The sequence below is a fragment of the Kitasatospora sp. NPDC058046 genome (assembly GCF_042885595.1).
Classification (GTDB): Bacteria; Actinomycetota; Actinomycetes; order Streptomycetales; family Streptomycetaceae; genus Kitasatospora.
Window position 1 is genome coordinate 1 of sequence record NZ_JBHVRS010000017.1, and the last position, 114,315, is coordinate 114,315.

At 72.8% G+C, this 114,315-nt stretch carries 95 protein-coding genes, 1 tRNA gene and 2 pseudogenes; 44 read left to right on the forward strand and 54 right to left on the reverse strand.

Features of this window, described 5'->3' with window-relative positions; genetic code table 11:
• From ACFVU7_RS29230 to ACFVU7_RS29245, 4 genes are all read left to right on the forward strand, one after another.
• A partial coding sequence (locus ACFVU7_RS29230) for an ALF repeat-containing protein (protein WP_388047993.1) occupies positions 1–2,183 on the forward strand: 2,183 nt, incomplete at its 5' end.
• 202 nt (positions 2,184–2,385) lie between these two features.
• Positions 2,386–2,685 (forward strand): hypothetical protein, encoded by a 300-nt coding sequence (locus ACFVU7_RS29235; protein WP_143204551.1) that lies wholly within the window; start codon positions 2,386–2,388, stop codon positions 2,683–2,685.
• 268 nt (positions 2,686–2,953) lie between these two features.
• The gene (locus ACFVU7_RS29240; RefSeq protein ID WP_053112263.1) at positions 2,954–3,496 is read left to right on the forward strand and encodes a hypothetical protein; all 543 of its coding nucleotides are present in this window, start codon (positions 2,954–2,956) and stop codon (positions 3,494–3,496) included.
• Positions 3,497–4,105: 609 nt separating this feature from the next.
• The gene (locus ACFVU7_RS29245) at positions 4,106–5,920 is read left to right on the forward strand and encodes a trypsin-like serine protease (protein WP_388047994.1); all 1,815 of its coding nucleotides are present in this window, start codon (positions 4,106–4,108) and stop codon (positions 5,918–5,920) included.
• 159 nt (positions 5,921–6,079) lie between these two features.
• Here ACFVU7_RS29245 and ACFVU7_RS29250 read toward each other — a convergent pair whose 3' ends face one another.
• The 5 genes from ACFVU7_RS29250 to ACFVU7_RS29270 form a co-directional block, all read right to left on the reverse strand.
• A complete protein-coding gene (locus tag ACFVU7_RS29250; protein ID WP_388047996.1) occupies positions 6,080–7,279 on the reverse strand; it encodes a cytochrome P450 in 1,200 nt (399 codons plus the stop codon).
• Complete coding sequence (locus ACFVU7_RS29255) at positions 7,276–8,031, reverse strand: tRNA-dependent cyclodipeptide synthase (protein ID WP_388047998.1); 756 nt, start codon at positions 8,029–8,031, stop codon at positions 7,276–7,278. The genes ACFVU7_RS29250 and ACFVU7_RS29255 overlap by 4 nt, the downstream gene beginning before the upstream one ends.
• Positions 8,028–8,783: a TylF/MycF family methyltransferase gene (locus ACFVU7_RS29260; protein WP_234348545.1), complete on the reverse strand. Its 756-nt coding sequence runs from the start codon at positions 8,781–8,783 to the stop codon at positions 8,028–8,030. The genes ACFVU7_RS29255 and ACFVU7_RS29260 overlap by 4 nt, the downstream gene beginning before the upstream one ends.
• Positions 8,784–8,867: 84 nt before the next feature.
• Positions 8,868–10,112, reverse strand: a complete 1,245-nt coding sequence (locus ACFVU7_RS29265; protein WP_388048000.1) for a hypothetical protein — start codon at positions 10,110–10,112, stop codon at positions 8,868–8,870.
• Positions 10,109–11,311 carry a nucleotide disphospho-sugar-binding domain-containing protein gene (locus ACFVU7_RS29270; protein WP_380775606.1) on the reverse strand — a complete coding sequence of 401 codons (1,203 nt, stop codon included), beginning with the start codon at positions 11,309–11,311 and terminating at the stop codon, positions 10,109–10,111. The genes ACFVU7_RS29265 and ACFVU7_RS29270 overlap by 4 nt, the downstream gene beginning before the upstream one ends.
• A 239-nt stretch (positions 11,312–11,550) precedes the next feature.
• On the opposite strand from ACFVU7_RS29270, the gene ACFVU7_RS29275 reads away from it, so the two are divergent.
• A complete protein-coding gene (locus tag ACFVU7_RS29275; RefSeq protein ID WP_388048002.1) occupies positions 11,551–12,708 on the forward strand; it encodes a hypothetical protein in 1,158 nt (385 codons plus the stop codon).
• 208 nt (positions 12,709–12,916) lie between these two features.
• On the opposite strand, the gene ACFVU7_RS29280 is transcribed toward ACFVU7_RS29275, so the two are convergent.
• From ACFVU7_RS29280 to ACFVU7_RS29290, 3 genes and pseudogenes are all read right to left on the reverse strand, one after another.
• Positions 12,917–13,963, reverse strand: coding sequence for a PIG-L deacetylase family protein (locus tag ACFVU7_RS29280; RefSeq protein WP_388048003.1), 1,047 nt, complete (start codon positions 13,961–13,963; stop codon positions 12,917–12,919).
• Positions 13,964–14,513: 550 nt separating this feature from the next.
• Positions 14,514–14,954, reverse strand: a pseudogene (locus ACFVU7_RS29285) (flavodoxin family protein); the annotation flags it as partial.
• Between the two features lie 243 nt (positions 14,955–15,197).
• Positions 15,198–15,809: a hypothetical protein gene (locus tag ACFVU7_RS29290; RefSeq protein WP_074002879.1), complete on the reverse strand. Its 612-nt coding sequence runs from the start codon at positions 15,807–15,809 to the stop codon at positions 15,198–15,200.
• On the opposite strand from ACFVU7_RS29290, the gene ACFVU7_RS29295 reads away from it, so the two are divergent.
• The 3 genes and pseudogenes from ACFVU7_RS29295 to ACFVU7_RS29305 form a co-directional block, all read left to right on the forward strand.
• Positions 15,792–19,031: a hypothetical protein gene (locus tag ACFVU7_RS29295; RefSeq protein ID WP_241852912.1), complete on the forward strand. Its 3,240-nt coding sequence runs from the start codon at positions 15,792–15,794 to the stop codon at positions 19,029–19,031. The genes ACFVU7_RS29290 and ACFVU7_RS29295 overlap by 18 nt on opposite strands.
• 419 nt (positions 19,032–19,450) lie before the next feature.
• On the forward strand, positions 19,451–22,567 hold the full coding sequence (locus ACFVU7_RS29300; protein WP_388048005.1) for an RNA 2'-phosphotransferase: 3,117 nt from the start codon (positions 19,451–19,453) through the stop codon (positions 22,565–22,567).
• A gap of 33 nt (positions 22,568–22,600) precedes the next feature.
• A pseudogene (locus ACFVU7_RS29305) lies at positions 22,601–22,882 on the forward strand (transposase); the annotation flags it as partial.
• A gap of 781 nt (positions 22,883–23,663) precedes the next feature.
• Here the strand turns inward: ACFVU7_RS29305 and ACFVU7_RS29310 are convergent.
• Positions 23,664–24,380 (reverse strand): flavodoxin family protein, encoded by a 717-nt coding sequence (locus ACFVU7_RS29310; protein ID WP_079272196.1) that lies wholly within the window; start codon positions 24,378–24,380, stop codon positions 23,664–23,666.
• Positions 24,381–24,650: 270 nt separating this feature from the next.
• On the opposite strand from ACFVU7_RS29310, the gene ACFVU7_RS29315 reads away from it, so the two are divergent.
• Positions 24,651–25,676, forward strand: a complete 1,026-nt coding sequence (locus ACFVU7_RS29315; RefSeq protein ID WP_387970317.1) for a DUF5937 family protein — start codon at positions 24,651–24,653, stop codon at positions 25,674–25,676.
• A gap of 23 nt (positions 25,677–25,699) precedes the next feature.
• Here ACFVU7_RS29315 and ACFVU7_RS29320 read toward each other — a convergent pair whose 3' ends face one another.
• Together ACFVU7_RS29320 and ACFVU7_RS29325 are read right to left on the reverse strand one after the other, a co-directional pair.
• Positions 25,700–26,215: a hypothetical protein gene (locus ACFVU7_RS29320; RefSeq protein ID WP_388048007.1), complete on the reverse strand. Its 516-nt coding sequence runs from the start codon at positions 26,213–26,215 to the stop codon at positions 25,700–25,702.
• A gap of 106 nt (positions 26,216–26,321) precedes the next feature.
• A complete protein-coding gene (locus tag ACFVU7_RS29325) occupies positions 26,322–27,107 on the reverse strand; it encodes a class I SAM-dependent methyltransferase (protein WP_375872929.1) in 786 nt (261 codons plus the stop codon).
• 198 nt (positions 27,108–27,305) lie between these two features.
• Between ACFVU7_RS29325 and ACFVU7_RS29330 the strand changes: the two genes are divergently transcribed.
• The 3 genes from ACFVU7_RS29330 (at position 27,306) to ACFVU7_RS29340 (ending at position 33,102) form a co-directional block, all read left to right on the forward strand.
• Positions 27,306–29,102 carry an RNA ligase family protein gene (locus ACFVU7_RS29330; RefSeq protein WP_388048009.1) on the forward strand — a complete coding sequence of 599 codons (1,797 nt, stop codon included), beginning with the start codon at positions 27,306–27,308 and terminating at the stop codon, positions 29,100–29,102.
• Positions 29,102–32,020: a poly(A) polymerase gene (locus tag ACFVU7_RS29335; RefSeq protein WP_388048010.1), complete on the forward strand. Its 2,919-nt coding sequence runs from the start codon at positions 29,102–29,104 to the stop codon at positions 32,018–32,020. Before ACFVU7_RS29330 ends, ACFVU7_RS29335 begins: the two co-directional genes overlap by 1 nt.
• Positions 32,021–32,211: 191 nt before the next feature.
• Positions 32,212–33,102, forward strand: a complete 891-nt coding sequence (locus ACFVU7_RS29340) for a transglutaminase-like domain-containing protein (RefSeq protein ID WP_388048012.1) — start codon at positions 32,212–32,214, stop codon at positions 33,100–33,102.
• A gap of 43 nt (positions 33,103–33,145) precedes the next feature.
• Here the strand turns inward: ACFVU7_RS29340 and ACFVU7_RS29345 are convergent, their stop codons facing one another.
• The gene (locus ACFVU7_RS29345; RefSeq protein ID WP_049652949.1) at positions 33,146–33,652 is read right to left on the reverse strand and encodes a winged helix-turn-helix domain-containing protein; all 507 of its coding nucleotides are present in this window, start codon (positions 33,650–33,652) and stop codon (positions 33,146–33,148) included.
• 58 nt (positions 33,653–33,710) lie between these two features.
• On the opposite strand from ACFVU7_RS29345, the gene ACFVU7_RS29350 reads away from it, so the two are divergent.
• Positions 33,711–34,622, forward strand: coding sequence for a S41 family peptidase (locus ACFVU7_RS29350; RefSeq protein WP_388048013.1), 912 nt, complete (start codon positions 33,711–33,713; stop codon positions 34,620–34,622).
• Between the two features lie 90 nt (positions 34,623–34,712).
• Here the strand turns inward: ACFVU7_RS29350 and ACFVU7_RS29355 are convergent, their stop codons facing one another.
• On the reverse strand, positions 34,713–34,856 hold the full coding sequence (locus ACFVU7_RS29355; protein WP_159028481.1) for a hypothetical protein: 144 nt from the start codon (positions 34,854–34,856) through the stop codon (positions 34,713–34,715).
• 10 nt (positions 34,857–34,866) lie between these two features.
• Here ACFVU7_RS29355 and ACFVU7_RS29360 point away from each other — a divergent pair, with 10 nt between their 5' ends.
• A complete protein-coding gene (locus ACFVU7_RS29360; protein WP_388048015.1) occupies positions 34,867–35,538 on the forward strand; it encodes a hypothetical protein in 672 nt (223 codons plus the stop codon).
• Positions 35,539–35,709: 171 nt separating this feature from the next.
• Here ACFVU7_RS29360 and ACFVU7_RS29365 read toward each other — a convergent pair whose 3' ends face one another.
• The 3 genes from ACFVU7_RS29365 to ACFVU7_RS29375 all read right to left on the reverse strand — a co-directional run bounded on the left by ACFVU7_RS29365 (position 35,710) and on the right by ACFVU7_RS29375 (position 39,455).
• The gene (locus ACFVU7_RS29365) at positions 35,710–36,909 is read right to left on the reverse strand and encodes a cytochrome P450 (RefSeq protein WP_388048017.1); all 1,200 of its coding nucleotides are present in this window, start codon (positions 36,907–36,909) and stop codon (positions 35,710–35,712) included.
• Positions 36,910–36,982: 73 nt separating this feature from the next.
• Entirely contained in the window at positions 36,983–37,960 is a 978-nt protein-coding gene (locus ACFVU7_RS29370; protein WP_388048019.1) for a pentalenene synthase, read from the reverse strand.
• A 136-nt stretch (positions 37,961–38,096) separates the two neighbouring features.
• A complete protein-coding gene (locus ACFVU7_RS29375) occupies positions 38,097–39,455 on the reverse strand; it encodes a cytochrome P450 (RefSeq protein ID WP_388048021.1) in 1,359 nt (452 codons plus the stop codon).
• A 434-nt stretch (positions 39,456–39,889) separates the two neighbouring features.
• Between ACFVU7_RS29375 and ACFVU7_RS29380 the strand changes: the two genes are divergently transcribed.
• Complete coding sequence (locus tag ACFVU7_RS29380; RefSeq protein ID WP_388048023.1) at positions 39,890–41,278, forward strand: pyridoxal phosphate-dependent decarboxylase family protein; 1,389 nt, start codon at positions 39,890–39,892, stop codon at positions 41,276–41,278.
• A 69-nt stretch (positions 41,279–41,347) separates the two neighbouring features.
• Here ACFVU7_RS29380 and ACFVU7_RS29385 read toward each other — a convergent pair whose 3' ends face one another.
• Positions 41,348–41,851: a DinB family protein gene (locus tag ACFVU7_RS29385; protein WP_380741200.1), complete on the reverse strand. Its 504-nt coding sequence runs from the start codon at positions 41,849–41,851 to the stop codon at positions 41,348–41,350.
• 83 nt (positions 41,852–41,934) lie between these two features.
• Positions 41,935–42,381: a hypothetical protein gene (locus ACFVU7_RS29390; RefSeq protein ID WP_049652968.1), complete on the reverse strand. Its 447-nt coding sequence runs from the start codon at positions 42,379–42,381 to the stop codon at positions 41,935–41,937.
• Positions 42,382–42,595: 214 nt separating this feature from the next.
• Here ACFVU7_RS29390 and ACFVU7_RS29395 point away from each other — a divergent pair, with 214 nt between their 5' ends.
• Positions 42,596–43,024, forward strand: coding sequence for a PPOX class F420-dependent oxidoreductase (locus ACFVU7_RS29395; RefSeq protein ID WP_388048025.1), 429 nt, complete (start codon positions 42,596–42,598; stop codon positions 43,022–43,024).
• Positions 43,025–43,151: 127 nt separating this feature from the next.
• On the opposite strand, the gene ACFVU7_RS29400 is transcribed toward ACFVU7_RS29395, so the two are convergent.
• Positions 43,152–43,943: a putative protein N(5)-glutamine methyltransferase gene (locus ACFVU7_RS29400; protein WP_388048027.1), complete on the reverse strand. Its 792-nt coding sequence runs from the start codon at positions 43,941–43,943 to the stop codon at positions 43,152–43,154.
• 357 nt (positions 43,944–44,300) lie between these two features.
• Between ACFVU7_RS29400 and ACFVU7_RS29405 the strand changes: the two genes are divergently transcribed.
• Positions 44,301–47,660, forward strand: coding sequence for a hypothetical protein (locus ACFVU7_RS29405; RefSeq protein ID WP_388048029.1), 3,360 nt, complete (start codon positions 44,301–44,303; stop codon positions 47,658–47,660).
• 120 nt (positions 47,661–47,780) lie between these two features.
• On the opposite strand, the gene ACFVU7_RS29410 is transcribed toward ACFVU7_RS29405, so the two are convergent.
• From ACFVU7_RS29410 to ACFVU7_RS29420, 3 genes are all read right to left on the reverse strand, one after another.
• Positions 47,781–48,500: a ScbR family autoregulator-binding transcription factor gene (locus ACFVU7_RS29410; protein ID WP_117486142.1), complete on the reverse strand. Its 720-nt coding sequence runs from the start codon at positions 48,498–48,500 to the stop codon at positions 47,781–47,783.
• A 155-nt stretch (positions 48,501–48,655) separates the two neighbouring features.
• Positions 48,656–49,555, reverse strand: coding sequence for a BTAD domain-containing putative transcriptional regulator (locus tag ACFVU7_RS29415; protein WP_380782533.1), 900 nt, complete (start codon positions 49,553–49,555; stop codon positions 48,656–48,658).
• Positions 49,556–49,869: 314 nt separating this feature from the next.
• The gene (locus ACFVU7_RS29420; protein WP_388048030.1) at positions 49,870–50,625 is read right to left on the reverse strand and encodes a ScbR family autoregulator-binding transcription factor; all 756 of its coding nucleotides are present in this window, start codon (positions 50,623–50,625) and stop codon (positions 49,870–49,872) included.
• 340 nt (positions 50,626–50,965) lie between these two features.
• Between ACFVU7_RS29420 and ACFVU7_RS29425 the strand changes: the two genes are divergently transcribed.
• The 3 genes from ACFVU7_RS29425 to ACFVU7_RS29435 all read left to right on the forward strand — a co-directional run bounded on the left by ACFVU7_RS29425 (position 50,966) and on the right by ACFVU7_RS29435 (position 52,520).
• On the forward strand, positions 50,966–51,838 hold the full coding sequence (locus ACFVU7_RS29425) for a glycosyltransferase family 2 protein (RefSeq protein WP_388048031.1): 873 nt from the start codon (positions 50,966–50,968) through the stop codon (positions 51,836–51,838).
• Positions 51,839–51,909: 71 nt separating this feature from the next.
• Positions 51,910–52,152, forward strand: coding sequence for a plasmid mobilization protein (locus ACFVU7_RS29430; RefSeq protein ID WP_143204553.1), 243 nt, complete (start codon positions 51,910–51,912; stop codon positions 52,150–52,152).
• A complete protein-coding gene (locus tag ACFVU7_RS29435) occupies positions 52,149–52,520 on the forward strand; it encodes a fic family toxin-antitoxin system, toxin component (protein ID WP_074002898.1) in 372 nt (123 codons plus the stop codon). Before ACFVU7_RS29430 ends, ACFVU7_RS29435 begins: the two co-directional genes overlap by 4 nt.
• Before the next feature lie 82 nt (positions 52,521–52,602).
• Here ACFVU7_RS29435 and ACFVU7_RS29440 read toward each other — a convergent pair whose 3' ends face one another.
• Positions 52,603–56,424, reverse strand: coding sequence for a DEAD/DEAH box helicase (locus ACFVU7_RS29440; protein ID WP_388048032.1), 3,822 nt, complete (start codon positions 56,422–56,424; stop codon positions 52,603–52,605).
• A 362-nt stretch (positions 56,425–56,786) separates the two neighbouring features.
• Here ACFVU7_RS29440 and ACFVU7_RS29445 point away from each other — a divergent pair, with 362 nt between their 5' ends.
• Positions 56,787–57,638, forward strand: a complete 852-nt coding sequence (locus ACFVU7_RS29445) for an alpha/beta fold hydrolase (RefSeq protein ID WP_388048034.1) — start codon at positions 56,787–56,789, stop codon at positions 57,636–57,638.
• 163 nt (positions 57,639–57,801) lie between these two features.
• On the opposite strand, the gene ACFVU7_RS29450 is transcribed toward ACFVU7_RS29445, so the two are convergent.
• Positions 57,802–59,166 carry a M14 family metallopeptidase gene (locus ACFVU7_RS29450; RefSeq protein WP_388048036.1) on the reverse strand — a complete coding sequence of 455 codons (1,365 nt, stop codon included), beginning with the start codon at positions 59,164–59,166 and terminating at the stop codon, positions 57,802–57,804.
• 415 nt (positions 59,167–59,581) lie between these two features.
• Here ACFVU7_RS29450 and ACFVU7_RS29455 point away from each other — a divergent pair, with 415 nt between their 5' ends.
• The 3 genes from ACFVU7_RS29455 (at position 59,582) to ACFVU7_RS29465 (ending at position 61,945) form a co-directional block, all read left to right on the forward strand.
• Positions 59,582–60,160, forward strand: coding sequence for a hypothetical protein (locus ACFVU7_RS29455; protein ID WP_388048038.1), 579 nt, complete (start codon positions 59,582–59,584; stop codon positions 60,158–60,160).
• Between the two features lie 148 nt (positions 60,161–60,308).
• A complete protein-coding gene (locus ACFVU7_RS29460; RefSeq protein ID WP_388048039.1) occupies positions 60,309–61,157 on the forward strand; it encodes a DUF4389 domain-containing protein in 849 nt (282 codons plus the stop codon).
• 155 nt (positions 61,158–61,312) lie between these two features.
• The gene (locus ACFVU7_RS29465) at positions 61,313–61,945 is read left to right on the forward strand and encodes a peptidase inhibitor family I36 protein (RefSeq protein ID WP_375876800.1); all 633 of its coding nucleotides are present in this window, start codon (positions 61,313–61,315) and stop codon (positions 61,943–61,945) included.
• 33 nt (positions 61,946–61,978) lie between these two features.
• Here the strand turns inward: ACFVU7_RS29465 and ACFVU7_RS29470 are convergent, their stop codons facing one another.
• Positions 61,979–62,170 carry a hypothetical protein gene (locus ACFVU7_RS29470; RefSeq protein WP_049652898.1) on the reverse strand — a complete coding sequence of 64 codons (192 nt, stop codon included), beginning with the start codon at positions 62,168–62,170 and terminating at the stop codon, positions 61,979–61,981.
• A 152-nt stretch (positions 62,171–62,322) separates the two neighbouring features.
• Between ACFVU7_RS29470 and ACFVU7_RS29475 the strand changes: the two genes are divergently transcribed.
• Together ACFVU7_RS29475 and ACFVU7_RS29480 are read left to right on the forward strand one after the other, a co-directional pair.
• A complete protein-coding gene (locus tag ACFVU7_RS29475; RefSeq protein ID WP_388048041.1) occupies positions 62,323–63,681 on the forward strand; it encodes a hypothetical protein in 1,359 nt (452 codons plus the stop codon).
• 66 nt (positions 63,682–63,747) lie between these two features.
• Positions 63,748–65,043 (forward strand): hypothetical protein, encoded by a 1,296-nt coding sequence (locus ACFVU7_RS29480; RefSeq protein WP_388048043.1) that lies wholly within the window; start codon positions 63,748–63,750, stop codon positions 65,041–65,043.
• A gap of 106 nt (positions 65,044–65,149) precedes the next feature.
• Here ACFVU7_RS29480 and ACFVU7_RS29485 read toward each other — a convergent pair whose 3' ends face one another.
• The 3 genes from ACFVU7_RS29485 to ACFVU7_RS29495 all read right to left on the reverse strand — a co-directional run bounded on the left by ACFVU7_RS29485 (position 65,150) and on the right by ACFVU7_RS29495 (position 67,729).
• Positions 65,150–66,448, reverse strand: a complete 1,299-nt coding sequence (locus tag ACFVU7_RS29485) for a nucleotidyl transferase AbiEii/AbiGii toxin family protein (RefSeq protein WP_388048045.1) — start codon at positions 66,446–66,448, stop codon at positions 65,150–65,152.
• Entirely contained in the window at positions 66,445–67,176 is a 732-nt protein-coding gene (locus tag ACFVU7_RS29490) for a hypothetical protein (RefSeq protein WP_388048046.1), read from the reverse strand. Before ACFVU7_RS29490 ends, ACFVU7_RS29485 begins: the two co-directional genes overlap by 4 nt.
• 145 nt (positions 67,177–67,321) lie before the next feature.
• Positions 67,322–67,729: a RidA family protein gene (locus ACFVU7_RS29495; RefSeq protein ID WP_049652920.1), complete on the reverse strand. Its 408-nt coding sequence runs from the start codon at positions 67,727–67,729 to the stop codon at positions 67,322–67,324.
• Positions 67,730–67,957: 228 nt separating this feature from the next.
• Here ACFVU7_RS29495 and ACFVU7_RS29500 point away from each other — a divergent pair, with 228 nt between their 5' ends.
• Positions 67,958–68,584 carry a C40 family peptidase gene (locus ACFVU7_RS29500; protein WP_388048048.1) on the forward strand — a complete coding sequence of 209 codons (627 nt, stop codon included), beginning with the start codon at positions 67,958–67,960 and terminating at the stop codon, positions 68,582–68,584.
• A 22-nt stretch (positions 68,585–68,606) separates the two neighbouring features.
• Here the strand turns inward: ACFVU7_RS29500 and ACFVU7_RS29505 are convergent, their stop codons facing one another.
• Positions 68,607–69,104: a MarR family winged helix-turn-helix transcriptional regulator gene (locus ACFVU7_RS29505; RefSeq protein ID WP_388048049.1), complete on the reverse strand. Its 498-nt coding sequence runs from the start codon at positions 69,102–69,104 to the stop codon at positions 68,607–68,609.
• A gap of 81 nt (positions 69,105–69,185) precedes the next feature.
• Here ACFVU7_RS29505 and ACFVU7_RS29510 point away from each other — a divergent pair, with 81 nt between their 5' ends.
• Positions 69,186–69,614 carry a VOC family protein gene (locus tag ACFVU7_RS29510; protein WP_388048051.1) on the forward strand — a complete coding sequence of 143 codons (429 nt, stop codon included), beginning with the start codon at positions 69,186–69,188 and terminating at the stop codon, positions 69,612–69,614.
• A 69-nt stretch (positions 69,615–69,683) separates the two neighbouring features.
• Here the strand turns inward: ACFVU7_RS29510 and ACFVU7_RS29515 are convergent, their stop codons facing one another.
• The 6 genes from ACFVU7_RS29515 to ACFVU7_RS29540 all read right to left on the reverse strand — a co-directional run bounded on the left by ACFVU7_RS29515 (position 69,684) and on the right by ACFVU7_RS29540 (position 74,686).
• Complete coding sequence (locus ACFVU7_RS29515) at positions 69,684–69,968, reverse strand: hypothetical protein (RefSeq protein ID WP_388048053.1); 285 nt, start codon at positions 69,966–69,968, stop codon at positions 69,684–69,686.
• A gap of 208 nt (positions 69,969–70,176) precedes the next feature.
• Positions 70,177–71,478 (reverse strand): threonine--tRNA ligase, encoded by a 1,302-nt coding sequence (gene thrS / locus ACFVU7_RS29520; protein ID WP_388048054.1) that lies wholly within the window; start codon positions 71,476–71,478, stop codon positions 70,177–70,179.
• A gap of 224 nt (positions 71,479–71,702) precedes the next feature.
• Positions 71,703–72,425: a leucine-rich repeat domain-containing protein gene (locus ACFVU7_RS29525; protein ID WP_388048056.1), complete on the reverse strand. Its 723-nt coding sequence runs from the start codon at positions 72,423–72,425 to the stop codon at positions 71,703–71,705.
• 23 nt (positions 72,426–72,448) lie between these two features.
• Positions 72,449–73,000 carry a GNAT family N-acetyltransferase gene (locus tag ACFVU7_RS29530; RefSeq protein ID WP_049650601.1) on the reverse strand — a complete coding sequence of 184 codons (552 nt, stop codon included), beginning with the start codon at positions 72,998–73,000 and terminating at the stop codon, positions 72,449–72,451.
• Between the two features lie 238 nt (positions 73,001–73,238).
• Complete coding sequence (locus tag ACFVU7_RS29535) at positions 73,239–74,381, reverse strand: serine hydrolase domain-containing protein (protein ID WP_388048058.1); 1,143 nt, start codon at positions 74,379–74,381, stop codon at positions 73,239–73,241.
• A gap of 116 nt (positions 74,382–74,497) precedes the next feature.
• Complete coding sequence (locus tag ACFVU7_RS29540) at positions 74,498–74,686, reverse strand: hypothetical protein (RefSeq protein ID WP_074002916.1); 189 nt, start codon at positions 74,684–74,686, stop codon at positions 74,498–74,500.
• A gap of 340 nt (positions 74,687–75,026) precedes the next feature.
• On the opposite strand from ACFVU7_RS29540, the gene ACFVU7_RS29545 reads away from it, so the two are divergent.
• Positions 75,027–75,911 carry a helix-turn-helix domain-containing protein gene (locus ACFVU7_RS29545; protein ID WP_380740856.1) on the forward strand — a complete coding sequence of 295 codons (885 nt, stop codon included), beginning with the start codon at positions 75,027–75,029 and terminating at the stop codon, positions 75,909–75,911.
• Positions 75,912–76,132: 221 nt separating this feature from the next.
• Here ACFVU7_RS29545 and ACFVU7_RS29550 read toward each other — a convergent pair whose 3' ends face one another.
• Positions 76,133–77,383 (reverse strand): serine hydrolase domain-containing protein, encoded by a 1,251-nt coding sequence (locus ACFVU7_RS29550; RefSeq protein ID WP_380740857.1) that lies wholly within the window; start codon positions 77,381–77,383, stop codon positions 76,133–76,135.
• Positions 77,384–77,552: 169 nt separating this feature from the next.
• Complete coding sequence (locus ACFVU7_RS29555; RefSeq protein WP_074002918.1) at positions 77,553–78,041, reverse strand: carboxymuconolactone decarboxylase family protein; 489 nt, start codon at positions 78,039–78,041, stop codon at positions 77,553–77,555.
• A 93-nt stretch (positions 78,042–78,134) separates the two neighbouring features.
• Here ACFVU7_RS29555 and ACFVU7_RS29560 point away from each other — a divergent pair, with 93 nt between their 5' ends.
• A complete protein-coding gene (locus ACFVU7_RS29560) occupies positions 78,135–79,088 on the forward strand; it encodes a pirin family protein (protein ID WP_380740858.1) in 954 nt (317 codons plus the stop codon).
• 74 nt (positions 79,089–79,162) lie between these two features.
• Here ACFVU7_RS29560 and ACFVU7_RS29565 read toward each other — a convergent pair whose 3' ends face one another.
• Positions 79,163–79,312, reverse strand: coding sequence for a hypothetical protein (locus ACFVU7_RS29565; protein WP_380740859.1), 150 nt, complete (start codon positions 79,310–79,312; stop codon positions 79,163–79,165).
• Positions 79,313–79,743: 431 nt separating this feature from the next.
• Here ACFVU7_RS29565 and ACFVU7_RS29570 point away from each other — a divergent pair, with 431 nt between their 5' ends.
• Entirely contained in the window at positions 79,744–81,042 is a 1,299-nt protein-coding gene (locus tag ACFVU7_RS29570) for a glycosyltransferase 87 family protein (RefSeq protein WP_388048060.1), read from the forward strand.
• 75 nt (positions 81,043–81,117) lie between these two features.
• Complete coding sequence (locus ACFVU7_RS29575; protein ID WP_388048198.1) at positions 81,118–81,390, forward strand: glycosyltransferase; 273 nt, start codon at positions 81,118–81,120, stop codon at positions 81,388–81,390.
• Here ACFVU7_RS29575 and ACFVU7_RS29580 read toward each other — a convergent pair.
• The 9 genes from ACFVU7_RS29580 to ACFVU7_RS29620 all read right to left on the reverse strand — a co-directional run bounded on the left by ACFVU7_RS29580 (position 81,374) and on the right by ACFVU7_RS29620 (position 93,749).
• Positions 81,374–82,441, reverse strand: a complete 1,068-nt coding sequence (locus ACFVU7_RS29580; RefSeq protein WP_388048061.1) for an acyl-CoA dehydrogenase family protein — start codon at positions 82,439–82,441, stop codon at positions 81,374–81,376. The genes ACFVU7_RS29575 and ACFVU7_RS29580 overlap by 17 nt on opposite strands.
• Positions 82,441–83,586 carry an acyl-CoA dehydrogenase family protein gene (locus tag ACFVU7_RS29585; RefSeq protein WP_388048063.1) on the reverse strand — a complete coding sequence of 382 codons (1,146 nt, stop codon included), beginning with the start codon at positions 83,584–83,586 and terminating at the stop codon, positions 82,441–82,443. Before ACFVU7_RS29585 ends, ACFVU7_RS29580 begins: the two co-directional genes overlap by 1 nt.
• Before the next feature lie 85 nt (positions 83,587–83,671).
• Positions 83,672–84,865 carry a CaiB/BaiF CoA transferase family protein gene (locus ACFVU7_RS29590; protein ID WP_388048064.1) on the reverse strand — a complete coding sequence of 398 codons (1,194 nt, stop codon included), beginning with the start codon at positions 84,863–84,865 and terminating at the stop codon, positions 83,672–83,674.
• Positions 84,866–85,027: 162 nt separating this feature from the next.
• Positions 85,028–86,473: a CoA transferase gene (locus ACFVU7_RS29595; protein ID WP_388048066.1), complete on the reverse strand. Its 1,446-nt coding sequence runs from the start codon at positions 86,471–86,473 to the stop codon at positions 85,028–85,030.
• A 69-nt stretch (positions 86,474–86,542) separates the two neighbouring features.
• Positions 86,543–87,280, reverse strand: a complete 738-nt coding sequence (locus ACFVU7_RS29600; protein ID WP_053112011.1) for a helix-turn-helix domain-containing protein — start codon at positions 87,278–87,280, stop codon at positions 86,543–86,545.
• Between the two features lie 200 nt (positions 87,281–87,480).
• Positions 87,481–88,200: a DUF4232 domain-containing protein gene (locus tag ACFVU7_RS29605; protein WP_388048068.1), complete on the reverse strand. Its 720-nt coding sequence runs from the start codon at positions 88,198–88,200 to the stop codon at positions 87,481–87,483.
• 127 nt (positions 88,201–88,327) lie between these two features.
• Positions 88,328–91,048 carry a BTAD domain-containing putative transcriptional regulator gene (locus ACFVU7_RS29610; protein WP_388048070.1) on the reverse strand — a complete coding sequence of 907 codons (2,721 nt, stop codon included), beginning with the start codon at positions 91,046–91,048 and terminating at the stop codon, positions 88,328–88,330.
• Between the two features lie 478 nt (positions 91,049–91,526).
• Entirely contained in the window at positions 91,527–92,801 is a 1,275-nt protein-coding gene (locus tag ACFVU7_RS29615) for a hypothetical protein (RefSeq protein ID WP_388048072.1), read from the reverse strand.
• Between the two features lie 318 nt (positions 92,802–93,119).
• A complete protein-coding gene (locus ACFVU7_RS29620; RefSeq protein WP_143204554.1) occupies positions 93,120–93,749 on the reverse strand; it encodes a hypothetical protein in 630 nt (209 codons plus the stop codon).
• Positions 93,750–94,541: 792 nt separating this feature from the next.
• Here ACFVU7_RS29620 and ACFVU7_RS29625 point away from each other — a divergent pair.
• Positions 94,542–94,979: a hypothetical protein gene (locus tag ACFVU7_RS29625; RefSeq protein WP_388048074.1), complete on the forward strand. Its 438-nt coding sequence runs from the start codon at positions 94,542–94,544 to the stop codon at positions 94,977–94,979.
• Positions 94,980–95,566: 587 nt separating this feature from the next.
• Here ACFVU7_RS29625 and ACFVU7_RS29630 read toward each other — a convergent pair.
• The 3 genes from ACFVU7_RS29630 to ACFVU7_RS29640 form a co-directional block, all read right to left on the reverse strand.
• Positions 95,567–95,643, reverse strand: a tRNA-Met gene (locus ACFVU7_RS29630).
• 33 nt (positions 95,644–95,676) lie between these two features.
• A complete protein-coding gene (locus ACFVU7_RS29635; protein ID WP_074002931.1) occupies positions 95,677–95,940 on the reverse strand; it encodes a hypothetical protein in 264 nt (87 codons plus the stop codon).
• 171 nt (positions 95,941–96,111) lie between these two features.
• Positions 96,112–98,178: an FG-GAP-like repeat-containing protein gene (locus ACFVU7_RS29640; protein WP_388048076.1), complete on the reverse strand. Its 2,067-nt coding sequence runs from the start codon at positions 98,176–98,178 to the stop codon at positions 96,112–96,114.
• 433 nt (positions 98,179–98,611) lie between these two features.
• On the opposite strand from ACFVU7_RS29640, the gene ACFVU7_RS29645 reads away from it, so the two are divergent.
• The 4 genes from ACFVU7_RS29645 (at position 98,612) to ACFVU7_RS29660 (ending at position 102,721) form a co-directional block, all read left to right on the forward strand.
• Positions 98,612–100,564: a PIG-L family deacetylase gene (locus tag ACFVU7_RS29645; protein ID WP_388048078.1), complete on the forward strand. Its 1,953-nt coding sequence runs from the start codon at positions 98,612–98,614 to the stop codon at positions 100,562–100,564.
• A gap of 169 nt (positions 100,565–100,733) precedes the next feature.
• On the forward strand, positions 100,734–101,783 hold the full coding sequence (locus ACFVU7_RS29650) for a LacI family DNA-binding transcriptional regulator (protein WP_388048080.1): 1,050 nt from the start codon (positions 100,734–100,736) through the stop codon (positions 101,781–101,783).
• A 164-nt stretch (positions 101,784–101,947) separates the two neighbouring features.
• Positions 101,948–102,388, forward strand: coding sequence for a helix-turn-helix domain-containing protein (locus ACFVU7_RS29655; RefSeq protein WP_388048082.1), 441 nt, complete (start codon positions 101,948–101,950; stop codon positions 102,386–102,388).
• 177 nt (positions 102,389–102,565) lie between these two features.
• On the forward strand, positions 102,566–102,721 hold the full coding sequence (locus ACFVU7_RS29660) for a hypothetical protein (RefSeq protein ID WP_380781248.1): 156 nt from the start codon (positions 102,566–102,568) through the stop codon (positions 102,719–102,721).
• Here ACFVU7_RS29660 and ACFVU7_RS29665 read toward each other — a convergent pair whose 3' ends face one another.
• Both ACFVU7_RS29665 and ACFVU7_RS29670 read right to left on the reverse strand, forming a co-directional pair.
• Positions 102,722–103,120 carry a hypothetical protein gene (locus ACFVU7_RS29665; RefSeq protein WP_388048084.1) on the reverse strand — a complete coding sequence of 133 codons (399 nt, stop codon included), beginning with the start codon at positions 103,118–103,120 and terminating at the stop codon, positions 102,722–102,724.
• Between the two features lie 10 nt (positions 103,121–103,130).
• Positions 103,131–104,081, reverse strand: coding sequence for an NmrA family NAD(P)-binding protein (locus ACFVU7_RS29670; protein ID WP_388048086.1), 951 nt, complete (start codon positions 104,079–104,081; stop codon positions 103,131–103,133).
• A 104-nt stretch (positions 104,082–104,185) separates the two neighbouring features.
• Here ACFVU7_RS29670 and ACFVU7_RS29675 point away from each other — a divergent pair, with 104 nt between their 5' ends.
• From ACFVU7_RS29675 to ACFVU7_RS29695, 5 genes are all read left to right on the forward strand, one after another.
• Complete coding sequence (locus ACFVU7_RS29675; RefSeq protein ID WP_380743108.1) at positions 104,186–104,746, forward strand: TetR/AcrR family transcriptional regulator; 561 nt, start codon at positions 104,186–104,188, stop codon at positions 104,744–104,746.
• A 395-nt stretch (positions 104,747–105,141) separates the two neighbouring features.
• Complete coding sequence (locus ACFVU7_RS29680) at positions 105,142–105,732, forward strand: toll/interleukin-1 receptor domain-containing protein (protein ID WP_388048088.1); 591 nt, start codon at positions 105,142–105,144, stop codon at positions 105,730–105,732.
• Positions 105,729–107,162, forward strand: coding sequence for a TIR domain-containing protein (locus ACFVU7_RS29685; RefSeq protein WP_388048090.1), 1,434 nt, complete (start codon positions 105,729–105,731; stop codon positions 107,160–107,162). The genes ACFVU7_RS29680 and ACFVU7_RS29685 overlap by 4 nt, the downstream gene beginning before the upstream one ends.
• A gap of 4 nt (positions 107,163–107,166) precedes the next feature.
• Positions 107,167–109,209, forward strand: a complete 2,043-nt coding sequence (locus ACFVU7_RS29690; protein ID WP_388048091.1) for a hypothetical protein — start codon at positions 107,167–107,169, stop codon at positions 109,207–109,209.
• A 106-nt stretch (positions 109,210–109,315) separates the two neighbouring features.
• On the forward strand, positions 109,316–109,576 hold the full coding sequence (locus ACFVU7_RS29695; RefSeq protein WP_143204718.1) for a hypothetical protein: 261 nt from the start codon (positions 109,316–109,318) through the stop codon (positions 109,574–109,576).
• Between the two features lie 30 nt (positions 109,577–109,606).
• On the opposite strand, the gene ACFVU7_RS29700 is transcribed toward ACFVU7_RS29695, so the two are convergent.
• Both ACFVU7_RS29700 and ACFVU7_RS29705 read right to left on the reverse strand, forming a co-directional pair.
• A complete protein-coding gene (locus ACFVU7_RS29700) occupies positions 109,607–110,062 on the reverse strand; it encodes a hypothetical protein (RefSeq protein ID WP_074005887.1) in 456 nt (151 codons plus the stop codon).
• 547 nt (positions 110,063–110,609) lie between these two features.
• The gene (locus tag ACFVU7_RS29705; RefSeq protein WP_388048092.1) at positions 110,610–111,617 is read right to left on the reverse strand and encodes a glycosyltransferase family 8 protein; all 1,008 of its coding nucleotides are present in this window, start codon (positions 111,615–111,617) and stop codon (positions 110,610–110,612) included.
• A gap of 90 nt (positions 111,618–111,707) precedes the next feature.
• Between ACFVU7_RS29705 and ACFVU7_RS29710 the strand changes: the two genes are divergently transcribed.
• A complete protein-coding gene (locus ACFVU7_RS29710) occupies positions 111,708–112,457 on the forward strand; it encodes a Stf0 family sulfotransferase (protein ID WP_388048093.1) in 750 nt (249 codons plus the stop codon).
• Between the two features lie 292 nt (positions 112,458–112,749).
• On the forward strand, positions 112,750–114,264 hold the full coding sequence (locus ACFVU7_RS29715; protein ID WP_388048095.1) for a hypothetical protein: 1,515 nt from the start codon (positions 112,750–112,752) through the stop codon (positions 114,262–114,264).
• Positions 114,265–114,315: the final 51 nt, after the last annotated feature.

The window sequence follows — 114,315 nt, forward strand, 5'->3', positions numbered from 1 at the left end:
GGGCGGGCCAGGCCGGCTCCGCCGCGGCCCGCGCCGCCAACAACGCCGCCGCTGCCGCCGAGGCCAGCGCCCAGGCGGCCGGTTCCGCCGGCCAGGCCACCGAGCAGGCGGCCCGCGCCCGCAACGCGGCCACCACCGCCCGCAACGCGGCCAACGCGGCCAGCACGGCCGCGACCCGTGCCCAGAACCTCGCCACCGCGGCCGCCGCCGCGGCGGGCGAGGCCAAGGATCTGGCCAACCGGACCGCCGACCACGCGGAGAAGGCCGCTGCGGCAGCCGACGCCGCGGCAGCCGCCGCGGGCCAGGCCCAGGACTGGGCGAAGATCGCCGGGCAGCACGCGGACGCCGCCGCTGTCGCCGCCGAGACCGCGGCCTCGGCGGTGGCGAAGGCCCAGACGCTCGAGAAGCTGGCCCGTGACGCCGAGGCCGTGCAGCTGGAGTCGGACAAGCAGCTCGGTGTCACCCAGGCCGACCTGCTGCTGAAGGACGATCAGGCCACCCAGGCGGACTTCAACCAGCAGCAGACCGAGGCCGCCTCGCAGGACGCCGCGACGAAGGACCTGGTCAAGCAGGCCGCGGCGACCGGAACCGCCACGGCGACGGCCGCCCAGGCCGGCCGCAAGGCCGCGGTCAACCTGCTGAAGTCCACCGGCTCCTGGACCCGGGCGTCGGCGCAGGCCGCGCTCTCCGGCACCGACGAGGCCGTGGTCTCCTGGGCCAAGTCGGACTACCAGCGCAGCCTGCAGCTCGACGACCGGGAGAAGATCCTGGCCGTCACGAGCATCGCCAACGCCAAGCTGGCGACCGAGGCGCAGAAGACGCTGGCGAGCACTGACCCGACCGCGGTCGAGAAGTTCCTCAGCGGCGGGGCGCTCCAGGCCCAGGCCGAGGACCTGCGGGTGCGGACCGTCTCCCTGATCTCGGACGGCGGCAAGGCCGTCCAGCGGGACGGCGGCGCGGCACTGGCCGACGGCCGGGTGTCGGTCCTGGCCGCCTTCCTGTCCAACGGCTACGCCAAGGCCCTGGCCGAGGACGACCGGGTGGCCGTGGTGGTCGCCACGGACGGCGGCGGGCCCAACGTGAAGGCCGCGGGCGCGGTCGCCCTGGCCGGACCGGCCTGGATGCAGCACGAGTTCGTCCGCAAGACCCAGTTCACGGCGGCGCAGAAGGACGCGGACACCGACGCGCACGTGTCGTCCGTGCTGAGCATGATCGCCAACGCCGCGAAGGACGCGGCCACCGCGAGCGAGAGCGCCCAGCGGGCGTACCAGATCGCCGCGGACGCGCGCCACGCGTCGGATGAGGCCGCGCACTGGGCGAGCCTGGCAGGGCAGTCGGCCCAGCAGGCGAAGGGGTACGCGGACGACGCCAAGGCCAAGTCCGCCGCCGCCGACGCCTCCGCGGCAGCCGCCGCCGCTTCGGCGCAGAAGGCCAAGAGTGCGGCGGCGACCGCGCAGACGGCCAACCGGCAGGCCAACTACTCGGCCACCCAGGCGACCACCTCCGCGAACCAGGCCGTGAACTCGGCGGCGAGCGCGAGGGCCTCGGCGGCGCAGGCCGCGGCCAGCGCGAGCGCGGCGGGCAAGGACGCCGCCACGGCGTCGCAGGCCGCGAGCGACGCCCACGCCATCGCCGCGCAGAAGCGGGCGCAGGAGCAGGCCGCCGCTGCCGCCGCCGCGGCGGCCCAGGCGAAGGCCAACGAGGCCAACCACGTCGACCCGGTGAACACGCCGGCCAACGACAAGGTGACCACTCCGGCTCCGGCTCCCGAGAAGCCCGCTCCGGGCTCTCCGCCGAAGGACGACAAGCAGCTGTTCAAGGACTACGGAGACTTCCTGGGCAGTGTCAGCACCTGGAGCGGGTTCGTCGCGGCCGGCCTGATGCTCATTCCGGGTGGCCAGCCCTTCGCGGCCGCCGTCGGCACGTTCTCGCTGGTGACGGGTGTGGCTTCGGCCCTCTACACCGGGATCGGCTACGGCTTCAGCAGCGACAAGTTCATCGGCTCGGTGGCAAGCGTCGGCCTCTCCCTGATCGGTGGCCGAGTGGTCGGCGCGATCGAGAAGGGCGCGGCGGAAGCGGCCAAGTTCGGCGTGAAGGTGACCGAGAAGGTCGGCGAGAGGCTGGTGAAGGCCGGACACAGTGCCGTCTCGTCCGTCGTCAGCTGGTTCTCGAGCGACGACTGATCAGGTGATCGCTAGGCAGTGAGTGATCGGCCGTGTTCGAATGGCCGTGACAGAACAGTGGCTGTGGAGCCCGCGTCCGACGCGGGCTCCACAGCCGGAACGAGGGGGGTGTGCGGTGTATCCGTTGGGCCTTGGTGCCGTGTCGTGGTGGTGGCTCGCGATTCTGGCGACCGCGGTGTTCTGGGCGGTGCTGGTGCCGGGAATGCCCACGCGCACGCACCGGATCAGCATGGCGCTGGCGCCGGCCGCGATGGTGGTCTTCGGCCTCGGCAGCTACTACGCGAAGCACATGGACGCGGCCGCGGTGCTCGCCATGTACTCGTTCGCGGTGGTGGCCTTCCCGGTGGGAATGGTCGGCCACCGCAGGAAGTTCGCGCAGCGCCTGATGGAGGCGAAGGAGAGGGGCGAGTCGGAGGACAACACGTGGCCTCCCGCCATGATGGCGCAGGTCTTCGTGTCCCTTGTCGTCTTCGGGACCGCGGCGATCTGGACCACCCGGTAGCGGCTCGGTCCACGGCTCACCCGCCCGCGACAACCTTTTCCCCGGGCATATAGGCCGTATACGAACATGGCGGAATTCCAGATGCTTCCGAAGCGGGAAACGATCTTCCGGAAGTCGACCCGCTCGTGATAGCAATGGTGCCGGTCGGGGCCGGGGGTGGCCGGGGGTGGCCGGAAACGCCATTCGACCAGGTCGCCGGTACGTGCACCGACTCGGCAGGTCCGCTGCGAACCAGCAGCAATTGACGGCTAATCAGGGGGTTTTATTCATGCGTTCCATCACCAAGATGGTCATCGTCGGCGCGGTCGCCGGCACGGTCGCGGTGTCCGGCGTCGTGGGCGCCGTCGCGGCTGACCGCAGCGCCGCCGCGCCCGGCGGCACCGCCGCCGCTCCGAAGGCGCTGACCGCCGACGACACTCCGCCGCCGGCCGTGGAGGACTTCGCCTACCCCGGCGCGGACCAGATCTTCGCGGACCGTGGCATCCGGCTGAAGAGCGGTGACGGCCACATCGTCCTCGTGCCCTGCGCCCCGGGTCTGCTGGAGGTCGACGCCCGGAACATGGCGGAGACCGACAAGGTCGGCGGCGGCCGCTTCTGCTTCACCACCACCGGCACGTCCGGTCGGCTCAGCCTGGAGCTGCCGTCGACCTACGCCGTCTCCACCTCCGACTACTCCGTCCACGTGGTCATGGTGAACGGCACCGAGACCAAGATCCACGACCTGAAGCCGAACACCTGGAACAAGGTCGGCGAGCTCACCGACCCGCAGCAGCGCCCGTTCACCCTGCTGGAGCTCACCACCTCCAAGTGAGGTTCCGATCAGGCGGTTTGACGCACGCCTGATCCCCCGGCCCCGGCCCCGCCGCGCGAGTGGCGGGACCGGGACCAGCGGGACCCGCACCATCCGAGCGGCCCGCATCGCCGCGGCCCGCGAGCGGTGCGCACGCCCTCCGCGTCCACCCCGCAGACGGCGGCCGACGCCACGAAGTCCACTGGGGCCGCACCGCGGGACTCCGAGCGCCAGGATGCCGAACGGCCGGGCCTGCGCTGCGAGTTCCTCGGCAGTCGGCTGCCGTCGCTCGGCGGTGGACCACCGGCCGCACAGACCGGTGAGCCGGCTGCAGGCCTGCCGCTCGTACCGCTCCAGGCCGCTGAGCGGGTGCAGGGCGACGGCCTGGCGGCCCGTCAGAGGCCGCGCGATCGCGGACTCCGTCGGACGCGGGCGGCTCACTCGTCCCCGGCCTCGGCGACCACGGGCCCGAACTGCCGGGCCAGCCTCACCGCTGACCTGCCCCGCAGGCCCTGCGCGCTCCAGGACAGCGCTTCGCGATCGTCGGCGAGGACGCCGGCGGGAAACCCGCCGGACCACGTCGGACCGATCGCTACCCGAATTCACCTCTTATCGTTGGGAACCCTGTTCATGCCTCGCAACTCCTCGCTCCGCTCCCGACGAGCGGGCGTGCTGGTAGCGGCCGCGGCCGCGGCCGCCGGCACGATGACCTCCTTCACCCCGGCCGGCGCGGTGACCGGCGACGCCGCCGCCGACGGCTCGTACGCCTACACCGCCCGGATCGTCGTCGGCGACGCCCTGCGCGGCTGCACCGGCACGCTGGTGGACCACTACTGGGTGCTGACCGCCGCGTCCTGCTTCTCCGACGACCCCGCTCAGCCGCAGGCGCTGGCGGCCGGCGCGCCGAAGTGGAAGACGACCGTCACGGTGGGCGCCAAGTCCGCCGACGTGGCCGAGCTGGTGCCGCGGCAGGAGCGCGACCTGGTGATGGCCCGCCTGGCCACCGCCGTGGACGGCATCACCCCGCCGGCGTTCGCCACGACCGCCCCCACCTCGGGAGAGAACCTGCGGGTGGCCGGGTACGGCCGCACCAAGGACGAGTGGGCCCCGCTGAAGCCCCACACCGGCTCCTTCACCCTCGGCACCGTGAGCGCGACCGGCATCAGCGTCACCGGCACCGGCGGCGCGGCGGTCTGCAAGGGCGACACCGGCGCCCCCACGATCCGCGAGACGGGCGGCAAGTCCGAACTCGTCGCCGTCGCCTCCCGCTCCTGGCAGGGCGGCTGCCTCGACACCCCGGCCACCGAGACCCGCACCGGCGCGACCGCCACCCGCGTCGACGACCTCGGCGGATGGGTCTCCTCGACCGTGGCCGCCGGCGGCGTGTCGGTCAAGTCGGACACCAAGCTGACCTCCGGGCAGTCGATCGTCGGCGCGGACCTGAAGCTGACCATGCGTCCGGACGGCGACCTGGTCGTCACCCACAAGCAGGTCGACAACGGGATCCTGTGGTCGAGCGGGACTTCGGGCAACAACGGCGCCTGGGCGTACATCCAGCCGGACGGCAACCTCGTCGTCTACAAGAGCGACGGCAACCCGGCCGCCGGCACCGGCGCCCTGTGGGCCTCCGGCACCTGGGGCCAGAACGGCGCGTTCCTCAAGCTCCGGAACGACGGCAACGTGGCCATGGTCAAGGCCGACGGCAGCTCCGTCCTGTGGTCCGCCGGCACCATCCGCCTGGACCAGAAGCTGAACAGCGACACCAAGATCAAGCCCGGTCAGTGGTTCCAGTCGCAGACCGCCGTGGTCGAGATGCAGGCGGACGGCAACCTGGTCCGCTACCGCCGCGCCGACGCCGAGCCCACCTGGAACACCAACACCTCCGGGAACAAGGGGGCGTGGGCGTACGTGCAGACGGACGGCAACTTCGTCCTCTACAAGAGCGACGGCAACCCGGCCGCCGGCACCGGCGCCCTGTGGGGCTCCAACACCTGGGGCCAGAGCGGCGCGTTCCTCAAGCTCCAGGACGACGGCACCTTCGCGCTCTACAAGAAGAACGCCGCCGAGACGGTCGCCAACACCGTCTGGAGCGCCACCACCTTCCGCTCCGGCACCCAGCTCGTGGCCGGCCAGCAGGTGTACGCGAAGACCACCCGCCTGGCCATGCAGTGGGACGGTGACCTCGTCCTCTACCGCCTGAGCGACAACGCGGTCCTGTGGCACAGCAACACCGCCGGCAACGGCAACGCCTTCCTCCGGATCCAGCCCGACGGCAACGCCGTCGTCTACTCCGCGGACGGCAGCCGCAGTCTCTGGGCCTCCGGCACCTTCTGGTCGGCGGGCGCCTTCCTGAAGCTCCAGGACGACGGCAACCTCGTCGTCTACAAGGCCGACGGCGGCGAAGGCATCGGCAACGCCATCTGGTCCACCAACACCTTCGCCTGATCCCGGGCCCCGGACGCCGGGCTGTGGTGCGGCGTCGGTGCTACGCCCTCTCCCGCCCAGGGCCTTCGAGCGGACCCCGACCGAGCCGGTCGCGGTCCGCTCGAACCCGCACGACGCACTGGTCGTCCGCCGACCCCGGCCCGTGCGCTGTCGCCCCCCTCACCAGGCGACCGGCAGGACGAGCGGGCGGGTGAACAGGTTGTCCTCGTCCCAGGGGAGTTCGTCCGCGTCGATCGCGAGGATGAGCCTCGGGAACCGGGTGAAGAGTGCTTCGAAAGCGATCCGCAGGTGCGCTCGGGCCAGTGAGGCGCCCAGGCAGAAGTGCGGGCCGGCGCCGAAGGTCCTCGATCCGTCCGTACGGCGGTGGATGTTGAACCGGTGGGGGTGCTTGTAGTGATCCGGGTCCCAGGTCGCCGCGATCATCGGCGTGACGACCGACTCCCCCGCGCGGATCGGCACGCCGCGGATCTCGGTGTCCTCCAACGCGACTCGCGGGTTGGACAGGTAGCCGTTGTGGTGGAACCGCAGGACCTCCTCCACGACGGCGGGCCACAGCCGCGGGTCTTCGAGGACGCTCTGCAGCTCCTCGGGGTGCCTGAGCAGGGTGACGATGCCCGTGGACGCCGAGGAGACGAGCGGTTCGATCCCGGTGACGAGCAGGTAGCTGACGGTGCCGTGCAGCTCGTCGGAGGTGATCTCCTCGGCCTGGCGGGCCGCGATCAGGGCGCCGATCGGTTCGGTCGGGTCGGGGGCGGACCACTTGTCCGCGACGATCTCGGCGGCCAGCGCGCCGATCTGCTCGGTGGCGGCCGAGACGTCCGTCCGGTCCGCGTTCTGGCTGGTCTGCTCACGGAAGCAGCCGTGCAGCGCCTGGCGCCGGTCCGCCGGGATGCGGAGCAGCCCGCAGCTGACCCGCAGGGCGAGGGGCGCCGTGTAGGCGCTGACCAGATCCGCGGGGTTGCTTCCCCCGGCCATCGCCGTCAGCAGGTCCTCGGCGTGCGCCGCGATGGCGGTGGAGTACCGTTCGGCGGCTCGCCGGTTGAACAGCGGGTTGAGGATCTGCCGCACCCGGGTGTGCCGGGGCGGGTCCAGGTTGAAGATGCCCCCGGGCACGGAGTTGAAGTCCTCGCCGATCAGTCGCGGCGCGCCCGGGTAGACCAGGTCCCTGGAGAAGCGCGGGTCGGTCAGGACTCCGGTGATGTCGTCGTGGCGGGTCAGCAGCCAGGTGGTCTGCCCACTGGGCATGCGCAGCGGGCAGACCGGGCGCTCCCGCCGCAGCGTGGCGTACAGCGGCGGCGGGGTCCCGTGCTCCCCCGCGGGCAGCGGCCACTGGAGGATGTCGGTGTCCGACAGGGTCACGACTGGGCTCCTCTGGTACCGGCGTTCGGCGGCGCGGCCTGCTCGACGGCCGGTGCCATGGCCGGCTCGACGGCCAGTGCGATGGTGGCGAAGCCGTGGCCCGGCGCCGGCGCCAGGGCCGGGACCTCGCCGTTCCACAGGGCGAGCTGCAAGGGCCAGGGACGGTTGTAGAGGAGGAGGGCGGTCCGGGTCCCCGTGATGCCGGGCAGGTCCAGGACGAGCGGGAGTTCGGCGAGGACGTAGCCGAGGTTGAGTTCGATCTGCGCCGGGGTCGGCTCGCCGCCGAGGACCGTCATGAGGTAGCCGCGGGACGCTTCCCGGCACAGTTCCCGTAACCGGCCGTCCGAGCGGAAGGCGTCTTCGACCTGCGCGCGCAGCTCGCGGTAGCGCTTCCGGTTGATGAGCCGGGTCCAGCTGTTGACCCGGTCGTGCGGGTTCGGGCCGGAGGCGTGGAGGGCGCGCCGTGCCGCCGCGCGCATCCTGCGCACGGCCCGGGTCGCGCTCTGTGCGGCCTCCCGGGGTGCCCGCCCGCAGGCGATGAGGCCGAAGGCCGTCTCGTAGCCGGGCAGGACGGCTTCGACGTGCCGAAACCTTCCGGCAGCCCAGGCCAGCAGGGTCTCGACGGTCGCGGGCCGGTAGAACCCGTTGAACGGGCTCAGTCCGAACACCGCGGCCTCACCGGTGTCGAGGATCTCCCGCGACTGCTCGTTGAGCGGGTGGACCGTGACGGCTTCCGCCGGGACCGCGATCACAGGCTCCGCCGCCAGTACGCGCCGCAGACGTCGATCCGTCGGATCGGGTCGTCGATCCGCTGCTCCTCACGGAAGTCGTGCACAGCGGCCCGGCACGCCGGGATGACGTAGTCGTCGATGATCACGAACCCTCCGGTGGACAGCCTGGGGTACAGGTGGGTCAGGGCGTCCCAGGTGGATTCGTAGAGGTCGCCGTCGAGCCGGAGCAGTGCCAGCTTCTCGACCGGCGCCTGGGGCAGGCTGTCCCGGAACCGGCCCGGGAGGAAGGCGACGTGGTCGTCCAGCAGCCCGTAGCGGCGGAAGTTCTCCGCCACCTCCTCCTGGGGCACGCCGAGGACCCCGTTGGCCTCGTGCAGGGCCAGTTCGCGGTCCAGGGGGTGCCCGTCCGCGCCCACCTCGGGGATGCCGGTGAAGGAGTCGGCCACCCACACGCGGCGGTCGGTGATGCCGTGCGCCTTCAGGAAGGCACGCATGAAGATGCAGGCCCCGCCGCGCCAGACGCCGGTCTCGATGAGATCGCCGTCGACGCCGTCCGCGACGACCCGCTCCAGACAGTCGTGCAGGTTGTCCAGCCGCTCCCTTCCGATCATCGTGTGCGCGGCAGCGGGCCAGTCCAACCCTCCGTGCCGCTCCTCGGCCTGGTAGCCGGTCGGTCCGTCCGGAGTGAGCCCACCGTCCTGGTAGATGACATTGGTCAGGACCTTCTTCATGAGGTCCAGGTAGAGGTGCCCGTCACTGTCGCAGTCATCCACTGGCTGTCTCCCTGGCAGGTCGGTTCTGGTCCGGATCGGTCTGGATCGGATCGGTCTGGACCGGTCCGGAGGGCTTGGCGGACGTCACGCTGGTGGTGCGGACCACCCGCGGTCGATGAAGTCGGGAGCGCCCTCCTCGGAGTTGACGCCCTTCTCGACGAAGGCGAGGTTGTGGTAGATCGTCAGAGCCACGGCATGCCGGTCGGCGTAGGACGGTCCGGGCGCTGCCGCCGGTGGCACCCACTCCCGGTGGTGCAGGCCGTCGACGAGCTGCTTGAGCAGGCCGACCGAGGTTCCGGGCCCGGCGACGGGGCCGGCGGTGCCGCCGTAACCGGGCCAGTAGGCGGTCTGGAGATCCTCGACGACGTACAGCCCGCCTGGCCGCACGTGCGGGAACAGGGCGGTGAAGGAGGCTCGCACATGGGCATTGAGGTGACTGCCGTCGTCGATGACGATGTCGAACGGCCCGAACCGACGGCCGAGGTCGTCCAGGAGTCCGGGGTCGCCCTGGTCCCCGACGGCGGTGGCGATGCGGGGGCCCCGAACACCGGGTTTGGGGACGATGTCGAGCCCGAGGACCAGTCCCGCCGGGAAGTAGCGCTGCCACATGCGCAGTGACGCGCCGCCCTGGTCGGGTGCGTCGTAGCCGCCGATCCCGATCTCCAGCACTCGGACCGGCGCGTTCCGGAAGCGGGCGAAGTGCCGCTCGTAGTGCTGGGTGTACCAGTGGAGGTCGGCCCACTTGTCCGAGCCGAACCGGGTCGAGAGCCCGCCGAGGTCGACCGGGTGCCGTTGGCAGGCGGCCACGACCGCCTGGACCGCGACCGCCAGCCGCTGGCGTTCGCGGACGATCGCGGTGAGCCCACCGGGGGCCGGGTTTGGAGCATTCAGCTCGGCGCAGGTGGTGACCCGCCGACTGGTCCGGCGATCGGTGCCGGGGCCGTAGAGGCCGCGCAGGAGGTCGACGGCGTCATGGGTGATCCGCACCGGCGCCGCCTGCCAGCCGTCCCGCTTCGAGGTCAGCCCGTCGCGGTCGACGGTGAGGAGGCGACAGGCCCGTTCACCGCCCGACGTGAGCTCGAAGGCGAGGTGCGCGGCGCCGTCCACCCGCACCGGATCGCACCGCACGGCCAGTTCCTCGACGACGACCTCCGCGACCCGGTCGAGCCCGAGGTCGGCGACGGCCCGCGCCAGCCGGTGCTCGTCGGCCGCCGCACGCAGCAGCGGTTCGATCGCGGGCCAGCCGGGGCCGGCCGCCGCGCCCACGGGGGCGTCTCCGGCCGGTGCCACGGTCGGGGCGCCGACCGGTCCAGGGCCGGTGCGGGTCATGACGCGGCCTCGACCAGCTGCCGGACGACCCGCTCGGGGCCGGGCATGGCCTTGATCTCCTCCCGGACCTGCCGGCAGGCCTCTCGGATCCGCCGGTCGGTCAGTGCGCGGCGGATGCCGTCGGCGAGTGCCGCGGGGTCGATGTCCCGGTCGGGGAACGCCACCCCCACCCCCCGCTCCACCACCGCTTGTGCGTTCACCGGCTGATCCGCCACCTGGGGCAGGACCAGCTGTGGCACCCCGTTGGCGAGTGCGGTGAAGGTGGTGCCCGACCCGCCGTGATGGACGACGGCGGCGCAGCTCGGCAGCAGAGCGCTGAGCGGCGCCCAGTCGACGGCACGGAGGTTCGGCGGGAGCGGCCCCAGGCCGGACAGATCCGCCCCGCCCGTGGTGAGGACGACCTCGGCGTCCTCGGCGGCCAGCGCGTCGACCACGTCCCGCAGGACCGGGGTTCCACCGACCGCGGGAAGCACCGATCCCCAGGTGACGCAGATGCGTGGGCGCCGCGGCGCAGTGCTCACCCAGTCGGGCAGCACGGCACCGCCGTTGTACGGCACGTACCGCATCGGCCATCCGGCCTTGGCGTCCGGAGGGCGCAGGCTCTCCGGGCACAGGTCGACCGTCGCCACCGGACCGGTGAGCGCACCGGTGATCCCGTGGCGTGCCCGCACGTCCTCCAGTGCGCTCAGCACCGCGGCGAAGGACGGATAGGGCAGCCCGATCCCGTGCATCACGCAGGGGATTCCGGTGGCCTCGGCGGCGAGCTGACCGCCGGCCAGGAAGGTCGTGAAGACCAGGAGGTCCGCGCGCCACCGGCGGATCAGGTCCACGGTGCCGTCCACCATCCGGCCTCCCACCCCGAGGACCAGGGCGGCGACGTCCTCGCGCGCGGGGTCCGGCCGATCGGCGGCCGTCGGGCCCGGCCGGTCCGCCGCACCGGTGAACCGGCGCCAGGCGTCGGACAGGTCGTACCGGTCCGGCCGGTTCTTCGTGACCCGGACACCGAGCCGGTGGTAGGCGTCGGCGGCGTCGCCGTCGGATACGTCCACGGCGGCCAGGCCCGAACGCGCGGCCATGTCCAGGCTCGGTCCGGTCGCGGCCACGAGTACCTCGTGGCCGGCCGACTGCGCCGCCCACATGGTGGGCACCGCGGGCATGAGGTGGCCGACCCCGGGTGCCACCACGAACAAGATGCGCACGAAGTGCTCCTAACCGGCTGGAGGCATCGAGGACCGCCGAATTCGGCGTGATTCGTTGGGATTGTCCAGCTCGGCCGCACCGTATTCAAGTACGCCGGGCCGGGACCGTCACCCCGAGACCGATCGCACCGGATTTCCTGGCACGCGCATTCCGGGGGAGCTTGACCGGAAGCACCGGACACGAGAACGTGTCACGCGACGGTCATTCCAACAGAGTTCGGACAAAGGGATTTCATGTGATGAGCACATTCTCGGATCCCATGGCGGACAGGAAAGTCGATTCGGCCACACCCATCGAATGTCTCAGGCTGGCCGCAGACGACACCCGCTCCCTGCACTCCGTCGTCCACTCCTTCGAACTGGCCGACCTCACGGCCGTGTTGGTCGACGAGATCCTGTTCCGCTGCGATCCACCTGGCAACGCCGATCCGGTCACCGTCGTCCTGGACGTCACGCGCGGCGAGGAGCGGGTCAGCACCTCCTTTCTCGTCCAAGCCGGTCGACCGGTCGGCCTGCACGGTGCGGACGGCCCGGCCGCACTCTTCCGCATCGAATACGACGTGCTCGACCTGGTACGGGAGTTGTTCGGGCCGTCCGCGCCCGGCGGGCCGGCGAACCGACGGACCGAGCTGCGGTTCGTCCCGGAGTCCATGACAGTGGAGGGTGTTCGCCCGCTCGGCTCGATCATGGCTGCGGCCAGCACCATCCTCACCGGCTGCTCCTCCGACCACCCCGGACTCGCCCGGCTGGCCCTGCGCCACGACTCGGACAAGTGGGGCGGCCTGCACTGGTTCGCCGCGCTGTACGAACGCCACCTGCGTCAGCTGCGCGACCAACCCGTCCGAGTGCTCGAAATCGGAATCGGCGGATACGACCACCCCACCCTGGGCGGCGGGTCATTGAAGATGTGGAAACACTACTTCCCGCGCGGTCTGGTATTCGGCGTCGACCTGTACGACAAGAGCGGCCTCAATCAACAACGCCTGCACACACTGAAGGCGGACCAGAACGACCCCGCCCAGATGATCGAAATCGCCGAACGGCACGGTCCGTTCGATATCGTCATCGACGACGGAAGTCATATCAACGAACACGTCAGGACAACATTCCGGGCGCTGTTCCCCCACGTCCGCACCGGAGGCCTCTACGTCATCGAGGACCTGTGGACCTCCTACGCCCCGGGCTTCGGCGGAAACGAGGACCCGGAGGCGTGCGACAGCACCACGCTCGGCCTCGTCAAACGGCTCGTCGACGACCTGCACTACGAGGAGCAGCCGTTGAAGACCACCGGCGGAGTCGGTCCGTCCCTGGCCGGGATGCACCTCTACCGCAACATCGCGTTCCTGGAGAAAGGCCGCAACGCCGAAGGGGGGATCCCGGGCTGGATCCGCCACTGAGTCTGCAACACCGCTCGTTCCACAGGTAGAGCCCGGCGAAGAGCCAGGCGAACCCCAGCACGGCGCGGGCCTCGTCGAGGGTGCGACAGTGCGTCCGACCGGGGTCGGCGATCATCACCTCGCAGTCCCGACCGGCGGTCAGGAAACGAACCGCCCGGGGCGGTCGGCGACCGACCGTCCCGGGCGCCGGACCGCGCCCGGCGGCCCGTCAGGACCACCCCCACTGCGGCTTGCCGTTGTCCTTGCGGCCGATGTCCCCGTACTGGTACTTGTCGTTGGGGAGAGCGAAGACGTACTCGCGCGGGTCGGCCGCTGCGCCCTCCAGCTTGTCCGGGGCGCTGTGGTAGCCGAGCGCGTAGAGCTTCTTGGACGGATCCCAGCTGTTGTAGCAGGCGATGGCCTTGAGCTTGGTCTTCATGTGGGCGTCGGGGATGTTCAACACGTAGGCGGCGCCCCTGCTGCGGTCGGGGAGCTCGTGGTCGTAGGCGTAGACGAAGTTGAAGCGCACATCGGTGAGCTTGCCCTCCCTCGCCAGCTGCACGGCCGCGTCGGTGATCGCCTTGTGGGTCGCGCTGACCTCCAGCCAGCCCGCGGTGAACTTGTGCGAGGCGCCCGGGTACTGATCCGCGATGGACGCGATCTTCGACTTGACCGTGCTGGTGAACTTCTTGAAGGCGTCGTCCCCGCCCCACGCGGAGTCGGGGAGCTTGAGGTTGATCACCTTGTCGACGCCGAGGCGGGCCGCCGAGGCCATGAACTCGGCGGTCCGGGCGGGCACGATCACGCTGTCACTGGCGCTCGCAGGTATGGTCGGCCAGTTCAGCCCGTGGTGGCCGCGGGCCACGCACGGATGCCGGCGGTCCTCTGTGGTCATCGGACAGGGATCGGTGTTCATCCGCCTCGCCAGCCCGTCGTTCTCACCCCGTGTCACCAGCACCAGGTACACGGGCCGTCCGGCCGCCTTGTGCTCCAGGATCGACCCGGCCAGACCCAGCGCCTCGTCGTCCTGGTGCGGCGAGTAGAAGATCGCCGGAGCTGACGCGGCCGACGCCCTGGCCCCCGACAGGCCGGTGCCCAGGAGCGTCGCACCGGCCAGCGCCCCCGCCGTCAGCACCCGCCGCCGGGACAGACCCGCCCCTCCGTTGTCCACCATTGCCGCCTCCTGCCGGCCCCACCGGGCCGGCCCGTACCCCGGCCCGCCGTCGCCGGTGGCAGCGGAGGAGTCGAAGCGGTGGAGGAAGTGACGATCGGCCATGGGCAGGCTCCTTGGACAGCGGCCCCACGGGGGCGGCACGGGAAACGGGAGTCAACGGTGACGGCGGACGAACCACCAGGTCACGCCCCCGACGCTACAGAGCGCCCCCGTCACCCGGCGTCACCCACCGGAACGGGGACCGCACTCCCGCTCCCACCCTGGCCCGGCACCGTACTCCCGGGTCCCACCCCGCCCATCGGCGGGGGTGGCGGCGCACCTTTCCGGCTCCACGTCCGGCGGATCCGCTCCGCCGGCCGCCTCGCCCTGCCTTGCCCGTTCGTGCGGGGGCACGGGACGTCGGACCAGTCGACTTCCCGTGCTCCCGGTGCGGCAGGGAGCCCGCTACCTCGCGCCGGCGCACAGCGCGGGGCTCGTCCTCACGGGGTCGTTGCCGGCCGGAGCACGAAGCCGCAGTTCAAACCATGCGAGGACCAGGCCCGGGTGCGGTTGCATCGGCTGTGCTGAGGACGCTTTCACGACGGCGAGGGGTCTTCACCCCACGAGGGCCTACCCCGCACGCGTTCCGCGCGGCCGGGCCATGGACGGCCGCTCAGCGGTGCTCGGGGTTCTCGAAGTCGAAGCGGCAGCCGGCGTCCCATTCGGAGCGCTGGTTGCCGTGGGCCGGGATGCCGCCGGCGTCCTTGAGCATGCGGGCCAGGTGGAGCTGGTTCCAGGTCATGAAGGTGGTGTTGCGGTTGGTGAAGTCGTTCTCCGGGCCGCCCGAACCGGGGTCCAGGTAGGACGGTCCGGGGCCCGCCTCCCCCACCCAGCCGGCGTCGGCCTGGGGCGGGATCGTGTAGCCGAGGTGCTGGAGGCTGTAGAGGACGTTCATCGCGCAGTGCTTGGCACCGTCCTCGTTGCCGGTGATCAGGCAGCCGCCGACCCGGCCGTAGTAGGCGTACTGGCCCTCGGAGTTGAGGATCGAGGAGCAGGCGTAGAGCCGCTCGATGACCTTCTTCATGACGGAGGAGTTGTCGCCGAGCCAGATCGGCGGAACACTCTGGCACCCTATTTGACCAGCCACTATGTCGGACAGGTCCAACGCCCTTCCCTGTCCGGGCGTTCGGACGCTCGTGACTGCGTCCCAATTGCCGCAGGCAACAGGACGCAACCAATGAGCCTCCGCCAACCGTGTCCGCCTGACATGACCCCAACGCCGTCCGTCCGGGATGGAGACCCGTCTCTACGGCTCAGGCCGACGGACCTCCGTCTCCTGGAGATGGCGCTGGAGGAGTTACTCGACCTCGTCGGGCGCGCACTGCATCCGAGCCTGCCGCTCTGCCAAGGCCCGATGCACATCTATCTCCGGCGGGTCGCCCAGGAGCAACCACGGCAACCCCGGGCCGTCCACCGACATCAGGGCGAGGAAGGCCAGGATCCCACTCCAGGACGAGCCCTTCGCCTGCTGCCAGCTCCGAACCTCGGTGGCCAGCCGTGCCTGGCCGGCAGGCTGGCGGGCGAGCTCCTCGAAAGCCGTGAGCACGCTCTGCCGTACGGCCGGGTCAGCGGTTCTTTGGGCCACCCGCCGCAACCGGACCACCGCCATCTTCGCGACGGCGGAGCTCGCCTCGGGGTCGGCCAGGACGAGGCGGCAGGTGGACACCACGACGGGCGCACTGCTGCTCGTATCGACCCACTGGTAGAGCGTGGCCCAGACGAGGCGTCCGACATGCTCGTCGGATACCACCGCCCTGAGGACTGCGCCCAGCAGGTCCGGCGCGGTCAGCTCGGTCAGCTTGTTGACGTGGTCCCTGGTGCCGTGCCTGGCGCAACCAGCTTGCGACAATTGGACACCGGTGATGGATAGCGCCTGGGAGTCGAGGTTGATATGAAGGAAGCTGAACATGCAACCGACGCGGTCGTGGACCAGTGGAGTCGGATCTCCGCTGACCCCAACCTCCGGATGCCGCCGGCCCCCGGGACTCCAGGCAACGTGCCACCAGGGGAGGACCTCAGCCTGAGAATCGGGTGGGACCGCTTCGAGAAACTCTTGTTGGCGGTTGTGCAGGGTGCCCGCGGTCTGCGTGAAACCAGGTTCCGCCGTTACGGGGTGCAGGGGCAGGCGCAGCACGGCATCGATCTCGCAGGGCGTGAACCCGACGGAAGTTACACCGTAGTCCAGTGCAAGGACTACCAACGGTTCACAGCGACCGACCTGCGTGCAGCAGTCAAGCTGTTTGCCAGTGGTGTGCGGCCGTTCGGTGCCGACCGCCTCATCGTTGCGACCTCCGCCCCGACCCTGGCCACACAGGTCGCGGAGGAACTTGCGACCCTGCGGACGGAGCATCCGGATCTCGATCTGGATCTCTGGGGGGCCGAACAGATCAACGAGTACCTACGCTACCAGGGTGATGTCGTCGCCCGGTTCTGGACTCGTGAGACGGCAGCGGTGTTCTCCACAGCGGCGCCTCTACCCGGCGTTCCGGCGCCTCCTCCTGATCGGCAGGCGCAGGCCGACCGCATCCTTCTCGGCCCGCTGAACACGGAGGATGTGAAACCGCTTCTCCGGGAAGCTGAGACAAAGCAGACAGCTGAGCCAGCCGAAGCCGCCCGACTATACGGACTCTTGGCCTCTCGCTTCACCGAGGCCGGTTTCCGGGGGCACGCGATGGCGCTGACCGGTCGACAGCTCGACGCGCTCAGAACGGCGGGACAGCTGGAAGAGGCGGCTGGGCTTGCTGCTAAGCTGGCCGCGGTCGCACTTCACCACGCGGACTGGTACGAGGCGAGGCGGCTTCTCCACGTGCTGCAGGAGTTGTCCCGAACGGCGACCGAGATGGACCTGGTACAGGCCCCCTTGGTACAGCGCGACATCTGGTTGGTCAACGCCGCGATCCAGCACGACGGGCATCCGTTCGGAGAGTCCTCGCATCTGCGTGCTGTTCTCAACGACGAGCATCCGAAGGAGGACGGGTACCGGCCGTTCCTGGTCCTGAACCTCGCCGAGGCCACGCTGGCCACCGAACCCGATCAGGTCGAGAGTCTGGATCCGCTCCTCCGTCGTGCTGTGAGCCAGATCCAGGAAGGGGCTGGCCTGGGGGCCGGCGCGGAGGAGATTTCGCTCCGCCTTCGGCTCGTGCGGGCTGAGTACAACACCGACGAGCGGCTTGCGCTTCTGCGATCAGCCCGGCTCCGTAAGGTTGGAGGCCGTCACCGGGCGTTGATCTATGCGCGTGAAGCTCGGCGTCTGGCGCTAGGTGCACGAGCCGAGGAGGCTTTGGAGTACTGGCGCGAGGCCGTCTCCGACGCCATTCTGGCCGGACTTTCCGAAGAAGCTGCAGACTGGCTTTACGCCATTCGTGCACTCAACGTCCAGTACGGCCCTTTGACCACGGAGATCGACGAGGAGCACCGCCTCGCGCAGGCTCTCCGGGGAACCGCGACAGCTCGTCTGCTCGACCACGTGCGCGATCCTCGGGAACGGGCGATGTCCGCTCTGGTGGCCGAAAGACCCGTCGAGGCCGTGCACGCGGGTCGGAGGTGGCTCACTGAGAGCGTGGTGACCGGAAGCTGGTCGGACGAGTTCTCGGCCCTCTCGTTCCTCGGCGACCGCTATGCAGAGAGCTCCGAACCGGCTCTCGCCGCGACGTACTACCAGCGAGCGGGCGACACCGCGAAGGTGAAGGAATTGGCCGCTGCGGCCGGGGACCGGCTTCTCGCGGTGCAGACCCTCAGCCAAGGGCCCTGGTGGGAGCTGCGTGCCCGTGCCGTCCTCGTCTCAGCCCAAGTGGACCTGGTCGACGACGATTCGGCCCCGGTGCTACTGGAGGAACTCACCGAGCTCGCCTCCCGCGGCCGACGCGGTGAGCTCACGGATTCCCCGATCCTCGCCCTCACCACGCAGGCTGCGAAGACTGCCTGCGCCCTTGCCGGACGCGGCACACCGGAACAGGCTCGCACCCTACTCGAGCTGCTCTCTCCTGACGTACCTCGCGAGCCGAACCATTTTCAGGTGACGGATGACGAACACGCCGCCGCTTGCCTTGAGATCGCCTTGGCCCACCCAAACGTGGCGATGGAAGCACTCTCCCGCCTTCTCGACCTTGCCGATCTCGGCGTGGAGAAAGCTGTCGCAATCACGCTAGACGATCGTGTCCTGAGCTCGTTGGGAGTGGAGCGAATGGACAGCTCTGCCCATCGGCTAGGGGACGAAAGCATCTCACTGACTGACGACCAGCGAACCGCGCTCCACGTCCGTGCACTCGGACTGGACGCACGCGGCCACTATCTCGCAGGCGTCATCCGCCACGAGCTCAATCCGGAGCATCTGTCGGCGCACCAGCAGGCAGAGCAGGCACGTGATCGAATTCTGGATCGACCCGAGCCTGATCCCTGCCGCACCGAATTCGGTACCGCGATCGTCACTGACTCTTATCTGGTCTGCAGCCTTGGCGTTGAGGACCAGAAGGCCTGCCTCGCCAAGCTGCAGACGATCGCCGAGGACAACCGGGAGACAGCTTCGACGAGGCAGGATGCTCTGACGGCACTTCGTAATCTCGTGACGCAGCAGAGCAAGCCGGTGAAGCGCGATGTATTCCTGGCCAGCAGGAGCTTCGTCGTCGGTGATCGCAACGGAAGCGCTCAGGACAAATTCACCGGCAAAGCGCACCGTCTCAGCTCCTTCAAGATCAGCCTAGGGTCGGCCTCACTGAAGGGGCACGGACTTCAACTCGCTGGGGCGGCCGCAACAACCGATGAAGAGCATGCCTGGGTTGCGAAGCGAGCGGTGGGTCTGCTCCGCAGCGATGACCCGGCCGAGGTTCGTGCGGCAGCTTCGGTGTTCGCGCGACTTCCGGAGGAGACCACCGAGCATGTAGATGTCGACTTGCTGTCCACGCATGGCGACTCCGCCGTGCGCGAGGCCAGCGCGATTCTGTGCATGCTCAGACCAGGACTCCACCGGAGTACGGTTCTACGTCTTGCTCACGACGACGACTTCCGGGTACGCCGCACCCTGGCAGCGGCAGCGATGCGCGCGTCCGCATGCTCGCCGGACGATGTGCGGACTGTGTTGGAACTACTGGCCGCCGATCCACGTCACAGCGTGCGGCAAGCCACTCGCCGATGACCCCTCCGGCCCGGGCTGGCAACGAGCGCCCTCGCCCACGGCGAAACAGCTCCGCTGTACGGTCACCGTGGTTCTGGCGGGCCCGGCAACGACCGTACGGCCTGTAGCTGATGCACAGTGTCACCTGCAGCGCCGCGGGCTCCGCCTCGCGCCCGGCGAACACGCTCTCATGTGAACACCACAGGGTCCTGCCCGAAGCAGCCCGACGCCCAGAGCTCGCGCGTACGAGGTCGGGCACAAGCTAACGCGCATACCAGGACGCCCCTTCTACCGGAACCGACGGATTCCTCAAGCTTCACCGACCGGCCCAAGCCGTCAACATGCTTCCTGATCGGCGGTGTTGACCGCCAGCGCGCTCACTGGCCGAGGACCTGCAGCCCATCCGACGATCTGTCAGGAGAACCGATTAGACTCCCCGGGTGAACGTGGATAAAAGAGTCACGCCGCTGGACCTTGCACGCCGGACGCCGCCTCCGGTGTCTGGCCTCTCCGAGGCGGAGATCCGCCTCGCGCTGGAGAAGCACTGTCCCGAGCTCGTCACCCTTCTGCACTGGCTCGGGTGCTCGCTCGACGAAACGCTCTCCGAGTGGATCCAATTCCGCGGAGCACCGTGGGTGTCGACCATCGTGAACCTGCAGACGCCGGCCCGCCGGATCTTCGAACTCTGGCAGGAGTTCCTCGGCGATGACAGCCGTCCGCTACTCGAGCTGCTGGTGTTCGAGCACGGCTTCTGTCGGCCGGCCGCGACGTCGCAGGGGCTTCCACCCGGAATGCACTTCGCGAAGACGCTCCACGTGGTCCGGCAGCGGATCGGCACCAAGCTGCACCAGCACGCGCTTGACGTGACCTGGCAGCGGCCCACGGTGTTCTCACGCGCGCTGCGTCTGGCCGAGGTGTACCTGGACGCCGTGGTGAGCGACAGCGAGTTGACCAGCGCGAACGCCCGCCACCAGTTCAGCGGACGACTCGGCCAGGGCGCGGTGCTGCTCAGCAGGTTCGAACCAGTCGGCACGGCCGAGCTGTCGCGGTCCGTCGGGCTGATCCGACGCTCGATCGAGGAGGGCAACAAGGTCACCGACGCCGTGCCGTACCTGCTGGAAGGCTTCCTCCGCCTGCACGACAGTACTGGCGACCGCAGGTACCTGGGCCAGATCATCGAGGCGCACCGGGAGTTCACCGACGCCGAGAAGAGCGCTGCCTGGCGGCTGCACGTCGCCGAGGCGTGGCTGCGGCTGGCCGACGGGCGCCCAATGGACGAACGGACCGCTCACTACCTTGATCAGGCTGTCGCCACCCTAGACGTCATCCGAAACTTCGTCAGTGGGGAGGCCATACGCCAGACACTCCTGCTGACCATCGTCGCCCAGGCACGCGCGGTACCCGAATCGGCGACCGTCCAGCTCGCGCTGCGGGGCCTGCCGAGCCAGTTCGGGTTCGAACAGCAGGTACAGCGGTTCGTCGCTGCTGGGGCCCCGGCATCGTCGTTCCCGGTGCTGGTCCTCGGAGCCCTGACAGAGCGGTTCAACAGCTCAGGAGAGCCGCTGATCAGGCGTCTTCTCGCCGACTGGCACCGAGCGTGCGCACAGTTCGTCGAGCACCCGACCCCGACCCGGCTCGAACTGCGCCGTACGGTCCTCGACCTCCTGGAGGGCCGCACGGCTGGTACCGCCCTGACGGACACCCCGAGCCGGATGCGGTACGCCGACGATCTGCTCCATGTGGCGGCGCTGAACGCCTCGCCCCAGTACTGGACCGAGGGGGTGGTACGGCTCGTGCGGGAGGCTGCCGACGACCCGTCGACATGTGTGCCCCTGGTCGTCCTGGGCCGGGAGGCCGAACTCCGGCGGAGTGTCAGTCCCGCCGACCGTGCCACGCTGGAAGCCCGTCTGACTGGCCTCGTCTCGGATCCCGCCTCCTGGGTCCATGCACTCGCCCACGGTGACTCGGGTTTCTACTACACTCGGGCGGCCACCCGCGCAATGACCAGCCCAGACGTGACCCGGCGCAACCTCGGCGGCCGCAGCAATGTAGTCACCGTCGAGGACCACCTGGGTTTCGCCTCGTCGACCCTGGTCTTCAAGCCCACGCACACGGACAACGTCGAACGCGACACCCGTACAGCGCAGGCCGTACAGACCACGCTCGACCGCGTGGGCGCCAGCACCCGCTTCCGCACCAGTGACCTGATCACCACCCTGGACGCGGACAAGCTGAGCAGCCGTTCCGGCCTCGCATCCAGCGTGAACGTGATCACCGTCCGAAGGTTCGAGCACGGAAAGGTACTCGCCGAGCTGCTCTCCCCCGAGACTGAAGACGCATCCGCGGACCTGCTCAAGCAGGCGGCCTCCTTCCTCGCCTACATCCACGCCGCTCCCCGGCCAGGCGATGCCAAGCCCACCAAGGTGCGTGCCAAGGTGCGCGGTCGGGTGCGGATGTGGCTCCGCGACGTCTTCCCCAAAGGCGCGGACAAACTTGTCGACCAGGCCTTCGACAGCTGGTGGGCGCTGCTGGCCGACGCACCCACACTTCCCCGTCGGGACGCACACGCATTCAACTGGCTCGTCACCGACAACGGAAAGATCGTCGCCATCGACCTGGAGGCAACAGGCCACGAACCGGTCGGGTGTGAACTGGCCCAGCTGACGGACGACGTGCCAGCCCTGTCACCCGGGTCCTGGGACCTTCGCCGTGAAGTGTTCGAAAGCTACGTCGAAGCGCTGCGCGAGTGCACGGGTGAGCCGTACGATGATGCGGAGGTCAAACGGATCTGGGCCGTCTATCGCGCCTCCCTTGTCGTCAGGGCGGTGCGCTGTCTGACGGATCGAACGGGCGACCCCGCGCTCCGTCGGCACGGCGAGGCCTTGCTGGACGAGATCAGCGCCCACCCGGAGTGGGGATCCGTCCACGAGGTGGCCGTCTCCCTGCGCGACGCCTGGGCTGAACGGCGCGGCGCCCCAGGGGGCGCGCCACTGCGGGAGCTCAACCTCGGACGCAAACGGCGAATCAGCAAGGCTCTTGCCTACCAACTGCGTCACAACCCGCACCTGCCGACGAACCCTCAGGGCTGGGCTCGACTCGACGACCTCCTGTCCGCCCTCTCGGAGACCGGGCAACCCGCGTCGTCCGCAGAGGTACTGGCCGTCGCCCAGGCCTTGGACGAGCCGCGCTTCGAAGTCTGGGACGACCTGATCCGCGCTCGCTACGGCCACACCACGACCGCACCCGACGACCACGCAGTCGGGACACCGGACGGCGTCCTGTACCACGCCACAGCATCGGTGAACCTGCGCGACATCTTCCAACTCCGCCAGGGCCTTCGGCCGATGGCACGCAAGGCCGTCCACCTCACTACCCATCCTCGAACGGCGCTTCTCGCCGGACGGCGACACGGTCCCGCCGTACTACTGTCGGTCCACGACCCGGCCGCCCACGGCCTCGAATGCCGCTACGCCGGGGGCACCACCTGGCTGATCGACGCGGTGCCGACCGGGGCGTTGGCAGTGGTGCCACTCCACCAGCTCTTCTCTGCGCACTAACTGATCGTTTCAGAATCACTTCGGCTCAAGGTTTTGAGCTCGGGCGGTCTTGGTCGGCAGGGCAGCCAGGTGCGTGCTGATCTTGTTCCGGACGATCTGTGGGAGGGTGTGGCTCCGCTGCTGCCACCCCCTCCCGAGCGGCGCCGGCGCCATCCCCGGCAACTGCGCGTTCCGGACCGGACAGCACTCGCGGGTGTGATGTACCTACTGCGAACCGGTGTCGTCTGACACGACGTTCCCGCGGACGCCGTGGGCTGCTCAGGGGTGACTGCCTGGCGCCAGCTTCGGGACTGGACCAAGGCCGGCGTCTGGCCACACTCGAACTCGCCGCCCGCATCATCTGCCTCCGACGACTCCAAAGATCCTTCTGAAACGATCGATAAGCCCAGAGCGGTCCTGCTCGTCCTTTGGATCCGACAGGACCGCTCTGCACGGCACTGGCTACCATCAACCCAGCTATACCACCGGCGCCCTGGAAGTCAGCCCTATACCCCCGCCTCAACAGCGCGAACACGATGATCGAGGAAGCCTGGGGCCGGCCCGTCGACGAGCTGGAGAAGGCTTCGGTCCGTCTCCCGGTCGAGAACCCACTGCCCTTCGCATAGCGAATCACAGGCTGCGGGCCCACCTCGTCGTGGTGTCCAACTCAACTGCCGTACACCAGGACCGTCTGCATGTAGTCGCCCGGCCCGGCCCGGCCACGTCCCGGCCTGCGACGACCTCGACCGGATCACCCGAACCGCGAGCGCGCTCCAGACCGCCTACGCCGAGAACCCCACCGCGTTCCAGGCCATCCGTGCCACGTCGCCGCCGCTCGCGAGTACACATTCGCGAGCGCCCCGACCGTCGAGCATGTCCAGGCCACCACCGCGCGTTCCGCGCGGGCCCCTCGTCATCCGAACCTGCCAGCCGATCAGCCCTCGACTCCACCTGAGGTCGGCCGGTCCGGAACGCTGCCGAACCGGCTGCAGCCAACGATCAGGCGTCGGATCGACGGTGGGCTCCCGAGTCCACGGCACCGACGAACCTAGCACTCGTGTCACTGCACACCGACCATCGGAGAACACGACGATGTCGCCCTTCCCGGACAGGCGGCTCAGCGGTGCTCGGGGTTCTCGAAGTCGAAGCGGCAGCCGGCGTCCCATTCGGAGCGCTGGTTGCCGTGGGCCGGGATGCCGCCGGCGTCCTTGAGCATGCGGGCCAGGTGGAGCTGGTTCCAGGTCATGAAGGTGGTGTTGCGGTTGGTGAAGTCGTTCTCGGGGCCGCCGGAGCCGGGGTCCAGGTAGGACGGTCCGGGGCCGGCCTCGCCGACCCAGCCGGCGTCGGCCTGGGGCGGGATGGTGTAGCCGAGGTGCTGGAGGCTGTAGAGGACGTTCATCGCGCAGTGCTTGGCGCCGTCCTCGTTGCCGGTGATCAGGCAGCCGCCGACCCGGCCGTAGTAGGCGTACTGGCCCTCGGAGTTGAGAATCGAGGAGCAGGCGTAGAGCCGCTCGATGACCTTCTTCATCACGGAGGAGTTGTCGCCGAGCCAGACCGGCCCCGCCAGGGTGAGGATGTCGGCGGCCATCACCTGGGAGTAGATGACGGGCCACTCGTCGGTCTCCCAGCCGTGTTCCGTCATGTCCGGCCAGACGCCCGTCGCGATGTCGATGTCCACCGCCCGCAGGACGTCGACCGCGACGCCCTGGCGTTCCAGGATGCCGGTGCTGACGTCGATCAAGCCCTGGGTGTGGCTGCGCTCCGGGGAGCGCTTCAGGGTGCAGTTGATCACCAGGGCGCGCAGGTCGGCGTAGGACGTCGTCGGGTCCGGCACGGATTCCTCCTCCAGGGGCGGCGGGAGGCCGGTCGGGCCGCGGACTCCCGGTACAGCTCACCAGTCCGGTCTCCTGGGCGCTCGCGGAACTGGGCCGGTCGCCTGACCGCACACCACCTGATCGACCGTTCGGGGCCGGCGGCCCGGTCCCGATTCCGGCCCGTCCCCCTACTGGCCCGCGTGCCCGCCCTCGACGAGGATGGCCGTCGAGCGCAGGAGGACGGCAGCACCGGCGGAGGCGCCGGTCGGGCTTGGGGAGAGGGCGACGACGTGCCGCTACGCATCCACTTCACCATGGAGGACCTCGCGCGGACCCGCGTCGCCGACGGACCGGCGCCCTGCATCGAGCTGAGCACCGCGGCACGGCAGCTGCAGGAGCGCACCCAGCCGGTGCGGCTCGGGGCCTGGCGCCACCGCACCCTGTCCGCCCTGCAGCCCGCCTCGCGCATGGTCCTCGCCCTCATGCCCTCGCGCGGGCGGATCACCGACTTCCTGAGCGGCGCGAACGCCGCGACGCCCGCCGAACTGATCGAACAGGTCCGTGCCACGCCCCGCAGCCGCGTACGGGCCAGCCTGGAGAACACGGCCAGGCACCAGCCCCTGCCCTCGTGGGCCCGCCGGCTGCCCGACGACCCGCTGCTGCTGCGGCAGTTGTGCGACAGCCTGGAGCACGTGGCCGGCCACGCCCTCGTCCCGCACTGGCGGGAGGTCGAGGCCCTGACGGCGGCCGACGCGGCGGTGCGGTCCCGCCAGCTGCTCGGCGGCGGCGTCGAGGCGCTGCTCGCGCGCGTCAACCCGCGGCGGGTCCGCTGGCGGGCGCCCGTGCTGGAGATCGCGACGGTCTCCGGTCTGGACGCCGACGTGCACCTGGCCGGGCAGGGGATGCTGCTCCAGCCGTCGGTGTTCGCCGTCGAGGCCCCGATCGTCAACCTCGACGCGGTGCCGCAGCCGGTCCTCACCTATCCGGTGGCCCGGCTCCAGGAGGGTGCGGCCATGCCGCTGTTCCCGGCCCTCCCGTCCGGCGGCCGTCGGGAGTCGCCGCCGGCGGTCGGCGCCGTCGGATCCCTGCTGGGCCACACCCGGGCGGCGGTGCTCGGCGCCATCGCCGGTCACCCGGGCTGCTCGACCCGGCAGCTCGCCGCGCTCGTCGGCATCTCCATGGCCAGCGCCAGCGAGCACGCCACGACGCTGCGCAACGCGGGCCTGATCGCCACCCACCGGGACCGCCAGACAGCCGCCCACGTCGCCACCCCGACGGGCATCGCGGTGCTCGACGCGCCCTCCGGACGGCCCTGAGCGGCCCACCACCACCCCACCGATCAGCCGGCGCCGGACCGGCGCACGGCGTCCTCCCAGAGGTCCAGCCCGGCTCGCAGGAGTCCACATACGGCCGCGGTCTCCTCGTCCGTCAGGGCTTCCTCGTCGGCGGCCGGTTCGAGGGTGTCGCCGCCGAAGACCTTCTCGTAGGCGCTGTCGTGGACCGGCCCCTGGGAGGGAAGGGGCGGGCCGGCCGTCACGCTGTGGGCGAGGTCTTCGAAGAAGTTCCACGCCTCCAGCAGCAGTCCCGCCGGCACCGGGCCGGGGTCGGAGCCGGGCTCGGGGTGCTCGACCCACCGCCGTACGGCGGCCAGGTCGAGCGTGCCCTCGCCCTCCCAGACGAGCTCCCGGCCGTTGCGGTCACAGTGGTCCCGCAGCGTTTCGATGTCCCGGAAGACGAGGAGTCCTCCGAGGTCGTCGACGAGGAGCTCATCGGGTGCGTCGCCCTCGCCGGGCCGCCAGATCACCGTCAGGTCCCCGCTCCTGGTCGCGATGCGGTACGGATAGTGGTCGGCCATGCGGGTCTCCCGTGGTGTCGCGGCGGCACCCGCCGCGCGGGTCGTTCTGCCCGCTGTGATCGTCACACACGAGGGCTGCCGGGAGGGGGCAGAGGGAGGGGGCGACTCAGGCCCGGTCGGCCCGACGGATGACGAGCATGTCCTGGGTGTGGCCGATGCCGTAGCCGCCGCCGGGGAGGGCGAAGTGCTCCTGGACGTAGGCGGCCAGGGCCGCGCGGGAGGGGCGGGGGTCGAGGGTGGCCAGGTCGGCGACGTTGACCATGAACTCGGCGACGTCCACCGCCTCGGCGAGGTCGGGCGCGCGGTAGTGGAGGTCGAGGGTTTCGAGGGCGTAGTCGTGCTCCGGGTGCCGCTCGTGCAGGCGGTCGGCGAGCGGGGCGAGGTCGTAGCGGACGCCGGTGAAGTGCGCGGCCATCCGCATGCACGGACTCTCCGGGTTCTGGAGCACGACCAGGAGGGTGCCGCCGGGGGCCGTCCAGTCCAGGGCGCGGCTGACGGTGCCGAACCAGTCCGCCTCGGGCACGTAGTAGAGCACGTGGGAGAGGTGGACGAGGTCGGCCTGCTCGGGCGGGTGGACCCGGTCGAGCGGTTCCGGGAGGACGAGGGCGTCGGGGCAGGCCACGCCCAGCTTCTCGCGCATCGCGGCGCTGGGTTCCACCGCGATCGTGCGGTCGAAGGAGCGGCTCAAGTGGGCGGTGGTGCGGCCGTCGCCCGCGCCGAGGTCGAGCAGGACCCGGCGGTGCGGCAGGGTGGCCACGATCTCGCTCAGCCGGGCGTGGGTGATCGGCTTCTCGTCCGTCCCGGCCAGGAACAGTTCGAACGCCCGGCGGTAGTCGGCACTCGTCACGTCCAGGACCCGGACCGGGTCCGCGTCCCTCGTCGTCGTCTCCACCTGTCGGCCTCCCCTGTTGACGGTGTGCCAGGTGGCGCCCATTGCACCCCGGGGCGGCGGCGCGGGGGTGCAGGGACGTTCCTGCCCGCGTGTCGTCCACGCCGCTCCGCGACCGCCAGGCCCCGTTTAATCGGTGGCCCGGCGTCCGTGGCGGCTCCTACAGTGTCCGCCTGATCAAGAACGCCCAGGGAGCCGGACATGCGTGTGCACTACCCCCGGACGCCGCATCTGCCCTGGTCACCGGGCGCCGCGGCGGACGACGTACGGGCCGGGGACCTGTCCGCGCTGGCCGGCGCCGAGGTCGTCGTCACCGAGAAGCTCGACGGCGAGAACACCACGCTCTACCGCGACGGCCTGCACGCCCGCTCGCTGGACTCCGCCCACCACCCCTCCCGCGCCTGGGTGAAGGGACTCCAGAGCCGGATCGCCCCGCGCGTCCCGGACGGCTGGCGGATCTGCGGCGAGAACCTGTTCGCCCGGCACTCGATCCCGTACACCGACCTGGAGAGCTGGTTCTACGGCTTCTCGGTCTGGACGGGCGGCAGCGACGGCGGGGACCTCGACGGCGACCACTGCCTGGACTGGGACGACACCGTCCGCTTCCTGCGCCGCCTCGGCGTGCCCGTCCCCCGGGTGCTGTGGCGCGGCCGCTACGACGAACGGGCCCTGCGCGCCCTGCGGTTGGACCTCGACCGGCAAGAGGGGTACGTGGTGCGGACGGTCCGGGGCTTCTCCCGGGCCGAGTTCGGCGAGCGGGTCGCCAAGTGGGTCCGTCCGCGGCACGTGCGTACCGACACCCACTGGATGCACGCCGCGGTGGTGGAGAACGGGCTCGCCCCGGGCTCCGCGCTCTGGGCCGTACGCTCCGGTGCGCTGCCCGAGCCCGCCGCCCTCGCGGCGGCCTTGGGCATACCCGAACTCTCCTGCTCCCCCGATGAGTTGGCCGAAGTGTCGGCCCGGCTGGACGAGCTGGGCCGGGGCGGGGACGCCCGGCTGGCCGGCGTGCTCGCCACCGCGCTGCGCACCGCCCGCCGCCAGTCGCTGGCACCGCTGCTGGCCGGGCCGCTCGGGCTGCCGCTGGCCCGGCGGGTCGCCGACCTGGTCGGGCTGCACCCCGCCCTCCAGCACCCGTACCCGGACGAGGAGCGCCGCGCCGGGCTGGTCCGGCTCTCGGCGGCCGCCGACCTCGGAGTGCTGCACGCCGTCGCGGCGACCGCCGCCCCCGGACGGGCGGAGCGCGAGCAGGTCGCCTGGTCGGCGCTGTACGCCGAGGACGCCGGGCTGCTCGCCGAGGCGCCGCTCGCCCGGCTGCGGGCCGAGCTGCGGACGGCGCTGGCCGGTCTGGACCACGACGCCGCCGACCGCTGCTGGGCCCAGGCCCGCGAGGCGTACGCCCTCGGCCGGATCGCCACCGCCGAGGAGGCCGTCGCGGCCACCTGGCGCTGGCGCGACGGCCGGTTCCCCCGGCTGGTCCACCTGTGCGGCCCCTCCGGCAGCGGCAAGAGCAGCTTCGCCGCCGGGCTCACCGGCGTGACCGCCCGGATCAGCCTGGACGACCTGCGCGCCGCCCGGGGCTCGCGCGCCGACCAGCGCGACAACGCCGATGTGCTGCGCGAGGGCCTGGCCCGACTGGACACCGCCCTGGCCGCCGCACCGGCCCCCGGCCCTGGAGAATCCACCGGTGACCCTGCGGGATCCACCGGCGCCACCGCCGTCTGGGACGCCACCTCGCTCAACCGCCAGCAGCGCTCCCACGTCCACGCCGTCGCCCAGCGCCGCGACGCCCTGGTCACCCAGGTGGTGCTGGTGGTCGGCGAGGAGGAGCTGCTGCGCCGCAACGCCGTCCGCCCGCACCCCGTGCCCGACCAGGTGCTCACCGCGCAGCTGCACCGCTTCGGCCCGCCCTACCCCGGCCAGGCGCACCGCACCTGGTACGTCGGCCCCGGTGGCACCGTGGAGGACACCGCGGGCACGCTCGACGAGCAGGAGGACTGATGCGCCCCATCGAACAGATCTGCCAGCGCATCCGCTGGGACGCCCGCTTCGACCCGGCCCGGTTCTCCCTGGGCGTGCGCCACCGCGACGACCGCACCGAGCGCGTCCCGCTGGAGGCCTTCACCGCCTCCGGCGAGATCCCCTGGCACCGGGTGCACTGGGTCGAGGCGGACGGCGTACGGGTCTGGGACCGCGCCTCGGGCGTGGACCTGCTCGACCGCACCGAGGCCGGGCGCCGCACCGACCCGCCGCTCCTGCCCGCGCCCTTCTTCACCGCGACCACCCCGTACGCCTGGCACCCGGACGGCGGCTGGCGGCCGGCCCGGACCGGCGAGACCACCAGGACCGCCGGGACCGCCGGGTCCGCCGCCACGGCCACCGGCCTGCGCGTGGTCACCTGGAACACCCTGTGGGACCGCTACGACGCCGACCGGATCGCCACCGCCCGGCGCCGCCCGCTGCTGCTCGCCGCGCTGGCGGCCGCCGACGCCGACGTCATCGCCCTCCAGGAGGTCGAGCCGGAGCTGATCGCCCTGCTGCTGACGGCGCCCTGGGTCCGCGCCGGGTACTCCCTCGGCGCCGACCCGCTCGGGCCGGAGGTCGACGACCACGGCCTGCTGCTGCTCAGCCGGCTGCCGGTGCTGGCGGCCGGGCGGCACGCGCTGGGCCCGCACAAGGCCGTCACCGCCCTCTCGGTACGGGCCTCCGGCGCACCGCTGACCGTCGCCGCCGTCCACCTCAGCAGCGACCACTCACCGGACGGCGCCGACCGCCGCCGCTCCGAACTCGCCCGGGTCGCCGAGGGATTGGCGGGCGTGGAGGGAGAGCTGCTGCTGCTCGGGGACTTCAACGACGGCCGCTCCGGCCCGGCCGGCCCGGCCGCCGCGCTCGGCCTGCGGGACGCCTGGGCCGAGGTCCACGGGCCGGGCGACGACACCCCCACCTTCGACCCGACGGCCAACCCGCTCGCCGCGGTCTCCTCGCTGACCGGCCGCCCGGGCCGGCTGGACCGCGTCCTGCACCGCGCCGACGACACCCGCGCCACCGCGGCCGTCCTGCTCGGCGACCGCCCGGACGAGGACGGGCTCCTGCCCTCCGACCACTACGGCGTGGCCGTCGACCTCCTCCTCGAAAGCGGCGACGGCGACGGAGCCGCGGCCCTCGACGCCGCGCCCACCGCCCGCACCGCCGTCGCCTGGCTGCCGCCCGAGGAGCTGTGGCCGCCGATCCAGCGCCTGCGCGAGGCGTACGACCCGCAGGTGCGCCGCTGGCCCCCGCACGTCAACCTGCTGTTCGGCTTCGTCCCGGAGGCCGAGTTCGACCGCGCCCTGCCGCTGCTGGGCGCGGCCGCCGCCGAGGTGGCGCCGTTCACCGCCCGGCTGGAGGGCGTGCACACCTTCGGGCACCGCGAGGACGCCACCGTCTGGCTGGACCCGGCCGCCGCCTCCGCCACGCCCTGGTCGGCGCTGCGGCACGCGCTGGAACGGCGCTTCCCGCGCTGCCGCGGCCGGGCGGAGGGCTTCACCCCGCACCTGAGCCTCGGGCGCAGCGCCGACCCGCAGCGGGTGGCCGCCGACTGCGCGGCCCGGCTGACCGGGGCCTCGGCCCGGGTCGGCGAGCTGGTGGTGCTCTCCCGCCGGGGCGCCGAGCCGATGCGGCCGCGCGCCGTGGTCTCGCTGGGGACCGGCGAGGTGCGGCCGGTGCCCGAGCAGCCGCTCGCCTCACCGGCCCCGGAGCCGCCCGAACACGCCCTGGCAGCAATGGAGTTGGCCAGCCGGATCGCGGCGGCCCTGCCCGAGGGCGTGGTGCACACCGTCGGCTCCCGACGGCTCGGCTGCCAGTTGGACGGAGGCGACCTGGACCTGGTGGTGGCGCTGCCCGGCGCCGCCGATCTGCCCGCCGTCCGCGCCCGGGTGGCGGCCGCGCTGCCGGAGGCCCGGCGGCTGCGCGAGGTCCGCGGCGCCCGGGTGCCGGGGCTCCGGCTGACCGCCGACGGCCTGTCCGTCGACCTCGTGGTGGTCTTCACCGGCGCCCTCGATCCGGCCCAAGCCGTAGACCACCGTGCGGAGTTGGGCGAGGCGGAGGCCGTCGCGCTGAGCGCCGTCACGGACGCCGAGGCGGTCCTGGCGGCGCTCGGCGACCGCCACGCCCGCTTCGTCCGGCTGGCCCGCCAGGTCAAGGCCTGGGCGCGGGCGCGCGGCCTGGACTCGGCACCCTTCGGCCAACTGCCCTCGCTCGCCTGGTCGGTGCTGGCCGCCCGGACGGTCCTGGAGGCGCCCGACGGCCCCGAGGACGACCTCTTCCAGCGCTTCACCGAGACCTGGGCGGGCTGGGACTGGCGCCGGCCCGTCGCCCTCACGGGTGGTCCGACGCCGCCCGCCTCCGGCCCGCTCACCGTCCTCACCCCCTCCGCCCCGGTCCGCAGCTGCACCACCCAGGTCAGCGCCGACACCCGCGACCTGCTCACCGAGGAGCTCTACCGCGCCTGGGAACTCACCACCGAGGCCGCCGAAGCCACCGAGGCCGCCGACTCCTCCAAGGCTCCCAATGCGCCCGAGGCACCCGAGAGGCCCGGTGCCGCCGAACCCCCGTGGCCCGCCCTGCTCGCCGCTCCCCCGCTGCACCGCCGGCACGCCGCCTGGGCCGTGGTCAGCGCCGACGAGGAGTCGCTCGGCCTCGCCCGGGGCCGCGTCCGCGCCCTGCTGGCCGCCCTGGAGGAGGCCGGAGTCACCCGGCTGCACGCCTGGCCCCACCCGTACCGGACCGCCGACGGCCGCTTCCACCTCCCGATCGGCCTCGGCCCCGCCCCGCTCTCCGCCGCCCGGCTCGCCCCGCTCGCCAAGGCCTGGTCCCGGGCCCTGCCCGGCGTCCGGGTCGAGCACGTCGACGGCGGCGGCGCCCCCACCCCGACCCGCTGAACCACCCCTCCCGCCTGGACCATCCCTCCTGCCTGGACCACCCCCACCTGCTGGACCGACCCGACCACCCCGATGGGCCGAACCACCCCTGCCCATCGGTCTCTTCTGGACAATCGCCCCCGAAATTTGCCACGGTGAGGACCAGCGGCCCAGTCATCGATCATGCGGCCGAAGCCCCATGGGAGTTCCCCGTGCCCTCCGCCGACTTCCCCGCCTTCTACCTCGGGCAGAGCACCTTCTCCGACCCCGGCGCCCACCTCCCCCGCTACGCCGACCTCCCCAAGGATCCGCGCCGCCTCGCCCGGATCGCCCGCGACCTGATCATCCACCGCCTCGAAGGCTGGCTGTTCCACCACCCCATTCCGGCGAACCGGCTCCACCACGACGCCGAGACCCGCTACCTCGACGACATCCTGCACCTGATCACCGACCGCGACCCGGCCCCGCTCAGCCACCCGCGCGCACCCGCCGACCGCTTCGTCGGCGTCTGCCGGGACCTGGCGCTGCTGCTCTGCTCCTTCCTCCGCCACGTCGGCGTGCCGGCCCGGTTGCGCTGCGGCTTCGCCGGCTACCTCGGCCCGGACGGCTTCCACTGCGACCACGTGGCCACCGAGTACTGGGACGACCGGCGCGGCTGGCTGCTCGCCGACCCGCAGCTGGCCGACCCGAAGGTCGCCGCCGCCTGGCGGGTGGACTTCGACCCGATGGACGTCCCGCGCGACCGCTTCCTGGTCGCCGGCCGGGCCTGGCGCACGATCCGCGCCGACCGTTCCACCGCCGGCTCCTTCGGCGTCCACCCGCCCGAGGAGGGCCCGCTCAACGGCGAGTGGTTCGTCGCCCACTCCACCCGGCTCGACCTCGCGGCCCTGAACAAGGTCGAGACCCTCCTCTGGGACACCTGGGGCACCGGCTCCACCAACACCCCCCACGCCCCGTACGACGAGGTCGCCCACCTGACCGTCGGCCCGGTCGACCTCCCCGCCGTCCGCCGGCTCTTCTCCGAGCACGACGCGCTGCGCACCCCGAAGACCGTCCTGTCCCTGGCCCCCTTCAACGGCCCCCGCGAGGTCACCCTGCGCTGACGGCCCCTGGCCCCTCGCCCCCTCCTGCCGGAGCAGCCCGCCCCTACGCCCCGGCCTGCTGGTAGAGCGTCACCAGGAGGCCGTACACCGGCTCGCCCTCCGCGTCCTCCTCCGTCTCGTCGACCAGTCCGGCCAGCGCCTCGACGAGCCGCGCCGCCTTGGCCGGGCTGAGTCGGAGGTGGCGCAGCGCCAGGAGGTGGTCGACGGGCGAGCGGTCCAACTCCTGGGCGACGGCGCCGAACAGCGCGGCCGTCCCCTCGACCTGCGGTTCGGCGACGAAGAAGCGATCGGCGGTCCGCCGGTAGTACTTCTCGGTGCCGCCGCGCACCCGTCGCGTTCCCGCGTCCTGGACCAGCCCCGCCTCGCCCAGCACCCTGAGATGGTGCGAGACGCTGCCCTTGTTCGCCCCGAGCTGCGCGGCGAGCCGGCTGATCGTCGACGGACGGCTGCTCAGGGCGAAGAGCAGGCGTTGGCGCAGGGGGTGGGCGAGCGCGGCGTGCTGCAGCGGCGCGCTGATCTGCTGGACGGTCTCGTCCGGTCGGTGACTCATCTGATCAAGCGTTAAGTACGGTTGACGCTTTGGCAAGTCGCTGGTCTACTGCCTCTCCATGACCTCCACCACAACGCCGTCCGCCCTGGACACCGTCACCCTCGTCGAGTCGATAGCCGACCTGGTCCGTGAGAACTACGTCTTCCCCGATGTCGCCGGGCAGCTGGCGGACCTGCTGAGGCGCCGGAGCGCCGAGGGCGCCTACCGGACCGAATCCGCCGAGGAGTTGTCCGAAGCGGTCACCGCGGACCTGCGGTCCGTCAACGGCGACCTGCACCTGGGCCTCAAGTACCACGCCGTGCCGGTGCCGCCGGAGCCGGGTGCGGCGGTACTCGCCATGGTGCGCAGGGAGTTCGACACCTTCCTGAACGGCGTTCCCCGCGTGGAACTCCTCGACCACGGCGTCGCGGTCCTGGAGATCGGCCCCAAGCTGTTCCCGCTGGACTGGGCAGCACCGCCGCTGACCGCGGCGCTCTCCCTGGTGGCCCCCGCCCGCGCCCTCATCCTGGACCTGCGCCGCAACACGGGTGGCGACCCGAACACGGTCGCCTTCGTCTGCGCCTACCTGCTCGACGGCCGCACCCACCTGAACACCATGTTCTCGCGGAAGGACGAGGTGGGCGCGCAGTCCTGGACGCCCCCGTTCGTCCCCGGCGCCCGCTTCGGCGGCACCAAGCCGATCTACGTGCTGACGAGCGCCGACACCTTCTCCGGGGGCGAGGAACTCGCCTACGACCTGCAGCAGCTCGGCCGCGCCGAGGTCGTCGGGGAGGTCACCCGCGGCGGTGCCCACCCACGCGAGGGCTTTACGGTGCACCCGCACCTGGAGCTCAGCGTGCCCTTCGCCCGCGCGGTCAACCCGGTCTCGGGCACCAACTGGGAGGGCGTCGGCGTCCAGCCCGACGTCCCCTGCGCCGCCGACACGGCACTCGACCGCGCCCTGGCCCTGGCCGCGGCGCGCCTGGCGTAGGGCCTGTCCTCGGACTCGCCTCTGCGGGACGACGCCGGGGCATGGTCGAGACGGCGAAGGAGTCCGGGGCCCCGATGACCGCGGCCCCGTTCACCTGACGGGCTCGCGGTTGATGCTCAGCAGGGCCTGGACCAGGCCGCCGGGCACCCGGCCGGTGAGCACCGGGACCCGGGCGACGGCCCCGCGGCGGCGGTCCAGGCAACCTGCGGCAGTGATGTCGCTGTCACTTGGCATGATGCCCGGCATGGTGAGAACACAGCGCATCAAGGGCTTCTCCGCGACCGGCCGGCCGATCTCCACTCCGACCACCAAGTTCGGCGGCCAGCCCGTGTGGCTGGCCGGCCCGCAGTGGCCGATCAGCGCGGCATGGGACCGGCCGATGCGGTTCGTCGGTCAGATCGAGCTGGGCCCGGTGATCGGAGCGGCCGGTGACGGAAAGGTCGCCTACGTGTTCGTCACCCACGCCGATCACGAGGAGCACTTCTTCGACCCCGACATCATCGACCCCGACGGCGGCGAGAACGCGGTGATCGTGCAGCCGGGCGGCGGCTATGCCGGCCCGATGCGCCCACTGGTGACCGGCCCCGGGCTGTACGGAGTCGACGGGTCGGAGGTGGAGTTCACCGTCGACCTCCGCCCCGCCGACGAGCCCGATTCCATGACGGACGAGGAACTCGACTCCCTGCCCTCCGCCGACCGGGACCGCTGCATCGAGCTGATGGACGGCGACAAGATCGGCGGAACACCGCTGTTCTTCCAGGGCGACGAGTGGCCGGAGGGCGGCCCTTGGCGGCTGCTGCTGCAGCTGGACTCGAACTGGGTGCCGTTCCAGCTCAATCTCGGCTCGTCGCCGAGGTTGTTCGCCTTCGTGTCCGAGGACGGCGCCCAGGGCAGGCTGCTCGTCCAGGACTCCTGACCTGATCAGGCTCCTGGAAGCCCGTACCCGCCTGCCTGGCCCTCCTCAAGGCCGAACGCGGCGAGGTCCTCGCCTCCCCCGCCGTCCGCCGCGCGGAGCTCCCCCGCGCGGCCTCCCGCTGAGCCCCCAGCACCGAGTGCGGACACCGGCCCGGCAGACCCCGCCGACCCGTCACCAGGTGACCGGGAGCGCCTCGACGCCGTAGACCGTCGATCCCTCGCGGAAGCGGAGCTCCGCCTCGGGAACGGCGAGGCGCAGGGTCGGGAAGCGCCGCAGCAGGGCCGGCAGGGCCACCTTCAGTTCCAGCCGGGCCAGCTGCTGGCCGAGGCACTGGTGGGCGCCGAAGCCGAAGGACAGCTGGGCGACCGGGCGGCGGCGCAGGTCGAGGTCGTCCGGTCGTTCGGGGACGAGCCCGGGGTCGCGGTTCGCGGTCAGCGGGGAGAGCAGGACGTGCTCGCCCTCGGCGATCCGGTGGCCGTTGACCTCGACGTCGGCCACGGCGGTGCGCAGGAGCGGTGCGGGGATGGCGAGATGGCGCAGCAGTTCCTCCACCGCCGAGCCGGTGACCGCGGGATCGTCGCGTAGGGCGGCGAGCTGGTCGGGGTGGCGGAGCAGCGCCAGCACGCTCAGGGCGAGCTGGGTCGCGGTGGTCTCGTGGCCCCCGACCAGGAGGGTGGTGCCGAAGCCGATGAGCTCCTCGTCGGTGAGCTCCGCGCCGTGCTGCCGCACCACCGCGCCCAGTACGCCGTCGCCGGGGGCGGCCTGGTTGCGGGCGACGATGTCCGCCATGGCGGCGTTCAACTCGTCGGAGGCGGCGACCAGTTGCCCGGCGTCGGCGGTCCCGTCCATGATCACCTGGGAGCAGCGCTGGAACATCGCCCTGGTCCCGTACGGGACGTCGAGCAGTTCGCAGATCGCCGCCGAGGGGATCGGCAGGGCGAAGGCCTCGACCAGGTCGACGACCGGCCCCTGCTCCGCCATGGCGTCGAGATGCTCGGCGACGATCGCCTCGATCGCGGGCCGCAGCCGCTCGACCTGACGGACGGTGAAGCTGCCGGTGAGCATCCGGCGCAGCCGGGCGTGCTCCGGGCCGCTGTACGCGGGCAGGAAGCCCGGGTGGTTGAACAGGGTGCGCGGCAGTGCCGGGTCGATGCCGTTGCCCGTCACCAGGCGCTCCTCCGCGAAGGCGGCCCGGACGTCGCCGTACCGGGTGATGACGACGGCGTCGATCTCGCCGCGCACCGGATGGGTCACCCGCAGCCGCGGCAGGCCGTCCTCCTCGCGCATCCGGCGGAGGTCCGGCGACGGGTCGAACGGGCAGGTCCGGTCCCGTTCGGAGGCGACGAAGGACGCCGAGCGGTGATCGGGCATGGTGCGGGCTCCTCAGCTGGATCGGTCCGGGGGCGCGGTCGCGCGACAGGGCAGGGGAAGGGGAGGCGTCGGCCTAGCCGTGGTACCGGGTGGAGGCGTGGTGCCAGTCGTGGGCGCCGCGGATGGTGGTCTGCAACGCCTCGGTGCAGTAGCGCCGCAGCAGGTCGCGTTCGGCCGGGGCGAGGTGGTCCGTCGCCGTGCCGGCGAGCAGGGCCCGGTGGGCGCCGGTGAACAGTTCCAGGGCTTCGGCGCGGCGGTGCAGGGCCCGGTCGAGCGCCTCCGCCCGGGAGAGCCCGTGCTCCCGTTCCAGGCAGAGCACCAGGTTGTTCCGCTCCCCCTGGGCCGCGTCCTTCTCCAGGGAGACGATGTCGTTGTCGCAGATGATGAAGGTCTTCGTCATCTCGCGCATGACGGACAGGTGCGGCAGCGCGTACAGGTGGTCGGGCAGGACGCAGGAGGACAGCCGCTCGGCGAGGTCGACGACCGGTGCCACCCCGATGGTGTGGCGCCGGACCCGCAGGTAGGTGCTCAACGGCATGGGCGCACCGGACTGCCGGCTGCGCGCCTCGTGGACGTGGTGGTCGAGGTACGAGGACCAGTGGGCCGCCGAGCGCCGGATCCAGTCCTCCGGCATGCCGTGGCAGCTGCGCCGCCGCATGTCGGCGAAGGCGGCGGCCAGCGGCAGCGGGGACGCCTGCCCGGTGACGCCCTCCTGGACGAGTCCGACGAGGTGGCGGACCCGCTCGGGCGTGCCGCCCCACTGTTCGTCGAGCGCGTCGTCGAACAGGAAGTACCAGCTCTGCTGGTCGACGCCGATGTCCAGTTCGGCCCCGGTCGCGTTCGGGTAGAACATGGCCGCGATCAGCGGGAACTGACCCTTGAGGTGGTGGTCCCGCTCCGCGTCCGTGGCCAGGAAGCCGAAGGACCGCGGCCAGTGGAGGTGGCGGTCGTGGGCGGCCCGGAAGTCCGGGCTGGTCCGGCTCGGGAAGGGGAGCGGGTCGGGGGCCGGGGCCTGCGGGCCCGGGGAGAGGGTCTCCGCCGTGGCTGTCATGGTGAGGTGCACCTCCGGGAACGGGAACAGGAACGGGGCCGGGTCAGGGTCGGGGCAGTGCGGAACGAAGCCGTACGGAACGGAGCCGAGCGCAACCGGGCCGTACGAAATCGGAGCCGTACGGAACGGGGCTGGTTCAGTCGCCCGGCCAGGGAGAGACGCGCATGGGCAGCGCGTTGGGCCGGATCAGCGCGTGGGCCACCGGCCGGACCCGGCGGCCCGCCACCGGTCGCGGCCGCCACCGGGAGACGACCGCGCGCAGGACGACCAGCATCTCGGTCATCGCGAAGTGGTCCCCGATGCACCTCCGGTTGCCCAGGGCGAACGGGACGTAGGCGCCCGGCGGCAGGTCCTTCTCGGGGCGGTCGAGCCACCGGTCCGGGTGGAACCGCAGCGGGTCCGGGTAGTGGGCCGGGTCCCGGTGCATCGTCAGCGCGCTGTAGATCAGCTCGGCCCCCTGCGGGAGGTCGACCCCGCAGACCCGCACGGGCTCCAGGGCGCGCCGCATCAGCAGCCAGCTGGGCTGGTGCAGCCGGAGCACCTCGCGGAGGAACCGCTCGGTGAACGGGAGCGTCGCCGCGCCGGGCGGGGCGCCGGCGGGCAGGGCGTCGCACTCGGCCTTGATCCGCTCGGTGAGTTCGGGGCGCCGTCCGATCTCGTGGAGCGCCCAGGCCAGGGTGGTGGCCGTGGTCTCGGCGCCGGCCATGAGCAGGGACAGCAGCTCGTCGCGGGCCTCCACGTCGGTCATCCCCCGCGGGTTGCCCGGGGTGCCGGCGAACATGATCGACAGCAGGTCGCCGCGGTCGGCCGGGTCCTGACGGGCCTGCCGGACGGCGGTGTCCGCGAGTTCGCGCAGCGCCGTGGCCGCGGCCAGGTACCGGCGGTGCCCCAGTGCGGGTGAGGCGGCGAGGGGAGCGGGCAGCAGGGTGCCGACGAGGACCCCGCGCATCACCGTGTTCAGGTGCTCGGCGACGCGCTCCCCCAGTTCGGCGACGGCCCGGGCCCCGTCCGGGCGTTCGGTGCTGAACAGGGTGGCCACGAGCATGGCCGTGACCGTCCGCCGCAGCACCACGTCCATGGCGATCACCTCGCCGGGGCGCCAGGAGGACACCTGTTCCTCGGCGATGCCGGCCATCGTGGCGACGCCGCCGGCGATGGTGTCCCGGCGGAACGCGGGCTGGAGCGCGCGCCGTTGACGGAGGTGGACGTCGTGCTCGGAGGTGATGATGCCGTTGCCGATGAAAGGCCGTGCGACGTCGAACAGCAGGCCTTTGCCGAACTTCCGGCTCTGCGTCAGGAGAACCTCGTGGACGGCCTCGGGCGAGTTCAGGACGAACACCGGCCGATTGCCCAGGAATATCCTGACGATGCCGCCCTGCGCCCGGATCGACTGGAGGAACTCCACGCGTTTGACGGCGAGTTGCGGCAGGTGGCCGAGCAGTGGAACCCGCCCCCGTGCCACGGGCGCCGCCGTGGAAGCGCTGATGGAACGCACGGCCCCGCACCTCCCTGAAGTCTCGGACCGGAAATCAGCCCGGTATTGGAACGTTCATTCGCTCGCGGTGCACGGTGATCATCGTCCGACGGATCGGGAGAGGTCAAGGGACCGGCTGGAATTGCACCACCGGGGTGATTTTGAGCCGTACGGCGTGAATTCCCCCACCGCCCGCGCATTCCGGCCCCGGGGAACACCACCCGGTCGCTCAGAGGAGGACGCCGCCGGAGACCTCGATGCGCTGGGCCGTCATCCAGCGCAGGCCCTCCGACGCCCGCGTGGACCTGCGCTCCGGCCTGACCTCCATCGGCCACCGCTGTACCGATGTTCCCCGAAGCCGCGTTCCAGGCCACCAGGACCGGATTGGACCGGGACGCCGTCCGCCCCGGCGGCTAGCCTCGGCCGCACCGCACAGTCGATCAACGGAGAGCCCCATGCACCCCGAACTCGCCGCCGACCTCGGCCGGTTGCCCGAGATCCTGGAGGAGACCCGGCAGCGCGCGCTCGCCTTCCTGGCGGGCCTCGACGAGCGGCCCGTGGTCGAGCGGGCCGGGCCGCCCGCCGTCGCCCCGCTCACCGAGGAGGGCGGCGGGACGCGCGCGGCCCTGGCGGAGTTCGCCGAGCGCTGGGAGCCCCGGCTTTCGGCGAGCGCCGGGCCGCGCTACTTCGGGTTCGTGACCGGCGGGGCGACGCCGGCGGCGCTCGCGGGCGACTGGCTGACCTCGGCCGTGGACCAGAACTCCAACTCCTCGCTGGACCCGGCCGGTCAGCAGCTGGAGCGGGAGACGGTCGGCTGGCTGGGCGAGCTGTTCGGGCTCTCGACGGCGCACCGCGGCACCTTCGTGAGCGGCGCGACGATGTCGAACACGGTGGGGCTGGCGATCGCCCGCGAGTGGCTGGGCGAGCGGCTCGGTGTGGACGTCGCCGAGGACGGGGTCGGCGCGCTGGGGCCGGTCCGGGTGCTGTCGGGCAGTGCGCACTCCAGCGTCGCCAAGGCACTGTCGGTGCTCGGCCTGGGCCGAACGGCGCTGCGGACGGTGCCCGTCCTGCCCGGCCGGGAGGCGGTGGACGTGGCCGCGCTGGAGCGGGCGCTGGCGGAGGCCCCGGGGCCGTGCGTGGTGGTGGCCAACGCCGGGACGGTCAACACCGTCGACTTCGACGACCTGCGCGCGATCGCGGCGCTGCGCGAACGGTACGGGTTCTGGCTGCACGTGGACGCCGCGTTCGGCGCCTTCGCCGCACTGTCCCCGGAGCACGCGGAGCTGGTCGCGGGGCTGGACCTCGCCGACTCGGTCTGCGTCGACCTGCACAAGTGGCTCAACGTGCCGTACGACAGCGCCGTGCAGTTCACCCGCCGCCCGGACCTCCAGGCGCGGGTCTTCCAGAACGCCGCCGCCTACCTCGGCCCGCTGAGCGAGCACCCGGACCTCGTCCACCTCACGCCGGAGAACTCCCACCGGCTGCGCGCCCTCGCCGCCTGGTTCACCCTGCGGGCGTACGGCCGTGCCGGGCACCGGGAGATCGTGGAGCGCTGCGTCGCCGGCGCCCGGGCGCTCGGCGCGGAGGTGGCGCGGATCGACGGGCTGGAGCTGCTCGCCCCGGTCCGGCTGAACGTCGTCTGCTTCTCGCTGACGGCGGACCCGACCCCGGAGCGGCTGGCCGCGCTCGCCGCCGAGCTGGCCGACGAGGCCTTCCTGACGCCCACCCGCTACGCCGGACGGCCCGCCCTGCGCGCGGCGTTCAGCAACTGGCGCACCACCGGGGCGGACGTCCGGCGGACGGCGGAGGCGCTGGACCGGGCCGTCCGGAAGCTGACGGCCTGAGCGGACGCACCGGTCGGAGCTGACACCGACCGGCGTCCACATCGGGTCGGTGCCGGCTCCGGGTCGGCCTCAGCTCCGCTTGTGGTCCCCCGTCCCGCCGTCGATCAGCTCGCGCAGGATGTCCATGTGCCCGGCGTGCCGCGCCGTCTCCGTGGTCATGTGGATCAGCACCCAGCGCAACGAGACGGAGTTGCCGAACCAGGAGGTGCCGAGGTCGTCCAGCGCGAGCTCCCCGATCGTCTCGTCGGCGTCGGCCCTGGCCCGGGCGTAGAACGCCAGGACGTCCGCCGTCGACTCGCCGGGCTCCACCCGCATGTCGGAGTCGTCGTCGGCCTCGATGTCGAACGGCAGCTGGCCCATCTCCCGGCCGAACGTCCCCCGGAACCAGCCGAGTTCGGCACCGCCGAGGTGCTTCACCATCCCCAGCAGGTTGGTCCCGGAGGGCGTCATCGGACGGCGCAGCTGCTCGTCGTCCAGCCCCTCCAGCTTCCACAGCACGGCCTCGCGGTGCCGGTCCAGCGCCGCCCGGAGGCTTTCCTTCTCCCCACCCGTGAAGGGCACACGATTGCTCATGCGCGGGACCGTACCAGCCGCCACCGACACAACCGCGGGGGTGGCGGGACAGCCCTACGGCCACTGCCCCCAGCCGTCCGGGATCACGGGTGCGCCCCGTCCCCGTACACGCCGCCCGCCTCGTCGGTGAGCTCCGCGATGAGCTCCGCGTGCGCGAGGTTCATGTACCGCAGCGGGCGCCAGCGGGAGCGGTGGTCGGGGTGGTCGCCGAACATCTCCGCCGTCACGCACAGCCGCCTCCACCACAGCATGGCGTCCTGGCGCATCCGCTGCGTCCAGCCGGGCTCGTCCTTGCGGCCCTCCAGGACCACCTCCTCCCAGGCCACCAGGACGTCCGAGAGGAAGATGCAGTCGCTGGCGGTGACCTCCGCCAGTCGCGCGGCGGCCAACCGGGCACTGGTGCCCTCGGGTTGGGCCTCGACCAGCTCACTCATGCGGGCGGCCAGGAAGGCCCGTAGCGGGGTGACGTCGTCGGTGTGGAGGTCGTCGGCGAACTCCAGCAGTTCCACCTGCTTGCGTACGCGTGCCATCGTGCGGCGTTTCCCCTCGGCTCGGACGGTGCACGCACACTGACGCACCGTCACCGTTCTCACCACCGACCTTATCGGCTCGCACCGGACACCACGGCCGATTTCCGAACATCCCGTACCGACTCGCCGGCCCGTGCCACCATGCGCGGCCTCCTCGCCCAACACGCGTGGCGGACCTTGCCCTCACACCGGTGTGAAGGCCGATGATGCTCCCATGACCGCCACTCCTTTCGACCCGTACGAGCTGCTCGCGCAGAGCCGCCTCGGCGTCCTCGCCACCATCAAGGCGGACGGCCGGCCGCAGCTCTCCCCCGTCATGCCGTTCTACGACCGGGAGGCGAACGCCATCCTGGTCTCCACCCGGAACGGGCTGGCCAAGACCGCCAACCTGCGCCGGGACCCGCGGGTCAGCCTGGAGGTGACCGGGCCGGACGGCCGCTCCTGGACCACCGCCGAGGGCGTGGCCACCCTGACCGGGCCGGGCACCGACCCCGAGGGGCCGGAGGTGGAGGCGCTGGTGGACTACTACCGACGCGCCGCCGGCGAGCACCCGGACTGGACGGAGTACCGCGAGACGATGGTCGCCGACCGCCGGGTGCTCCTCACCATCCCGGTCGACCACGTGTACGGCACCCGCATCTGACCGGCCCCGCCCGGCCCGGCCACCGTCACGGGGGAACGGTGGCCGGGCCGCAAACCCCTTCCGGAGCCGGGGAGTTCAGCGCAGCGAGTCGACGCACCCGGTCAGCGCTTCGGGTCAACGCACCCGGTCAGCACAGCGTCGCCGCGACCACGGTGGCGTCCAGGTCCTCCTGCCGGCTCTCCACCGCCGCCAGCCCGGCCGCCCCGGTCACCGCGAGGGCCGCCGCCACCTGCCGCTCGCTGGTCTCGAACAGCAGCGACCCGCCGGGCGCCAGCCACCGCGGCGCCTCGGCGGCCACCCGCCGCAGCACGTCCAGCCCGTCCGCCCCGCCGTCCAGCGCCGGCCGCGCCTCGTGCAGCCGCGCCTCGGGCGGCAGCAGGCCGAGGTCACCGGTCGGGACGTACGGGACGTTGGCGATCAGCACGTCCACCCGGCCGCGCAGTTCCACGGGGACGGCGGCGAACAGGTCGCCCTCGAAGACCCGCGCCGCGACGCCGGCCAGGTTGCGGCGGGCGCAGCGGACCGCGCCCGGGTCGATGTCCGCCGCGTACAGCTCGACCGGGTGCGCGGCCGCGGCCGCCACGGCGGCACCCAGCGCGCCGCTGCCGCAGCACAGGTCGAGCACCACCGCGCCCGGGGCGGTCAGCGCGGTGGCGGCGGCGGCCAGGAACTCGCTGCGGCGGCGCGGGACGAAGACGCCCGGGTCGACGGCGATCCGCAGACCGGCGAACTCGGCCCAGCCGACGACGTGTTCGAGCGGCCGCCCGTCGGCGCGGAGGCGGACCATGGCGGCCAGGTCGGCGGGCGAGGCGGCGGCGGAGAGCAGGATCCGCGCCTCGTCCTCGGCGAACACGCACCCGGCGGCGCGCAGCCGGGAGACCACCGAGGAACGGAGGGAGGCGGAGGAGAAGACCGACAAGAGAAACCCCTTGGGGGAAGACGGGAGAGCTGACGACTCCGTCAGGGCTCCCGCGGGGGCCGACACCGCGTCGGCGCGCCGTTCGCGCTATGCGCGCGAGGCGCCCACGCGGCCGCGCTCCGGGAGCACCCGCTCGGACATTCCGTAAATGGGGCTCACCTCCCTGAGTCGCGGTCATACTCGGCGTCGGCCACCCTACCGCACCGTCAGTCGGGAACGGTCGAACAATGTCCACCGGCCCCGCCGAACCCGCCCTGGCGCGCGCCGTGCCTCACGCTCGTTCATCCGAGCTATTCGATAGCTCCACTGACAGTACACAGCTTGTAGCGGATCGTGACGGCCACCCATAGTGACGCTATGACGAGACAATCCCGCGGAGCGTCACGGCTTCGCGCCCGAACGGCCCGCTTCATCAGCGCCGCGGCCACGCTGGGTTTGCTCGGCGCAGGCCTCGCCGCCCCGCTCGCCCCACTCGCCCAGGCCGTCACCCCCGCGCACCACCCCGCCGCGCCGCTGCCTGAGCGGGTCCGGGCCACCGGCACCCCCCTGCTCCAGGAGGCCTTCACCGGTGCCACCGCCGACTCGCGCTTCATCGCCGTCGGCTCCGCCTGCCTCACCGGCGCGGCCCCCGCCCAGCCCGGGCCGGGCGACCACCCGCTCGGCGGCTGCCCCGCCGCCGAGACCGGCCCGGTGCCACCGCTGGACTCCGCGCCGCTCGGCTACCTGCGGATCACCGACGCCGGCAACGACCAGAGCGGCGCGGTGCTCTTCGACCAGGCCCTGCCCGCCGGCAACGGCCTGGACGTGACGTTCGACCAGTGGCAGTACGGCAGCACCACGCCGAACACCCCAGCCGACGGCATCTCGTTCTTCCTGGTGAACGGCGACGTCTCGCTCACCCACCCCGGCGCGTTCGGCGGCAGCCTCGGCTACGCCCAGAAGCTGCCCGACGACAACCCGAACCTCGGCTTCCTGCCCGGCGTCGACCGCGGCTACCTCGGCGTCGGGCTCGACGTGCTCGGCAACTACTTCGGCGACTGGGAGCAGCGCGGCAACGGCTGCTCCCAGCGCTCCCCCGCCGGTACGTCCTTCCGCGTGCCCGCGCCCGGCGCCAACATGGTCACCGTCCGCGGCCCCGGCGACGGCACCACCGGCTACTGCTTCCTCACCGCGACGACCGGCAACTTCACCACCAACGGCCCGTGGCCCTCCACCCTGCCCGGCAAGCTCCAGGGCCCGCTCACCACGCTGCCGGCCGGGGTGACCCCAGCCGAGGCCCAGACCCTGCTGGAGCCCTCGCGCCGCCGGGTGAACGTGCACCTGACGCCGGCGCCCTCCCCGGTGCTGACGGTCTCCGTCGACTTCAACGACGGCACCGGCTCGCACCAGGTGCTCCAGACCCCGGCACCGGAACCGGTGCCCTCGACCTACAAGTTCGGCTTCGCCGGCTCCACCGGCCTGTTCACCGACGTCCACCTGATCCGCAACGTGGTGATCTACACCGACCAGCCGCTGCCCGAGCTGAACCTGGTCAAGCAGCCGCACGAGCCGCTGCCCGGGCTGCTGACGGTGGGCACCCCGATCCCGTACGACTTCGTGGTCACCAACTCCGGGAACGTGCCGATCGCCAACCTGGCCGTCAACGACCCGAAGGTCGGGCCGGTCACCTGCCCGGTGAACACCCTGGCACCCGGTGAGACGGTGACGTGTACGGCGACGTACCTGGTCACCGCCGCGGACGCCGCCCAGGGCCACGTGACCAACACCGCCCAGGCCACCGGAACCACCGACGTCGGCCCGGTCACCTCGCCGCCCGACACGGTCACCCTGCCGGTGGTGGCGCCACCGGGCATCACGCTGACCAAGCACGTCGACGCGCCCGAGCCGTTCCACGTCGGCGACACCGTGCCGTACAGCTACGTGGTCACCAACACCGGCGGCAGCCCCGTGACCGCGCTCTCGGTGACGGACGACAAGGCCACCGGGATCACCTGCGACTCCACCGTCCTGGCACCGGCCGGCAGCCCCGGGGACAGCACGGTCTGCCACGGCACCTACGTCGTGACGGCGGCCGACGCCCAGGACGGGAAGGTGCTCAACCACGCCACGGCCAACGGGACCTCGGACGGCCGGCCGGTCACCGCGGAGGCCCAGGCCACCGTCACGGTGATCGGCCCGTCCTCGATCTCCCTGACGAAGCAGGCCGGCACCCCCGGTCCGGTCCACGCCGGGGACACCGTCACCTACACCTACACGGTGACCAACACCGGCACGACCACGCTGACCGACGTGAGCGTGGCCGACGACCACGTCCAGAACGTGGCCTGCGACCACACCACCCTGCTCGCGGGGCAGGCCGCCACCTGCCACGGCACCTACACGGTGACCGCCGCCGACGAGCAGCTCGGCCACGTCACCAACACGGCCCAGGCGGACAGCACCGGGCCGCTGGGCGAGCTGGTGCAGAGCCCGATCGCCCAGGTGACGCTGCCGGTGGCGGGCGTCCCGAAGCTCGACCTGACGAAGCGGGCCGACAGCGCCGGGCCGTTCCACGTCGGGGACACCGTCGCGTACACCTACACGGTGACCAACTCCGGGACGACGGTGGTCGACGACCTGACCGTGGCCGACGACCACGTCTCGTCCGTGAGCTGCGACCGGACCACCCTGGAGCCCGGCCAGACGGCCACCTGCCACGGGACGTACACCGTGACGGCGGCCGACGCCCAGGCCGGGCACATCACCAACACCGCCCACGCCAACGGCACCGACCCCCAGGGCCAACCCGTGCAGAGCCCACCGGCGCAGGCGACGGTCGACGTCGTCACCCCGGTGTCCGATTTGGCCGTCGCCAAGCAGGCCGACAGCGCGGGCCCGTTCCAGGTCGGTGACACGGTGCACTACACCTACACGGTGACCAACTCCGGGATGACGGTGATCAACAGCATCACCGTCAGCGACGACCACGTCCCGTCCGTCACCTGCGACCAGACGACCCTCACCTCCGGCCAGAACACCACCTGCCACGGCACCTACACCGTCACGGCGGCCGACGCGCAGGCCGGGCACATCACCAACACCGCCCACGCCAGCGGCACCGACCCCCAGGGCCAGCCCGTGCAGAGCGCACCGGTCCAGGCCACGGTGACGGTCGGTACCGCCACCTCCTCGCTGGCCGTCACCAAGCGGTCCGACGCCGCCGGGACGGTGTACCCGGGCGACAGCGTCACCTACACGTACACCGTCACCAACACCGGGAGCACCACGCTGACCGGTCTCACCGTCGGCGACGACCGCGTCCGGCAGGTGACCTGTGAGCAGACCACCCTCGACCCGGGGCAGAGCACCACCTGCCACGGCACGTACACGGTGACGGAGGCGGACGCGCAGGCGGGCAGCGTCACCAACACCGCCCAGGCCTCCGCCCGCGACCCGCAGGGGCAGACCGTGCAGAGCCCGCCGGTCGAGCTCTGCATCTCCGTCGCGCCCTGCCCGCCGAAGGGGCACGACCACAAGGGCGGCGGGGGCAAGGGCTGCCCGAGCCGTCCGGGCCACCATCCGATTCCGCCGCAGAAGGGCGGCCCCGGCGGCGAGCTGCCCCAGGCCGGGGCGCCGGTCGCCGTCCTCGGCCTGGCCGGGGGCGGGCTGGTGACCCTCGGTGGGGCGCTGTTCTACCGGGCCCGGCGCCGCGCGGCCGCCGGTCGGTTCGTGGTGTAGCAGCCCCGATCACCGCCTGATCCCCGCCGTCCACCGGTCGACTGACCGCCCTCGGTACCTTCGGGCACCGAGGGCGGTTCCGTGTCCGGACCGGGGCTGCCACCCGGGTCGGACCGGGATTCAGGCGGGCTGCGGGGCCGGCGGCCTGGTGCGGTAGCCGCCGCCCCGGCCCGGGGGCACCAGGCAGGGCAGCAGCCAGTCCCAGAGGGCGCCGACCCGGCGGGCGCGCTCCCCGGCGGGGCAGCCGTCGGCGAACACCACCTCCAGGCCGCAGGCGGCGGCCACCACCAGGGTCTCCGGGCCGAGGCCGCCCGAGCGGTCGCGCAGCTCGCCCGCGCGGCGGGCGCCGGCCAGCAGGTCGCGGACGACGCCGGCCCAGACGCTGTGGAAGCCGCGGATGTCGGCGAAGGCCTGCTGCCCGGGGTCGGCCGCGGCGGGCCTGGCCGTCGCGGGTACGGGCGCAACCGTGGCGGGCGCAGCCGTGGTCGGCGCAACCTGCCAGCCGCCGTCCTCCCGGCCCAGGCGGAAGGCCGCCCGGATCACCGGGTCCGTCCCGAGGGCCTCGACCAGCCAGTAGCCCGCGTCGATCAGCCCCTGGAGCGGGGACGACGCGGCGCGCAGCTCCGCGCAGGCCGACCGCAGCGAGCGTTCGGCCTGCGCGGACACCGCTCTGGCCAGCTCCTCCTTGGAGGCGAAGTGGAAGTACAGCGCCCCCTTCGTCACCCCGGCGGCCGCGGCGATCTCGCCGAGGGTGGCACCGGCGTAGCCGCGGCGGTCGAACAGTGCCGCCCCCGCCTCCACCAGCCGCCCGCGCGTCCGTTCCGACCTCTCCTGGACCACCCGTCCCACAACCCCTCACAACGACAAGCAGGTTCCGACCAGACCGCGGCCGCCCCACGACGGACGCCGCGGCCTCCGACAGCCGTCCGCGGCCGGTGCCGCCGATGCGACACCGACCGGGACGGCCCGGCCCACGACCCGGACAACCGGCCGGTTCAGCCGGCCCGGCTGAACCGGGCCGCCGCCTCCGGCCCGGCGGCCGCACCGGCGGCCACACCGGCGGGCTCGCGATCCGCCGCACGCTCCGACCCGCGCTCCAACCCGCGCTCGGACACACGCTCGGGACCGGCGAGCAGGATGGAGCGCTGGAGCCGCCGCAGTCCGACCGAGGGCTCCATGCCCAACTCCCGTACCAGGGTGTTCCGCAGGCGCTGGTAGGCCTCCAACGCCTCACCCCGGCGGCCGGAGCGGTGCAGCGCGACCATGTACTGGCCGTGCAGGCTCTCGTGGGTGCGGTAGCGGTCGACCAGGACGGTGAGTTCGGCGAGCAGCACCCGGTGCCGGCCGAGGCGCAGGTCGGCCTCGATCCGCTGGTCCAACGCGCAGAGCCGGGTCTCCTCCAACCGCCGCGCCTCGACGGCCAGTTGGCCGCCGACCGGGACGTCCGCGAAGGCCGGCCCGCGCCACAGCGCGAGCGCCTCGCCGAGCAGCCGGGCCGCCCCCGGGTAGTCCTCGCCGTCCATCGCCCGGTAGCCGGTGCCGGCCAGGCGCTCGAACTCCCGGAGGTCCGTCAGTCCGCCGCCGCTGTTGAGCATGTAGCCGCCCGGCGAGGTCACCAGGACGTCCTTGGCGCAGGACACCCCCCGCGCCGTACCGGCCGTCGCGAGCGCCCGGTCGATGAGGTCGCGCAGCTGGAGCACGTACGTCTGCACGGTGGTGCGTGCGCTGCGCGGCGGACGGCCGGACCACAGCTCGTCGGCCAGCACCCCGGCCGACACCACCTGGTCCGCCCGCAGCGCCAGCAGTCCCAGCACCTGCCGCGGCTTCGGCGCCGACGGCACCACCGATATCCCGCACACCCGGACGTCCAGCGCCCCGAGCACCCGAATTTCCACGATGACCACCCCAATCACACGGAACGCCGCAGCCTCCACGGCCACGGCCGGCACCCGGGTCGACACCCTGGGTCAACTGCTACCAGTCAAAAACAGGACGCGCGGTTTGTCAATACAAAACCGAACGTGCTGTTTGTTTTGCGCGGACGTTGCGGCCCGCCACCCTCGGCAGCGCCACCGCCGCACCGTGTGACCGGGCCCGGGCAAACCAAAGGCGGCGCCGGACCCCCGTGGTCCCGTCGCCGCCGATTCGCCCGCCCCCGCCGCCCTCGCCCACCCGGATTCCCGCAGGTGGGTCGGGCGGTGAGCCGCCGTCAGCCCACCCCGACCTCCGTCTGCACCTCGGCGCGCACGGCGCCGCCCGCACCGTCCGGACCGCCGTCCGGACCGCCGTCGAGGTCGCCGCCCTCCGGGTCGCCCTCCGCCGCCGCACGGGCCGCCGCGGCCTCGGCCACCACCTGGGCACCGCGGTTCGGCCCCATCTGCAGCGAGCCGAGCACGCCCGGCACCGCGATGCTCGGCATCAGGTGCTGGTACAGCGCGGACACCCGCAGCTCCAGGTCGGCCCGACCGCAGAGCTTCTGGGACTGGATCTGCACCCCCGTCCACGCGGCGACGAGCAGCCACGCGGTGTCCGCCGGCACGACGTGCGGGAGCAGCTCGCCGCGCTCGCCGGCCGCGACCAGCAGCGCCTCGAACCGGCTGATCCAGCCGGGGATGGCGCCGCCGCCCAGATCGTCGAAGAGGTCCTGCCCGAGCGACAGCCGGGCACCCGCGCTGAGCAGCGGGTCGCGCGGCATCAGGTACGCCACCACCATCCCGGTGTCCACGAACTCCTGGAGCTTGCAGCTCCGTTCGGGAACTCCGTCCTGGACGAACTGCTCCTCCACCACGCCCTGCGCCAGATCGCGCTTCGAGGCGAAATGGAAATACACCGCACCGCGCGTCACACCGGCCCGGGAGACCACCTCGCCGATGGTCGCACCCTCGTACCCGAACTCGTCGAAGACCGAGGCCGCCGCCTCCAGGATCAGCCGACGTGTCCGGAGCGCCCGTTCCTGCCGTACCACCGAAACCACCCCGCCCTGAGCTCCCGGAAAACAAAACCAAACACCCCGTATCTTAGCTTCGCCCCACCCACGACCGACAAGACGATGCCGAGGAATCCCGCCAACCACTCCCCCTCCCCACACCCCGTCAGGCCCCACCGCCCCGTGGGTGACCGCACGCCTCGGCCGCCCCGGTGGATCGGCCTCCGGCGCACCGCCTCCGGCGCCCGAAAAACCGAACGAACGGTTTCTTCCAGGCGTTCGCCTCCGTACCAACATTCGCTCCCATCCGTACGTGACCTCCGAGCCGGGCCGGTCGTTGCACCGGATCTGCGGGATTCCTCGACGGAAGCGGGTGCGGATGGGCCTCAGGCTGGGCGTGGTGGTACTGACGATGGGCGACCGACCCCGGGAGCTGGGCGCGCTCCTCGACTCGGTGGCAGCCCAGGAGGGCGAGGCCGCCCGGGTCGTGGTGATCGGGCAGGGCGTGCGGCTGCCGCCGCTCCCGGACTGGGTCGACGCGGTGGAACTGCCGGAGAACCTCGGCATCCCCGGCGGCCGCAACCTCGGCGCCCGGCGGCTGCGCGAACTCGGCGGCGTGGACGTGGTGGTGAACCTGGACGACGACGGCCTGCTCCCCCGCACCGACACCTTCCGGCTGGTCCGGGAGGCCTTCGAGCGGGAGCGGCTCCTCGGCGTCGTCGGCTTCCGGGTCGCCGACGGGACGGGGCACACCCAGCGCCGCCACGTCCCGCGCCCGGGCTCCTCCGGCGCCCTGCGCTCCGGCAAGGTGACCACCTTCCTGGGCGGCGGCCACGCGATCCGGATGAGCGCCATCGACCGGGTCGGCGGCTTCCCCTCGCGGTTCTTCTACGCCCACGAGGAGACGGACTTCGCCTGGCGCGTCCTCGACGCCGGCTGGTCGATCCGCTACCGGGCCGACCTCCTGCTCCAGCACCCCCGGACCGAGCCCGCCCGACACGCCGCCTACTACCGGCTGACGGCCCGCAACCGCGTCTGGCTGGCCAAACGCCGACTGCCCGCCGTCCTGGTCCCGCCGTACCTCGCCTCCTGGTCGGTCTACACCCTCTCCCGCCGCCCACCCGCCGCCGGACTGCGCGCCTGGTACTCCGGCTTCCTGGAGGGCGTCCGCACCCCGTGCCCACCCCGCCGCCCGATGCGCTGGGCCACGGTCTGGCGGATGACCCGACTTGGGCGGCCCCCGGTGTTCTGACACCCGGGCGCGGGGGCCCGCTGTGGGCCCTGCTCTTGTAGCACCCCCTACCAGTCGCTACGCTCGCCGATATGAAGCAGTTGAACGTCCGACTGGACGACACCGTGCACGAGGCCCTGGAGCAGCGCGCGGAGGCCGCCGGGATGAGCCTGCCGGACTACGCGCGCAAGGTGCTGGCCGAGGAGGCGGACGAGCGGAGGGAACGGTTCCTGACCGCCGCGGCGCACTTCGCCCAGACCTGGGGGCCCGCCTTCGAGGAGGAGTTCGGGCCTTATCCCCTGAGCACCCGCGCCGCCGAGGCGGACGCCGCGTGATCCTCCGGATCGACCGGGCCTGGCTGCTCGACATCGCCCACCAGTTCCTGCCGAGCGACCCGGACGTCACCGACTACGGCACCCTCGCCGCCGCCGTCGCCCGGCACGCCGACACCGTCATGGAGGTACCGGTGTACGGGGCCGCGCACCAGCGCGCGGCAGCCCTGATGCACCAGCTGATCCGCGTCCCGGCGCTGGACTCCGCCAACGAGCACTTCGCCGCCGTGGTCGCCGCCTCCTACCTCAGCGCCTCCGGCGTCATCGTCACCGCCGAGCCCAAGCAGGCCGTCGAGCTGGCCGCCCGAATCCGGGCCGGCGACGCCGACGTCCGGGAGACCGCGGCCGCGATCCGTACCTGGTACCGCTGAGCGTTCCGGTGCAGCGCGAGAAGTCGGCCGATCCGACTTCTCGCGCGCCCGCACGTCCGTCTCCTCCCCGCAGGTGCCGGGGTCAGCCGGCGGGGCCGTCGAGGGGCCAGGTGGCGCGGTCGTGGACGTGGTCGTAGGCGGGGACTTCGGCGGCCAGGACGTCGAAGTGGAGCAGCGGGGCCCACAGGGCGCGGTCGCCGATGACGTAGAGGCGGCGTTTGGCGCGGCTGGCGGCGACGTTCAGGAGGTGCGGGGTGCCGGCGGCCCAGGCGCGGGCGCCGGGGCGGCCCGCGCCGAGGAGCAGGATCACGACGTCGGCCTCCTTGCCCTGGGCCTTGTGGACGGTGGCGCAGCGCTCGTCGAGCAGTTCGGCCGTCCAGCCGGGGAGCGTGCGGCAGGTTTCGCGGGCCTCGGCGACGAGGGCGCGGAAGGGGGCGATGATCCGCAGGCGTTCGACGGTGACGCCGTGGTGGTCGAGTCGGCCCAGGAGGAAGGTGAGGGCGCGGCGGTCGCGTTCGCCCCAGGGGGCGTCGGCGGGGCGGTCGGGGTCGGGGGTGTCGAGCCAGCGGCTGGGGAGGAGGCCGTCGTGGTCGGGGTCGGGGAAGGGCTGGGGGTGGGTGCCGTGGACCATGAGGCCGCCGTACGCGACCTCGTTGCTGACGGTGAACATGGGTTCCTCGCAGCGGCGGTGGACCCGCAGCGGTGAGCCGACCCAGACGGTCTCCTCCTCCGCGCTGGTGGGCGCGGGCAGGTAGGTGCCGTAGCGGTTGACGCGGTCGGCGACGGCCTGGGCGGAGGTCGCCGATGGCAGCCATTCCTCGTCGACGCCGTACGCGAGCAGGAGTCGGCGCTGCAGGGCGGTCGGCATGGTGACGACGGGTTCGAGCTGGAGCGGGTCGCCGACGAGGACGGCGCGGCGGGCCCGCCAGAGGGCGCCGACGGCGGCCTGCGGGGTGGCCTGGCCGGCCTCGTCGACGAGGATCCAGCCGATGGAGCCCCGGCCGAGGCGGGCGAGCATGCTGCCGATGGAGGAGAAGGTGGTGGAGACCACCGGGACGAGGAGGAAGAGGGTCTGCCAGGCGTGCAGGACCTGCTCCTCGGGGACGGGCCCGCTGTTGCCGGCCATGAGCTCCACCAGGACCTGGAGGTTGCCGCGGATCCGCTTCGCGGTGTTGGCGACGAGGGCGCGGTGCAGGTCGAGGGCGCGCAGGAACAGGTCGCTGCGGGCGGTGCTCCAGGCCTCGTCGGCCCAGGGGGCGCCGAGCTCCTGATCGTGGTCGGGGAGCCGTGGCCAGTCGAGGGGCAGGGACGGGAGGTCGGCGGCGGCCGCGCGCAGGGCCCGGTGGGCGGCGTCGAGTTCGGCGGTGGCGCCCTCCAGTTCGCGCCGGGCGGCCCACGCCTCCTGCCGGGCCCGCTCGGCCGTCACCGAGGCCGTGGACTCCGCGGCGCGGGCGGCGGCCTCCTGGGCGCGGGCGCGGGACGCGGCCGCCTCGGCCTCGGTGACGGCCGAGCTGGAGCGGGCGTCCAGGTCGGCCGCGACGTCCTCGGCCTGGGCGCAGCGGGCGATGTGGGCGCGGGCGGCCTCCAGGACGGTGCGCTGCCGGACGAGTTGGGCGAGGAGCTCGCTGCGGCTCTGTTCGCGGTGCTGCTCGGCGGCCTCGCGTTCGGCGCCGCTCCGGAGCAGCCGGCGCAGCCCGGCGCGCAGGCCCGGCTGGGCGCCGGGCGGCTCGTCGTGCAGGGCCGTCAGCACGTCGACCTGCCGGCGGTGCCCGTCGGCGTGTTCACGGGCGGCGGCCAGCGCGGCCCGGGCGTCGGCGAGGGCCTCGCGGGCCCGGGGGACGCGCTCGACCGCGGTCCGGTGCGCGGCTTCGGCGGCACGGGTGGCGGTGCGGGCCGTCTCGACGGCCGTGCCGGCGGCGGCCCGGCGGGCCTCGGCGGCCGCCGCGCGGTCGTCGGCGCGGGCGATGGCGGCGCGCAGGGCGTCGAGGCGGTGCTGGGCCTCGCCCGAGGCCGTCTCCGCCAGGGCGGCGGCGAGGCGGACGCGTTCGGCGCGCAGGCGCTCGACCTCAGTCCGGGCGGCCTTGAAGGCGGCGACGGCCTCGGGCCAGGAGGGGACGGGCTGGGCGGGGGCGGTGGGTACGGCGGCGGGTGCGGTCGTGGCCTCGGCCGTACCGGTGCCCGGGGCGGCGCGGCGGTCGCCCGGGGTGCGGGCGGGTCTGGGCACGCTGGGCGGGACCCAGTCGCCGAGGACGGCGTTCATGCCGCGCAGCGGCGGGAGCCCGGCGGCCTCGCGGGCGGTGGTCTCGTCCTCGGGCAGCCGGCCCCACCAGAAGCGCTCGGTGAACCTCGTCCGGTTGGACTTGTTGCCGAGCACGGCGGCGACCAGCCCCCAGGCGGGTGCGCCGCCGAGCAGGGCGGAGGCGAGGTCGGAGAAGTGGTCGGGGCCGTCGTGCCAGTGCTCGTCCAGGGCGTCGGCGCCGGGCAGTTCGGCGGTGATGTTCTCCACGGCGCCGTTGTTCGAGGAGGTCACCACGATCTCGCGGCCGGTGAGCCTCGGGTCGAGGGCGGAGACGAAGCGCGCGTGGACGCCCTGGCGGTCCTTGCCCCGCCAGGGGCGGCCGACGAGCGCCTCCTCGGGCCGCCGGTACTCGGCCATCACGGCGGCGCGCTCGACCACGAGGGCCGCGACCAGGTCGCGCAGCATGGTGGTCTTGCCGGTCCCGGGCGGGCCGTTGACGGAGAACAGGCCGCCGGCGTCGGCGTCCGCGGCGGTGCGGTCGGCGAGCATGCGGTTGACCGCGAACTGCTGGCTCAGCGCGAGCGGGTACCGCGCCTTGGCGGGCCAGCGCCCGGCGGGGACGAGGGCCGGGTGGACGCCGGCGAGGACGGTGGGCCGGTCCTCGCGCAGATCGGTGCGGGCACCGACCGGGATGTCCCGGCGGCCGGTCAGGTAGGCCTCCAGGGCCGGGCCGAGGCCGCCGTCGAGCGCGGCCCGGACCCGGGCCAGGTCGGGCGGCAGCAGGCTGTTGAGGAACGGCTGCGCGGCGGCGGGCTTGGCCTTCGGGTCGCGCGGGCGGTGGACCAGGCGGCTCCGGACCCGGATCACCCGCGGGTCCAGGTGCTCCTCGACACCGCAGAGGTGGGCGATCTGGGCGGTCAGGGCGACCAGGTCGGCGAGCCCGACCGGGCGCGGGCCCGCGTCCTGCGCCACTCCGTCAGCCGTCGGCTCCGGCGGCACGGGCGCGGGCTCCCCCGCCGCGCTCTCCCCGTCCGGACGGCGGGCCGCCGACCAGTCCGCGACGCGCCGCACCAGCGGCTCCGTCGCCCCGCGCACCGCGGCCCCGGCCACCTCTCCGAACAGCGCACCGACCGCCGCCACCGCCGCGCCGCCCAGGATCTCCGCGATCAGCTGCCGCCAGCCGCGGACGGCCTCCTCCCCCACGGTCACCGGGTTCGGCAGTGGCGAGGGCCCCGGCGCGTACGGAACCGGTGTGGCGGTCAGCCGCCCCACCGCGACCTCGAACGCCTCCCCCAACTCCTCGAACCCGTCCAGCCATCCGGCCACCGACGGCCCCGGGTCGAAGAGTCGACCCGCCGCCCAGCCGCACGCCGAGACCACCGAGGTGTCCTCGACCGGCCGCCCGTGCTCGTCCAGGACCAGCGCGAACATCGCGCTCCTCCCCGACAGCACCAGTTCCTCGTCCGGCACCCCCGGGTCCGGGTCGGTCCCCTCCGGCAGTACGGCGATCATCGCCTGGCGCAGCAGCTCCAGGTCGTACACCCCGCCGTACACCTCGTGCCGCCACACCATCCCCCGCGGCGCCCGCCGCGCCGCCGTCTCCGGATGCTCCGGCGCCCACGGCAGCACCACCGCCGCCTGCCCGGCCACCGGCGTCACATCCACGACGACCGCGTCCGACGCCCGGGGACGGCCGGCCCGACGCTTCCGCGGGACCTCCGGAATCGGCGGCGGACTGAACAACTCAACGGCCCGCCAGCACTCCAGCAGACCCCCCACACGCCCGTCCCCGCTCCGCACCCGTCGCCCCCTGCGTCGAACCCACGGCACCCGGCCACTTCGTGTGCCGATCAGCCGGGCGCAGAATCTACCGGACGCCGGACGGGTAGGCCGAGTGCCCACCGCGCGCGCACGCCTCCCCGCACCGCCCGGCACGATGCCCCGTAACACTCCGGCACAGGCATCAGCAGTGGATCGAGGTCTAGGCTCACGGGAGTTGACGTTCCTCGGCTTCGGGAGGATGACCCATGGCAGCCGTGCACGTGACCGTGTGGGATGACCGCGACCGGGCCGGAGGAGGCCGGGCCCCGACAGCGTCGGGAGCCCCGGCGACCCCGACGGCCGTCCCCGCCCTCTTCGTCCACAACATCTTCAGCTGGGGCAGCGACCCCGCGTACGGGTTCGCCGGGCAGCGGCCCCTCGCGGACAGCCGACGGCTCCTCCTGATGGACCGCCGGGGCTACGGCGACAGCCCGGACACCGCGCGCAGCGACTTCGACGTCGACGCCCAGGACATCGAGGGTCTTCTCGGCGACGGGGCCTCCGCCGCGGGGTTCGGCGGCGCCCACCTCGTGGGGCACGGCAACGGCGCCGTCGCCGCGCTCATCGCCGCCGCGCGCCGACCCGACCTCGTCCGCTCCCTCGCCCTCGTCCAGCCCTCCGCCTTCACCGCCGCCGCGCACCACCCGGTCGTCGCCGAACTCCTCGACCGGGTGCGCGACGGCGCCCCGGGCATCCCGGACGACGTCACGCCGGAGCAGTACCTGCGGGCGTCCACGGAGGGGCTGGGGATGGCCATGCCCGAGCCCACGCCGCGTCGGCTCCGTGCCGTCGCCACCTCCATGGGGGAGCGGCCCGTCTGGGAGGCGCGGATCCCGCTGGAGGCGATCCGGCGCGCCGCCCTGCCGGTCCTGGTGGTCTGCGGAACCTGGGAGCAGGCGCCGGCCGCGTACCGCGAGCACGTGGGGCTCCCCCTCATCGCCGTGGCCGAGTCCCTCACGGACTCCCTCGGCGGCCGCCTCCTGCGGGTGCCCGGCTACTACCCGCACACCCAGGAGCCCGGCGCCGTCAACGCCGCCCTGCGGGAGTTCTGGGGCTGACCCGGTTCCGCGAGGGGATCCGGAGGCCGTCGCACAGCTACCGGTTCATCGCTCAACCGGTGTGTGCCGTCGTGGAGTCGGTCGGCCCGAAGCCGGCCGCGGGGTGGTCCCGCAGCCGGCGCCGGGCGGTGGCACGCGGAGCACGCGTGCCGGGGGCGGGTGCTCAGGCGGAGATGCCGCAGTACTGCTGCTGCTTGCCGATCGCGCGGTAGACGCAGTCGGCCGTCTCCACCAGGCGGAGGACCGCTTCGCGGTTGCGGGCGGTCTCGCGGCCGATGACCTCGTCGGGCGGGTAGAAGCCGCTGCTGCCGTTCGGGCCGGGGTACATCTCGAAGGTGTAGGCGAAGACCCGCTGGGCGCCCCACAGCCAGTCGTCGATCGCGCCGTCGGTGATGTAGAGCTCGCTGGACTGCTCGGGCGTGTAGCCGTTGGTGCCGGCCATGTCCCGGCCGATGGCGGCGAAGGTGTTGTACTCGTCGGCGGTCATGCCGGGGGCGGTCTCGGCGGTGGTCCAGCCGAACGGCCAGAGCACCAGTTCGCTGTAGGTGTGGAAGTCGATGGCGGCGGTGATCTGCTGCTTGCCGCCGACGACCCGGCTGCGGACGAAGTCGGCGACCACCTTGGTCTCCTTGGCGGACTCCGGGGCGCTGCCCCGGTAGGTCTCGTTGGAGGTGGAGCCGGAGGAGCCGCCGCAGCAGCCCCACTTGTAGTTCCAGTTGCGGTTGAGGTCGGTGCCGACGCTGTTGCTGCCGGAGTTCGGCTGGCGGTCCTTGCGCCAGCTGCGGTAGCGGCCGGTGGCGATGTCGTACTCGCCGCCGTCCGGGTTGAGGTCGGGGATCACCCAGATCTCGCGGCTGTTGACGGCGTTGGCGATGCGGCTGTCGGTGGCGTACTTGTCGCCGAACTCGTGCAGCAGGTAGAGCGCCATCTCGACGGTGAGGTGCTCGCGGGCGTGCTGGTGGGCGGTGAACAGCACCTCGGGCTCGTCCTCGTCGGTGCCGACGTTGTCGCTGATCTTCACCGCGACGATCGGACGGCCCTCGTAGGAGGTGCCGATGACGCGCTTGCTCATGATGTCCGGGTGCGCGGCGACGACGGCGTCGATGTCGGCGGTGGCCTCGGCGTAGTTGTGGTAGCCGGAGTCGGCCGGCGGGAAGTCGTACACCGGCCCGGCCAGGCCCGCGCCGCCTCCGTCGCCCCCGTCGCCGTAGCGGGGACCGGGCAGCGCGACGGGCGACCAGCCGAGCGTCCGCAGCCGGGCGGCCTCGGCGGGGGTGGCGGTGACCACCACCGCGTCGGGCAGGACGGCGTCGACGGAGGCACCGGTGGCGGCGACGGCGGTGCGCTCGGCGACGGTGCGGGGGCCGTCGAGCCGGTACTGCCGCGCGCCGTCGTTGTCGGCGGCACCGACGGTGAACGGGGCGGGGGCGCCGGTGTCGGCGGCACTGGCGGTGAGCGGGGTGGCGAGGGCGAGGGCCAGCAGGACGGCGGTGGCCGCGGCGGGCTTCCCTCGGCGGGGCAGTCGCATGACTGTCCTCCTGTGGGGGTCCGTGGGGGGCGGAACGGTGGAGGAGGTTCGGCGCGCGCCAGCTTGATGGTCCGCCAGTGTCATGGGTTCGTCAAGACATCGGAAAGCCCGCGATCCGGCGACGGCCGGCACGGGCGAACCAGAAGGCCCGACGGGCCCCACAGGTCGCCAACCCGCACCGGCGCCGCCGACCACTCGCGTCCAGGAGGAGGGCGTCAAACACTTACCGATGGACCTGACGCCGTCCCTCCTGCCCCACGGGTGAACAACGGGAGAGCGAGGACTGGCCTGGGACCCGGATCGCCCAGCGGGAGGCTTCGGGCGGCGGCGGCCCGGGGATCGTGGTGAGAATCCGGTCGGGGCGCCTGCCAGGCTGGGCCCCCGCACGTCCGACACCTCGCCAGGAGGACCGATCATGCGAAGAATCCTGCTCACTGCCGCGGCCACGGCGCTGGCCGCCGTCACCGGTCTGGCGGCCGCTCCGGTCGGCGCCGCGACCGTCCCGCCCGCCTCCGCCGCCTCCTCCGAAACACCCGGGGCGCCCGGGGCCGTCGCCGGTCAGGGCGGGTGGGAGGCGTGGCCCACGCCGGCCTCCGACCTCCCGGCCGGCTCCCGCTGCGACTTCCCCGTGCACCTGGAGCCCGTCGTCGACGAGGGGCAGCGGCGGGTGCTGGAGTACGCCCCCGACGGCACCACCGTGCGGCGCGCCGCCTTCCGGGGCGCCCTCGTCCTGCGGATCACCAACGCGACGACCGGCGCCTCGTACGTCGCGGACGCCGGTGGCCGGGCTGTCGTCGACTACCGCGCCGACAGGTCCCAGACCTGGCACGCCCACGGCCCGGTCCTGCTCGGCGTCGGCCCGAACGGCGGCAACCTGCCCCGCGACCTCTACCTCGTCGACGGCGTCTACACCATCGACATCAGCTCCACCGGCTACAAGACGCTGACCCTCAGGCACGGCTCCGCCGAACCGCTCTGCGCGAAGCTCGCCTGACAGCCGCTGGAGCATCCCCGCCACTTCTGCGGCTGCCCCGTCCGGCGCAGCGTGGCGCGCGCCGCGGGCGGGGTGCTGCGATCTTCGGAGGGCACCCGGTCGCCGCCCGACGGCCGGGTCCCGTCGTCCCGAGACCGTGGAGGCCCGGATGTGGCAGGCTCCTCCCGCCCCCGTCAGCCGTGAGTGGCTCCCGGTGCTGGACATGCCGGCGCCCGCCCCGCAGAACCGCTGGACGGTGCTGCTGCGCGCGCTGCTGCTGATCCCCCAGTTCGTGGTGGTGTGGGTACTGTCGGTGGTGGCGTTCTTCGTCACCGTCGTCGGCTGGTTCGGCGCGCTGGTGCTCGGCCGGCTGCCCGACTTCGTGGCGGACTACCTCACCGTGTTCGTCCCGTACGACACCCGCGTCACCGCGTACCTGATGCTCACCGTGGACCGCTATCCGCCGTTCCGGTTCGAGGTGCCCGAGTACCCGGTGCAGGTCGAGCTGCGGCCGGGCGAGCTGAACCGGCTGGCCGTGCTGTTCCGCATCATCCTGGTCATCCCGGCCTCGATCGTGCAGGGCCTGGTGTACGCGGGGTGGTGGACGGTGTCGTTCGTCCTCTGGCTGGTGGTGCTGGTCCTCGGCCGGATGCCGCAGCCGCTGTACGAGGCGACGGCCGCGATCCTGCGCTACCGGGTGCGCTACACCGCCTATCTGACGATGATCTCGTCCGCCTACCCCAAGCGCCTGTTCGGCGACGAGCCGGGCAGCGAGCCTGCGGGCCCGGTCTCGGCCACCCGCCCGCTGGTCCTGAGCGGTGCCGCGCGCGGCCTGCTCGTCCTCTTCCTGCTCCTCGGCCTGGCCTCCTCGCTGACGGGCTCGATCACCGCCTCGGTGAACTCGGACGACGACGACAGCGACGACAACGACAGCACCGCCCCGACCCAGCGCGTCACCGCGCCCCTCGTGCCGGGCCCCGCCGACCGTGCTCCTCGGGGGCCGCTCGGCGAGGCGTAGCGGGTAGCAGGTAGCGGGTGACGGGTGACGGGTAGCGGGTCCGCGGCCACGCCCGATCCGGGGGCGCGTACGCACCGGCGCACCGCTGCCGCGTACGCGCCGTCTGATCGAGAAAGCAAGGTTACCGGCGGTATGTGCGCGGCTACGTTTGGCATATGACGCACTCTCGAGTCCGCCGACTCCTCGTCCGTACCGCCGGGGCCCTCGTGCTCCTGGTCGCTCCCCTCGGGGCGCAGGCCGCCGCCGCGCCCAGCCAGGCCGGGGACCAGAGAGCCATCATCACCTCCCTGAGCGACGGCGACCGCGACGTGCTGCAGCAGGCGGTGGACGCCCAGCTCGCCGCGGGCAAGGGCGGCCGGCAGACCGCCGCCAACGAGATCACCTTCCCGGACGGAGCGGTGCTGGTGCTCCCGCTGCCCGGGCAGGCGCAGGCGCCGCCGTGGAGCGGCGACCACCGCCGCCGCACCGTCCGGAGCCCGGACTGGAAGCACTGCCCCACCCCGGTCAGCGAGCCGTCCTACTACTGCTTCTACGCCGACCGGAACTGGGGCGGCCGCCGGCTCCAGTTCAACCTCTTCCACGAGGACGCCGCCGTGTACTTCACCGACTACGGCTTCCGCGACCAGGCGAGCAGCTGGGTGAACACGGCACGCGGTCTGGAGGTGATCGTGGACAACGACCCGGGCGACGGCCAGTGGCAGATGCTCTGGAAGGAGCCGGCGGAGTCGCTGTCCGCGTCGGTCGCGTACGACAACATGGCCGACCGGTTCTGGGCGGTCCGGCAGTAGCGGCCGCCCCCGCCTCCGGACACCGGCCGCCCGCTACCGGCTACCGGCCGAGGCAGCCGAGGCCGGGGGCGAGACCGCGCCGGTGGCGACCGGCTCCGGCGTGACCGTGATGTAGGTCGGCGCCGGAGCGGTCTGCCGGGAGTCCGCCGCGAACCAGCCGGCACCGAACGCGACGATGCCGAGCAGGAGGCCCGCGAGGACCAGCGTGACGATGTGCTGTTTCATGGCCCAAGGGTAGGGGCGGAGCGGCCAACTTCCTTGCAAACACGGCCCGCTGGGCACGGTAAGCGTCAATCGGCGTTGACGCTGAGGCGGCCGCCGCCCCGATCGGCGGGACCCGCCCGCGGACCGTCGCCGCCGACTGGGAGAATCTCCGCATGACCTCCCCGCTCCACCCCGTCCGCGTCCTCCGGGTCCTCGGCGACCGCCCGTTCGCCGAGGTCGGCCGCCCCGTCCTCGCCGTGCCCGACGAGGCGCGCGGCCTGCTCGCCGTCGCGGGCGAGCGCGCGTTCGCCCGAACCGCGACGGTGGGGGTGTACGGCACGGGGGACCTCGGCTGCCGGGCCGTGCTCCGGACGCGTTTCCCGGTGCACGCGCTGGCCTTCCACCCCACCGCGCCCCTTCTCGCCGTCGGCACCGGCGCGTACGACGGCGGCTACTTCTTCGAGGGCGAGCTGCTCCTGCTCGACTGGGAGACGGGCACGACCACCTCGCTCATCGAGCACGACTTCGGCCGCAGGGTCCTCGGACTGACCTGGCTCGACGACCAGGCCCTGCGCGTGCTGATGTCACCGCCGGACGACTGGAAGGACCGAAAGGCGCACGTCGAGGGCCACGTCGCCGTCGTACGTCGGCCCGACTGGCGCACCGCCGCGCCCCGTTCGCTCACCTTCGACGACCTGGCCGGCCCGCGGGTCCCGGCCCCGCGGGCCGACGGACGCGAGGAGGCCAACCGGGCGCTCTCCGCCCTGAGCCCGGACTGGGAGCCCCGGCGGCACGTCCTCGCCGTCGAGGAACGACCGGACGGCGCGGTCCTGGCCACCCTCGCCCGCGAGGAGGACGATGAGGAGGGCGACCAGGACGACGCCCCGGAGCAGCCCGGGTGCACCACGCTCCCCGACGGCCTGCTGCTCCGGCACCGCACCGTCCCGTATCTCGACGTGCACGACCGCCTGCGGATCCGGCGCGGGAGCCGGGACTACGCCAACCAGGCCCCGCCGCCGGGCCGTCGGGAGACGGAGCCGTACGTGCTCTCGGTGCGCTCCCCCGACGGGGCGGACCTCCAACCCCTGTTCCCGTTCTCCTGGGAGCCCGGGGAGACGCACTTCCCCGGCCCGGGTGTGGAGACCGCCGACGGCGACCTGGTGTACGCCGGCACCGTCTACAGCGGCCACGGGCTGCAGCCCGGCGGCTCCTTCGTCGTCCGCCGCTCGGGCACCGACGGCACGCCGCGCTGGGTGTTCCGGACCGACCACGTCGCCCTCGACCTCGACACCGACCCGGACACCGCCCACGTCGCCTACCGCGACGGCGAACTCATGGCCCTCGACCTCCGCACCGGCGCCCTCCGCCGGCGCCACCGGCTGACCGTCGCCGGTGTCCCCGTCGTCCCGACCGCGCTCACCGCCACCGGGGCCGGCCGCCTGCTCGTCGGCACGGCCGACGGCCGGGTCCTGGAGTGCACGACCGGTTGGCCCTCCGGGCCCGGGGCGGCGGACCGGGAGGGCACCGTCTGAGCTTTCCCCCGGGATCGGCGAACTCCCCTTGTATAAAGGGACGGAGGGGACCGAGGAGGTCGCAGCATGCACTCGAGGGAACAGCCGCAGAAGGCCGGGCAGCCTCAGCGCGACGCGGGCCCGGCCCGGCGCCCCGGCACCGGAGCACGCTCCGAAGGGGACGCGCCCGCGCGGGGCGCCGCGGCCCTGCAGCGCACCGTCGGCAACGCGGCGACGGCGCGCATGATCGCGGAGCAGCGGGACGGCACCGGACGGGACGACCGCCGGGCGGCCGTGGGACTCCAGCGCGCACCGGGCGACCAGGCCGCCCCGCGCCGGCCCCGGGTGCAGCTGGACCAGAACAACGTGCTGAGGATCTGCGAGGCCGCCACGCCCGACGGGCAGGCCGCCTCCGGCGGACGGGCGGCCGACCTGCGGACCATCGTGTGGGAGGACCACTGGGCCGCCATCTCCGAGGTGTGCCGGAAGCACAAGTACACCATCGCCGTGCGGGAGACCGGGGAGCACTCGATCCGGCGCATCGCGGAGGGCGCCAAGCCCAAGCCGCACACCATCCTGGAGAAGTCCATCAAGCCCTCCTCCGTCCGCAAGAAGTACGGCACCGGGCCCGGGCAGGCCGAGGGCGACCCGGCGACGGTGCTGCGCTGGCTGCAGGCCCAGGACCTTAGCGGCTTCGTCGGCCACTGGAACGACCAGGGCCTGGCCGGCATCCGGATCGACCGCCCGCCCCGGTCCGTTCTGGACCTGGGCATCGTGCAGACCGGCCCCGGGGGCGAGCAGTACGTGCCGATCGACCTGCGGACACAGGACGGCGGCCCGGCGCTGACCCAGCTGAAGGCCGATCCGCACTGGAAGCGCTACCTCTACACCGGGGACTACGACCTGCACGAGGTCTACTCCGCGCAGGGCGGCACGGGCGGCGGCCAGATCCCGGAGGCCACCCCCGAGAAGGCCAAGCTGCTGGACCGGCTCAACGCCGGGATCGCCGGGACGGCCCAGGAGGGCGAGGTGGTGCGCAGCGGCAAGGTGGCCATGGAGCACGGCCGGCTGCACATGGCGGGCGGCTCCGAGTACGCCATGTTCCAGCACGGCGACCAGGCCACCTACCGGATGAACCAGTACCTGGAGGCGCTGGAGGGCGAGGTGGCCCGGCACGCGGCGCAGCTGGTGCGGGCGGTGGCCACGGAGGCCGACGAGCCGCTGGCCTGGTGCCGCATGGGGCAGTGGTACGTGACCAGGAACCGCGAGGAGCACGCCGTCCTGCGCGCCCGCTGGAAGCTGGCCGTGCCGCACACCTGGGGCGCCGACGAGGTGGACCGCACCGCCCGCGGCGGCTACCGCACGGCCGGCTACATCGACTGACCGCGGAGCGGGCCGCGCCGCCGTACCGGGGCCGCTTCTCGTGCGGCGGCCCCGGCCGCCGCACGGCCTGTCCTGACGGTCGGTCGTGCGACTGTCAGGCGGGGTGTCAGCTGTCGGAACCGCCTCCCGTCCCGTGGCCGTCGGCGAGTTCGGCGGCGTAGCGGTCGGCGGCCTCCGCGAGCCGGTAGGTCATCCGGTCCACCTGGCTGCCGAGGTGGCCGGAGACGATGCGGTGGGCGCCGTCGAGGTCCCCGCCGAGCAGCTCGCCGGTGATCACCAGGGTGTTGTCCGGGAGCATGCGGCGTCCGGACATCCGCCGCTGGACCTCGTCCATGCCGGCGTCCGCCAGCGTCTGCCGCAGCTCCTCGGTCAGCGGGGCGAGCCAGCGGGCGCGCAGCGCGTACTCGCCGTGGTCGGCGAAGGTCGGGTGGAGCCGGGCGAGGAGCTGCGCGGGGTACTCCTCGCCGTGGTCGGCGAACTGCGGGTAGTCCTTGGCGAATTCGTCCCAGTCGACGTCGAGTCCGGTGATCTGCTCCGGGAAGACCGGCCAGTACAGGCAGTTCGGGTCGGACTGGGTGAAGACCTCCCGGAGCAGCTCGTAGGGGACCTCGGCGGTGCGCGAGAGCAGGGCCGCGTCGTAGAGGTCCTTGCCCTGCGGGTGGATGTCCGAGACGAGCCAGAGGATCTTCCAGGCGAGGGAGAGCTCGGGCGTGGCGCCGAGCAGCGGGCCGGTGACGCCGGGGAGCAGGTAGGGCTGCGGCGGGACGGGCAGGTGCTCGGTGAAGACGAAGTCGAGCTGGACCGACCCGCCCGGAACGCCCGGGGCCGTCCACGGCAGGACGAGCCGGCGCCCGGGCACCCGGTCGTAGGTCCAGATCTCGTCGCTGACCGCCTGGTCGGCGTGCACCCGCACGGTGCCCGAGAGCCGTTCGGCGCCGGCGGCGAGCTCCCGGAACATCCGGCCAGTGCGCTCGTCGGCCAGCTCCCAGTCCGTCGGGCGGACCACGAAGTCGAGGTCGCCCGGCTCCCGTGCCTGCTCGCCGTACCAGGCGCGCAGCAGGACGCTGCCGCGCAGCACCAGGTGGTCGGCCCACGGCGAGTCGGCGACGGCGGAGAGCACGGTGGCCAGCGCCTCGCGCCGGGCGGCGAGCCAGCGTTCGGCGAGCCGCGGGTCGGCGAAGGCCGGCTCGCTGGGCCGGAGGGCCCGGGCGTACCCGGCGAGGGCGGGGTCGAAGACCGGCTGCTGGCTGACCGCCTCGTCGTCGACCGGCCGGATGGTCCTGGGCAGGTCCCGGTCCTCACGGACCTCCTCCGACGGCGGCCGCTTGGGCAGCACCACGCCCTGCCACGGTCCCCAGTTCAGGTTCTCCCACGCCACCGGCGACGGGGACTTGCCCTCGGTCATCCTTGCTCTCCTTCTCCGTCTCCGTACGGCCGGGCGCCGTGCCCGTGCTCGCTGATCCATCCCGCGTCCAGGTCCTCGTGGCTGTCCACGACGACGAACTCTCGCTCCACGGACACCATCTCGCGGCCGTCGGCGGCGAGGTCCCGCAGCAGCGCCTCCAGCCGGCGGCCCGCAGTGTCCAGGCCCACCGAGCGGCACCGCTGGGTCACGAACCACTCGCACCGGCCGTCCGCGCGCACCCGGCGCGGATTGCGCGACAGGTGCGCACCGTGCCGGACGGCCAGCTCGGTGAGGGTGGCGAGGCGCGCGTGGTCCGCCTCGGGCACCGGGCCCGGGAGCAGCAGCTTGACGTGGTGTTCGAAGTACCGGCCGGCTCCGTGCGGCACGGCGTCCTCGTCCGAGGCCGGGACGCCGTGTGCCCACGGCGCGGCCTCGATCTTCGCCCGCAGGACGGTGAACCCGGCTCGGGCCAGCCCGTCGGCCGTCCGGGACGTCACCGCGGCGACCTCCGCCAGCGTGCCGTCGGCGCGCAGGGTGAGCATCGGCTGCGAGGGCGCCGCACCGCGGGCCAGCAGGATGTGGGTGAACTTCACGTGGTGGCCCCGCGCCCACGCGGCCAGCGCCTCGGCGGCTCCGGGCTCCACGGTCAGGTGGACCTCGAAGTCGCCCCGGACGTCGGGAGGCGCGGGCCGGTCGTCACGGCGCTGGTCGGAACGGGTCAGGAGCATGGGGAGCATCCTGCCAAGCCGCTCCGACAACGCCGCGGGCGCCCCGGTGCCGCCGCGGCCCTCCTCCGCTGGGACGGCCGGGCGGGGCCCGCCGGCCCCGTCGACTCCGGTCGGCACCGGTCGACTCCGCTCTGATGAGGACGACTCAGGAGGGCAGGACGGCCACGGCCTCCACCTCCACCAGCTGGTCGTGGTACCCGAGCACGGCGACGCCGAGCAGGGTGCTCGGGGCGTCGTGCTCCCCCATGTAGGCGCGGTAGACGTTCCACACCTTCACCAGGTCCGCCTGGTCGGCGGAGGCCACGTAGACGGTCGTCCGGGCGATGTCGGTGAGGGAGGCGCCGGACTCCTCCAGCACGGTTATCAGGTTCCGCATCACCTGGTGGGCCTGGGCCTCGAAGTCGCCGACGGCGACCGTCCGGCCCTCCTCGTCGAGCGGGCAGGCCCCGGCCAGCCAGAGCGAGCGGACCGGGGCGTCGACCTCCGCCGCGTAGGCGTAGTCCACCGCCCTGGTCAGCCGCGTGGTGCGGATCAGTTTGACGGCGCTGCTCATGTGGTCCTCCGACGGTCCCGACCGAACGTTCGCGCCCATCGTTGGCCTCTCCTGAGCGACCGTCAAACCATTTAACCGGTGAACTCCCTTCCGTTCCGGGCCTCCTGCGTCCACGATTCACCGTTGCGGGGGATGGCGGACCGGCCCGCCGGAGCGCCATCCTGGTGCCTGCGCCCGGGGACCACGCCCCCGGGCGCTCATCCACCTCCAGCCCCGGGAGGCACCGCCATGGAGCCCCAACCGTCCGGCCGCGACCAGGCTTCCGGAGTCCGTCGGCGCCGCATGCTCGGACTCGCGCTCGGGGCGGGCCTCGTCCCGGCGCTCGGCCCGGCGGCCCAGGCGGCGTCCGACGCCCCGCCGGATACGGCCGGGTCGCTGCCGGCCGCAGCGCTGGGCCGCCGGGTCGCCGCCGTGGCCGCGAGCCAGCTCGGCGTGCCGTACGCCTGGGGTGGCGGCGACCGGCTGGGCGCGAGCCTCGGCTTCTGCGACGAGGACAACGGCTGGTTGAACGGCGTGTGCATGGGCGAGAAGACGGTCGGCTTCGACTGCAGCGGCCTGTCGCTCTACTGCTGGTACCGGGCCAGCCACGGCACCGTCGAGCTCGGGCACTACACCGTCGCCCAGTTCAACCTCAGCGCCCCGGTGGAGCGCGACGCGCTCGCCCCGGGCGACCTGCTCTTCTTCTCCCGCCCCGACGCCCCCCTGCACCACGTCGGGATCCACGTCGGCGAGGGCGCGATGATCCACGCCGAGCGGACCGGCACCCTGGTCGCCCGGGTCGAGAACGTGCTCGACGTCCCGCGCTGGGCGGGCGAGTTCGCCGGTGCCCGCCGCCCTGGGCAGCCCACCTCCTGAGCCGGTCAAGCCGCCCGGCTGTTCACAGGCCGCCGCGCCGCTCCCCCATCCCGTGGTGCACCCGCAGCAGCAGCTCCTGCAGCGTCCGCCGCTCCCCCGCGTCCAGCGGCGCGAGCACCTCGTCCTGCACCGCCCGCGCCTGGGCGTCGAGTTCGGCGAGCAGCGCCCGTCCGGCGTCGGTGACGGAGACCGAGACCCGCCGCCGGTCGGCCTGGTCCCTGGCGCGCTCGACGTACCCGGCGGCGGCGAGCTGGTCGGCGACCTTGGCCAGGTCGCTCGGGTCGATGGCCAGCCGCCGCACCAGGTCCCGCTGGGCCTGCGGGCCGAAGTCGGCGAGCGCGGCCAGCACCGCCATGTCCCAGAGCCGCAGGCCGCGTTCGGCCAGCCGCTCGGCGAACCGGCCGCGCGCCGCCTTGCCGACCCGGGAGAGCAGGTAGGTGGTGAGGTCCAGCAGGGTCGGGGGGAGCCCGGCGGCGGACCTGGCGTTCTCGGTGGCGTGCTGGGGGTTCTCGGAGGCCATGGCGACAGTCTAGGGTCCGTCCCTATAGTGGGTGCCGACCCATCAATTCGGAACCGCCGCCCCCTTGCCAGGAGTTCGCCCGTGGACGCCCTGTACCCCCGCCTGCTCGTCACCCGCTTCGCCGAGTGCTTCGACTTCTACCGCGCCGTCCTCCCGCCGCTCACCGGCGCCACCCTGGTCAAGGGCTCGCCCGAGGGCCCGTACGCCAACTGGGACCTCGCCGACCAGGCCCTGCTCGCCCTCTTCGACCGCTCCGCGCTGGCCGCCGCCCTCGGCACCGCCGAGCCGCCCGGGCACACCGGCACACCCACCGCGCCCGCCGCCCTCGCACAGGACACCGCGATGCTGGTCCTGCGGGTGGCCGACGTGGACGCCGCCCTCGACCTCTGCCTGCGCCACGGCGGCACCCCGGTCGCACCCGCGACCGACCGCCCGGAGTGGGGCCCCACCCTGCGCAGCACCCATCTGCGCGACCCGGACGGCCGCCTGGTCGAGCTCCAGTCCTACTGACCGGCCCGCGCCGCGCGGGGCCTCGGACTCCAGCGGCGCGGGTCGTTCGACGGAACGTCCCGGCCCGGCCTACTCCATCGGCAGCGAGGGCTGGCCTGCCGGCCCGGATGCCGCGAAGTCACGTTCGGCCTGGGCGAGTTGCTCGGCCCGGTAGTCCGAGGAGCAGGCCCGCCCGAGGGCCTGCGAAGCGGCATCGGCGCCCGGGACGTGCCCGAGTACGGCGGCGCAGTACTGGACGGCGGGGCTGGGCAGCGGCCGCAGTTCGGCCGAGCCGGCCGGGGTGGCGGCCACCGCCCCGGCAAGGGCGAGCGAGCCGGCCAGGACGGGAGCGGCGAGGCCGCGGGGAATGCGCATCGGGGTACCTCCGGACGGGTGGGGACAGCGGCGGTGGACTCGGCCGCCCGGCCCATTCGACGGGCGTCCGCCACCCGCGGCCCGGCCGACACACCGTGCACCGCACTAGTCGTACGTACGCCACCGGCGCGGCGGCCGACGGAGCCGACGGCCGCCACCCCCTCGATCACGGCCGCCACCTCCCCGTTCCCGGCCGCCGCCCCGGCGATCAGCTCTCCGGCCGCCCCGAGGCGCCCTCCGGCCACAGCTCCGCGTCGCACGCCGCCACCAGCGCGCCGATCCGCGCCCACGCCTCCTCGGCCGGCAGCGGCTCCAGCCGGCGGCCGTCCCGCAGCCGCAGCGCGACCCGGTCGTCCACGGCCTCCTTCACCCCGATCACCGCCTGGTACGGCACCAGCCGGGCCGCGCGGATCCGGGCGCCGAGGCTGCTGTGCTCGGGGCCGGCGACCTCGGCGCGCAGCCCGAGGTCCAGGCAGCGCTGCCGGAACCGCTCGGCCTGCGGCAGTTCGGCCTCGGAGACGGGCAGCAGCACCACCTGGACGGGTGCCAGCCAGGCCGGGAACGCGCCCCCGTACAGCTCGATCAGGTGGGCGACCACGCGCTCGACGCTGCCGATCACGCTGCGGTGCACCATCACCGGGCGGTGCTTGGCGCCGTCCGCGCCGATGTAGTGCAGGTTGAACCGCTCGGGCTGGTGGAAGTCGATCTGCACGGTGGAGAGGGTGAACTCGCGCCCGGCGCCGTCGGCGATCTGCACGTCGATCTTGGGACCGTAGAACGCCGCCTCGCCCTCCGCCGCCTCGAACGGCACCCCGGAGCGCTCCAGTACCTCGGTGAGCAGGGCGACGGCACGCTCCCAGAGCGCCGGGTCGGCGACGTACTTGCCGCCCGCGCCGGGCAGCGAGAGCCGGTAGCGGACCGGGACGACGCCCAGCGCCCGGTGCGCCTCGCGGATCAGCTCCAGTGCGGCGACGGCCTCGTCGGCCGCCTGCTCCGGGGTGCAGAAGATGTGGGCGTCGTTCAGCTGGATCGCCCGGACCCTGGTCAGCCCGCCCAGCACCCCGGACAGTTCGGACCGGTACATGCCGCCCAACTCGGCCATGCGCAGCGGCAGTTCCCGGTAGCTGTGGGAGCGTGAGCGGTAGATCAGCGCGTGGTGCGGACAGAGGCTGGGGCGCAGCACCATCTCCTCGGAGCCCAGCTCCATGGGCGGGAACATGTCCTCGCGGTAGTGCGCCCAGTGGCCGGAGATCTCGTACAGCTCGCGCTTGGCGAGCACCGGGGAGTAGACGTGGCGGTAGCCGGCCCGGCGCTCGCGGTCGCGGATGAACTCCTCCAGGGAGTGCCGGATCGCGGCGCCGTCGGGGAGCCAGTACGGCAGGCCGGAGCCCATCAGCGGGTCGGTGTCGAAGAGGTCGAGATCACGGCCGAGCTTGCGGTGGTCGTGGGCCGGGTGGCCGTGGGACTCGTGGTCGTGGGCCGCGTTGTCGTGCGAGGGCTGGTTACGCATGGTGGTCTCCACTCGGTCTGCGGGCGAGTGGGACCGGGAACGGCGAAGCCCCGGGGCACTCGCCCCGGGGCTTCGGACTAGGTCAGCAGTCAGCGCGCCGGGACTCTCTCCGGCGTCGTCGTGGCGAGTGCAGCGCGCTTCATACGTTCCACGGTAACAGCTCCGGTCCGCCGGCGGTGATCTTTTCCAGAGCGGGATCGGGGCCCGAATCCCGGCCCGGCGGCTCAGAAGAGCGTGACGCACCCGCGTGCGGCCAGCGCCGCCAGCAGCCGGGCCGACGGCCGCACCTCGTTCCACCGGAGGTCCAGCTTCTCCAGCGCGGGCAGCGCCCCCGGGTCGGCCAGCCAGTCGGGCAGTTCGGTGATCCGGTTGCCGCGCAGGTCGAGGCGGCGCAGTCGCGGAAGCCCGGCGAGTGCGGCGGGAAGTTCGGTGAGGGCGTTCTCCCGGAGTTCCAGCTCGCGCAGCTCCGCGAGGCCGCCGACCGACTCCGGCAGTCCGGTCAACTCGTTGCCGCGCAGCCAGAGTTCACGCAGCGCACCGAGTCCGCCGATCGACTCCGGCAGGGCGGTGAGCCGGTTGTGCTGGGCGCGCAGCTCGACCAGCGAGGCCAATTCGCCGATGGTGGCCGGGAGTTCGGCGATCCGGTTCTCACCGACGTTGAGGTAGCGCAGCGCGGTGAGCCGGCCGAGCCCCTCGGGCAGGGCGGTCAGCGCGTTGTCGTGGAGGTAGAGGAAGTCCCGGAGCCCGGTGAGGTCGCAGAGCTCGACCGGCAGCGCGGCGAGCCGGTTGTGCCCGAGGTCGAGGGTCCGCAGGCCGGTCAACCGGCCGATGCCGGGAGGGAGTTCCCGGATGCCGGTCTCGGCGAGGATGAGCACGGTCAGCTCGGTCCGGTCCCACACCTCGGCCGGCACCTCATCAAGCGGGCGGCGCCAGAGGTTGAGCGTCACGTCCGCTGCTCCTCCCCCCGCTGTCATGCCTGCCCGCCCTGGGCCGGGCCGATGCGGAACTCCGCCAGCTCCCGGCCGTACCAGCGGTCGGTCAGTCCGGTACTGGTCATCCCGAGGCGCCGGCAGACCGCCGCCGACCGGGTGTTGTCCGGGGCGAGGATGGCGCGGATCTCGGTCAGGCCGTCGGCGAAGCCCTTGGCCAGGACGGCCCGGGCGGCCTCGGTGGCGATGCCCCGGCCCCAGCTGTCCGGGTGGAGGTGCCAGCCGATCTCGACCTCGCCGTCCCCGTCCGGCACGGGAAGCAGCAGGACCGCTCCCGCGACCACGCCGGTGTCCCGCCGTTCGACCGCCCAGACCCCGTACCGGGGGCCGGTGGAGCGCTCACGGCAGTGTTCGATGTACTGGCGGGCCTCCTCGGGGTGGGCCAGGGCGCGCGGCGTCCGGCCGAGCCACTGAGCGACCTCCCAGCGGGAGTAGATGTCGAACGCGCGCTCCTGGTCCGCCACCGTCCACTGACGCACCACCAGCCGTTCGGTGGTCAGCACCGTCTCCGAGCCCGGTTCCGTCCCCGCCATGGCGCGCACCCCTCTCCGATGATCTGTGTGGATCACCGTACGCACCCGAGCCGCCCACCGGAACTCCGAAGCCCGTCCGACCCCCTGTTGTCGAGGGCGGGCGGGGCTCCGACTGCCGGCCGCCGGACCGCCGGTCAGATCGCGGACGGGAGGTGGAGCGCGGCCACCAGCCCGGCCACCGTCCGGAGCCTGGCGACGTACTCGCGGCAGTACTGCCCGTCGCCGACTGCCCCGTTGCTCAGTGGCAGAACTCGGCCTCCGCGAGCTTGCGTTCGCCGTCCACCCAGTCGGCGTTGGTGTTGAACACCGCCGCGTGCCGTCCGTCCCGGGTGGTCAGTGCCACCGTCGACGAACCGTGGATGCCTCCCGTGTGGCCCCAGAGGGTGATCCCACAGCTGAGCTTCACATCGCCGATACCCAGCCCGGGGCCGCCGGTGGCGGTGGCGGGGAGCATCTCGTCCAGCTCGGCCTTCGGCAGCAGCTGTCCGCGCATCAGGGCGGAGTAGAAGCTGGTCAGATCAGCGGTGGTGGAGATCATTTCCCCGGCCGCCCCGGCCCACGAGGGGTTGAGTTCGGTGGTCTCCACTGGCGTCGTGGAGCCGCCGAACAGCTTGGAGTAGCCGAGCGCGTGCGGCCGGGGCAGGTCGACCGCGGTGCCGGGCAGGCTCGTCGCGGAGAGGCCGAGCGGTCGGATGATCCGCTGCTCGATCGCTTCGCCGTACGGGCGGCCGGTCACCTTGGCGATGATCATCCCGGCCAGGAGGTAGTCGGTGTTGGAGTACTTGACCTGCTTCCCCGGCTTGAAGAGCAGCGGGTGGCGGACCGCGAGCCGCACCAGGTCCTCGGGCCGGTAGGTGTCGTAGCGGTGGTTCAGGAAGTCCGGGGAGGCGAGCCGCTTCAGCATCAGCGGATCCTGATCGAAGGAGAACAGTCCGCTGGTGTGCCCGAGGATCTGCCGGATCGTGATCGCCGATCCCTTTTTCCCGACCCCTTGCAGCACGCCGGGCAGCCACTTCTCCACCGTGTCGTCCAGGTCGAGCCGGCCCTCGGCCTGGAGCTGGAGCACCACGGTCGCGGTGAAGGTCTTCGTCACGCTGCCGATCCTGAACCGCTCCCGGGGCGACCGGGGCTGTCCGGTCGCGGTGTCGGCCGTCCCGACGGCCGCCGACCAGTTGTCGTCACCCTCTCGGACGCCCGCGATCGTCCCGGGGAGGCTCTCGGCCCGGACGTGGTCCGCCATCGCGGTCCGCGTCGCACCGTGCCCGCCGCCGTGCTCTCCCTGGACATCGGCCGCCGCGGCCGCCGTCACCGTGCCCATCGCCATCGCAGCAGCTACCGCCACCGCACCGAACCCGCGCCGAAGCGCCCCCTGCCGAGCCATGCCGACCTCCAAGGTCTGTGTTGTTTGTCCCCCCTGACCGGACCGGCGGCCCCACCTCGCCCGGATGATTTCCGCCCGAGATCCGAGGACGGCGGGGCCGCAGGTCCGGGGAGGTGTCAGCAGGCGGTCGAGACGGTGACCCAGTGGTCCTCGTACCAGACCTCGATGGTGCACTTCTTGTGCGCGACCGACGCCGAGGCGGTGCCCGCCGTTCCCGCGGTGATGCCGACCAGCGCGACGAGTGCGGCGAGCGCGGTGGCCGCGCGCCGCTTACCGGTGCGTGCGGTGGTGGTCCTGGTGGCCATGGCTGGTTTCCTCTTCCTGTGGGCCGGCCTCGCCGAGGAGGCTGTGCCGGCTGGGTGCTGCGAGGCAGGAGTGCGTCCCCGATCGTGGGTTCCGCCGCCCCTGCGCCCTCCGGCCGGAGGGCGTAGGACGAGGATGCGCCGCGGCCTCGGCCCCGAGGGAGGGCAGAGTGTGCCCTGGCGGACCGGCCGTGGTTGTGCGACCGGTCGCGGCCCCGGCGCCGTCGGGCCGTCGGGCCGTCCGCCGTAGGGGTCGGGTACCGCTACGGTCGGAGTCCCGCCGGACGGTGTCGGTCTCGGGGCGTATGGGCGGACCGTGGTGGGCATGCTGACAATCGTCGGTATGGACATCGCCGAAGCTCTTCGTGACTTCCTGGTCTCCCGCCGGGCGCGGCTTCGCCCCGAGGAGGTCGGATTACCTGCCCACGGCGTCCGCAGAGTGGCCGGCCTGCGCCGCGAGGAGGTCGCCGCATTGGCGGCCATGAGCGTGGAGCACTACACGCGGCTGGAACGAGGACAGGCGTCGCGGGTCTCGGACGCCGTCCTCGCCGCGGTGGCCGATGTCCTACGGCTCAGCCCGGGGGAACGCCGCTACCTGCGCAGTCTTGCGCGTCCGGTCGGCATCGAGGAGGCCACCCTCCCCACGGACCGGCGGTCGAACATGCAGCACGTGCTGGACTCGATGGTTCTCACGCCTGCCTACCTGGTCGGCCGGGGTGGCACGATCCTGGCCTGGAACGGGCTGGCGGCAGCCGTGTTCGCCGACTTCTCCCGTGTCCGCCCGGACCGCCGCACCGTTGGGCGGCTGGTCTTCACCGACCCGCGCGCCCGGCGGCTGTACGTGCACTGGGAGGAGAAGGCCCGCGAGACCGTGGCCTATCTGCGCACCGAGGTCGGCAGGTGGCCGCACGACCCCGGCCTCGCCCGGGAGATCGGCGAACTGAGTGCGCACAGCGCGGTGTTCCGCCGGCTCTGGGACGAGCAGGTGGTGCAGGAGAGCAACCACACGAAGCTCCTGCTCGCCTGCCCGCCGGTGGGCCGCCTCAGCCTCTCCGCCGAGGCCCTCTACGTCGCAGGACACCCGGACGAGGTGATCGCCGTGTACACCGCCGTCCCAGGCTCCGACGACGAACAGGCCCTGCGCCGCCTGGCCCGCGCTGTCGTGCCCGCGTCCGCACCTGCGTCCGCACCGGTGTCGACGCCCACGGCCGATCCGGCCGGGACCTGACGGAAACCGTCAGGGCCGGCCACCTCCCCACCGACCTCACCCTCGCCCCGCCGCGCCGCGCCGCACCCGTCCACGACTACCCGACGGAACCGCGCCGCGCGGCCCGAGTCAGGGCGCTTCCGGACGGCGCACGGCGGAAACCGCACCGCTCCGACCCGCCGACGCCGGTCGAGGACCTGCGCGGACGAGCCGGAGCGGTGGAACCACGTGACGGCAGACGGTCAGCCCAGCTTCGGCATCACGGCGGCCGGCCCCTGCACCGCCGAGCCCGTCGCCTTCCCGGTGCCGCAGAAGGCCTGCTCCAGGAAGCCGACCTCCGCCCGCATCTGCGCGACGAGCTCCGCATCGCCACCACGCGGGGTGACGGACATCGACACCTGCCGGTCGCCCGAGCTCCACAGCTCGGAGCTGTACCCGGACACCGAGCCGTTGTGCCCGTAGATCGGACCGCAGGAGAGCTGCCAGCTGGCCATCCCGAGCCCGTAGCCCAGCCCGCTCGGCACGCCCTCGACCTCGATCGGGGTCGTCGTGTTCATCTCCTTCAGCAGCGCGGGCGGCAGCAACCGGCCGCCCTGGAGGGCCTTGTCGAAGCGGTTCAGGTCGCCGAGGGTGGAGACCGCCTCGCCGGCCGCGTTCGCCCAGGTGACGCTCGCCACCGTCACGTCCCGGTCGCTGTAGTCCGCCGGGCCGGGGCCCTCGGGCACCGTCCAGTAGCCGTGCGCGTGCGGGCCCCGGATGCCGGTGGCCGTGCCCGGGAAGTACGTGTCGGTGAGGCCGAGCGGGCGCAGGATGCGCGCGGTGACCTCCTGGGCGTAGGCGTGCCCGGTCACCTTCTCGATGATCATGCCGAGCAGGGTGTAGTTGACGTTGGAGTAGCCGTACCCGGTGCCCGGCGGGAAGTCGGGCGCGTGCGCCACCGAGGAGGCCACCACCTGGGCCGGGGTGATCTGCCGGGTCAGGCCGCCCTGGTCCAGCCAGTTCCGGACGACCGCCGCGTCCGTCCAGTCGGGGAACACCCCGCCCTTCTCGTTGGTGGAGTCCCAGAGCCCGGAGCGGTGGCTGAGCAGTTGACGGACGGTGATGTGGTCGCCGTTCGGGACCAGCCCGGGCAGGTACCGCTCGACCGGCTCGTCCAGGCCGATCCGCCCCTCCCCGACCAGTTGGAGCACCGTGGTGGAGACGAACACCTTGGTGACGCTGCCGACCCGGAACCGCCCGTCGGCGCGGACCGGTGTGCCGGTGGCCAGGTCGGAGACGCCGGACGCCCCGCGCCAGACCCCGTTCCCGTCCCTGACCTCCGCGATCGCCCCGACCGCGCCGGCCCCGGTGACCGCCCGCAGCGCCGCCGCCCTCGGGTCGCCGGAGCCCGGCCGCGCGTCGGCGGCCCCGGCCGCACCGGCCGAGACCACCGGCCCGGCCAGTGTCAGACAGACCGCCCCCACCAGCGCGGAAACAAACGTACGACGTGCCATGCGACCCACCTTCGCAGTCGGCGAGCAGCTCCTCGCCTTCGTCGCCCAGCCTCGCCGCACCGTTGACGGTCCGTCATCCCCCGCCGAGAGGAGCCGGTCGTACACCTCACAACGGAGGGCGTCCGCCGGAAGGCGGAGACCCTCCGCCGGGCGCCACCACCGCGCGCGGCTACCGGGCCGGGGCCGGACGGACCGGGTGCTTGCTCAGGATCGACACCCGGTTGAAGGCGTTGATGGCGATCGACACCCAGACCGCCGCGGAGATCTCCTCGTCGCTCAGCACCTCGCGCGCCACGCCGTACGCGGCCTCCTGGAGCGCCGCGTCCGCCGGGGCGGTGGTCGCCTCGGCCAGCCCGAGCGCGGCGCGCTCGCGGTCGCTGAACACCTCGGTGTCCCGCCAGGCCGCGAGCACACCCAGGCGCTGGGCGGTCTCGCCCTCGCGGATCGCGGCCCTGGTGTGCACGTGCAGGCAGTAGGCGCAGCCGTTGATCTGCGACACCCGGAGGTTGACCAGCTCGATCAGCCGGCGGTCCAGTCCGGCCGCGGCCGCGACCTCGCGCGCCGCCTCGGCGGCGGCCAGGAACGCCTTGTACGCCTGGGGGCTCTGCTTGTCGATGAACACCCGCCGGTCCGTCGGAACCGCCGCCACATCACTCACCTGGACTCCTTAGGCTGATCAGGGTGTCGTGCGCCACTCTGCCATGGCATGATAGTTGAATATAGAACTAATTGCACCTGGGAGGGACCACCCGTGAGCACCGCCGAGACCGACCGCGCCGCCACCCCCGCCGCCGACCCGCGGGTGGAGGTCCTGCCCGCCCGGGACGTGCCGCTCGGCGGCCCGCGCGCGATGACCGTACGCCGCACCCTGCCCCAGCGCTCCCGCAGCACGATCGGCGCCTGGTGCTTCGTCGACCACTACGGTCCCGACGACGTCACCAGCACCGGCGGCATGGACGTCGCCCCGCACCCGCACACCGGACTGCAGACCGTGAGCTGGCTCTTCACCGGCGAGATCGAGCACCGGGACAGCCTCGGCGTCCACGCGTACGTCCGGCCCGGCGAGGTCAACCTGATGACCTCCGGCCGCGGCATCGCCCACTCCGAGGTCTCCACCCCGGCCACCACCGTCCTGCACGGCGTTCAGCTGTGGGTCGCCCTGCCCGAGGAGCACCGGCACACCGGGCGCGACTTCCACCACCACGTGCCCTCCCCCGTCGCCCTGGACGGCGGCGAGGCCCAGGTCTTCCTCGGCACCCTCGCCGGCGACACCTCCCCCGTCCCCACCTTCACCCCCCTGCTCGGCGCCGAGCTGACCCTGCACCCCGGGGCCACCGTCACCCTCGACGTCGACCCCGCCTTCGAACACGGCCTGCTGGTCGACAGCGGACACGTCCGCCTCCTCGACACCCCGCTGCGCCCCGCCGAACTCGGCTACGCCGCCCCCGGCCGCGACACCCTCACCCTCACCAACACCGGCGACACCGACGCCCGCCTGGTCCTGCTCGGCGGCACGCCCTTCGAGGAGCAGATCGTCATGTGGTGGAACTTCATCGGACGCTCCCACGAGGACATCGTCCAGGCCCGCGACGAGTGGCAGGCCGCCACCGACCGCTTCGGCGCCGTCCAGGGCTACCCCGGCGACCGCCTCCCCGCCCCCGAACTCCCCGGCCTCCCCCTCAAGCCCCGCGGAAACGCCCGCTGACCCGCGCGTTACGCGATCGGGGGTGCGGCGCCCGGGTCCACCGCACCCCCGAGCCGGAGCACAGGGCCGACCGTTCAGCGGCGGAAGCCCCGGTGGGGGGCGCGGGCCGTGACGTTCCCGAACGGTTCGAACCAGGCCCCCGCGCGCAGGTCCCCCACACCGGGCTGCCGGTTGGCGTCGCCGTCGGGGTCCCCGATGCCGTCGAAGCGGGAGCTGTAGAGCATGAAGACGTCGGTGTCCTGTGAAGAACATGTCCGTACAGGCGCCGAAGTCGTAGTCGTCGCGGTGGGCCGGCGGTGTGCCGTGCGGGCGGCAACGGTGCCATCGCGCACGCCGCCGTGACCAGAACCGTCATGGAGCCGATGCCGGCGGACGTGATCTCGACGACCGCGACCACCGCGGGTACTACCCCGGTGGCATACGGGAACGCGGCCGAACGGCTCCAGGCCTGCAGGTGGGCGAACGCGGAGCGCCACACGGGACTCATGCCCCGATTCTGCGGGAGAGGACGGTGATCGTCGTCAACTGACGGGTTGATAACGGGGGTTGGCGTCATACCACGGGTTGACGCCCGGGATCGCATCCCGGTTTGACGATCCCGGCCTCCCGGATCCCGAGACTGGTGTGCACATCCCCACCAAGGAGGCTGGGCCGGTTGAGCGCACCACGTCTGCTGACGCACCGCACCGTTTCCACCACCGCGTCCGAGCCCGGTGCCTGGTGGGCACACCGGCTGCCGCCCGTCGTCGCCTGGACGCTGTGCGCGCTCTTCGCCGGAGGACTGGGCCTGGCATCGGCCCTCGGCCCTCACCGGGTGTGGGGCGCGACCGCGGCCGGGGGGTACCTGGCGGCCGCACTGCTCAGCGGACTCGGGCAGGGGGTGTGGCGGCGCCGGGCGGTCCGGGTGGCCGCGGCCGGGTCGGTTCTGGTCCCGCTGGTCCTGCTGGTCCTGCGCGGCCAGGGGCAACTGGAGCTCGACGTCGTCCAGCGCTCGGGTGAGCGACTGCTGTCCACGGGCGTTCCGTACCTCGACCGGCCCGCCGCCCTCGCGGACTACAACCCCTACCTTCCCGGCATGGCGGTCTTCGGCCTGCCACACGCGCTGCTGGGCGACGTGGTCGCCGGCGACGCGCGCTGGTGGTTCACGCTGTCCTTCCTCGCGGTGACCGCCGTCTCGACCCGCATCACCGCGGGGCGTCGCGGAAGCGTGGGGCTGGCGGCACTCGCCGCTTTCCCCGCCGTCGCCCTCCCACTGGCCGTCGGAGGGGTGGACCTGCCGGTGAGCGCGCTGATGTGCCTGGCGCTGGCGCTGGCCGGGACCGGGCGGCCGGGCGGCACCGGACTGGCGCTGGGCGCGGCGGCCTCCTTGAAGTGGACGGCCTGGCCGCTCGTTCCGGTCGCGCTCGTACTGCTCGCGACGGTCCGGGGACGGAGCGCGGCGCTGCGGGCCCTCGCCGTCACCGTCGCCGTCGCCGGGACGGTGGTGATCCCGTCCGTACTGGCGACCCCGAATGCCCTCCTGGAGCACACGGTGCTGTTCCCCACCGGCGCCGGCGTCACCGCCTCCCCCGCGGACAGCCCGCTGCCCGGTCATCTCCTGGCAGCCCACGTGCCCGGAGGCCGCGCCCTCGCCCTCGCCCTCCTGGCGCTGGCCGCGGCCGCGGTGGGCACCTCGCTCCTGACCCACCCGCCCCAGACCGTCGTCGCCGCTTCCGACCGGCTGGCCCTCGGGCTGGCCCTCGCCATCTGTCTGGCCCCGGCCACCCGCTTCGGCTACCTCGTGGTGCCGTTCGTCCTGGTCGGCTGGGTCCGGCTCCGCCCGGATTCCCTCGATCAAGGAGACCGCATGCGCACCGTCGCCGTCCCCCGGCAACACCCCACCGGCCGTCACGCCCCCCGACGCCGATTGCACTGGACCCACGCCCTGCTCCGGCGACTGGGCCGCCGGGCCTGAACCGTGCCGCGCACACTCGTGGTCACCAACGACTTCCCGCCCCGACAGGGAGGGATCGAGACCTTCGTCCACGCGATGACGGAACGCTTCGCCCCGGACGGCGTCGTCGTCTACACGTCCTCCACCCCGGGCGCCGCCGCCTTCGACAACGCCCTCCCCATGGAGGGGCTCGGCATCGTGTTCCTGGAAGCGGCGGCGGCCGGCCTGCCGGTGCTGGTCGGCAACTCCGGCGGTGCCCCGGACGCCGTGCTCGACGGGGAGACGGGACGAGTCGTGGGCGGCACTCCACCCTGTCGACCACCGCGAATGACGACAGGCGCGGGGCGAGGGGTCAGGGCGTGGCGGTGAGGGTGGGCCAGAGGGTGGCGGCGGTGACGGACCGGGCCAGGGCGGGCGCCCAGGTGGTTTCGTCACCGTCCTCGTCACGCCAGGACCACAGGCGGGTGGTGGCGAGGTGGAGCGGGTTGAGCCGGGTGATGCCTATGGCGCCGTGGAGTTGGTGGGCGATGCGGGCGATCTCGGCGGCCGAGGCGGATGCCTGGGTCTTGGCGGCGGCGACGGCGAAGTGGGCGGCCACCCCGCCGGTGTCCAGGGGGGTGGCCGCGGCTTGGACGGCGGCGCGTACCAGGGCGGCCTCCTCGATGAGCCGCGCCTCCTCCTGCTTGACGGCCTGGAAGCGGCTGAGCGGACGGCCGAACTGGGTGCGGGCGGTGGTGTGGGCGACCGTCAGTTCCACGCAGCGTTCGGCGGCTCCGGCGATCAGGGCGGCCCGGGCCAGGGCTGCGCGGAGCCGGGCCTCGTCGAGCAGTTCCGGGGAGATCCGGCGGACCTGCGAGGCGGGGATCTCGAGAGCGGCGAGGTGCAGGTCGTCGCGGGGCTCCTCGGCGAGGTTGCCGCCGGGGGTGAGGACGGCCCGGTCGGGGGCGAGGGTGAACAGGACAGGTCCGGAGGGGGCGGTGGCCAGGATGGCGACGGCGGTGGCGGTGCGGGCCCAGGGGACGCGACGCAGGGTGCCGGTGACCAGCAGGGTGTCGTCGTCGCCCAGGCAGCCGGCCGAGCCGACGGGGGAGGCGGCCGGACGGGCGTAGCGGATCGTCAGCTCGGGCGCGATGGCGTAGCTGAGCGGGCCGTCGGGGACGGGGAGGCCGACCCGGCGCAGCAGCGGGCGGGCGACCAGGGCGGTCTCGGCGAGAGGGGCGGGGACGGCGCGGCGTCCTGCCTCCTGGGCGGCGGCGAGGAGTTCGGCGGTCGGGGCGTCCGGGGCGGGGAGGGCCACGGCGTCCGGGGCGGTCGTGTTGGTGACGGCGGCGATGGAGTCCGCGTCGGCGTGGAAGGCGGCGGTGTCGTAGGCGTCGGCGGAGATGACGGGGGTGCTGGTGTCGATCGTGTGGGTGTTCATCAGTGCTGCTCCAGACCGCGAGCGATGATGCCGCGAAGGATCTCGTTGGTGCCGCCGCGCAGCGTGTAGCCGGGGCTGTGCAGCAGGGCGAAGGCGAGCAGTTCCGGGTGGCTGCCGGGGGTGGCGTGCGGGTCGGCGGTGGTCGGCAGGACCCTGCGGACGGTGTCGACCAGGGTGCCCTCCATGCGGGTGCCGAGATCCTTGACCAGGGCGGCCTGGGTGTCGGGCGAGGCTTCGGTGTCCAGGGCGGCGGCCACGCCGAGGGACAGTCGGCGGATGCCGTGCAGACGCGCCGCCAGAACGCCGACCTCGGTGAGCTGTTCGGTTGTCGCGGGGCGCCGCTCCAGTTCGCGGAGCAGGGAGACCAGCAGGGGGAAGGTGGACAGGTAGCGTTCGGGGCCGCTGCGTTCGAAGGCGAGTTCGCCGGTGACCTGCTTCCAGCCGTCGCCCCGCTGCCCGAGCAGCATGCCGTCGGGGACGTCGACGCCTTCGAGGTGGAGGGCGTTGAAGCGGTGCTCGCCGCTCATCAGCCGGATCGGCTCGACCCGCACGCCCGGGGCGCGCAGGTCGACGATGAACTGGCTGAGGCCTGCGTGCCTGTCCTCGGCCTCATCGGTGCGGGCGAGGACGATGGCGTAGTCGTTGACGTGAGCGCCGCCGGTCCACATCTTGGTACCGGTCAACCGCCAGCCGTCGGCGGTCCGTTCGGCACGGGTGGCGACCGAGGCGAGATCGGAGCCGCTGCTCTTCTCACTCATGCCGATGGAGAAGAAGCACTGCCCTGCGGCGATCCGGGGCAGGAAGAAGCGGCGCTGCTCCTCGGTGCCGTGCTGGAGGACGGACGGGCCGGCCTGCCGGTCGGAGACCCAGTGGGCGCTGACCGGGGCGCCGGCGGCGAGCAGTTCCTCGATCACCACGTAGCGCTCCAGGAAGCCGCGGCCGGCGCCGCCGTACTCGACGGGCAGGGCCATGCCGACCCAGCCGCGCTCCGCGAGGCGGCGGCTGAAGTCGGGGTCCCAGCCGGCCAGCCAGGAGTCGGGGCGGCCGAGTACGGTGCCGCGGGCGCGCTCCTCGTCGAGAAAGGCGCGGACCTCGGTACGGAGCCGGCGGGCCGATTCGGGCAGGACGACGTCGGGGAATGCCATCGGTGACGGCGTTGAAGGCGACATGGTTCATTCGCTCCTGGGCTGGTGAACGAGCGGTTGGCTTCTTCTCGGTACGGGAGTTCGGTCAGCCTGTGGGGTGCAGCAGGGAAGGGTCGAAGCCGGCTTCGCGGAGGACCTCCTCGGTGTGCTGGCCGATGGCCGGGCAGGGCCGTGGCTCCGGCTCCGGGTAGGCCGAGTAGCGGACCGGGAGGCCGATGACCCGGTAGCGGCCCTCGGTGGGGTGGTCGGCCTCGCGCAGCAGGCCGCCCTCGCGGGCGTAGGCGGTGGTGGCGGCGGAGGCCAGGTCGAGCACGGGGGCGGCCGCGATGCCCGCGTGGTCGCAGAACTCCTGCCACTGGGCACTGGTGTGGTGTCCTGTCAGTCCGGCGAGCAAGGGATAGAACGCGTCGGCGTTGCGGGCCCGGTCGGGGCCGGTGGCGAAGCGCGGGTCGGCGGCCAGTTCGGGGCGGCCCACGAAGGCGGTGAAGTCCCGCCAGTTGCGGTCGCTCTGCGGCAGGATGCACATCCAGCCGTCGGCGGTGCGCAGGGCGCGGCGCTGCGGGCTGAGCGAGCGCGGCGAGCCGAACGCCCCGTCGGTCTCCAGGGCGGCCGCGCCCAGGTGCTCGACCAGGTTGAAGGCGAGCATGGTGTCGGCCATCGGGACCTCGATGTGCTGTCCGGTGCCGCCGTGCTCCCGGTGGTGCAGCGCGGCCAGGACCGACTGGGCGATCTGCATGCCGCAGATCTTGTCGGCCAGCACGGTGGGAACGTAGTGGGGTTGGCCGGAGACCTGGTGGTTGAGCCAGACCAGTCCGCTGGCCGCCTGGATGATGTCGTCGTACGCGGCGTGGGTGCCGTAGCGGCTGTCGCTGCGGAAGCCCTGGGCGTTGGCGTAGATCAGGCCGGGGTTGACGGCCGCGACGTCGTGGTAGCCGAGGCGGAGCTTCGCCAGGGCCTGCGGGCGCAGGTTGGTGATGAGGACGTCGGCGGTGCGCAGCAGGGCGAGCAGGGCGTCGCGGCCGTGCGGGGCCTTGAGGTCGATGGCGGCGCTGCGCTTGTTGCGGTTCAGGTTGAGTGCCGCGCCGCCCATGCCGGGGTGGCGCTGGGGCGGGTAGTGGCGCGTCATGTCACCGGTGGGCGGCTCGACCTTGATCACGTCGGCGCCCAGGTCTCCCAGTTGCTGGGCGGCGTACGGAGCCATGATCACGCTGGCCAGTTCGATGACGCGGACTCCGGCGAGGAGTCCTCGGCCGGACGGGCGGCTCGGCTGCTCGGACATCGTGCTGTGCCTCCTGGGGTGTCGGGTGGGGTGGGTGAACGGTGGTGCGGTACGGGCGGCCGCGGACACGTGCTGCCGACGAGGCGGATGCGAAGGGACTCGCTGCATCGGTCCGCACGGGGCGGCGGTTTCGGTTGCCAGTGCTGGTCGCGTAGAAGTGGCTTAGCGCCACTGGAGCGCAGCGGACCCGAGCGGGGTCCGCCGGCCGGGCTGGGGGACCGTGCGCCCGCTGTACGCGAACGGTGTCGCCGGTTCGGTGAGCGGGCCGAAGTCCGTCTCCGTGGTCGACAGCGCAGCGAGCGGCGCGCGCCCGGGTCGGGGCAGGCCGAGTACGTCCTCCCGCGCGAGCAGACCGAGTTCCCGCACCCAGTGGCACACCCCGGCCAGGGTCACGCGGATCCGCCACGAGCCGCCCTCCGCCGCACGCCGGCGCAGGACCGTTGCGACGGCGGCGGCCCCGAGGTAGGCGGCGAGGTAGTCGTTGAGCAGGTACGTCGGCGGAAGCGACGGCCGGTCGGTCCACTCCTCGACGGCGAATCCGGTGGCCGAGCAGGCGAGTTGGTCGAACCCGCCGCGCTCGCCCCAGGGGCCGTCGGCGCCCCAGGCGTGGTATTCGAGGGTGATGAGTCCGGGGCGGCGCCGGACGAGTTCCTCGGTCGACGCCCCGTGCCGGGCAAGTCCCCGGTAGGCGTGGACGAAGACGTCCGCGTCCTGGAGCGCGTCGTGGAAGGCCGCACGGTCGTGATCGTCGCGCAGGTCGCAGTAGGCGTTGCGCTTGCCGCCGCCGGTCATCGCGATCATCGGGATCGGGTCGGGGCGGTCGGGACGCGACAGGTGCAGCACGTCGGCGCCGAACTGGGCGAGCAGCCGCGCCGCGACGGGACCCGCGATGACATGGGTGAGATCGAGCACCCGTACGCCCGCGAGCGCCTCGTCGGCCGCACCGATCGGCTCCAGCGGCCGGACCGGCCCGTCGCCGACACGTTCGATCTCGACGACCGGGCGCTGCGCGACGTACCGCCCCGCGGGGTGCGCGAGCCACTCGTCCCGGCTGCGCACCGCGCAGGCGACGCCGCCCCGCGCGCAGACGGCCTCCTCCAGCGTGAAGGCGTCCCAGCCGGCCACGGCCTGCGCGATCCCCACCTTGTCGAGCCCGCACCTCAGCACGGAGTGGACCGCGTCCCGCAGATGCGGATAGGTGGTGATGATGAAGATCCACCGGCCGTCGCGCGCCCGGTAGAAGTCGCTGTTGCCGAGCAGGGTCGGGTCGTCGAGGAGGGAGAGGAGCGGGCGTCCCGAGAGCGTCGTGTGGTACGTCGCCATGAGCTGGTCGATCGCGGCCCCGGCCTGCACCTCGACCCTCTGGTGCGGGTGGCCGCGCTGTTCGCCGACCGCCGCCGTCTGCCGCCCGAAGACACCGATCGCGGCGGACATGGCGTCGGCGAGGCGGTGCACCGAGGGCACCAGGGGATCCGCCCCGACGACGGTGACGTCCTCGGCCCCCCGGGCCGGATCGGGGTCGCCGAGCGTGTGCAGCAGCCGGAGGACGATCTCGGCGGTGGACGGCGGAGGCGTCGGCCCGGCCGTGGTCAGCGTGTTCGAAGTCATGCCGGGATGCTCGTCCCCGACACGGCACGAGCGCCCGCGTTCACGGATATCCGTGAACCGGTGCGGACGTCACGTCCGCCCCTCCTGGATGTGCGCGAGGAGCCGGGCCGCCGCCCGGTCCAGACTCAGCCGCTCCGAGCGGCCACGACGCCGGTGCGTCAGAACGAGGGCGCCCGTGACGACGGGGCCGTCGGTGACGGGGATCGCGAGCGCGCTGACCTCGGGATCGGCCAGACCCTCGCTGCGGCTGATCCGCGACGCCCGGATCCCCGGAAGAGCGCGACGGAACTCGGCGACCGCCTCGGGGTCGTGGCGGGCGAGCTCGTCGAGCAGCCCGCGGCGCTCCGCCTCGTCGGTGAGGGCCAGCAGCAGACGGCCCGCGGCGGTGCGCAGGAGCGGCCGGGCCATGTGCTCGTCGGCCAGCGGCAGGAGGCGGGGGATCTCGTCCTCGCCGCCGCGCGCCAGGTGCACGGCGTCGAGCCCGACCCGCACCGTGAGCAGCACCGGGGTACCCGCGACGCGGCTCAGTTCGTTGAGCTCGTCCTGGCCGATCCGCGGGACGACCCGGCCGGCGATGAGGTTGAGGACGTGCGGGGCGGGCCCGAGCCGGAAGCGCCGGCGCTGCTCCAGCAGGAACCCCGTCGCGACGAGCCCGTTGACCAGGTCCTGCACCGAACTCGCCGGCGCCCCGGCCGCCCGCGCCAACTCGGCCACGGTCACCCCGCCCGGAGCCCGCGCGGCGGCCTCCAGGATCCACACGACCCGGTCCACCGTACGGTGCGGCCGCCGTCGGCCGTGCTCGCTCATCCCGCCCGCCCTGTCCCTGTCGTACGTCGCCGGCCGATCACGCCGGCACGGCCCGCCGGTTCTCCCCCGCCACCCGAAGGGCAGGCCGGCCCCGGCCCGCTGCCGACGTCACCGGCCCGGTGCGTGCACCTGCACGCACCGGGCCCTGATCCACGCCGTCACGCCGAGGATCGCGCGAACGGGCGGGGCCGCGCCAGGCGCTACCGTGCCGCGAAGGCCCCGACCTTGAATTCGGTGCCGCAGACGCTGAAGACGCCGCCCGGCGAGCCGTTCGCCTTCATGACGTTCACCGTGGTGCCCGCGTCCTTGGGCAGCGCGACCTTGACGTGGGACGCCTGCACCGCGCACGTGTAACGGGCCGACGCGGTGCCCTCGCCGTTCACGTCGTTGTACAGCACGTCCGCCACCACCGCGGCGCCCGCCGGGATGTCGACCGCTGCCGAGCCGGCCGTGGAGTTGTCCCCCGAGACCGGGCTCGCCTTGCCCTGGTCGTCGGCGGCGACCACGGTCGTCGGGCCGACGATGGTGCAGGGGGCACCCGAGCTGTTGGTGATCTTGAGGGTCGCGGCGGCGGGCTGCGCGTCACTGGCGTGGCCCGAGGACTGGAGGAACGCCACCGAGGTGTTCTTGGTCGTGCAGGCCGCGGTGGCGCCGCCCTTACCGGCGCCGGAGGACGAACTGCCTCCACCGCTCGTGCTCGTCTTGCCCCCGGACGGCGCCGAGGCCGAGGCCGAGGCCGGCGCCGAGGCCGCAGCCGGCGCCGACGCCGAGGCGGAACCCGACGGGGCGGCTGCTGACGCGCTGGTGCCGGCGGCGCCGCTGTCCTGCGTGCCGCTGACGTCGTTGCAGGCGGTCAGGGACAGGGCGAGCGTGGCGACGGCGCCGACGGCGAGCAGGGTGGGACGGGTGGTGGTGCGCATGGCTGGTTCCCCCGGTTCTCGTTCGTGGGTCGCGATCCTGCACGAGGTCGCTTCCCCTTGCAGGAACGAGGGTGTTGCGGCGCGCTGGCAGATCACTAACGAGCGCGGCGGCGGTCCTAACGCCTGGCTAACGCGCCAGGATCCTGGCGTGTGCCGCCGCGTGCCGGCGCCGCAGTTCGGGCAGTGCGTCCTGGTCGGCGATGTGCAGCAGGGCATCGAGCGCGGTGACGGCGCCCGCGTCGTAGCCGGTCCGCTCGGCCTCGAGCGCGGCCCGCGCGAGGCAGCGCCGCCCGGCCACGGTGTCGCCGAGCCCGGCCAGCGCCTCGCCCTGCCAGGTGCGCAGGAGCACCCGCCGGGCGACCGCCTCGTGCTCCGGGCCGAGGCCGAGCGCCACCTCGGCCGCCTCGTACGCCTGCCGGTGGCGGCCCGCGCCGAGGTGGATGCGGGCCAGGTGCTGGAGCGCGAGCATCCGGGTGTGCGCGTCGTCGGCCTCGGTGGCGAGCGCGAGGGCTCGGGTGCAGGCCGTTTCGGCGGCGCCGGGTTCATCGTCGGGGAGGGCCGCGGCGAGGTTGACCAGGGCGGTGGCCTCGCCGAGTACGTCGCCTGCGCAGGCCGCGAGTTCGGGTGCGACGCGCAGGTGCCGGACGGCCTCGGCGGTGCGGCCCTCCTCGGCGAGCACCCAGCCGAGCAGGGTCAGGACGCGGGCCTCCGCATAGGGGTCGGCGCAGGCGCGGGCGTCGGCGAGGGCAGCCTCCAGGGTGGGCGCCCAGTCGGCGAGGACCCGCCAGACCACGAGCGGCCACTGGGTCACCGCGATCCGCCAGGCCCGCTCGGGCCGGTCCTCGGCGCGGGCCGCGGCCGCGATCAGGGCGAGGTCGTCGCGTTCGGCGGCAAACCAGTCGAGCGCCTCCTCCCGGCTGGTGAAGTCCCGTACTGCGGGCGGCTGTTGAAAGTCATCGGGCTGCACGAAGGCGGGCTCCCCGCCGGGCTCCGCGGCCTCGGACGCGGACAGCGCGGTCGCCACGCAGTGGTCGTACAGGCGCAGCCGGGCCGCGGCACGGGCGGCCGGGTCGCGGCTCTGGCCACGCGCGTAGAGCCGGACCAGATCGTGCAGGACGTAGCGGCCGGGGGCGGTCTCGGTGACCAGGTGCGCGGCGACCAGGCGGTCGAGGGCGCGGGCCGCGTCCGGCGGGGTCGTGCCGGCAAGCGCGGCGGCGCTGAACCGGTCGACGTGCGTGCCCGGGTGATGGCCGAGCGCGGTGAACAGCTGCGCCGCATCGGCGGGGAGGTGGGCGGTGGTGAGCCGCAGCGCGGAGGCGACGCCGATGTCCTCGGCGGCGAGCAGCTCGAGCCGCTGGCGCTCGTCGGCGAGCCGGTCGGCGAAGGAGGCGAGGCCGAGGGCGGGGAGTTCCACGAGCCGAGCGGCGGCGACCCGCAGCGCGAGCGGCAGACCGCCGCACAACTCGGCTGTACGCCGGGCCGCTTGGGGATCGGCGGCGGTGCGGTGCCCGCCGAGGAGACGGGTGAGCAGGGCCACGCTGTCGTCGGTGGCGAGGACGTCGAGGGCGAGGACGCAGGCGGCGTCGGAAGCGACGAGACCGGCGAGCCGGGCACGGCTGGTGACGACGGTGACGCAGCCGGGTCCCGTGGGCAGCAGCGGACGCACCTGGGCGGAGGTACGGGCGTTGTCGAGGACGACGAGCAGGCGCAGTTCGGCGGTGAGCGAACGGAACAGGGCACCGGCGGCGTCCGCCGACTCGGGCATCCGGCGCGGCGGAACGCCGAGAGCGACGAGGAACTCCCGCAGCAGCTCGGCCGGTTCGGGGTCCGAGGTGTCGCTGAACCCGCGCAGATCGGCGTAGAGCGTCCCATCGGGGAAGTCGGAGTGCCGGTCGGCCGCCCAGCGCACGGCCAGCGCGGTCTTGCCGACCCCGGCGGGCCCGGTGACCACGACGACCGGCCCGTCAGGTCCGGCCGCGGCCGCGGTCAGCGCGGCGCTCTCGACGGTGCGGCCGTGGAATCCGCGCGGGGTACGAGGCAGCAGGTTGGGCCGTAACTGCACCGACTCCAGGACGGGTTGGGGCGCATCGGCCCGGACCGCGGGGGCGCTTTCGGGCCCGAGAGCGACGGTGAAGGCGGCGGTCAGCTCGGCGCCCGGACGGGCGCCGAGCTGGTCGGCGAGGACCTGGCGGGCCCGGTGGTAGGAGTCCAGGGCCTCCGAGGAACGCCCCGCGTGGTGCAGCGCCTCGACCAGTCGGGCGGCCAGCGGCTCGCGCAGCGGATGGGCCCCGGTCTCCGGCCGCAACAGCTGGACAGCGCGCTCGTGTTCGCCGCCCGCGACGTACGTGTCGGCGAGCAGCTCGACCGCGGCGAGCCGCGCCTCGTCCAAGGTGTGCGCGGCGGAGCGCAGCAGCGGCGACGGGTAGGCGCCGGCCAGCGCGGGGCCCTGCCACAGGGCGAGCGCCTCGGTGAGCAGCGCGGCCCGGTCACCGGGGTCGGTGGCACGGCGGGCGAGCGCCACAAGGCCGTCGAAGCGATGGGCGTCGAGCAGCGTCTCCGGCAGTTCCAGGTGGTACGCGGAGCCGCGCGTGCTCAGCTCGACGCCGTACGCCGATGCGTCGACACCCGCCAACAGTGCCCGCAGGCGCGAGACATGGCCTTGGATCACAGTGCGCGCGTGCAAGGGGGGTTCGTCGTCCCACAGCGCCTCGGTGAGCGTGTCGACCGAGACCGCGACATTGGCCCGCAGCAACAGCATCGCGAGCAGGCTGCGCCGCTTGGCGGGCCCGAGCGGCAACGGCCCGTCGCTCCCGCTGACCGACACGGGGCCGAGGACCTGGAACTCCATGGACGGAACCCTATCGTCCGATGGCTACTGGGAATCGGGAGGTCGAACTTCACGGATACCGCACCGCTCCGTCACCGACCACGTACTCCCACTCGACTGCTCTGTGCCCCGGCCCGCACCCTCGCCGGACACCGACTGCTGCGCGAGCTGCGCCGCCGACACCCCCTGAACGGGGCGGCAGCGCCAGGTGGCACACCGCCGGGGCCTGACGGGGCAGGACTGCTGACCGCGCTGTACGGACGCCGGGCGCCGCGCCTGCTGCTGCCGGACTTCGCCATCCGGGCCGCGCTGCTCGGCGGGCGCGGGGCCCGGAAGAGCGTCGCCCGCACCGGCAGCGACTACGGCCCGTCCGAGGGGGCCGGCCGCACGGTAGGTGGTACCGGGCGGCGGGTGGCGGAGGGACGGCCTCGCCCCGCCCACCGCGTGCCCCGGAGTCCCCGGGCGGTCCTATGGAAGCCGACCGTGCTGGTCCTGGTGCTCACCGTCGGGCAGTCCTCGCCCGGCACGCCTCGCAGGCGTGGACGCCGGTGTCGCCGTAGCGGCGGATCGGTGTCCCGCAGCCGGCGCACGGGCCGATCTGCCAGGGCTCGCAGCCATGGGCGAGGGCGGCTTCGCGGCGCTGGGTCTCGGTGGCGGCGAGCCGGCGGTCCTGCCGGGGCACCGTGAACAGCCGTTCGGGGACCTCGTCGAAGGTGTGCAGGCCGGTGCCCGCGGAGTTCCCGCGCCGGGGCCGGGGGTCGTTGAAGGTGAAGGTCTCCTCGCCGTAGCGGCAGGTCGCGTCGAGTTCCTGGCGGGTGTAGGTGATGCCGGCGTCCCCGGCCCCGGGTTCGGCCGGGGAGTCCTCGTCCTCGTCGGGGCCGAACATGTCGTGCCAGCGGTCCCGATCGACCGCGGGCACCCACATCCGGGAGACGGAGCGCGGGTCGTGCTGGTCGGGGATGCGCATCGGCACGAACTCGCCGTCCGCGCTGGCGACGACGAGCTGGTCGACCTCGGTGGGTGCCTTCGCGGGCAGGCACAGCGCGGGCAGGAACCACTCGGCGTGGAAGCGCCCGCAGGAGCTGCCGTTGACCGGGCAGGGCCGCACACTGCTCGGCAGGCACTTCCACTGCTGCAGGTGCCGCACCCCGGCGCGCACCACCATGGCGAGCGGGGAGGCGATCTCCTTCCAGCTGAAGTCGTCGACCCGGGCCCAGGGTGCCCGCTCGACGACGGCGGAGCGGTCGGTGTCGATCACCCACAGCGGGACGATCCCGTGCTCGGCGGCGGCGCGGGAGCGGCGGCGGACGGTGTCGGCGGTGATCGGCGAGTACTGGGCCTCCCATCCGATCCGCCGGCCGTCGTCGCCGGTGACGAGGACGTCGGTGCGGATCCGGCCGTCGGTCGCGCGGGCTTCGATCTCGGCCCGGTGGCCGTGGCGTTCGGCGGCCCGGGCGATCCGCTCCTTCATCGCCTGGTGCTTCGCGCTCTCCTCCGGGGTGGGGGTGTGGCGCACCGGCAGGTGGGCGGCCACCCAGGCGGTGCGGCCGCCGACCGTCCGGCGGCGGATCGTCATCCACGGGGACCGGCCGTCCTCCTCGGCCTGGCAGGCGCCGTCACCGTGGTGCTCCAGGCACTCCAGGAGCTCGCGCTCGCGCCGGTCGATCGGGGTGGTGACCTCCTCCAGCAGGCCGGGCCGACCCGGATGGCCGAGGTCGGGCATGGTCAGGTTGATCTCGATGCCGTACGCGGTGTGGAAAACTCCGTTCGCCATATCCGGAGAATAGAAACAGGAAGCGGCAATTTAAACACCGGTGCGAATGTTTAGAATCGGCGAATAAAAGCCTCGAATAACATCAGTCCCACGGTCAACAGGGTCCGGCATTCTGTTTGAATTCCACCCGTGCCCGCCGGTCCGACCAGCGGACCTGCGGGCATCCGCGGGTACCGCGAAGGGCCTGGGAGAGGACCTGGGCACACCCGTCCGGAACGCGGCGACCACCGTCCCGGCCTACGTCGGCGACCACCAGGCCGAAGACGCCCTCGCCCGGGTCGCCACCGGCATCGGCATCACGGAGAAACCCACCCGGCCCTAGCGGGCCAGCGCGGCGGAATCAGCGGCGCGAGGCCGCACAACGGTCGCCTCCGGGCGGTACGGATCGGGCCTCAAGGCGTTTGCCAGAGGCGACGAACGCAGGACGTGCCGGTAGCCGGCCGCACCGCCACCCCGCAGGGACTCCAGATAGAACACCTTCAGGATCACGGCGAGCTCTGCCTCGGTGACGTCCACGCTGCGCCGGCTGGAGCCCTCTACGGTCCGCGCCCTGGCGATCGCCGCGCCCAGCAGGTCGGCGTCGACACCGGGGAGGAGGCCGGCCTTCGCGTCCTCGCGGACGGCGTGGAGAAGGGGCATGTCGAAGGCACGCACGCTGATCGTGGTGTCCGGCACGCAGTCGTCCACCGGTACGACGGGCTGCTCGGCTGGACGGTCCCGCAGGGCCCGGTAGCGCAGCAGGTCCTGCCCCAGGCCGGTTACGCGAACCGCCCACGCCGGGCGGGCTTCGCCGACGGCGAGACCGTCGAGCAGTTCGGGACTCGCGAACTCGCACACCTTCGCTCCGACGAGCCGGCGCACGGTCCCGTGCTCCGCGATCCGGCGCTGTAGGGGCAGCTCCCCGGCCAGCCAGCCCGAACTCTCGGCAGCGACGGCCTCCAGCAGCACCCACTCATCGTGACCCAGAGCCACAAAACCCTCCCTCAACGTGACTGTGCCGCCGATCCTGCCACGCCGCCCCCGACGGCGCCCCGGCCTTCACAAATCCCGGGGGAACACGGCCGGCACCGTCCGACCCCTGCCCCCTCATGCCACCCTCGCCCGGACCGGGTGCATCGCGATACCCAGGCATCGGTCCGGACAGGCGGCTCCCGGACGACGGGCAGGCCGTGGGGGCGGCGCCGATCCAGCGGGACCCTCACACCACCACCACTCCCCCGCCGTTACCGCAGGCGACGCCCACCGCGGCCATGTACCCGCGCAGTCAGCCGTCGTACGGGGTGGGGTCGGCGCTGGCCGCGAGCCGGCCGAGCACCGGGCGGCTGGCGGACTTGTACGCGGCGACCTCGCAAGGCGATGCCTGGATCGGTCGGCAAGTCCCTTCCCAGGCAGAGGAGTTGAACACTGGCGGCGACCGCCGCGACGTCAGCTACCGCCGTCGCCGGCGACCGCTCCGGCCGCGATGCAGTGCGGGTGCGAGAGGGCTACGTGCCCCGCACCCGTCGGCGCCGAACTCTGCTTTCCCAGTCGGGGGTTCGGCCTCCCGGGAGGGGCGGGCCAGGGGTTTGCGCGATCACCGACAGGCCATTCCGGTCATTCGATGGCCGATACCCGCGAAAGGTCGCCTTCTTCCCGGATGCCGCACCCCGGGGTGCGGGGGACTGCCATGCTGGCACCAGCGGAATGTGACATTTCACATTCCGCACATCCTCCTATCCCTGCCCCCGAGGAGAGACACCCATGAAGACCACCGTCATCGCCGTCGTTGCCGCCGCCGCGACCCTGACCACCCTGGCCACCGCCCAGGGGGCCGCCGCCGCGCCGGCCGGGCCGGTCGGCGCGGTCGTGACCTGCGGCACCCCTGGCGCGCCCGGTCCGCTGCTGACCCGGGCCTGCGTCGAGGTGACCGGCAACCAGGTCCGCTTCTACGGGGTGGCCACGGCCGGTGACCCGTCCTGGCAGCCCCAGTCCGTCGGCTTCGCCGTCTCCGGCACGGTCGTCGGCGGCGCCCCCCTCGCCCCCGTCAACCCGACCGTCCTCGTCCAGGCCGGCTCGAACCAGGTCGGCAGCGTCTTCTCCAACGCCCCGTGCGGCGCCACCGTCAGCAGCACCTTCTCGGTGAACCAGCCCGGCTGGCCCGCCTCGACCGCCACCGTCTCCACCGTGGTGGCCTGCTGACACCGGACTCCCGCAGGTGTGCCCCGGCCCGCCCGGGGCACACCCCGCCACCGCCCCTCGGCGGGAGGGCACTCTTCCCGCCGCAGCAGGTCAACCGGTACCCGCAACCCGCCACGACGAACCGGCCGATGTCGCGCAGCCCGAGCACGGGAGTCGGCCGCCGCTTCCTCCCTGGTCGCGGCGGCAGCGTCCAGCGCAACCGCCCGCTCACGGCGCCTCCCGACGCCGCCAGTACCCCGTTCGCCGCCGGCCGCACCCTCGGGAATCCGGGCGATCGAAGCCCACTTCCGGGTGCGGGAGGGCTACCGGGTACTGGCGACGTGGGCCATTGTCGACCTGGGAACGATCGCCCGCGACACCTACCGGAACGACGAGCTCGGCCGGGGCAATCACTCGCCGACCGACCTGGCCGAGCGGCTCGGCGGCTCGCCATCGGCAATCTCCGGCGCCGCGTCCGGGACCGGCTGGAATGCCCCGATCAACAGGTCGACCGGCGTGCTGGCGCACCGAAGAACCGGCGCCTTCAGCAGAGGTCGAGGAACGCCGAAGGGGCGGACACGTGACTGTGTCCGCCCCTTCGGCGTTCGTGGTAGCGGGGACAGGATTTGAACCTGCGACCTCTGGGTTATGAGCCCAGCGAGCTACCGAGCTGCTCCACCCCGCGTCGTGCTCCCGACTGTACGGCACCAGTCGCTGATCACCAACTCGGTTCGGCCCGGGCACCGGCGAACAGCGCGAGGACCGCGCCGATCTCGTTCGGCTTGAGGGCCGCCGTGGCCAGGTTCTTGCTCTCGCCCGTCGGGGGCTCGGGCGGCCGCCAGTCGATGCCGGCGGCGGTCAGCACGGCGACCAGGTGCTGTACGGCGGAGGCCAGGCGGTCGGCGTTCTCTCCGGACAGGACGCGTCCCGCCTTGCTCTGGAGGTCCGCCAGGGCCTTCCTCTGGGAGGCGACCCGTTCCACGTCGGGCGTAGGGCGGCCACCGCCGCGCCGGGGTCGGTGCGGTGGTGGCCGCCCTCCTCGCCGTCGGCGAGCCGCCCCGCCCGGTGGGCCGCCGCTGCGAATGGTGGTCCCGTGCAAGCGCATCGGCCGGGCAGGACGAGTCGGAGGAGTTGGACGGGGCCGACCGGCCGGTCACCAGCCGTCGGTGAGCCGGAAGGCGCGGGAGAAGGAGGCTCCGCCCGTGTTCGTCCATTCGTCGAGGACGCCGTAGGTGTCGTCGCGGGCGATGAGGTCGGCGCGGCCGGTGCCCCGGAAGTCACCGGCGACCGTCTGGGAGAACGGACCCCACCCGTCGGTGACGAGCACCCGGTCGGCGAAGGTGCCGTCCCCGTTACCGGGCCACATGTACAGGTTGCCCGTCGCGTCCTCCCTCGCCATCAGGTCCGCGTGCCCCGTCCCCCGGAAATCACCGGCGACCGTCTGCGAGAACGGACCCCACCCGTCGGTGACGAGCACCCGGCCCGCGAAAGTACCGTCCCCGTTACCCCGCCACATGTACAGGTTGCCCGTCGCGTCCTCCCTCGCCATCAGATCCGCACGACCCGTCCCCCGGAAATCACCGGCGACCGTCTGCGAGAACGGACCCCACCCGTCGGTGACGAGCACACGACCGGCGAAAGTACCGTCCCCGTTACCCCGCCACATGTACAGGTTGCCCGTCGCGTCCTCCCTCGCCATCAGATCCGCGCGACCGGTCCCCCGGAAATCGCCGGCGGTGGTCTGGGAGAACGCGCCCCAGCCGGCCGTCAGGTCGGTCCTGGCCGCGAAGGACCCGTCTCCCCGCCCCGCCCACTCGTACAGGTGCCCGTCCGAGTCGTCGCGGGCGACGAGGTCGCCGGTGCCCTTGCCGTGGAAGGCTCCGGCCGTCGTCTGGGAGAAGGTGTGGGAGGGGCTGGGCGGGGCGGGCCGCGGGGCGAGGACCTCGGCGAGGGCCGCGTTCCCGTTGGTGGTGAAGTGCAGGTGGTCGGAGGAGACGTAACCGGCGAACGCGGCGCTCGGGTTGAGCGGGTCGCGGGTCGCCCGGTCGAAGTCGTGGAAGCCGTCGATGGCCGTCGTCGTGCGGATCCAGTCGTTGACGCACCGGCGCACCCGGTCGCGGGCGGCGGTGTAGTCGGTGTGGCCCTGGAAGGCCGGGATGGTGGCGACGGTGAAGCGCAGCCCGGCCGCGTGCGCGCGTGAGGCCAGCTGCTGGATCCCCGACTCGAGCGCGGAGTCGGAGGCGTCGTCCATCGTGATGTCGTTGATGCCCTCGTAGAGCACGACGCTCCGCACTCCGGTCTGGGAGAGGACGTCCCGGTCGAAGCGGTTGAGCGCGCTCTGACCGAAGCCGACGCGTCCTCCCGTCCCGTCGGTGAGGATCCGGTTGCCGGAGATGCCCTTGTTGACGACGCCCTCGGGCTTCGGTCGGGCGCTGAGGGCGCGCCCGTAGTCGTCGGCCCAGCGGGTGTTGGAGTCCTGGTCGGTGTGCCCGCCGTCCACCTGCGAGTCGCCGAGGGCGACCACCGTCCCGTCGCTGCCGGCGGCCGTGACGTCCAGGCCGGCCAGGAAGGCCCAGTAGGCGTACGGGGTGGAGAGGTTGGCGCCGCCCGTGTCCTGGGTGCGGTCGGCACTGTCGCCGGGGGCGGAGGTGTAGGAGGTGGTGAGCGTGTACGGGTGGTAGGGCGCGGTGGTGACCTTGTCGGGCAGCCAGAGGCTGACCAGCAGGTTCTCGTCCGCGGTGACCGGGAAGGCGACGGGGTCGCTGTAGACCTCGCCGCCGGGTGGGATGACGGTCCGGCCCGAACCGCCGAAGGTCAGGGTGACCGGCGTGGCCGCCGCCGTGGCCGGGTTCCCGTTCCGGGCGGACGTCCTGTCCTGGGCCGCGACGGTGACGTGCCCGATGGTCACCGGGTCCGGACTGAAGGTGTTCACCAGGCGGATCCGGGCGGAGCTGCCGCCGATGCTGGTGTGGACGACCATGCGCAGGGTCTGCCGCCCCGTCACGCCCGAGGCTGCCGACGGTCCGGCCAGGCTCATGGCGGTACCCCAACTCCCCGTCCAGGCCGCGGACTCGGGGCGCGGCGCGCCCGGGCCCGACGGGAGCGCGGCGGGGCCTGGCGGGAGCGCGGCGGGGACCGGCCCGCAGCCGGCGGCCGCGTTCGCCGGGGCCGCGGGCGGCAGGGCGGCGAACGCGCCGAGGACGACGGCGGCTGCCGTCAAGGCGGACAGGCGGCCCCGCGGTGGGCGGTGGGCGACGTGCACAGGAGTCCTTTCGCCGGGTACGGAAAACCATGTTCCCGCATGGTTCGGGTGACGAAGAAATGGCGGCGATCCGCTTCCCGGAGGAGGAGGTCCGAGAATGCGCCGAGAAATCTCGGAGACCGCTCGCCATCCACCATGTAATCACCGCCGGCCCGGCTTCCGCCAGGAGGAACATCAGGCGGAAGCCATGGGGAAGTTCCAGCAGAAACCGCGCTGTACAGGCGAGATCGGCGGGAAGCAGGCGGAGTGGCCTGATCGTGCGTCAGCTGACTGTCGCGCCTGACGGAATTTGCGATATACCGTCTCGGGCACTTTCCGCCCGACAATCCGCCAATCTCCTCCTGGCGTGATCACCTGTCGAACCTCGAAATCTCGAATGAGGGGACATCACATGGCAATCGGACGACGGCAACTCCTCACCTCCCTCGCGCTGACCGCCCTCGCCGCACCCGTCCTGGCCAAGGGGACCGCGACCCGAGCCTCCGCGGCCACGGGTACGGGTGCGGGTACGGCCGCACGTATGGCCGCCGGCTCCGGGCCGCTGTTCATGCAGGTCGTCGCCCACGAGGACGACGACATCCTGTTCATGAACCCGGACCTGTCCAACGCCCTCGCCGACGGCACGCCGTCCGTCACGGTGTTCGTCACCGCCGGGAACATCACCGGTGACCCGTGCGCGGGCGGCTGCTGGGACCCCGCCGGCGACCCGCTGCGCACCTGGAACCGCCAGATGGGCGCCGTCAACGCCTACTCCCGGATGACCGGGGTCGGCGACAACGACCCGGCGACCGACGAGATCGGGCACTGGACGGTCGAGGCGTGGACGGTCGCGGGCAAGCAGGTCGAGCGGTACATGCTCAAGGACCGGCCGGTGCACCTGATCTTCCTCAACCTGCACGACGCCGGGCTCGCCAACGTGCTGAACGGCGGCACCGACACCACGGTCGTCCCGAAGGGCAGCCCGCTGTCCGGGCCGTCGACCTACACGGCGGCGGACGTCGTCGAGGTGCTGCGGCAGATCATGGTGACGTACCAGCCGACCGTGCTCCGGGCCCAGGACGAACTCCCGGACACCCGCTACAAGGACGACCACTCGGACCACATCTCCGCCGCGAAGTTCGCGGGCATGGCGGCGAGCCAGTACGGCGGCTCGCTGATCCAGGTGAACTACCGGGACTACAACATCAGCGACTGCCCGGTGAACCTCGACCCGGCGACGGTCGGCACCAAGGGCGTGTTCGTTTCCGAGTACGCCAGCCACGACCACTCGGGGAACTACGAAACCGCCTGGTTCTCCCGGATGTACTACCGCTGGTCGCGCGGCACCTCCTGGGCCGGGCTGAACCAGGACGGCCGGCCGCAGGTCTTCGTCGTCCGGGCGGGCTCCCTCTACACGTACTGGCGCCAGGGTGACGGCAGTTGGGGCGGCCCGGCACGGTTCGCCGACCCGGGCGGGCGGCTGGCCCCGGGCATCGCCGTCGGCACCAACGCGGACGGCCGGATGGAGGTCTTCGCCCGCCGCCTCACCGACCACCACATCGTCTCCGTCCCGCAGACCACGCCCAACGGCGTGTGGCGGGACAGCTGGGCCGACCTCGGCAACCCCAACGCCGGGCTCGTCAACGCGGGCCAGGTCGGCGTGCCCGCGGTGGTCGCCTCCCAGGACGGCCGACTGGAGCTCTTCGTCAAGAACGGCGGCGGCGGCCTCAGCGCGATCCGGCAGACCAGCCCGAACGGCGCCTGGACGACCACCTGGGACGACCTGCACGGCACCGACATCCAGGACCCGGTCACCGCGATCCGCAACGGCGCCGGGAGGATCGAGGTCTTCGCCAGCACCCGCGACGGGGTCGTCAACTGGTGGCAGACCGCTCCGAACGACGCCATCAACGGCCCGGGCCCGATCCCGAACTCCCGGCCGGCCAGCCCGCCCAAGGCCGCGCTCGACCAGGACGGCCGCATCGAACTCGCCTACCGCGAGGCCGAAACCGGCGCGATGCTCGTCAGTTACCAGACCCGGCCCGGCGGACCGTGGAGCCAGTCCCCGACCAACCTCGGCGGCCACAAGGGCGTGGGCGAGCCGGCGATGGCCAACCTCGGCGGGCGGGTCGTCCTGTTCGAGCGCAACGGCGGCGGCGGTGTGAGCACCACCGCCCAGACCGCGCCGAACGCCGGCTACGGCGCCTGGCAGGACCTCGGCGGCACCGTCCTCGACTACCCGACCGCGATCGTCGACGGCGGCGGTGTCCTGTACGTGTTCGCCATCGGCACGGACGGCCGCGTCTACTTCCGCACGGGCACGACGCCCACCAACCTCGGCGGCTGGCAGGGCATGCCCCTGTGACCGCCGGTCCCGTCGGCCGGTCGGAGACCCTCCCGACCGGGCGACGGGCCGGGCGCGTGGAAGCGCCGGTGGGAGGGCCCGCGGGAGCACCCGTGGAAGCGTCGATGGGAGCGCTCTCACGCCGTGTAGGATGGCCGCTCCCGAGAGTGAGCCACACCGGAGTGTGATCATGCCCCGAACTGACAGGCCGGGCCCCGGTGGCGCCCGGCCTGCCGCGCGACCGACGGTGGAGGACGTGGCCGCCCGCGCGGGAGTCAGCCGGGGAACGGTGTCCCGGGTCATCAACGGTTCGCCCAAGGTGAGCGCCCGGGCTAGGGAGGCCGTGGAGCACGCCGTCGCCGAGCTCGGCTACGTACCCAACCAGGCGGCACGGTCCCTGGTGACCTCGCGCACCGACGTCGTCGCCCTGGTCGTCCCGGAGAGCCTGGCGCGGCTGAGGTCGGAGCCGTACTTCGCGGACGTCATCGCCGGGATCTCCGACGAACTCGCTTCAACAGACCTTCAGTTGCTGCTGACCCTGGTCCGCAACGAGGACGAGCGCGAACGTCTGACGCGCTACCTCACCGCGCGCCGGGTCGACGGGGTACTCCTGGTCTCGGTGCGCCAGGACGACCTGTTGCCCGACCTGCTCGAACAGCTCGGGATGCCGGCCGTACTGGGCGGCCGCCGGTCCGAGCGCGAATCGCTGAGCTACGTCCACGCCGACAACGCCGGCGGGGCCCGGGCGGCCGTCCGGCACCTGCTCGGACGCGGCCGCACCAGAGTGGCCACCATCACGGGGCCGCTCACTATGGAGGCGGCCGGGGCACGCCTGGCGGGGTACCGGGAGGCGCTCACCGAGGCCGGCCTCGCTCCGGAGGACGCGCTCGTCGCCCACGGCGACTTCACCGAGGCGGGCGGCTACGCGGCGATGTGCGAGCTCCTGGCCGAAATGCCCACCCTCGATGCCGTGTTCTGCGCCTCCGACCTGATGGCCGTGGGCGCGTTCCGGGCGCTGCGCGAGGCCGGGCGGCACGTGCCGGGAGACGTGGCCGTCGTCGGCTTCGACGACTCCGTCATCGCCCGTAGCACCGAGCCGCCCCTCACCAGTGTTCGCCAACCGACCGAGGCGATGGGGCGGTTGATGGTCCAGCTGCTGCTCGAGGAGATCGCCGACCCCGGGCGGCCGCGTCGTCAGGTGATCCTGCCGACCGAACTGACGGTCCGCGCCTCGGCCTGAAGGCCTCGGACTGCCTCGAACGGCCTCGAACTGAAAGGCCGTCACGTCCCGTTGTTCCGGTATGAGCCACGGCCGAGTGTCACGGCTGACCTGGGCATAAGGTGCTGCTACGCTCCCGATGGGCGTGGGAGCGCTCCCACGCGCCAAGATTCTGGGGGGGTGACATGTCGAAGGCACAACAAGGGGATTCGGCATTCGGGGGCATACTGAGGGCGCTTCGTCGTGAAGTGGGATTCACGCATGAGGAACTCGCCCGGCGTTCCCGGGTCAGTGTGAGAACGATCAGCGACATCGAGCGGGGCCGGGTGCTCCGACCACAGCGCCGCTCCGTCCAACAGCTCGCGGCGGCGCTCGGCCTGAGGGCCTCGCGACTGGAATGGTTTCTCCGTGCCGCGCGCGCCGTTCCCGGCAGCGGGCCCGATCAGCCGGACGGGAGCCGTCGCGAGACGCCGGCCGCCGGGGAGGTGGACGAACAGCCGTCCGCGGTGGTCGTGATGGTCCTGCCGATGACCGCGACCGGCGAGAGCGGCCCGTGCTGCAGGCGCCGCCGACGCTGTCCGCAACCCCGCCCGACCGGGCCCCGACCCGTGCGCCGGGCCGGTTGACGGCCGTCACGTGCGGCGGGCAGGCGCCGGCGGCCACACCTCCGCCACGAGGACGCCGAACGCGTACGCCCGCCCCACCGGCGCCGTCCGGTTGGGGACGTGCCACCGGCGACTCGGCCGGGCGAGGGGATAGTTGACGCCGTCCGCGGCCAAGCCGACCCCCTGCCGATCCGGGCGGTGGCGTCAACCCCAGGCGGCCGCGGGCCAGGATCCCGCGCCTCGGTCGGGCTCGCCTCGGCACGCGACGCGGGCGGCGGCGAGGAGATCGAATCACGCGGCTCCATCGAGACCGAAGCAGCCCGCCGCCTCGCCGACGACCTCAAGAACGAGTGATCACCCGACCACCCGATTCTTTCTCAGGCCGTCGAGGGTACGCGCGTCACCGAGAAGGGGCAGGCCGAAGGCACGCACGCTGATCGTGGTGTCCGGTACGCAGTCGGCCGCCACCGGTACGACAGGCTGCTCGGCTGGACGGTCCCGCAGGATCCGGTAGCGCAGCGGCTCCTGCCCCAGGTCGGCGACCCGCACCGCCCACGCCGGACGGGCTCCGCCGGCAGTGAGACCGTCGAGCAGTTCGGCGCTCGCGAACTCGCACACCTTCGCTCCGACGAGCCGGCGCACGGTCCCGTGCTCCGCGGTCCGGCGCGCCTGGGGCGGCTCTCCGGTCAGCCGGCCCGAACTCTCGGCAGCGACGGCTTCCAGCAGCACCCACTCATCGGGGCTCAGCACCACAGAACCCCCCTCAACGCGACTGGACTGATCCCGTCACGCCGGCCTCGGCGGCGCCCCGGCCTTCGCAGAGGTGCTCTCGTGCCCAGGTGTCGAAGGTGGTGAGGGGCAGTCCCAGTTCCCGCGCGTACTCGGGGCGGGCGGGCTGGGGGAGGTCGTTGATCGATGCCTGGGCGAGGCCCATGGCGGGCATTCCGGCGGCGCCGGCCTGTGCCTCGGTCATGTCGGGGGCGGTGAGCACGGTGCCGAGGACGCGGGACAGCACGGTGGCGATGTCCGCCATGGTCAGGACGTCGCCCGCGAGTTCGAGTTCGACCCTGTCGAAGCGCTCCGGTGCGGCGATGGCCGCCGCGGCGGCGGTACCGATGTCGTCGACGGCGATCAGGGACAGCCGGGTCGCGGGCTTCAGCAGGCTCACCAGCCCGCCGTCGAGTCCGCGGGGGAACATGATCGCGGCGGAGGGGTGGAAGTTCTCCATGAAGAAGCCGGGCTTGAGGAGGGTCCACCGCGCGAAGCCCGCCTCACGGACCCGGTCCTGGATCCCGGCCTTCGCGGCGTAGTAGGGCTGCAGCCAGGCCCACCGGCCGGTGGGCCAGTCGGCGTGCCGCCCCGCGCCGGAGACGGAGGTGTGGACGAACTGCGCCACCCCGGCGGCCCGCGCGCCCTCGATGAGGTTGACGGCCTGCGCGACCTCGCCCTCGAAGCCCCGGCCGTCCATGTCGGGCATCTGGACGGAGAAGACGGCGCGCGCTCCTGCGGCGGCCCGGGCCAGCGAGGCGGGGTCGTCGAGGTCGCCGGTGACCAGTTCGGCGCCGAGCGCCGCGACGGCCCGGGCCCGGGCCGTCGCCGGGTCGCGGACCAGCGCGCGCACGGCGACGCCCGCTTTCAGCAGGGCGCGAGCGGTGGCGCCGCCCTGCTGACCGGTGGCACCGACGACCAGGACGGGGGCGGACTGTGCGCTCATAAGAGCTCCTCACACGGCACCGGAGAGAAAACGGCGGGGCCCGCCGTTTCTGCTCGAGTACGATACGGAGGGCCCCGCCACTTAGCAAGTACGGAGACGACGCCATGACAGCCCAACGCGCGGACGCCCGACGCAACCGCGCGCGGATCCTCGCCGTGGCCGAGGCGGAGGTCGCCGCCCACGGCGCCGACGCCTCCCTCGAACAGATCGCGCGCATCGCCGGCGTCGGCTCGGCCACGGTGCGCCGCCACTTCCCCGACCGCCGGTCCCTGCTGGAAGCGGTCTTCAGCCGGAGGGTCGACGCGCTGTGCTCCCGCGCCGCGGACCTCGCCGACGCCGACGATCCCAGGACCGCGCTCCTGGACTGGCTGGGCGCGCTCACGACCTACGCGGCCTCCGCCCGGGGCATGGCCGACGCACTGCTCCCGGCCGGCACCGGCGGCGGGAACCACGTCGACGCCTGCTCGGCACGCCTGGGAAGCGCCGTCGACCCCCTGCTGCACCGGGCCGCCCGCGCCGGCGCGGTGGCACCGGAGGTGACCACCGCCGATCTGGTAGCGCTGGTGACGGGCCTGGCCCTCGCCACCGAACACCACCCGACCCCCGCCGCCGAGGCGCACCGGCTCCTCGCCCTGGCTGTACGGGGGATCAGTCCCCGAGGATGAGACGGGCGGGCCCGTAGTGCCGCACCGGCCGGACGACGGCCGGGGTGACGCCGGGGAGGCCGGTTCAGGGCACCGGCACCACCCTCCCGAAGACCTCTCCCGCCACGATCGGGTACTGAGACGGGCGGAACTTGCGACGCCGGTCGCCGCCCTCACGGGCAACGACGAGCACGGTGACCCGCTCCACGAGCGCGTGGGCGGGTCGGGCGCGGCCGGGCAGACGGCCAACGAGGCTTCCGAGCAGCGTGATTGAGGCGTCGGACATCCCGGTCGATAGCCCGGGGCCTCGTCCGTCACGGCCTCTCGGGCCATCACCGGATCGTGGCACCCCGAAGAAACCCGGTGATACCTCAAAAGCACCGGCGGCTCTTGGGGGCAGGGATTACCCTCCGGGTATGGGGTCATGGGAAGTTGGGATCGCTGTCGCCGGCGCGGTCGGTGCCTTGCTCACGGCCGGGGCCACGGCGCTCTCGACCGGAGTCGATGTGCGTGAGCGGCTGTCACGGCTACGGCGTCCCCGGGACACCCCACCCGCGCTGGAGCCCGCCGCCGATGCCGCCACCGAACTCGGCGACACGTACGACGCGTTCGTCTCCTACGCCTCGGCGGACACCGAGGCGGCGCAGACCCTTGCCACCGGACTGCGTGCCGAGGGGCTGCGGGTCTTCCTGGCCGAGTGGATCGGCCCGGGGCTGGTGGAGAGCCTGGAGAAGGAAGCGGCCCTGCGCGTCACGGCCAACGGGCTCCTGCTCTTCAGCAGCGCGACGATGAACGACGCCGCGATCCGCGACGAGTACGCGGTGCTGCTCCAGCGCGTGCACACCGGTGGACGGCGGTTCATCCCCGTGCTCGTGGATGACGTGGAACTGCCGCCCTTCGCCAGGATCCGCCGGCCCGCGGACCTGCGGAATCCCGGCAGCGAGCCCTACGACGTGAGCCTCGCCGCGCTGGTTCGGGCGGTACGGCCGCGGGGCGAAGCCTTATGACCCAGGTGTTCCTCTGCTACGCCAGGGAGGACGCCGACTGGGCGAGGGTACTGGCAGCCCGTCTCGGGCGGAGCGACCTGACCGTCCTCTTCGACGAGTGGGACGTGCTGCCCGGTGACGTGAGCGTGCACCACGCCGAGGCGGCGATCGAGGACGCCGGATGTGCCCTGGTCGTCATCAGCCCGGCCTCACGCGCCTCGTCCTGGGCCCGCGAGGAGTACGCGGCCCTGGTCACGGCCGGAGCGCGGCGGCGGCTGCGGCTCATTCCGCTGCTGATCGGGGACGCCCCTCTCCCGCCCCTGGCCGCGAGCCGGGTCTGGCGCGACTTCAGGACCCCGGACGCCGCCGACTACGAGCGGAAGGTCGACGAACTCGTCGCCGCCATCCGCGGTGAGAGCGTCCGGCCCGGTCCCGGCGGATCCGTCGCACCGGGACACGCGGAGAACATCGCGTCGGCCCAGCCTTCACCTCCCCGGCCCCTCGTGCCTCCCGACGAGCCCGCCGTCGTCCTCTGCTACGACAAGGCCGACACGGCGTACGCCCACGCGCTCGCCGACCAGGCGAGAGGAGCCGGACTGCGGGTCTGGTCGGTCGCGGACCTGAGGGCCGGGGACTCGCACGTCTGGGTGAGGCGCCAGCAGTTGGACTTCGCGACGGCCGTGATCGTGTTGATGTCACCGCAGTCCCAGAACTCCGACGACATCACGGACATGATCCTGGAGGCGATGCACCACCAGCGCCCCTTCTTCCCGGTCCTGCTCGACGGGCAGCGCAACTACCTTCTGGCCCACACCTGGTACGCCGACGCCCGGGACGGCCGGCTGCTGAGCCCGGAGGAGCTCCTCCGGCTGCGGGACATCGACACCGCCTCCCGGAACGGCAGCACGCCGGACGAGATGTCCTCCCTGTTCCCGGCTCCGCTCCAGCGACCCGCGGCGCAGACGGTGCGGGTGCCGGAGGCCGTCTCCCTCGGACGCCTCGACGGCTGTCTCGCCGAGCACAACTTCGCGCACGCGGATCTCCAGACCACCGCCATCGTGCTGGAGGCGGCCGGCCGTCTCGACGAGGGCTGGCTGGGCACCCGCCACGCGCGCCGGATCCCCGTCGAGGTCCTGGCCCGTGTCGACGGCATATGGGCCGACCACACGCACGGACGGCAGGGCTGGAGCGCCCAGGCGGCCCGGGCCGCGGTGCGCGGCAACCGGCACGCGGACTTCCTCGCGCTGTCGGTGGCCTGCGGCTGGCGGAGCTCCGCCGACGCGCTGGTGCCGCGCTTCTACCACGAGCTGACGGAGCGGGCGGGGCCCGGCCCCCGCGGCGCGTACTACCCGACGCTGCGCAATCCGCAGAACGAGCCGTTCAACCACTGGTACGACGAGTGGACTTCCACGGTTCTGGCCGTGCATCTGCGCAGGGGGGACAGGAGGTGAGCCGGTGAAGTGGACGGACCGGGTGGATCTGGCGATCTACCTGGTCGGATCCCTGGCCGCGCTGTGCTCGCTGGCCGTCTGCGCTCGACTGGCGCTCTACGTCCACGCGTCGGTGAACGTCTTCGGCGTCCTGGCCCTCTCCCCCCGCGTCACCCGGAAAACGGACCCGCCCGATCAGAAGAGCGGGAAGAAGCACGGGAAAGAGACGCCCGCTCCCGCCCGGGGCTGTGTCCCGCTCTTTCTCCTGGTCTACATCACCGCTACAGAGGTGTGGCTCATGCAATTCACGGTCATCGTCGTTCTCCTACTCCTCCTGGCGATCTCCGGTGCCGTCGGCCGGCTCAGTCTCCGCTACGTGCCCCCCGGCCACATCGGCATCGTACGGCGCCTGAACGGCCGGACTCATCCGGATTTCCCGCAGGTCACCCCGCACGCCACCCACGGGGTGCTCGCCCGCACGCTCCTGCCCGGGCGCCACTGGATGACACCGTTCGTCTACGAGGTCCAGGTCGTCCCCCGGACGCGGGTGCCGGAGGGCAAGATCGGCCTGGTCAGGGCGAAGGCGGGCCGGACGCGGCCGGGGAACCGGGCGCTGGCGCTGCCGGTGCCCTGCGACGACTTCCAGGACGGCGTGAGGTTCCTGCTGAACGGCGGGGAACAGGGCACACAGATCGGCGTGCTGGCCGGCGGACAGACCTACTCCATCAACACGGAGCTGTTCCGGGTGACGCTGGTGGACCGGGTCCACGTTCCGGCGGGCACCATCGGCCTGGTCGACGCGAGGGCCGGCGGGAACCGACCGCCCGGGGCGCTCTTCGGTCCGCACGTGGAGTGCGACGACTTCCAGGACGGCGCACGGTTCCTCACCGGCGGCGGTCAGCAGGGCAAGCAGCTCGCCATCCTCCAGGGCGGTGCCTACTACGACATCAACCCGGCCCTGTTCGACGTCATCACCACGCACAACGTGGAGGCGCGCGGCGGACCGCTGGAAGCACGGCACTTGAAGCAGATCGCCATTCCCGCCGACCAGACCGGCGTGGTGATCACGCTCGACGGCGCGGATCCGGGAGAGGACGACCAGGCGGGACCACCGGTACCGGGCCATCAGGGGTTCCGCCTGCCATGGGTGTTCCTGCAGAACGGCGGCCGCCGGGGGGTGCAGGAGGAAACCCTGAGCGGGGGAACGGTCTCCGCGCTCAACCCGTACTTCATCCGCGTCATGCTGATCCCGACGCACCTCCTCGCCCTGGAATGGGACGAGAAGACGCCCGCGGAGCAACAGAACTACGACGTGCATCTGGGGAGGATCACGGCCACCGTGCAGGGCTACCGGCTGTTCGTGGACGTGAAGCAGCTCATCCGGATTCCCGCCCAGTCCGCTCCCGGACTGGTCAGGCGGAACGGCGGAGCCCAGATCTCGGACATCGGCGGCCTCGACTACAACCGGATGCCCGTCCAGCGCTTCGTACAACGCGTCCTGGGCGCCATCGTCACCACGTACTTCAACCAGATCGCCACCGCGTCGACCGTGCTGGAGTTCGTGAAGAACTACCGGGACACCCGGCTCGAACTCGCCACCCTCGTGGAGAACGAACTCCGGGACTGGGGAGTGGAGTCCAAGGGCACCCACCTGGGCGTTTTCCGGGCCGAGGACGAGAGGCTCAACGAGATGCTCAAGCGGACGGCCGACGAGGAGATGGAGAGCGAGAAGCTCGCGCTGCAACTGGAGAACGCGGAACGCGAGGACGCGATCGACAAGGTGCGGGTGGAAGCGGAGAGGCGGCGCGTGAAGCTGGAGCTGGAGGCCGAGATCCAGGTCCTCGGCCTGGAGAACGTCATGGTGCTCAAGATGCTCAGGGAGATCTCCCAGGCGCCCGTTCCGCAGATCGTCAGCGGGGGCGACCTCTCGGCGTTCCTCGAAACGCTGCCGATCACTCGTCTCGACGGGCTGATGGACCGGATGCGCACCCTGCGCAGGGGGCCCGGGATCGAGGGCGCGGAGCGGCCCTCGCTACCCGAGGCGGAGAGCGGGGAAGCCGGGCGGTAAGGAGCCCGACACGGCGCCGGTGCCCGTCCTCCCCCACGCCCCCGCCGCCGCGGTGACCCGATGAGCCCGACGGCCGGCTGCTCCCCGGCCATGGTCGTGCCTGCCGGTGCGCGCGCCGGCAGGCACCGCCATGGCCGGCACCGGCCCGGTCAGCGGCGCCCTGCTGTCCGGCACCGTTCCGCCCGACTCCCCGCTCGTGCGGCCGCTCGTCGTCCTCGCCCTCGGCTCCGTGGCCTACGACCTCGGCGTCCGAGCCCGCCGACGTCGGAACGGCTGGCGTCGCGATCCGATGTCGCAGCGGTTGGCGCGGGCCGCCGCGGACGGCCTGCAACGCGGCCCGCAGGGACGGCACATCACTCGCGGATGATGCCGTCCAGGAGGTCGAGGGGCCTGACGATCAGCGCAGCGTCAGGATCCAGGCGCTGACGGCCAGCCAGCCGGTCAGCGTGAGCGCCGCGCACGCCCAGGCGAAGCGGGCCGGCCCACGGCCGCGGTCCCGCCCCTTGGCGCGCTGGAACCCGGCGACCAGGCCGGCCACCGCGGTGACGGGGAGCGCGAGGAAGGCCAGGTACAGGGTGCCGTAGTAGAGGAACCTCGCGAACAGGGCGCCCACGAACACGAACGGCGCGGACACCACGGTGACCACCGCGCCGCCGGCCGTGCACGCGACGCGCAGCCGCTTCTCGTCGGAGAAGAACGGCGGCACGGCGCACACCACCGCGCAGCCCAGGCCGAAGACGTACAGAACCAGCCCGCCCGGGCCATACCCCCGGTGGATGCTCCACGCCGGCAACAGGAACGCGACCGCCCCGACCCCGGACAGCCACCGGGCACTCACCGGCACCGCGGCCATGTTTCCCCCTTGCACAGCACCCTCTTTGAACGCGTTCGAATCTAGCACCCAGGAGACGACGACGCCCAGACGGACAAGTCGCCGAAAATCGCGGCAGGCACAGCGGGACGCGGCGGCTCTCCGCGGAGAGCAGACGCATGCCGATCTCGTTGCGGCCCATCCCGAGGCTGTGGACCACAGCGGTCAGGCCGTGGCGGAAGGAGCAGGCCGCGGGTTCCGCGTCCTGATGTCCTATGGCGAGTCCGCGAGCTGTGCGTTTCGTTGGATCCGCGCTCCGTGCCACCTTGATCGTTCCGGGTTTCGTGCCACTTCCCCGGGACGGTGTACTGAAAGCTAGGTGACACGTCTTCTGCCTGACCGGCTCGCTGAGGCTTCAAGGAGCGCTGTGCCGCGGCGGGTGCGTCGCATGGGCGTGGTGGAGCGGACCGTGCGAACAGAAGACGATGGCGATGGCTGGAGCCCGGAGCCGTCTGGAACGCCTCCGGCTCCGCCGCCAAGCGTCCGACCAGAACGACGTGGAGGACGTCGCCGTAGGCGTACTTCTTGGTCAGACGAAGCGAGGCCTCTTGCGACGCTCGGGTCGTTTGTCCTGATCACGCCGGTTTGGGTAGCCGAACACCGCCGCCGGCAATGTCGCCGACCCACCTCCCCCGGTAAGCGCCAGGGGCGGCGTCTCCGGGACGGTCGGGGAGGTCGGCCGAGACGGCGAGGTGACAGGGTTCGGCGTCAGGTCCTCGACGGTCGGCGTGGTGAAGTGACGATATCGCCTGAGGTTCTCGGTGTCCGGGTACGGGTGACGCCATGGCTTGCGGGAGCCGATGAAGTGGAGCACGAAGGCGCGTCGCTCCTGATCCCGGTACGCGTGGTACTCCGTGCCCAGTCGCGGCGGCCAAGCCTCGGGCGGGATGTCGCGGAAGTCAGTCATCGGGAACACGTTCCAGCGCGGATCCAACTCGATCCATCGCCCGTGGGTGAGCGCGTTGAGCGCATCTTGCTCCAGACAGACCGGGACCTGATCCTGGCTCGCGAGCCAGTCGAGGGCCCGCTCGGTCAAGCTCTCCCGACGCCACTGGCGGAGGTTGCACAGCATCACCCCCGCATTGAAGTAGGGCGCGTCGGGCGCGAATCGTCCGTTGCTTCCGCCTGCCAGCGCCTCGTGGAGGTTGGGACGCCACATGTCCCGCACGGCCGCGAGGGGTCTGTCACCGAGGTCCGTCGCGAACAGCTCTGTCACGTCTCGCATCAGCACGACGTCCACGTCCATGTACAGCGCCACGTCGTCCGGCACCAGCTCTGGCAGGAACAGGCGCGCGTACGTCGCGCCGGTCAGGTAGCGCAGCAGTGGCAGGTCGGACAGGTCGCGGCGCAGACGGACGACCTCCAGATCGAGCCCGCGGGACATCGCGTGCTCGACGACGTCGGCACTCGGCGAGTCATCTGTCATCAGTGCCGAGATGCGCACACCGCTCTTCGGCGGGAGGCAACGGGCCAGCGACGACAGCATGTTGCGTGCCGCCGATGCGTACTGACCGTCGAACGCGATCGCTATGCGCATCCCCCGACCCCCCACGTGTGCGACCCAGGAACCACTACGCTAAGGGGGGGTCGAGCGACGGTCAAGGCGCTCAAAGAGGGGGTGCGACCTGTGGCGCGAACGAGCGACGTGGCGCCGGCGGCGGGCAGATGCCTGCTCATCTGCAGCACACCGAGGTCAGGGACTCATCTGCTGGCCGGTCTGCTGGAGAGCACGGGCTTGTCGGGCAACCCGCAGGAGTACCTGTACAACCACGTTACCGAACTGGACGGTGAGGACATCCCGATCGGTCCGGCGCACCGGACGCAGCCGGACCAGCTACGAAAGCTGATGCGGATCGGGACTTCAGCCAACGGCGTGTTGGGCCTGATCGTCATGGGGTCGTACCTGGACGAGGTCGTCGCCGGGCTGCGGCGATACCAGTCCGCGAGTGGAGCGAGCTGGCGCGAGGTGATCGAGCGCGCCTTCGACCGCCCGGTATATGTGTGGAACCGGCGGCTGGACACGGCGGCACAAGCGGTGTCTCTGTACCGGGCACTGGAGACCGACGTCTGGTATGCCGACGACGTTCGTGGCGTGGGTGCTGACGTTCCCTACCGTCGCGACCAGATCGCGCACTGGGAGCACATGATCCGGGAGCAGAACGAGGAGTGGGCGCGCCGGTTCTCCGACAGCGGGATCACGCCGATCACGGTGACGTACGAGGACGCGCTGGCGGACCCGGAGGGTGTGGTGGACCGGCTCCTGGACAGCCTGGGAGTCGCACGAGGCGGCCGGCCGGTGGAGCCGCTCACGCGCCGGCAGGGAAACGATGTGAGCTTGGAATGGCTGGCCCGGTACCGCCGGGACGGTTCAACGTGACCGCTGCCTCCGCGACCTCGATGAGCTCCGCCAGCACCTGAGGCTCACTGCCGTAGGGCCGACGCAACGGCCCACGCCGCACTGGCCCGTCCGGTACGAAACGACGCTGCCCGGCCCGACGCCGCATCGCCCGCAACAGATCCATCGCGAGATCGCCCCCGCCACCCCCACCAGTCTGCATGACCACATCCTGGTACATCCGTCGGCGCTACGCTCAAGTGCTGAGCTCGGTACGAACGATCGTGCTCAGGGCCCTGTTCGATGTGATCGTGTTTCGTGCAACGATCCCGGCATGGCGAACTTTGATGCTTCCTCTCCGCAGCGCCGTGTGAGCACGGGTGGGCCGTGCGGAGCGGCGCGCGGCCAACGAGGTTCTGCCCTCACCGTGTTGGGGGCGCTGCTGGATCGGTCGCTGGTGCAGATCGCCGATGCTGCCGCGGACGCCCGGTGCTTCGACCGGGAGACGATCCACATGGCGGCGGACGTGTGGGACAACAACACCTTTCCGCTGTTTCGGGCGGCGACGGCCGGCACGCGAGGCGGGCGCGAGCGTCGGTCTCTGGCAGCGTTGGAATGGATGGCCGGCCTCGGTGAGGATCGGCGCACCTGGATGATCGAGCAGGCTGCGGCGGCCGGGCACTCGTTGGACGGGCTCCTCACATCGGGGAAGCCGTCCACGCCGGGCCGTGACCATCTGGGACAGGTGATGGCCCCGGTGATGTCGCTGACGGCGCACGCCGCGGAGAGCCTGGCCGCCGACTACGACCTTTCATCGGCCGAGGTCCGCCATCTGCGGATCGAGCGGGCCGGCAGCCGTCTCGTCGGCCAGCTCGAACTGGCTGTCACCCGTTCCTACCCCGTCGACGACGGCACCCCGGCCGAGAGCGCGACGCTGAATATATGGCTGCGCGACATCACCGAGGTCCGCTTCGATTCCGATGACGCCCGGGGCGCCGTCCTTGGAGCGCGAGCGGACGGCGTGTCAATCGCCCTGGGGGCCCGCGGGATACTCTGCGCGGCGACGGCCGACCATTGCCCGGACGACCGCTGCTGGCACCTGTCCTCGGCCGGGCGCCAGGCCGACGCGACCACACCACCCCGCGACACCCGACCTGCTCGCGGCACCTCCCCGCAGGAGGGGCACCTGGGCGCCAACGCCATGGCCGCAGCGACCGTTCTGCACCACGCCATGCTGCACGTCCGCATGGTGCGTAGTCCCAGGCATGCGGACCGGGTCCCCGTACGCGACTTCCACCGAGCCTTCACCGGAGCCGGCGAGGCAATCCTCGCCGCGGGTGCTCACCGCCTACCCCACCGACGGGAAGCCGCCTTCCGCCACCTGGTCGAGACCTGGGTCGGACGCGGCGGCCCAGCCCTCGCGAAGTGGTTCGCCAGCGAGCTGGCGGAGACCGTCCACCGACCGGATCTCCTCGTCGTCCTCCGCGACCAGGACCAACCACACCCGATCACCGGCACATCGCAGCAGCCCACTCCGAACCTCGCGACGGTACCCGGCCCGGTAGAGGTCGAACTCCGGATGGCCTCCTACACCTCGGCACACACACGCTACGGCGCAGACCACGACGCCTCTGCCCTCGTGCACCTGGCCGTGCCGCCGCACCCGCGGAACGCCGAGAACGACCCGTGGCGGCTGCGCGCGATGTGCGGCGCCAGCCCCGCCCGCTTCCAGTTGCGGACGGCGGCGTTCCAAGGCGCCGGCCGGCCCTCCGTCACGGCTGACGACAAGGCGGCCCGCCGCTTCGCCCTACACGACGGAGCCCTCGACATCACACGAAGGGAAGGCTGAACCCACCATCCGCCGCGCGCACGTTGGTCTGCACCGGCCTGCGCAGTTTTC

Bases quoted from the DNA above. Each gene is read 5' to 3' on its own strand.
- ACFVU7_RS29530 (WP_049650601.1), bottom strand. From the start codon at position 73,000: ATGGCGGGGACGGAACCGGGCTCGGAGACGGTGCTGACCACCGAACGG.
- ACFVU7_RS29565 (WP_380740859.1), bottom strand. From the start codon at position 79,312: ATGCTCTACAGCTCCCGCTTCGACGGCATCGGGGACCCCGACGGCGAC.
- ACFVU7_RS29355 (WP_159028481.1), bottom strand. From the start codon at position 34,856: ATGCCAAGTGACAGCGACATCACTGCCGCAGGTTGCCTGGACCGCCGC.
- ACFVU7_RS29540 (WP_074002916.1), bottom strand. From the start codon at position 74,686: ATGGCCACCAGGACCACCACCGCACGCACCGGTAAGCGGCGCGCGGCC.
- ACFVU7_RS29330 (WP_388048009.1), top strand. From the start codon at position 27,306: ATGCGTGTGCACTACCCCCGGACGCCGCATCTGCCCTGGTCACCGGGC.
- ACFVU7_RS29470 (WP_049652898.1), bottom strand. From the start codon at position 62,170: ATGAAACAGCACATCGTCACGCTGGTCCTCGCGGGCCTCCTGCTCGGC.
- ACFVU7_RS29275 (WP_388048002.1), top strand. From the start codon at position 11,551: ATGAGCACATTCTCGGATCCCATGGCGGACAGGAAAGTCGATTCGGCC.
- ACFVU7_RS29245 (WP_388047994.1), top strand. From the start codon at position 4,106: ATGCCTCGCAACTCCTCGCTCCGCTCCCGACGAGCGGGCGTGCTGGTA.
- ACFVU7_RS29465 (WP_375876800.1), top strand. From the start codon at position 61,313: ATGACGCACTCTCGAGTCCGCCGACTCCTCGTCCGTACCGCCGGGGCC.
- ACFVU7_RS29350 (WP_388048013.1), top strand. From the start codon at position 33,711: ATGACCTCCACCACAACGCCGTCCGCCCTGGACACCGTCACCCTCGTC.
- ACFVU7_RS29235 (WP_143204551.1), top strand. From the start codon at position 2,386: ATGCCCACGCGCACGCACCGGATCAGCATGGCGCTGGCGCCGGCCGCG.
- ACFVU7_RS29585 (WP_388048063.1), bottom strand. From the start codon at position 83,586: ATGGCATTCCCCGACGTCGTCCTGCCCGAATCGGCCCGCCGGCTCCGT.
- ACFVU7_RS29395 (WP_388048025.1), top strand. From the start codon at position 42,596: ATGACCGCCACTCCTTTCGACCCGTACGAGCTGCTCGCGCAGAGCCGC.
- ACFVU7_RS29705 (WP_388048092.1), bottom strand. From the start codon at position 111,617: ATGCGCATAGCGATCGCGTTCGACGGTCAGTACGCATCGGCGGCACGC.
- ACFVU7_RS29715 (WP_388048095.1), top strand. From the start codon at position 112,750: ATGGCGAACTTTGATGCTTCCTCTCCGCAGCGCCGTGTGAGCACGGGT.
- ACFVU7_RS29425 (WP_388048031.1), top strand. From the start codon at position 50,966: ATGGGCCTCAGGCTGGGCGTGGTGGTACTGACGATGGGCGACCGACCC.
- ACFVU7_RS29390 (WP_049652968.1), bottom strand. From the start codon at position 42,381: ATGGCACGCGTACGCAAGCAGGTGGAACTGCTGGAGTTCGCCGACGAC.
- ACFVU7_RS29505 (WP_388048049.1), bottom strand. From the start codon at position 69,104: ATGGCCTCCGAGAACCCCCAGCACGCCACCGAGAACGCCAGGTCCGCC.
- ACFVU7_RS29500 (WP_388048048.1), top strand. From the start codon at position 67,958: ATGGAGCCCCAACCGTCCGGCCGCGACCAGGCTTCCGGAGTCCGTCGG.
- ACFVU7_RS29405 (WP_388048029.1), top strand. From the start codon at position 44,301: ATGACGAGACAATCCCGCGGAGCGTCACGGCTTCGCGCCCGAACGGCC.
- ACFVU7_RS29485 (WP_388048045.1), bottom strand. From the start codon at position 66,448: ATGACCGAGGGCAAGTCCCCGTCGCCGGTGGCGTGGGAGAACCTGAAC.
- ACFVU7_RS29645 (WP_388048078.1), top strand. From the start codon at position 98,612: ATGGCAATCGGACGACGGCAACTCCTCACCTCCCTCGCGCTGACCGCC.
- ACFVU7_RS29545 (WP_380740856.1), top strand. From the start codon at position 75,027: ATGGACATCGCCGAAGCTCTTCGTGACTTCCTGGTCTCCCGCCGGGCG.
- ACFVU7_RS29580 (WP_388048061.1), bottom strand. From the start codon at position 82,441: ATGAACACCCACACGATCGACACCAGCACCCCCGTCATCTCCGCCGAC.
- ACFVU7_RS29495 (WP_049652920.1), bottom strand. From the start codon at position 67,729: ATGAGCAGCGCCGTCAAACTGATCCGCACCACGCGGCTGACCAGGGCG.
- ACFVU7_RS29650 (WP_388048080.1), top strand. From the start codon at position 100,734: ATGCCCCGAACTGACAGGCCGGGCCCCGGTGGCGCCCGGCCTGCCGCG.
- ACFVU7_RS29595 (WP_388048066.1), bottom strand. From the start codon at position 86,473: ATGACTTCGAACACGCTGACCACGGCCGGGCCGACGCCTCCGCCGTCC.
- ACFVU7_RS29625 (WP_388048074.1), top strand. From the start codon at position 94,542: ATGAAGACCACCGTCATCGCCGTCGTTGCCGCCGCCGCGACCCTGACC.
- ACFVU7_RS29370 (WP_388048019.1), bottom strand. From the start codon at position 37,960: ATGACAGCCACGGCGGAGACCCTCTCCCCGGGCCCGCAGGCCCCGGCC.
- ACFVU7_RS29610 (WP_388048070.1), bottom strand. From the start codon at position 91,048: ATGGAGTTCCAGGTCCTCGGCCCCGTGTCGGTCAGCGGGAGCGACGGG.
- ACFVU7_RS29475 (WP_388048041.1), top strand. From the start codon at position 62,323: ATGACCTCCCCGCTCCACCCCGTCCGCGTCCTCCGGGTCCTCGGCGAC.
- ACFVU7_RS29615 (WP_388048072.1), bottom strand. From the start codon at position 92,801: ATGGCGAACGGAGTTTTCCACACCGCGTACGGCATCGAGATCAACCTG.
- ACFVU7_RS29280 (WP_388048003.1), bottom strand. From the start codon at position 13,963: ATGGCCGATCGTCACTTCCTCCACCGCTTCGACTCCTCCGCTGCCACC.
- ACFVU7_RS29575 (WP_388048198.1), top strand. From the start codon at position 81,118: ATGACGGAACGCTTCGCCCCGGACGGCGTCGTCGTCTACACGTCCTCC.
- ACFVU7_RS29680 (WP_388048088.1), top strand. From the start codon at position 105,142: ATGGGGTCATGGGAAGTTGGGATCGCTGTCGCCGGCGCGGTCGGTGCC.
- ACFVU7_RS29290 (WP_074002879.1), bottom strand. From the start codon at position 15,809: ATGTTCAGCTTCCTTCATATCAACCTCGACTCCCAGGCGCTATCCATC.
- ACFVU7_RS29605 (WP_388048068.1), bottom strand. From the start codon at position 88,200: ATGCGCACCACCACCCGTCCCACCCTGCTCGCCGTCGGCGCCGTCGCC.
- ACFVU7_RS29685 (WP_388048090.1), top strand. From the start codon at position 105,729: ATGACCCAGGTGTTCCTCTGCTACGCCAGGGAGGACGCCGACTGGGCG.
- ACFVU7_RS29385 (WP_380741200.1), bottom strand. From the start codon at position 41,851: ATGAGCAATCGTGTGCCCTTCACGGGTGGGGAGAAGGAAAGCCTCCGG.
- thrS (WP_388048054.1), bottom strand. From the start codon at position 71,478: ATGCGTAACCAGCCCTCGCACGACAACGCGGCCCACGACCACGAGTCC.
- ACFVU7_RS29345 (WP_049652949.1), bottom strand. From the start codon at position 33,652: ATGAGTCACCGACCGGACGAGACCGTCCAGCAGATCAGCGCGCCGCTG.
- ACFVU7_RS29550 (WP_380740857.1), bottom strand. From the start codon at position 77,383: ATGGCACGTCGTACGTTTGTTTCCGCGCTGGTGGGGGCGGTCTGTCTG.
- ACFVU7_RS29590 (WP_388048064.1), bottom strand. From the start codon at position 84,865: ATGTCCGAGCAGCCGAGCCGCCCGTCCGGCCGAGGACTCCTCGCCGGA.
- ACFVU7_RS29320 (WP_388048007.1), bottom strand. From the start codon at position 26,215: ATGGCCGACCACTATCCGTACCGCATCGCGACCAGGAGCGGGGACCTG.
- ACFVU7_RS29455 (WP_388048038.1), top strand. From the start codon at position 59,582: ATGCGAAGAATCCTGCTCACTGCCGCGGCCACGGCGCTGGCCGCCGTC.
- ACFVU7_RS29600 (WP_053112011.1), bottom strand. From the start codon at position 87,280: ATGAGCGAGCACGGCCGACGGCGGCCGCACCGTACGGTGGACCGGGTC.
- ACFVU7_RS29460 (WP_388048039.1), top strand. From the start codon at position 60,309: ATGTGGCAGGCTCCTCCCGCCCCCGTCAGCCGTGAGTGGCTCCCGGTG.
- ACFVU7_RS29515 (WP_388048053.1), bottom strand. From the start codon at position 69,968: ATGCGCATTCCCCGCGGCCTCGCCGCTCCCGTCCTGGCCGGCTCGCTC.
- ACFVU7_RS29365 (WP_388048017.1), bottom strand. From the start codon at position 36,909: ATGCCCGATCACCGCTCGGCGTCCTTCGTCGCCTCCGAACGGGACCGG.
- ACFVU7_RS29335 (WP_388048010.1), top strand. From the start codon at position 29,102: ATGCGCCCCATCGAACAGATCTGCCAGCGCATCCGCTGGGACGCCCGC.
- ACFVU7_RS29480 (WP_388048043.1), top strand. From the start codon at position 63,748: ATGCACTCGAGGGAACAGCCGCAGAAGGCCGGGCAGCCTCAGCGCGAC.
- ACFVU7_RS29490 (WP_388048046.1), bottom strand. From the start codon at position 67,176: ATGCTCCTGACCCGTTCCGACCAGCGCCGTGACGACCGGCCCGCGCCT.
- ACFVU7_RS29450 (WP_388048036.1), bottom strand. From the start codon at position 59,166: ATGCGACTGCCCCGCCGAGGGAAGCCCGCCGCGGCCACCGCCGTCCTG.
- ACFVU7_RS29655 (WP_388048082.1), top strand. From the start codon at position 101,948: ATGTCGAAGGCACAACAAGGGGATTCGGCATTCGGGGGCATACTGAGG.
- ACFVU7_RS29240 (WP_053112263.1), top strand. From the start codon at position 2,954: ATGCGTTCCATCACCAAGATGGTCATCGTCGGCGCGGTCGCCGGCACG.
- ACFVU7_RS29295 (WP_241852912.1), top strand. From the start codon at position 15,792: ATGAAGGAAGCTGAACATGCAACCGACGCGGTCGTGGACCAGTGGAGT.
- ACFVU7_RS29535 (WP_388048058.1), bottom strand. From the start codon at position 74,381: ATGGCTCGGCAGGGGGCGCTTCGGCGCGGGTTCGGTGCGGTGGCGGTA.
- ACFVU7_RS29670 (WP_388048086.1), bottom strand. From the start codon at position 104,081: ATGAGCGCACAGTCCGCCCCCGTCCTGGTCGTCGGTGCCACCGGTCAG.
- ACFVU7_RS29675 (WP_380743108.1), top strand. From the start codon at position 104,186: ATGACAGCCCAACGCGCGGACGCCCGACGCAACCGCGCGCGGATCCTC.
- ACFVU7_RS29380 (WP_388048023.1), top strand. From the start codon at position 39,890: ATGCACCCCGAACTCGCCGCCGACCTCGGCCGGTTGCCCGAGATCCTG.
- ACFVU7_RS29360 (WP_388048015.1), top strand. From the start codon at position 34,867: ATGGTGAGAACACAGCGCATCAAGGGCTTCTCCGCGACCGGCCGGCCG.
- ACFVU7_RS29430 (WP_143204553.1), top strand. From the start codon at position 51,910: ATGAAGCAGTTGAACGTCCGACTGGACGACACCGTGCACGAGGCCCTG.
- ACFVU7_RS29445 (WP_388048034.1), top strand. From the start codon at position 56,787: ATGGCAGCCGTGCACGTGACCGTGTGGGATGACCGCGACCGGGCCGGA.
- ACFVU7_RS29265 (WP_388048000.1), bottom strand. From the start codon at position 10,112: ATGACCCGCACCGGCCCTGGACCGGTCGGCGCCCCGACCGTGGCACCG.
- ACFVU7_RS29700 (WP_074005887.1), bottom strand. From the start codon at position 110,062: ATGGCCGCGGTGCCGGTGAGTGCCCGGTGGCTGTCCGGGGTCGGGGCG.